At 65.8% G+C, this 112,025-nt stretch carries 113 protein-coding genes and 1 pseudogene (1 of these 114 running past the window's edge); 45 read left to right on the top strand and 69 right to left on the bottom strand.

The features are described 5' to 3' along the window. The 4 genes from purT to BZF57_RS12360 all read right to left on the bottom strand — a co-directional run. Positions 1–867, bottom strand: the 5' portion of a protein-coding gene (gene purT / locus BZF57_RS12375) for a formate-dependent phosphoribosylglycinamide formyltransferase (RefSeq protein ID WP_086738335.1). 318 nt of this gene lie to the left of the window's left edge; 867 of the gene's 1,185 nt are visible here — the first part of the coding sequence; it begins with the start codon at positions 865–867; its stop codon lies off the left edge, out of view. 35 nt (positions 868–902) lie between these two features. After that, the gene (locus tag BZF57_RS12370) at positions 903–1,811 is read right to left on the bottom strand and encodes a sensor domain-containing diguanylate cyclase (RefSeq protein WP_162291004.1); all 909 of its coding nucleotides are present in this window, start codon (positions 1,809–1,811) and stop codon (positions 903–905) included. A 276-nt stretch (positions 1,812–2,087) separates the two neighbouring features. Next, positions 2,088–2,804 (bottom strand): helix-turn-helix domain-containing protein, encoded by a 717-nt coding sequence (locus BZF57_RS12365; RefSeq protein ID WP_086738330.1) that lies wholly within the window; start codon positions 2,802–2,804, stop codon positions 2,088–2,090. Positions 2,805–2,933: 129 nt separating this feature from the next. Continuing rightward, positions 2,934–4,205, bottom strand: coding sequence for an aspartate kinase (locus BZF57_RS12360; RefSeq protein ID WP_086738327.1), 1,272 nt, complete (start codon positions 4,203–4,205; stop codon positions 2,934–2,936). A gap of 50 nt (positions 4,206–4,255) precedes the next feature. Here BZF57_RS12360 and ubiG point away from each other — a divergent pair, with 50 nt between their 5' ends. Next, a complete protein-coding gene (gene ubiG, locus BZF57_RS12355; RefSeq protein ID WP_086738324.1) occupies positions 4,256–4,993 on the top strand; it encodes a bifunctional 2-polyprenyl-6-hydroxyphenol methylase/3-demethylubiquinol 3-O-methyltransferase UbiG in 738 nt (245 codons plus the stop codon). Here ubiG and BZF57_RS12350 read toward each other — a convergent pair. The 7 genes from BZF57_RS12350 to BZF57_RS12320 form a co-directional block, all read right to left on the bottom strand. Beyond that, on the bottom strand, positions 4,990–5,373 hold the full coding sequence (locus BZF57_RS12350) for a hypothetical protein (protein WP_086738321.1): 384 nt from the start codon (positions 5,371–5,373) through the stop codon (positions 4,990–4,992). The genes ubiG and BZF57_RS12350 overlap by 4 nt on opposite strands. A gap of 85 nt (positions 5,374–5,458) precedes the next feature. Next, positions 5,459–6,502, bottom strand: a complete 1,044-nt coding sequence (locus BZF57_RS12345) for a glycerophosphodiester phosphodiesterase family protein (protein ID WP_086738318.1) — start codon at positions 6,500–6,502, stop codon at positions 5,459–5,461. Next, positions 6,495–7,478 (bottom strand): AAA family ATPase, encoded by a 984-nt coding sequence (locus BZF57_RS12340; protein WP_240505967.1) that lies wholly within the window; start codon positions 7,476–7,478, stop codon positions 6,495–6,497. Before BZF57_RS12340 ends, BZF57_RS12345 begins: the two co-directional genes overlap by 8 nt. Then, entirely contained in the window at positions 7,475–8,050 is a 576-nt protein-coding gene (gene pnuC / locus BZF57_RS12335; protein ID WP_086738314.1) for a nicotinamide riboside transporter PnuC, read from the bottom strand. Before pnuC ends, BZF57_RS12340 begins: the two co-directional genes overlap by 4 nt. 16 nt (positions 8,051–8,066) lie before the next feature. After that, entirely contained in the window at positions 8,067–8,444 is a 378-nt protein-coding gene (locus BZF57_RS12330; protein WP_240505966.1) for a Spx/MgsR family RNA polymerase-binding regulatory protein, read from the bottom strand. A 111-nt stretch (positions 8,445–8,555) separates the two neighbouring features. Continuing rightward, positions 8,556–9,029, bottom strand: a complete 474-nt coding sequence (gene ruvC, locus BZF57_RS12325) for a crossover junction endodeoxyribonuclease RuvC (protein ID WP_086738310.1) — start codon at positions 9,027–9,029, stop codon at positions 8,556–8,558. Positions 9,030–9,063: 34 nt separating this feature from the next. Next, a complete protein-coding gene (locus BZF57_RS12320; RefSeq protein WP_086738307.1) occupies positions 9,064–9,807 on the bottom strand; it encodes a YebC/PmpR family DNA-binding transcriptional regulator in 744 nt (247 codons plus the stop codon). 89 nt (positions 9,808–9,896) lie between these two features. Here BZF57_RS12320 and BZF57_RS12315 point away from each other — a divergent pair, with 89 nt between their 5' ends. After that, entirely contained in the window at positions 9,897–10,601 is a 705-nt protein-coding gene (locus tag BZF57_RS12315) for a CPBP family glutamic-type intramembrane protease (protein WP_086738304.1), read from the top strand. Between the two features lie 4 nt (positions 10,602–10,605). Here BZF57_RS12315 and BZF57_RS12310 read toward each other — a convergent pair whose 3' ends face one another. Next, positions 10,606–10,953, bottom strand: coding sequence for a heavy metal-binding domain-containing protein (locus BZF57_RS12310; protein ID WP_086738301.1), 348 nt, complete (start codon positions 10,951–10,953; stop codon positions 10,606–10,608). A 76-nt stretch (positions 10,954–11,029) separates the two neighbouring features. Beyond that, positions 11,030–11,275 (bottom strand): DUF2312 domain-containing protein, encoded by a 246-nt coding sequence (locus BZF57_RS12305; protein WP_086738299.1) that lies wholly within the window; start codon positions 11,273–11,275, stop codon positions 11,030–11,032. 160 nt (positions 11,276–11,435) lie between these two features. Between BZF57_RS12305 and BZF57_RS12300 the strand changes: the two genes are divergently transcribed. Next, positions 11,436–12,182 carry a GIN domain-containing protein gene (locus BZF57_RS12300; RefSeq protein ID WP_086738296.1) on the top strand — a complete coding sequence of 249 codons (747 nt, stop codon included), beginning with the start codon at positions 11,436–11,438 and terminating at the stop codon, positions 12,180–12,182. Between the two features lie 4 nt (positions 12,183–12,186). On the opposite strand, the gene BZF57_RS12295 is transcribed toward BZF57_RS12300, so the two are convergent. After that, positions 12,187–12,504: a DUF1244 domain-containing protein gene (locus BZF57_RS12295; protein WP_086738293.1), complete on the bottom strand. Its 318-nt coding sequence runs from the start codon at positions 12,502–12,504 to the stop codon at positions 12,187–12,189. A 65-nt stretch (positions 12,505–12,569) separates the two neighbouring features. Here BZF57_RS12295 and pyk point away from each other — a divergent pair, with 65 nt between their 5' ends. After that, positions 12,570–14,042: a pyruvate kinase gene (gene pyk, locus BZF57_RS12290; RefSeq protein ID WP_086738290.1), complete on the top strand. Its 1,473-nt coding sequence runs from the start codon at positions 12,570–12,572 to the stop codon at positions 14,040–14,042. A gap of 12 nt (positions 14,043–14,054) precedes the next feature. Here the strand turns inward: pyk and BZF57_RS12285 are convergent, their stop codons facing one another. Next, the gene (locus tag BZF57_RS12285) at positions 14,055–15,668 is read right to left on the bottom strand and encodes a ShlB/FhaC/HecB family hemolysin secretion/activation protein (RefSeq protein ID WP_143738490.1); all 1,614 of its coding nucleotides are present in this window, start codon (positions 15,666–15,668) and stop codon (positions 14,055–14,057) included. Between the two features lie 177 nt (positions 15,669–15,845). Here BZF57_RS12285 and BZF57_RS12280 point away from each other — a divergent pair, with 177 nt between their 5' ends. From BZF57_RS12280 to BZF57_RS12255, 6 genes are all read left to right on the top strand, one after another. Then, a complete protein-coding gene (locus BZF57_RS12280; RefSeq protein ID WP_086738284.1) occupies positions 15,846–17,429 on the top strand; it encodes a FecR domain-containing protein in 1,584 nt (527 codons plus the stop codon). A gap of 18 nt (positions 17,430–17,447) precedes the next feature. Further along, entirely contained in the window at positions 17,448–19,805 is a 2,358-nt protein-coding gene (locus BZF57_RS12275; RefSeq protein WP_086738282.1) for an EAL domain-containing protein, read from the top strand. A gap of 88 nt (positions 19,806–19,893) precedes the next feature. Next, positions 19,894–20,193, top strand: coding sequence for an I78 family peptidase inhibitor (locus BZF57_RS12270; protein WP_086738594.1), 300 nt, complete (start codon positions 19,894–19,896; stop codon positions 20,191–20,193). Then, the gene (locus BZF57_RS12265; protein WP_086738278.1) at positions 20,190–20,579 is read left to right on the top strand and encodes a RidA family protein; all 390 of its coding nucleotides are present in this window, start codon (positions 20,190–20,192) and stop codon (positions 20,577–20,579) included. Before BZF57_RS12270 ends, BZF57_RS12265 begins: the two co-directional genes overlap by 4 nt. Continuing rightward, entirely contained in the window at positions 20,579–21,175 is a 597-nt protein-coding gene (locus BZF57_RS12260; protein ID WP_086738274.1) for a DUF1214 domain-containing protein, read from the top strand. Before BZF57_RS12265 ends, BZF57_RS12260 begins: the two co-directional genes overlap by 1 nt. Next, positions 21,175–21,696: a DUF1254 domain-containing protein gene (locus BZF57_RS12255; protein WP_162291003.1), complete on the top strand. Its 522-nt coding sequence runs from the start codon at positions 21,175–21,177 to the stop codon at positions 21,694–21,696. The genes BZF57_RS12260 and BZF57_RS12255 overlap by 1 nt, the downstream gene beginning before the upstream one ends. On the opposite strand, the gene BZF57_RS12250 is transcribed toward BZF57_RS12255, so the two are convergent. Continuing rightward, positions 21,686–22,057: a hypothetical protein gene (locus BZF57_RS12250; RefSeq protein WP_086738266.1), complete on the bottom strand. Its 372-nt coding sequence runs from the start codon at positions 22,055–22,057 to the stop codon at positions 21,686–21,688. The genes BZF57_RS12255 and BZF57_RS12250 overlap by 11 nt on opposite strands. A 126-nt stretch (positions 22,058–22,183) precedes the next feature. Here BZF57_RS12250 and BZF57_RS12245 point away from each other — a divergent pair, with 126 nt between their 5' ends. The 5 genes from BZF57_RS12245 (at position 22,184) to mmsB (ending at position 26,591) form a co-directional block, all read left to right on the top strand. Beyond that, complete coding sequence (locus tag BZF57_RS12245) at positions 22,184–23,329, top strand: acyl-CoA dehydrogenase family protein (protein ID WP_086738261.1); 1,146 nt, start codon at positions 22,184–22,186, stop codon at positions 23,327–23,329. Then, on the top strand, positions 23,326–23,724 hold the full coding sequence (locus BZF57_RS12240) for a VOC family protein (protein ID WP_240505965.1): 399 nt from the start codon (positions 23,326–23,328) through the stop codon (positions 23,722–23,724). The genes BZF57_RS12245 and BZF57_RS12240 overlap by 4 nt, the downstream gene beginning before the upstream one ends. After that, the gene (locus BZF57_RS12235; RefSeq protein WP_086738258.1) at positions 23,721–24,779 is read left to right on the top strand and encodes an enoyl-CoA hydratase/isomerase family protein; all 1,059 of its coding nucleotides are present in this window, start codon (positions 23,721–23,723) and stop codon (positions 24,777–24,779) included. Before BZF57_RS12240 ends, BZF57_RS12235 begins: the two co-directional genes overlap by 4 nt. 119 nt (positions 24,780–24,898) lie before the next feature. Continuing rightward, on the top strand, positions 24,899–25,696 hold the full coding sequence (locus BZF57_RS12230; protein ID WP_086738254.1) for an enoyl-CoA hydratase-related protein: 798 nt from the start codon (positions 24,899–24,901) through the stop codon (positions 25,694–25,696). A gap of 28 nt (positions 25,697–25,724) precedes the next feature. Continuing rightward, positions 25,725–26,591, top strand: a complete 867-nt coding sequence (mmsB, locus tag BZF57_RS12225) for a 3-hydroxyisobutyrate dehydrogenase (protein WP_086738250.1) — start codon at positions 25,725–25,727, stop codon at positions 26,589–26,591. Positions 26,592–26,594: 3 nt separating this feature from the next. Here mmsB and BZF57_RS12220 read toward each other — a convergent pair whose 3' ends face one another. From BZF57_RS12220 to BZF57_RS12175, 11 genes are all read right to left on the bottom strand, one after another. Beyond that, on the bottom strand, positions 26,595–27,338 hold the full coding sequence (locus BZF57_RS12220; RefSeq protein WP_086738247.1) for a M15 family metallopeptidase domain-containing protein: 744 nt from the start codon (positions 27,336–27,338) through the stop codon (positions 26,595–26,597). After that, positions 27,335–28,672 carry an O-antigen ligase family protein gene (locus BZF57_RS12215; protein ID WP_086738242.1) on the bottom strand — a complete coding sequence of 446 codons (1,338 nt, stop codon included), beginning with the start codon at positions 28,670–28,672 and terminating at the stop codon, positions 27,335–27,337. The genes BZF57_RS12220 and BZF57_RS12215 overlap by 4 nt, the downstream gene beginning before the upstream one ends. 116 nt (positions 28,673–28,788) lie before the next feature. After that, on the bottom strand, positions 28,789–29,082 hold the full coding sequence (locus BZF57_RS12210; protein ID WP_143738489.1) for a hypothetical protein: 294 nt from the start codon (positions 29,080–29,082) through the stop codon (positions 28,789–28,791). A gap of 155 nt (positions 29,083–29,237) precedes the next feature. Beyond that, the gene (locus BZF57_RS12205; protein ID WP_086738237.1) at positions 29,238–29,678 is read right to left on the bottom strand and encodes a lasso peptide biosynthesis B2 protein; all 441 of its coding nucleotides are present in this window, start codon (positions 29,676–29,678) and stop codon (positions 29,238–29,240) included. Between the two features lie 23 nt (positions 29,679–29,701). Beyond that, on the bottom strand, positions 29,702–29,980 hold the full coding sequence (locus BZF57_RS12200) for a PqqD family protein (protein ID WP_162291002.1): 279 nt from the start codon (positions 29,978–29,980) through the stop codon (positions 29,702–29,704). A 60-nt stretch (positions 29,981–30,040) separates the two neighbouring features. Beyond that, positions 30,041–31,201, bottom strand: coding sequence for a 50S ribosomal protein L11 methyltransferase (locus BZF57_RS12195; protein ID WP_086738232.1), 1,161 nt, complete (start codon positions 31,199–31,201; stop codon positions 30,041–30,043). Between the two features lie 28 nt (positions 31,202–31,229). Next, a complete protein-coding gene (locus BZF57_RS12190; protein ID WP_086738230.1) occupies positions 31,230–32,039 on the bottom strand; it encodes a hypothetical protein in 810 nt (269 codons plus the stop codon). 122 nt (positions 32,040–32,161) lie between these two features. After that, a complete protein-coding gene (locus tag BZF57_RS21110; RefSeq protein ID WP_156076252.1) occupies positions 32,162–32,320 on the bottom strand; it encodes a hypothetical protein in 159 nt (52 codons plus the stop codon). After that, entirely contained in the window at positions 32,310–34,211 is a 1,902-nt protein-coding gene (locus tag BZF57_RS12185) for an asparagine synthetase B family protein (RefSeq protein WP_086738228.1), read from the bottom strand. The genes BZF57_RS21110 and BZF57_RS12185 overlap by 11 nt, the downstream gene beginning before the upstream one ends. Before the next feature lies 1 nt (position 34,212). After that, positions 34,213–35,871, bottom strand: a complete 1,659-nt coding sequence (locus tag BZF57_RS12180) for an ABC transporter ATP-binding protein (RefSeq protein WP_086738226.1) — start codon at positions 35,869–35,871, stop codon at positions 34,213–34,215. Between the two features lie 3 nt (positions 35,872–35,874). Continuing rightward, positions 35,875–37,011: a nucleotidyltransferase family protein gene (locus BZF57_RS12175; protein ID WP_162291001.1), complete on the bottom strand. Its 1,137-nt coding sequence runs from the start codon at positions 37,009–37,011 to the stop codon at positions 35,875–35,877. A gap of 226 nt (positions 37,012–37,237) precedes the next feature. Here BZF57_RS12175 and rfbA point away from each other — a divergent pair, with 226 nt between their 5' ends. From rfbA to BZF57_RS12130, 9 genes are all read left to right on the top strand, one after another. Further along, positions 37,238–38,134: a glucose-1-phosphate thymidylyltransferase RfbA gene (gene rfbA / locus BZF57_RS12170; protein WP_086738224.1), complete on the top strand. Its 897-nt coding sequence runs from the start codon at positions 37,238–37,240 to the stop codon at positions 38,132–38,134. Continuing rightward, positions 38,131–38,676 carry a dTDP-4-dehydrorhamnose 3,5-epimerase gene (gene rfbC, locus BZF57_RS12165; RefSeq protein WP_086738222.1) on the top strand — a complete coding sequence of 182 codons (546 nt, stop codon included), beginning with the start codon at positions 38,131–38,133 and terminating at the stop codon, positions 38,674–38,676. Before rfbA ends, rfbC begins: the two co-directional genes overlap by 4 nt. 76 nt (positions 38,677–38,752) lie before the next feature. After that, positions 38,753–40,351 carry a GMC oxidoreductase gene (locus tag BZF57_RS12160; protein ID WP_086738220.1) on the top strand — a complete coding sequence of 533 codons (1,599 nt, stop codon included), beginning with the start codon at positions 38,753–38,755 and terminating at the stop codon, positions 40,349–40,351. A 37-nt stretch (positions 40,352–40,388) separates the two neighbouring features. Further along, positions 40,389–41,129, top strand: a complete 741-nt coding sequence (locus tag BZF57_RS12155; protein ID WP_086738218.1) for an SDR family NAD(P)-dependent oxidoreductase — start codon at positions 40,389–40,391, stop codon at positions 41,127–41,129. Positions 41,130–41,190: 61 nt separating this feature from the next. Then, positions 41,191–42,048 carry a dTDP-4-dehydrorhamnose reductase gene (gene rfbD / locus BZF57_RS12150; protein ID WP_086738216.1) on the top strand — a complete coding sequence of 286 codons (858 nt, stop codon included), beginning with the start codon at positions 41,191–41,193 and terminating at the stop codon, positions 42,046–42,048. Next, positions 42,041–43,111 carry a dTDP-glucose 4,6-dehydratase gene (gene rfbB, locus BZF57_RS12145; protein ID WP_086738214.1) on the top strand — a complete coding sequence of 357 codons (1,071 nt, stop codon included), beginning with the start codon at positions 42,041–42,043 and terminating at the stop codon, positions 43,109–43,111. The genes rfbD and rfbB overlap by 8 nt, the downstream gene beginning before the upstream one ends. 132 nt (positions 43,112–43,243) lie before the next feature. Continuing rightward, positions 43,244–44,305, top strand: coding sequence for a GDP-mannose 4,6-dehydratase (gene gmd, locus BZF57_RS12140; RefSeq protein ID WP_086738211.1), 1,062 nt, complete (start codon positions 43,244–43,246; stop codon positions 44,303–44,305). Positions 44,306–44,308: 3 nt separating this feature from the next. After that, positions 44,309–45,280 (top strand): GDP-L-fucose synthase, encoded by a 972-nt coding sequence (gene fcl, locus BZF57_RS12135; protein WP_086738209.1) that lies wholly within the window; start codon positions 44,309–44,311, stop codon positions 45,278–45,280. A gap of 61 nt (positions 45,281–45,341) precedes the next feature. After that, entirely contained in the window at positions 45,342–46,169 is an 828-nt protein-coding gene (locus tag BZF57_RS12130; protein ID WP_086738207.1) for a 2OG-Fe(II) oxygenase, read from the top strand. A 40-nt stretch (positions 46,170–46,209) separates the two neighbouring features. On the opposite strand, the gene BZF57_RS12125 is transcribed toward BZF57_RS12130, so the two are convergent. Beyond that, positions 46,210–47,493, bottom strand: a complete 1,284-nt coding sequence (locus BZF57_RS12125; RefSeq protein WP_086738205.1) for a lipopolysaccharide biosynthesis protein — start codon at positions 47,491–47,493, stop codon at positions 46,210–46,212. Positions 47,494–47,618: 125 nt separating this feature from the next. Between BZF57_RS12125 and BZF57_RS12120 the strand changes: the two genes are divergently transcribed. Further along, positions 47,619–48,953, top strand: a complete 1,335-nt coding sequence (locus BZF57_RS12120) for an O-antigen ligase family protein (protein ID WP_086738203.1) — start codon at positions 47,619–47,621, stop codon at positions 48,951–48,953. 9 nt (positions 48,954–48,962) lie between these two features. Here BZF57_RS12120 and BZF57_RS12115 read toward each other — a convergent pair whose 3' ends face one another. The 9 genes from BZF57_RS12115 to BZF57_RS12075 all read right to left on the bottom strand — a co-directional run bounded on the left by BZF57_RS12115 (position 48,963) and on the right by BZF57_RS12075 (position 60,102). Next, entirely contained in the window at positions 48,963–52,028 is a 3,066-nt protein-coding gene (locus BZF57_RS12115) for a hypothetical protein (RefSeq protein WP_143738488.1), read from the bottom strand. A gap of 20 nt (positions 52,029–52,048) precedes the next feature. Continuing rightward, on the bottom strand, positions 52,049–52,312 hold the full coding sequence (locus BZF57_RS12110; protein ID WP_086738198.1) for a spike base protein, RCAP_Rcc01079 family: 264 nt from the start codon (positions 52,310–52,312) through the stop codon (positions 52,049–52,051). Positions 52,313–52,497: 185 nt separating this feature from the next. Continuing rightward, complete coding sequence (locus BZF57_RS12105) at positions 52,498–53,019, bottom strand: acyltransferase (protein WP_206073249.1); 522 nt, start codon at positions 53,017–53,019, stop codon at positions 52,498–52,500. 145 nt (positions 53,020–53,164) lie between these two features. After that, positions 53,165–53,992: an FkbM family methyltransferase gene (locus BZF57_RS12100; protein WP_086738193.1), complete on the bottom strand. Its 828-nt coding sequence runs from the start codon at positions 53,990–53,992 to the stop codon at positions 53,165–53,167. Between the two features lie 17 nt (positions 53,993–54,009). Beyond that, on the bottom strand, positions 54,010–54,990 hold the full coding sequence (locus tag BZF57_RS12095; RefSeq protein WP_086738191.1) for a nodulation protein NodZ: 981 nt from the start codon (positions 54,988–54,990) through the stop codon (positions 54,010–54,012). Between the two features lie 117 nt (positions 54,991–55,107). Further along, positions 55,108–56,145, bottom strand: a complete 1,038-nt coding sequence (locus BZF57_RS12090) for a glycosyltransferase family 2 protein (RefSeq protein WP_086738189.1) — start codon at positions 56,143–56,145, stop codon at positions 55,108–55,110. Further along, positions 56,145–57,020 carry a glycosyltransferase family 2 protein gene (locus BZF57_RS12085; protein WP_086738187.1) on the bottom strand — a complete coding sequence of 292 codons (876 nt, stop codon included), beginning with the start codon at positions 57,018–57,020 and terminating at the stop codon, positions 56,145–56,147. Before BZF57_RS12085 ends, BZF57_RS12090 begins: the two co-directional genes overlap by 1 nt. 120 nt (positions 57,021–57,140) lie before the next feature. Further along, on the bottom strand, positions 57,141–59,369 hold the full coding sequence (locus BZF57_RS12080) for a GumC family protein (RefSeq protein WP_086738185.1): 2,229 nt from the start codon (positions 59,367–59,369) through the stop codon (positions 57,141–57,143). Positions 59,370–59,373: 4 nt separating this feature from the next. Then, entirely contained in the window at positions 59,374–60,102 is a 729-nt protein-coding gene (locus tag BZF57_RS12075; protein WP_240505963.1) for a polysaccharide biosynthesis/export family protein, read from the bottom strand. A 185-nt stretch (positions 60,103–60,287) separates the two neighbouring features. On the opposite strand from BZF57_RS12075, the gene BZF57_RS12070 reads away from it, so the two are divergent. Then, positions 60,288–60,851 (top strand): hypothetical protein, encoded by a 564-nt coding sequence (locus tag BZF57_RS12070; RefSeq protein ID WP_143738487.1) that lies wholly within the window; start codon positions 60,288–60,290, stop codon positions 60,849–60,851. On the opposite strand, the gene wecB is transcribed toward BZF57_RS12070, so the two are convergent. The 7 genes from wecB to cysD all read right to left on the bottom strand — a co-directional run bounded on the left by wecB (position 60,829) and on the right by cysD (position 67,959). Beyond that, positions 60,829–61,968 (bottom strand): non-hydrolyzing UDP-N-acetylglucosamine 2-epimerase, encoded by a 1,140-nt coding sequence (gene wecB, locus BZF57_RS12065; protein ID WP_086738179.1) that lies wholly within the window; start codon positions 61,966–61,968, stop codon positions 60,829–60,831. The two genes, BZF57_RS12070 and wecB, sit on opposite strands and share 23 nt — an antisense overlap. Beyond that, positions 61,965–63,269: a UDP-N-acetyl-D-mannosamine dehydrogenase gene (gene wecC / locus BZF57_RS12060; RefSeq protein ID WP_086738177.1), complete on the bottom strand. Its 1,305-nt coding sequence runs from the start codon at positions 63,267–63,269 to the stop codon at positions 61,965–61,967. The genes wecB and wecC overlap by 4 nt, the downstream gene beginning before the upstream one ends. A gap of 95 nt (positions 63,270–63,364) precedes the next feature. Then, a complete protein-coding gene (locus tag BZF57_RS12055; RefSeq protein WP_086738175.1) occupies positions 63,365–63,847 on the bottom strand; it encodes a glycosyltransferase in 483 nt (160 codons plus the stop codon). After that, positions 63,844–64,302, bottom strand: a complete 459-nt coding sequence (locus BZF57_RS12050; protein ID WP_086738173.1) for a glucuronosyltransferase — start codon at positions 64,300–64,302, stop codon at positions 63,844–63,846. Before BZF57_RS12050 ends, BZF57_RS12055 begins: the two co-directional genes overlap by 4 nt. Positions 64,303–64,376: 74 nt before the next feature. Beyond that, complete coding sequence (locus BZF57_RS12045; RefSeq protein ID WP_086738171.1) at positions 64,377–65,147, bottom strand: 3'(2'),5'-bisphosphate nucleotidase CysQ; 771 nt, start codon at positions 65,145–65,147, stop codon at positions 64,377–64,379. Further along, entirely contained in the window at positions 65,144–67,057 is a 1,914-nt protein-coding gene (gene cysN / locus BZF57_RS12040) for a sulfate adenylyltransferase subunit CysN (protein WP_086738169.1), read from the bottom strand. The genes BZF57_RS12045 and cysN overlap by 4 nt, the downstream gene beginning before the upstream one ends. Continuing rightward, positions 67,057–67,959: a sulfate adenylyltransferase subunit CysD gene (cysD, locus tag BZF57_RS12035; RefSeq protein ID WP_240505962.1), complete on the bottom strand. Its 903-nt coding sequence runs from the start codon at positions 67,957–67,959 to the stop codon at positions 67,057–67,059. The genes cysN and cysD overlap by 1 nt, the downstream gene beginning before the upstream one ends. Positions 67,960–68,107: 148 nt before the next feature. Here cysD and BZF57_RS12030 point away from each other — a divergent pair, with 148 nt between their 5' ends. Further along, on the top strand, positions 68,108–69,187 hold the full coding sequence (locus BZF57_RS12030; protein WP_086738165.1) for a CaiB/BaiF CoA transferase family protein: 1,080 nt from the start codon (positions 68,108–68,110) through the stop codon (positions 69,185–69,187). Then, positions 69,187–69,636 carry a MaoC family dehydratase gene (locus tag BZF57_RS12025; RefSeq protein WP_086738163.1) on the top strand — a complete coding sequence of 150 codons (450 nt, stop codon included), beginning with the start codon at positions 69,187–69,189 and terminating at the stop codon, positions 69,634–69,636. The genes BZF57_RS12030 and BZF57_RS12025 overlap by 1 nt, the downstream gene beginning before the upstream one ends. A gap of 4 nt (positions 69,637–69,640) precedes the next feature. Here BZF57_RS12025 and BZF57_RS12020 read toward each other — a convergent pair whose 3' ends face one another. The 4 genes from BZF57_RS12020 to BZF57_RS12005 are packed head-to-tail and all read right to left on the bottom strand — an operon-like array spanning position 69,641 to position 73,987. Beyond that, entirely contained in the window at positions 69,641–71,053 is a 1,413-nt protein-coding gene (locus BZF57_RS12020; RefSeq protein WP_086738161.1) for an efflux transporter outer membrane subunit, read from the bottom strand. A 4-nt stretch (positions 71,054–71,057) separates the two neighbouring features. Beyond that, positions 71,058–72,047, bottom strand: a complete 990-nt coding sequence (locus BZF57_RS12015) for an efflux RND transporter periplasmic adaptor subunit (RefSeq protein WP_086738159.1) — start codon at positions 72,045–72,047, stop codon at positions 71,058–71,060. A 57-nt stretch (positions 72,048–72,104) separates the two neighbouring features. Continuing rightward, positions 72,105–72,836, bottom strand: coding sequence for an ABC transporter ATP-binding protein (locus tag BZF57_RS12010; RefSeq protein ID WP_086738157.1), 732 nt, complete (start codon positions 72,834–72,836; stop codon positions 72,105–72,107). Positions 72,837–72,850: 14 nt separating this feature from the next. Continuing rightward, on the bottom strand, positions 72,851–73,987 hold the full coding sequence (locus tag BZF57_RS12005; RefSeq protein ID WP_086738155.1) for an ABC transporter permease: 1,137 nt from the start codon (positions 73,985–73,987) through the stop codon (positions 72,851–72,853). Positions 73,988–74,081: 94 nt separating this feature from the next. Between BZF57_RS12005 and BZF57_RS12000 the strand changes: the two genes are divergently transcribed. Both BZF57_RS12000 and ftsH read left to right on the top strand, forming a co-directional pair. After that, positions 74,082–74,744 carry a TetR/AcrR family transcriptional regulator gene (locus tag BZF57_RS12000; RefSeq protein ID WP_086738154.1) on the top strand — a complete coding sequence of 221 codons (663 nt, stop codon included), beginning with the start codon at positions 74,082–74,084 and terminating at the stop codon, positions 74,742–74,744. A 120-nt stretch (positions 74,745–74,864) separates the two neighbouring features. After that, positions 74,865–76,823, top strand: coding sequence for an ATP-dependent zinc metalloprotease FtsH (gene ftsH, locus BZF57_RS11995; protein WP_086738152.1), 1,959 nt, complete (start codon positions 74,865–74,867; stop codon positions 76,821–76,823). 74 nt (positions 76,824–76,897) lie between these two features. Here ftsH and BZF57_RS11990 read toward each other — a convergent pair whose 3' ends face one another. The 6 genes from BZF57_RS11990 to BZF57_RS11965 form a co-directional block, all read right to left on the bottom strand. After that, a complete protein-coding gene (locus BZF57_RS11990) occupies positions 76,898–77,653 on the bottom strand; it encodes a ParA family protein (protein WP_086738150.1) in 756 nt (251 codons plus the stop codon). Between the two features lie 92 nt (positions 77,654–77,745). Continuing rightward, a complete protein-coding gene (locus tag BZF57_RS11985; protein ID WP_086738148.1) occupies positions 77,746–78,801 on the bottom strand; it encodes a DUF3667 domain-containing protein in 1,056 nt (351 codons plus the stop codon). Between the two features lie 58 nt (positions 78,802–78,859). Next, the gene (locus BZF57_RS11980; protein WP_086738146.1) at positions 78,860–79,603 is read right to left on the bottom strand and encodes a ParA family protein; all 744 of its coding nucleotides are present in this window, start codon (positions 79,601–79,603) and stop codon (positions 78,860–78,862) included. A 222-nt stretch (positions 79,604–79,825) separates the two neighbouring features. After that, the gene (gene rpoZ, locus BZF57_RS11975) at positions 79,826–80,170 is read right to left on the bottom strand and encodes a DNA-directed RNA polymerase subunit omega (RefSeq protein ID WP_086738144.1); all 345 of its coding nucleotides are present in this window, start codon (positions 80,168–80,170) and stop codon (positions 79,826–79,828) included. 193 nt (positions 80,171–80,363) lie between these two features. Next, a complete protein-coding gene (locus BZF57_RS20800) occupies positions 80,364–81,623 on the bottom strand; it encodes a hypothetical protein (protein ID WP_143738486.1) in 1,260 nt (419 codons plus the stop codon). Between the two features lie 336 nt (positions 81,624–81,959). Next, on the bottom strand, positions 81,960–83,345 hold the full coding sequence (locus BZF57_RS11965) for a protein arginine N-methyltransferase (RefSeq protein WP_086738138.1): 1,386 nt from the start codon (positions 83,343–83,345) through the stop codon (positions 81,960–81,962). A gap of 276 nt (positions 83,346–83,621) precedes the next feature. Between BZF57_RS11965 and chrA the strand changes: the two genes are divergently transcribed. Beyond that, entirely contained in the window at positions 83,622–84,968 is a 1,347-nt protein-coding gene (gene chrA, locus BZF57_RS11960; protein ID WP_086738135.1) for a chromate efflux transporter, read from the top strand. Here chrA and BZF57_RS11955 read toward each other — a convergent pair. The 5 genes from BZF57_RS11955 to BZF57_RS11935 all read right to left on the bottom strand — a co-directional run bounded on the left by BZF57_RS11955 (position 84,965) and on the right by BZF57_RS11935 (position 89,903). Then, complete coding sequence (locus tag BZF57_RS11955; RefSeq protein WP_086738133.1) at positions 84,965–85,768, bottom strand: lipid II flippase Amj family protein; 804 nt, start codon at positions 85,766–85,768, stop codon at positions 84,965–84,967. The two genes, chrA and BZF57_RS11955, sit on opposite strands and share 4 nt — an antisense overlap. Before the next feature lie 19 nt (positions 85,769–85,787). Continuing rightward, positions 85,788–86,561: a sulfite exporter TauE/SafE family protein gene (locus tag BZF57_RS11950; protein ID WP_086738131.1), complete on the bottom strand. Its 774-nt coding sequence runs from the start codon at positions 86,559–86,561 to the stop codon at positions 85,788–85,790. A 40-nt stretch (positions 86,562–86,601) separates the two neighbouring features. Continuing rightward, positions 86,602–89,049 (bottom strand): TonB-dependent receptor, encoded by a 2,448-nt coding sequence (locus BZF57_RS11945; RefSeq protein ID WP_086738129.1) that lies wholly within the window; start codon positions 89,047–89,049, stop codon positions 86,602–86,604. Positions 89,050–89,142: 93 nt separating this feature from the next. Further along, positions 89,143–89,310, bottom strand: coding sequence for a YezD family protein (locus BZF57_RS11940; protein ID WP_086738127.1), 168 nt, complete (start codon positions 89,308–89,310; stop codon positions 89,143–89,145). 152 nt (positions 89,311–89,462) lie between these two features. After that, positions 89,463–89,903 carry an RrF2 family transcriptional regulator gene (locus BZF57_RS11935; protein WP_086738124.1) on the bottom strand — a complete coding sequence of 147 codons (441 nt, stop codon included), beginning with the start codon at positions 89,901–89,903 and terminating at the stop codon, positions 89,463–89,465. Between the two features lie 143 nt (positions 89,904–90,046). Here BZF57_RS11935 and BZF57_RS11930 point away from each other — a divergent pair, with 143 nt between their 5' ends. From BZF57_RS11930 to BZF57_RS11920, 3 genes are all read left to right on the top strand, one after another. Next, a complete protein-coding gene (locus tag BZF57_RS11930; protein WP_086738122.1) occupies positions 90,047–91,255 on the top strand; it encodes a phospholipase D-like domain-containing protein in 1,209 nt (402 codons plus the stop codon). A gap of 114 nt (positions 91,256–91,369) precedes the next feature. Then, positions 91,370–92,476: a GGDEF domain-containing protein gene (locus tag BZF57_RS11925; protein ID WP_240505960.1), complete on the top strand. Its 1,107-nt coding sequence runs from the start codon at positions 91,370–91,372 to the stop codon at positions 92,474–92,476. 226 nt (positions 92,477–92,702) lie between these two features. Continuing rightward, entirely contained in the window at positions 92,703–93,620 is a 918-nt protein-coding gene (locus BZF57_RS11920; protein WP_143738485.1) for a hypothetical protein, read from the top strand. A 154-nt stretch (positions 93,621–93,774) separates the two neighbouring features. Here the strand turns inward: BZF57_RS11920 and BZF57_RS11915 are convergent, their stop codons facing one another. Continuing rightward, entirely contained in the window at positions 93,775–95,295 is a 1,521-nt protein-coding gene (locus BZF57_RS11915) for a replicative DNA helicase (protein ID WP_206073248.1), read from the bottom strand. Between the two features lie 138 nt (positions 95,296–95,433). Between BZF57_RS11915 and BZF57_RS11910 the strand changes: the two genes are divergently transcribed. Genes BZF57_RS11910 through BZF57_RS11900 form a run of 3 tightly spaced genes read left to right on the top strand, consistent with a single transcriptional unit; the run spans position 95,434 to position 97,115 of the window. Further along, the gene (locus tag BZF57_RS11910; RefSeq protein ID WP_240505959.1) at positions 95,434–95,967 is read left to right on the top strand and encodes a UPF0262 family protein; all 534 of its coding nucleotides are present in this window, start codon (positions 95,434–95,436) and stop codon (positions 95,965–95,967) included. A gap of 3 nt (positions 95,968–95,970) precedes the next feature. Continuing rightward, a complete protein-coding gene (locus BZF57_RS11905) occupies positions 95,971–96,693 on the top strand; it encodes a glycoside hydrolase family 25 protein (protein ID WP_086738118.1) in 723 nt (240 codons plus the stop codon). Continuing rightward, positions 96,690–97,115 (top strand): cytidine deaminase, encoded by a 426-nt coding sequence (locus BZF57_RS11900; protein ID WP_086738116.1) that lies wholly within the window; start codon positions 96,690–96,692, stop codon positions 97,113–97,115. Before BZF57_RS11905 ends, BZF57_RS11900 begins: the two co-directional genes overlap by 4 nt. 74 nt (positions 97,116–97,189) lie before the next feature. Here BZF57_RS11900 and BZF57_RS11895 read toward each other — a convergent pair whose 3' ends face one another. From BZF57_RS11895 to BZF57_RS11885, 3 genes are all read right to left on the bottom strand, one after another. Then, a complete protein-coding gene (locus BZF57_RS11895; protein WP_086738114.1) occupies positions 97,190–97,732 on the bottom strand; it encodes an outer membrane protein in 543 nt (180 codons plus the stop codon). 125 nt (positions 97,733–97,857) lie between these two features. Then, positions 97,858–98,997, bottom strand: coding sequence for a M14 family metallopeptidase (locus BZF57_RS11890; protein WP_086738112.1), 1,140 nt, complete (start codon positions 98,995–98,997; stop codon positions 97,858–97,860). Beyond that, positions 98,994–99,632, bottom strand: coding sequence for a hypothetical protein (locus BZF57_RS11885; protein ID WP_086738110.1), 639 nt, complete (start codon positions 99,630–99,632; stop codon positions 98,994–98,996). Before BZF57_RS11885 ends, BZF57_RS11890 begins: the two co-directional genes overlap by 4 nt. Before the next feature lie 120 nt (positions 99,633–99,752). On the opposite strand from BZF57_RS11885, the gene galE reads away from it, so the two are divergent. From galE to BZF57_RS11870, 3 genes are all read left to right on the top strand, one after another. Continuing rightward, positions 99,753–100,769, top strand: a complete 1,017-nt coding sequence (gene galE, locus BZF57_RS11880; protein WP_420810206.1) for a UDP-glucose 4-epimerase GalE — start codon at positions 99,753–99,755, stop codon at positions 100,767–100,769. 105 nt (positions 100,770–100,874) lie between these two features. After that, entirely contained in the window at positions 100,875–101,000 is a 126-nt protein-coding gene (gene ykgO / locus BZF57_RS11875) for a type B 50S ribosomal protein L36 (protein ID WP_017666014.1), read from the top strand. An 87-nt stretch (positions 101,001–101,087) separates the two neighbouring features. Then, a complete protein-coding gene (locus BZF57_RS11870; RefSeq protein WP_086738106.1) occupies positions 101,088–101,690 on the top strand; it encodes an HAD family hydrolase in 603 nt (200 codons plus the stop codon). Positions 101,691–102,070: 380 nt separating this feature from the next. On the opposite strand, the gene BZF57_RS11865 is transcribed toward BZF57_RS11870, so the two are convergent. Then, on the bottom strand, positions 102,071–102,415 hold the full coding sequence (locus tag BZF57_RS11865) for a CC_3452 family protein (protein WP_086738104.1): 345 nt from the start codon (positions 102,413–102,415) through the stop codon (positions 102,071–102,073). Between the two features lie 209 nt (positions 102,416–102,624). Here BZF57_RS11865 and BZF57_RS11860 point away from each other — a divergent pair, with 209 nt between their 5' ends. From BZF57_RS11860 to recQ, 3 genes are all read left to right on the top strand, one after another. Continuing rightward, positions 102,625–103,176 (top strand): winged helix-turn-helix transcriptional regulator, encoded by a 552-nt coding sequence (locus tag BZF57_RS11860; RefSeq protein WP_086738101.1) that lies wholly within the window; start codon positions 102,625–102,627, stop codon positions 103,174–103,176. A 62-nt stretch (positions 103,177–103,238) separates the two neighbouring features. Beyond that, complete coding sequence (locus BZF57_RS21265) at positions 103,239–103,661, top strand: hypothetical protein (RefSeq protein ID WP_162291000.1); 423 nt, start codon at positions 103,239–103,241, stop codon at positions 103,659–103,661. A 51-nt stretch (positions 103,662–103,712) separates the two neighbouring features. Further along, positions 103,713–105,527 (top strand): DNA helicase RecQ, encoded by a 1,815-nt coding sequence (gene recQ, locus BZF57_RS11855; protein ID WP_086738099.1) that lies wholly within the window; start codon positions 103,713–103,715, stop codon positions 105,525–105,527. On the opposite strand, the gene BZF57_RS11850 is transcribed toward recQ, so the two are convergent. From BZF57_RS11850 to BZF57_RS11840, 3 genes and pseudogenes are all read right to left on the bottom strand, one after another. Continuing rightward, entirely contained in the window at positions 105,524–106,339 is an 816-nt protein-coding gene (locus tag BZF57_RS11850) for a hypothetical protein (RefSeq protein WP_086738097.1), read from the bottom strand. The two genes, recQ and BZF57_RS11850, sit on opposite strands and share 4 nt — an antisense overlap. 73 nt (positions 106,340–106,412) lie before the next feature. Further along, positions 106,413–107,000 (bottom strand): annotated as a pseudogene (locus BZF57_RS11845) (ATP-binding protein); the annotation flags it as partial. 139 nt (positions 107,001–107,139) lie between these two features. Beyond that, a complete protein-coding gene (locus tag BZF57_RS11840) occupies positions 107,140–107,454 on the bottom strand; it encodes a DUF6471 domain-containing protein (protein ID WP_086738092.1) in 315 nt (104 codons plus the stop codon). Positions 107,455–107,556: 102 nt separating this feature from the next. Here BZF57_RS11840 and BZF57_RS11835 point away from each other — a divergent pair, with 102 nt between their 5' ends. Then, positions 107,557–108,627, top strand: a complete 1,071-nt coding sequence (locus tag BZF57_RS11835) for an IS1595 family transposase (RefSeq protein ID WP_086738090.1) — start codon at positions 107,557–107,559, stop codon at positions 108,625–108,627. Between the two features lie 60 nt (positions 108,628–108,687). Further along, the gene (locus tag BZF57_RS20795) at positions 108,688–109,455 is read left to right on the top strand and encodes a hypothetical protein (protein ID WP_143738484.1); all 768 of its coding nucleotides are present in this window, start codon (positions 108,688–108,690) and stop codon (positions 109,453–109,455) included. Positions 109,456–109,607: 152 nt separating this feature from the next. Here BZF57_RS20795 and istB read toward each other — a convergent pair whose 3' ends face one another. Continuing rightward, positions 109,608–110,348 carry an IS21-like element helper ATPase IstB gene (gene istB, locus BZF57_RS11825; RefSeq protein WP_086738086.1) on the bottom strand — a complete coding sequence of 247 codons (741 nt, stop codon included), beginning with the start codon at positions 110,346–110,348 and terminating at the stop codon, positions 109,608–109,610. A gap of 11 nt (positions 110,349–110,359) precedes the next feature. Next, positions 110,360–111,886: an IS21 family transposase gene (gene istA, locus BZF57_RS11820; RefSeq protein WP_162290999.1), complete on the bottom strand. Its 1,527-nt coding sequence runs from the start codon at positions 111,884–111,886 to the stop codon at positions 110,360–110,362. Positions 111,887–112,025: the final 139 nt, after the last annotated feature.

Below are 112,025 nucleotides of genomic sequence, written 5' to 3'. Positions count from 1 at the left end.
CGCGAGCGTCACCATGCCCGTGTCGTGCGGGCGCGGGGAGAGCTCGGAGAAGATCACCTCCTCCCCGCGCACGAAGAATTCGACGCCGTAGAGCCCCCAGCCGCGGCCGTTGCCCTGCAAGGCCATGACGACCTTGGCGGCCATGTCCTGCGCGGCTGCGAGCGCGGCGGCGCTCATGGCGGCGGGCTGCCAGCTTTCGCGGTAGTCGCCGCGTTCCTGCCGGTGGCCGATGGGCGGACAGAAGCTGATGCCCTCGGCATGGCGCACGGTCAGCAGGGTGATTTCATAGTCGAAGGCGATAAACTGCTCGGCGATCACCCGCGCGCGGTCGCCGCGCATGTTGGCGACGGCGTAATTCCACGCGGCCTCCAGCGCCTCGGGCCCGTCGACCTTGCTCTGGCCCTTGCCCGAGGAGGACATGACCGGCTTCATCACCAGCGGATAGCCGATGCGCGCGGCGATGGCCTCGCACTCGGCGAAGCTCTCGGCGTAGCCGTATTTCGAGGTGACGAGGCCGAGCTCGCCCGCCGCCAGATCGCGGATCGCGTCGCGGTTCATGGTGAGCTGCGCGGCGCGCGCCGAGGGGACGATGCGCAAGCCTTCCGCTTCCAGATCGGCGAGCATTTCGGTGCGGATCGCCTCGATCTCGGGGACGATCAGATCGGGCCGGTGCTTCTCCGCCGCGGCCCTGAGCGCCGCGCCATCGAGCATCGAGAACACCTCGCGCCCGTCCGCGACCTGCATCGCCGGGGCGTTGTCATAGCTGTCACAGGCGATCACCCGCGCGCCGAGGCGCTTTGCGGAAATGACGAATTCGCGGCCCAGCTCGCCCGAACCGAGCAGCAGGATGGTGGCAATGTGGCTCATGGGGGCGGTTTAGCGGCCCCGTGTCACAAGTCCAGTTAGGCAGCTCTGCGATGCCCTGCGACCGCCGCCTGACGCCCGCCGCCTGCCCGCGCCAGCACCAGCCCCAGCTCTGCCTCGCGCAACGTCCAGTCGACGGTGCATTCGACACGTGCGAGCCCGGCGCTGGCTGTCAGTTGCGGGGCCTTGGCGGAGGCGGGGGCGGCGAGACCTGCGAAGGTTTCCAGCACGTCCTCGGCCCATTCGCGCGCCCCGCGGGAGGACATTTCGGGCAGCAGCACGGCGAAGCGCTCGCCATCGAGCTGCGCCAGCTCGTGCCCGGGCAGCGCCATCGTCTCGAGGAACTTGGCAAAGCCCCACAGCACCTCGTCGGCGGTGCGCTGGCCATAGCGCAGCAGCAGCGCGCGCATCCCGTCGACCGCGAAGACCGCGATCATCTGCCCGCCGCCATGTGCCAGATGGCGGCGCAGGCTGGCGCAGAAGGCCTGACGGTTGGACAGACCGGTGAGCGGATCGGTGACCGCGCGGGCGTGAAGCTCGCCTTCGAGGCTGCGCAATTGCTGCACCGATCGCATCAGGTACATGGCCCCGTCGGGCGTGCCGTCGGGCGTGCACATCGGCCTGAGGCTCAGGGCATACCAGCGCTGGCAGCGGGTCTCGCGGCAGGTGTTGCGTTCGGCGCAGGCGATGACGGGAAACTCGATCCAGCCGAGCTGCGAACAGCCTTCCAGCACGCGCGTCACATGATCGGAGAGGAAAGCGGCGTGCTCGCGTTCCGCCAGATCGGCAATGTGCGGAAGCAGCAGCGTGGCGGACATGTCCACGCCGATTTCCGCAATGTTCGCGGACGCGTGGATAATGAAACCGTGCCGGTCCAGCCTGATCACGATATCGCCCGATGTTTCTTCAAGCAGACCATGCAGCACATGGCCTTCGACGTCACTCAACCCGATTTTCATACCGACAGTGCCCCAGCGGTCCAACGAAAGATTCGCCAACTCGCTCCTAGTCAGAATTACTTGGTAACTAACGCAACACGACCCAAAGAAAACTTTCCCTTGTTTTCCCGACGACGAACGCTTTTATTGTTAGTTAAGTAAATTTACTTGACTAAAAAACGAATCACCTCCGGGTTTCGTTTACCATACTTTTCTATTGGGGCAGTCTATCCAATACGTATTGGGCGCATCCGTAACCGCTTGTAGTCCGGACGGGGTTCAGGATTACACCTCGATCATGATCCGCACCGCCGAGGGATCGGTGCCGCAAGCCTCGGCAATCCGCGCGCGGCATTCGGCGATCACCGCGTCGATTTCGCGCGGGGCGGGCGCGGCGGCGAGCAGGTCGGGGGCGACCCCGAGCGCGGCGGCGATCGATTCCAGCCGTTCGGGCAGGGGGCGGGCCTTGCCCTTTTCCCACGCCCAGACCGTCGGCTTGCTGACGCCGAGCGTGGTGGCGATGTCGGCGAGCGTCAGCCCGGCCTCGCGCCGCAAGCGGTTGAGCCGCGCGCCGAGTGTCTCGCCCGGTGCCGTGCCGAGCGCCGATCCCGCGCCGAGGCCGGATGAAAGCGGCCGCGTCGGCACGCCCGGGGCAAAGCCCTGCAACTGCGCGGCCGCCAGCGCCGCGGCGCCGAGCGGCTCGGCAAAGGCGCAGCCGTAGAGCCGTTCGCTGCGCCACACGACGGTCGCGATCACCGCGCCGGCTTCGGGCAGGTCGAGCGCGAGCTGCTCGCCCTCGCTCAGGGCAATGCCGGTCTCCAGCAGCAGGCCGGCTGCCGAGATGTTGTGGATGGTGACATTCGCCTCGACCCCGTCGGGGCCCGCATCGGCGAAGAAGCCGCTGGTTTCCAGCCACAGCGCCCTGCGCGGGGCGGCGCGCTGGCTTTCGGGCCGGGTATCCGGGGTGGCGGCGGGCTGGTCGAGATGGGCCTTGATGGCCATGGCATGCGACTCCTCGCTCGGGAATGAGCGGTCGCACAGTCCGGCCCAAAACGTTAAAGCGGAGTCACCTGAAATGGTTAATTCGGACGAAACGGGCTATCCGTAAGCTAACGGTGGAGCCCGCGCCGGTCAGTCCTTCGCGTCGAGCCCGTAGGCCGTGTGAAGCACGCGCACAGCGAGTTCGGTTTCGTCCTCGTCGATCATCACGCTGATCTTGATTTCCGAGGTGCTGATCGCCTGGATGTTGATGCCGCGGTCGGACAGCGCGCGGAACATCGAGGAGGCGACGCCCGCGTGGCTCTTCATGCCGACACCGACGACGCTGATCTTGGCGATCTTGCTGTCGGTGATGATGCGGTTGAAACCGATCGCGTCGCGCCGGTCCTCGAGCAGCGCCTGCGCGCGGGCGAGGTCGGACTGGGGCACGGTGAAGGTCACGTCGGTCTCGCCCTTGTCGCGCCCGACGTTCTGGATGATCATGTCGACGTTGATCGAAGCCGCCGCGAGCGGCTCGAAGATGTTCGCCACCGCGCCCGGACGGTCGGGCACGCGGGTGAGGATCACCTTGGCCTCGTTCTTGTCATGCGCGATGCCGGTCACAAGCTGGCGTTCCATCAGGCCCTTCTCCACCAATTCGTCCATTTCCTCGTCCGAGACGATCATCGTCCCGGGCAGATCGTCGGCGGGCGGCGCGCCCTCGCCGATGAAGCTCGAAAGCACCTGCACCCGCACCTTTTCCTTCATGGCAAGGCCGACCGAGCGGGTCTGGAGCACCTTGGCGCCCACGGATGCGAGTTCGAGCATTTCCTCGTAGGTCACCGCCTTCTGCTTCTTCGCCTTGGCGACGATGCGCGGGTCGGTGGTGTAGACGCCGTCGACGTCGGTATAGATGTCGCAGCGGTCCGCCTTGATCGCGGCCGCGACCGCCACCGCCGAAGTGTCGGAACCCCCGCGGCCGAGCGTGGTCACGCGATTGTCTTCCGAAAGGCCCTGAAAGCCGGGGATCACGGCGATCTCGCCCGCTTCCATGCTGGCGATCAGGGCTTCGGAATCGATCGATTCAATCCGCGCCTTGGCATGGGCCTCGATGGTGTTGACTGGCAGCTGCCAGCCGAGCCAGCTGCGCGACTTGCAGCCCAGCGCTTGCAGGGTGAGCGCCAGCAGGCCGCTGGTGACCTGCTCGCCGCTCGCCACCACCACGTCGTATTCGGCAGGGTCGTAAAGCGGGTTCGCCTCGCGGCAGAAGTTGACGAGCCGGTCGGTCTCGCCCGCCATCGCGCTGACGACCACCGCCACCTGATCGCCGCGCGCGGCCTGCGCGCGCACGATATTGGCCACGCGGCGGATGCGCTCCGTCCCGGCCATCGAGGTGCCGCCGAATTTCATCACGATACGTGCCAAGGAGAAAGCTCCCGCTGGTGAGTGTTCGCGCGCGCTGTTAGGGATGGTTCATGGGAAACGCAAACATTCCGAATGTTACAATTCGCCCCGAAGAGGCAGATTTTTTCGCAAAGCTGGCGCGCGACTGGTGGAATCCCAAGGGGCCGATGGCCTCGCTCCATCAGGTGAACCCGGTGCGGCTCGCCTTCGTGCGTGACGCGATCGACGCGCATTGGCCCGAGGCGGCGGGGGCGGCGCGGCCGCTGGCGGGCAAATCCGCGCTCGATATCGGCTGCGGGGCGGGGCTCTTGTGCGAGCCTCTCGCGCGGCTCGGCGCGGCGGTGACCGGCGTCGATGCGGCGGCGGAGAACGTTGCGGCCGCGGCGACCCATGCCGAGGGCGTGGGGCTCGATATCCGCTACATGGCGGGCGAGGTCGCAGGGCTCGACATCGGCACCTTCGATCTCGTCACCAGCGTCGAGGTGATCGAGCACGTCGCCGACAAACCGGCCTTCCTCAAGGATGTCGCGGCGCGGCTCGCACCTGACGGCCTGCTCGTCATGTCGACCCCCAACCGCACCGCGGCAAGCCGCGTGCTGCTGGTCGGCGCGGCCGAGGCGGTGGGCTATGTCCCCAAGGGCACCCACCACTGGGAGGACTTCGTCACCCCCGACGAGCTCGAGGCGCTGCTCGCCGAGGCGGGCCTGACGGTCACGGCAAAGCGCGGGATTGCATGGCGCCCGGGGAAGGGGCTGCACCTGTCGGACGACATGGCGCTCAACTATATCCTGAGCGCGCGGCGGCCCTAGCAGCTGGCGATCTGGAACGCGGTTGCCTCGACCCCGATGTTGGAGATGATCTCCATCCGGATCTTCCCGCCGCGCGCAAACAGATCGCGGGCGCTGCTCGTGTCGCACAGCTTGGGCCGCAGCTTTTGCCGCGCGGTGGCCGGATCGATCGTGGCATGACCGGTCGGCAGATCGAGAATGCGGAACACGAGCATGTCCTTGCCGATCACCTCGGCCTCCACCCGCGCCTTGCCGAATTCGTCAGGCAGCATCGCCGTGCCGGCAGTGTTGAAGAAATACGCGGCGTCCGCGAGCTCTTCCTCGAGCGTCTGGGGCGGTCCCAAGACAGAGTCGCAGCCCGAAGCTGCGATCAGGACAAGCGGCAGGAACAGGTGTTTCATGGTGCGACCCCTTCGATACGAGAGGTGATTGTTCCATGAAATCAATTAAGAAAGCGTACCGCGCAGGATTGCGAGACGATCGGAGCTAGGGACAGCTGCGCCCCTTCAGCGGCCCGTCGGTGAACACGCCCGCGACGCCCGCCGCCTTCAGCAGCGCGGCGAGTTTCACGTCGCCGCAGCCCTTGCCCTTGGGATCCTCGCCCGTCCGCAGCATGGCGGGGAGGAAGTCGTTCTCGGGCCGGATCGTCCAGGCGTGGACCTCCAGACCCGCCGCCTTCGCATCGGCGACCAGCGCGGTCGGGGTGCCATCGGGGTTGAGCACCATCGCGATGTGCGCGCCCACCACGTCGGCATATTTCGCCACCTCGGCAAGGCCCGAGGGCGTCACCATGTCGGCATAACGCAGCGCGGGTTCGTCCGCCGGGCCACCGGTGGGCTCGACCAGAAGGACGTTTTTGAACCCCGGCGCGCGCTGCCTCAGGCGCTGGAGCGGGGCGATCTCGAAGCTCTGGATGAACACCGGATCGGCCGGCGTGATGCCGAGCTGCCGGAATTCGCGCAGCAGCAGGTCGACCAGATCGATGCCTTCGTTCTGGAGCAGGAAGGTGGGGTGCTTCAATTCGGGATAGATGCCGATCCGCCGCCCGGTCTCGGCCTCCTTGGCGCGCACCAGCTTCACGATGTCGGCAAGCGTCGCCACCTGATAGAGCCCGTCGAAGCGCGCATTGGCGGGGCGGACGCCCGGAATGCGCTCCTTCACGCGCAGGGTGCGCAGTTCGGCGAGGGTGAAGTCCTCGGCGAACCAGCCTGCGACCAGCCGCCCGTCGATGGTCTTCTCGCGGCGGCGGTCCTCGAACTCCTCGCGGGTGGCGACGTCGGTGGTGGCCGACAGCTCGTTCTCGTGGCGCGAGACGAGGGCGAGGTCCTTGGTGGCGACCAGATCGGGCTCGATATAGTCCGCGCCCTCGTCGATCGCGCGCTCATAGGCGGCGAGCGTGTGTTCGGGGCGTTCGGCACTCGCGCCGCGGTGGGCGATGATCAGCATGGAATCTCCCTGTGCCTGCGCCGGCGCCGTGGCGGGCGCGGCGGCGAGCAGCATGGCGGCACAGATCAGGCCAGGTCTATTCATCAATCGCTCCCAAGGCGGCGCGCGCCGCGTCCAGCCGCTCCGGCCCTTGCCCGGCGATCCGCACGAAGCGAACGCCCGCGTCGACCAGCACCTGCTCGACGATGGTTGCGAACCTGTGACGGTCGGCGGGATCGCTGAAGAAGCGGGTGCCGTCATCGACCCACGGCAGGTCGGGTTCGAGCAGCAGGTAGAGGTCGGCCTTGGGCTGGGCCATCAGCTCCGCGGGCCGCTCGCCGAGCAGCATCTCGGTCCACGCGGCGGTCATCAGCGCATCGGTGTCGACGAGGAGCAGCGGCCCGGCCCATGCGTGCGCGGCCTCGATCATCGCGGTCTGTGCGCGGCCGATCAGAAGCAGGTCATCGCGGGTGAGCCGCTCCCTGTGCGCCTCGCAATGGCTGCGGCCATATTCACCGACGGTGAGTGCGCCGGTCTCCCCAGCAAGGCGCGCGGCGAGCGTGGTCTTGCCGGTGCTCTCGGCCCCGTGGAGGCAGACGGTGCGGCGGTAATGCCGGCGGACGGGTTGGGGGAGGTAAGCCCAATGCGCCGCCGGATCGCTGCGGACGGCGCTGGCCGATAGGCCCGCGACCGGATCGGCGGAGAGGCCCAGCACCCGCCCGCCCAAGGGCACGAAGAACCCGCCCACCTGCCGCGCTAGCTCTGCGCCGTAATCCTCGCCTGCGAAGACGTAGTCGATCGGCTCAGGATGCGCGGCGGCGACGATGCCGCGCCAGACCGGCCAGAAGTCGGGAGAGTCCTCCGGCGCCTGCGGGACGACCGCACTGTGGCCGATCACGCGGCAATCGGGCGCGAGTTCGCGCATCCATGCAAGGCGCGTCTCGCCCGGGATCGGATCGTCCGGCAGCCAGCATACCAGCACCGTCAACTCGTCCACCAGCGCGCGCGCGGCGCGGATCAGCGACAGGTGCCCGGCGTGCGGGGGCATGAACTTGCCGAGGAGGAACCCGCGCTTCGTCACGCGGCGATGGCCTCGCCATCACGAGCGGCTTTCGCCCATTCCCTGAGGCCCATCACCGCCAGCACGAGGAACACCGCATAGAGCCCCGCGGTGAGGTAAAGCTCGCGGTTGATGTAGACCCCGACCGACAGCACGTCGATCGCGACCCACAGCGCCCAGTTCTCCACCCGCCGCACCGCCAGCAGCACCTGCGCGACCACGCTCGCCCCGGCGATGGTCGCATCGGCATAGGGGACCGCGGCATCGGTGAAGCGGGCCATCTCCCAGCCGATGCCGAGCGCGCTGACCGCAACCAGCACCAGCGCCGCGATGCGCGCGGGCCAGCCCATCCACGTGACCTCGACCGACTGCGCGAGGCCTCCGGCGCGGGCCCACAGCCACCAGCCCCAGCCCTGCACGACGAAGAAGAACACCTGCAAGGCCGCCTCGCCATAGAGCCGCGCCTCGGCGAAGATCACGCAATAGAGCGCTACCATCGCCATGCCGAAGGGGTAGTTCCAAATGCTGCGCTTCACCAGCAGGCCGATATTGGCCAGCCCGAGCGCGACAGCGATGATCTCCAGCGGGTTCATGGGCAGCAGGTGCGCGTCAGCCGAGGGCTGCGGCCCATTCCTCCGGCTTGAAGCCGACGAGAATGCCGCCCGCGTGTTCGGCGATCGGCCGCTTGATGACCGAGGGGTTGGCGGCGAGCAGGGCAGGGGCGGTGGCGGCATCTGCGGCGCGGGCCTTGTCGTCCTCGGACAGCGCGCGGAAGGTCGTGCCCTTGCGGTTCACCACCACATCGAGGCCCGCGGCGGCGATCCATCCCGCGATGCGCTCGGGATCTGCGCCCTCCTTCTTGTAGTCGTGGAAGGTGTAGTCCTTGCCCTGACCATCCAGCCACACCCGCGCCTTCTTGACCGTGTCGCAATTGGGGATGCCGTAGAGGTGGATCACGTTCAGAAATTCCTCGTCATTGCGAGCCACCGCAGGCGGCGCGGCAATCCATGGTCTGACATTGCTGCGAAGCGCAATCCGAGAGGTCAGTCCATGGATTGCTTCGTCGCTAGCGCTCCTCGCAATGACGAGGGGGTGTGGTCAAGAGCGGGGCGAAAGATGCGCGTCGGCAATCGCCACCGCGAGCGCGTCGGCCGCGTCGCTGCCGGCAATCTGCACGCCGGGGAGCAGCACCTTGACCATCGCGGCGACCTGCACCTTTTCCGCCCCGCCGGTGCCCGTGACGGCCTTCTTGACCAGCCGTGCGGCGTGTTCGTTGACGGCGAGCCCCGCCATCCCGCAGGCCGCCAGCACGCAGCCGCGCGCCTGGGCGAGCTTGAGGGTTGATTGCGGGTTCTTGTTGACGAAGATCTCCTCCGCCGCCGCGCGGGTCGGGCGGTGAGCGGCGATGACCTCGGCCAGCCCCGCCTGAAGCGCCGCGAGCCTTTCGGGTAGGGGGGCGGCGGGGTCGGTCTTCACCTGACCGTTGGCAATGTGGCTGATCCGCGCCCCCTCGGCCCGGATCACGCCCCAGCCGGTCGAGGACAGCGAGGGATCAAGGCCGAGGATCAGCATACCTCCCCCTCGCGCTTGCGGGAGGGGAGTTTGATCACCCCAGCTTCTCCATCACCTCGTCGGAGATTTCGTAATTGCCCCAGACGGTCTGGACGTCGTCGTCGTCTTCGAGCGTGTCGATCAGCTTCATCAGGGTGGCGGCGGTCGCCTCGTCGGCTTCCACGGTCAGCACGGGCTTCCACGCCAGCTTCACGTTGTCCGCCGGGCCGAGCACCTTTTCGAGCTCGCCCGCAACGCCGTGCAGCGCATCGGCGGCGGTCCAGATGGTGTGGCCGTCTTCCGAGCTTTCGACATCATCCGCGCCCGCCTCGATCGCGGCTTCGAGTACCTTTTCCTCGTCACCCGCGGCGGCCGAGTATTCGATCAGACCGCGCCGCTCGAAACCGTGGCTCACCGAGCCTTCGCTGCCGAGGTTGCCGCCGTTCTTGCTGAAGGCGGTGCGCACGTTGGTGGCGGTGCGGTTGCGGTTGTCCGTCAGCGCCTCGACGATCAGCGCGACGCCGCCCGGGCCATAGCCCTCGTAGCGCATCTCGATATAGTCCTCGCCGCCGGCCTGCGAGGCCTTGTCGATCGCGCGCTGGATGTTGTCCTTGGGCATCGACTGCGCCTTGGCGGCGTTGACCGCGAGGCGCAGGCGCGGGTTCATTTCGGGATCGGGCATGCCCATCTTGGCCGCCACGGTGATCTCGCGCGAGAGCTTGGAGAACATCGCGGCGCGTTTCTTGTCCTGCGCACCCTTGCGGTGCATGATGTTCTTGAACTTGGAATGGCCTGCCATTGGACGACTTCACCGGAAATGTTGGAAATGGTGGCGCGGCCCTTACTCCGTCAGATGCGGGCGATGCAAGCGGGGGCGTGGGTCGCGGCATGACGCTGCGCGAACGGCTGGCCGATGTGGCGCGGTTTGTGGTGCGACCGACCTATGCCCCGCGGTCGATGGCGTGGGGGCCGGCATTCAGGGCCGCACTGGCAACGATGATCGTGCTTAACCTGTTGGGCGTACTCCTGCCCGCCAGACTGCTCGAACTCGTCCTCGGCCCGAGCGGAATGCTTCCCGAATCGCTACCGGAACCGGACCTCGGCCCGCGGCAGGTGTTTGAATACCTTCTGCTCGCCCCCCTGATCGAGGAGCCGCTGCATCGCGGCTGGCTGATCGGGCGCAGGGCTGCGCTCCGCTTCGCAGCCTTCGGCTGTGCGGCGCTGTCTCTGTTCCTCGTGGGCTATGCCGTGGGCACCGACGGCGGGCGCCTGATCGCCCTTCTCGGCGTAGCGACGGCGTTTGTCGGTCTCGTCCACTGGGGTTTGACGCGGCATCGCGACACGGTCGTGCCCGCGTGGTTCATCGCGCACTTCCGCTGGATGGTCTGGGGATCGGCCGTGATCTTCGGGTTGATCCACCTCGGGCGCTTCACCGCGCTCACTGGCCCGCTGGGGGTGCTTGTCGTGGCGCCGCTGATGGTCGGCGGGATGCTGCTCGCCTACACCCGCACCCGCCTCGGGCTGCGCGCAGCCATCGTGCAGCACGCCGCCTACAACTCGGCGCTGGTCGTGGCTATTTGGGCGTTTGCGTGAGGTCTCAGACCCGCACCGCCGTCCCGCTGGCGCTCACCATCAGCATCGAGCCGTTGGGGCCGATCACCTCGTAATCGAGGTCGATCCCGACCACGGCATTGCCGCCGAGCGCTGCGGCTTCGGCCTGCAATTCCTGGATCGCCTGGTTGCGTGCGTCGGCAAGGATGCGCTCATACGAGCCCGAGCGCCCGCCGACGATGTCGCGGATGTTGGCGAACAGATCGCGGAACAGGTTCGCGCCGACGATCACCTCGCCGGTGACGATGCCGCAATATTCCTGGATCGGCCGGCCCTCGAGGGTCGGGGTGGTGCTGACGATGACGCCGCGCGCGTCTTTCCAGGGGGATGCCATTGCCGTGTCTCCTCTCAAAGCTGTCTTACCGGGATAACACAGGGCGGAGAAAGTTCAATGACATCCCGCGCGGCGATCACGCCATGCCGAGCGCGGCCTTGTAGGTTTCGAGCAGCATGTCCTGCTCGCTGCGGTCGTCGGGCTTCATCTTCCGCAGGCGCACGATCTGGCGCATGATCTTGGGATCATAGCCCACCGCCTTGGCTTCCATGTAGACGTCGCGGATGTCGTCGGCGATGCCCTTCTTCTCTTCCTCGAGGCGTTCGATGCGCTCGATCAGCAGGCGCAGGCGGTCGTCGGCGGCGGTGGCGTTGTCGCTCATGGGGGTCTCCGGTCGTGCGAGAATCAGTTGCGTGTTCGGATAGAAGCTGTCCGGCCTATGGGGAAGGGTGACTTCGAAACATCCCCCAGTTGCATTCAATCCTTCGGAATTCCCTTAGGTTCTGATAGCTTAGACGAGAATCAGAAGGGAGCGGGCAAACATGCGGATCATGCTTCGGGCTGTCACAGCTGCGGTAACGTTCGCCTTTTTTGCTGCCGGATGGGCGGTTGGAGTGCAGGCGCAGGGGGATCGCAACCCGTCACCCTATGAGGCTCGCAGGGAAGAGTTCACCGGCGTTCGCAAGATCAAGGTGGTGGGCGCGATCAAGGTTTTCGTCATGTCCGCCCCGGTCGAGACTAGCGCCGTCACCCTCGCCGGTCCGCCTGAGCTGCTTGCCGATGCCCGGACCAAAGTGGAAGACGGCGTGCTGACCATCGGCTTTCGCGAAGGTGCAGACTGGAGCTGGAATCCTGGCTCGGGCTTGCAGGTGGTCGTTTCGCTTCCGGCGCTCGAGGGCATAGAAACCGATGGGCCGGCGCAGGTGGAGATCGTGAATGCCGCTACGAGCGTTCCGGCGTTTGCAGCGGTGGTGAACGGCGCGGGCAAGATCACGGTCTCCGACATCAAGGCGCAAAACGTGGACGTGGCGATTGGCGGCTCGGGTTCGGTCCAGATCGGCGGAACGGCTGAAGTCGTCGCTTTTGCACTCGGCGGAGCAGGCTCGATCGACGCCAAGCGGCTGCGTGCCGCCAGCGGGGCGATCTCGGTCGGCGGCCCGGGGTCGGTCTTCGCCGATATCTCGGGCGCGGCCGACATCAATGTCGGCGGGCCCGGCACGGTCGAAGTGGTGGGCGGCGCAACCTGCACGACCCGCGCGCCGCGGCCCTCGCAGGTCGAATGCCGCTGATCGCCTAGTCGCCCAAGGCCCTGTTCTTCGCCACGCTCGCTTCCATGCGGGCGAGCTGTTCCTCGGTCGCGGGGGTCTGGCGGGTGGCTTTCCACTCGGCGCTCGGCATTCCGTGGATCAGCTCGCGCGCGGCTTCCTTGTCGCCATCGTAGCCCGCATCGCGGATCCAATCGGCGAGGCAGTTGCGGCAGAAGCCCGCGAGCCCCATCAGGTCGATGTTCTGCGCATCGTGGCGGTGGCGCAAGTGGCGGACGAGGCGGCGGAAGGCGGCTGCGGCCTGTGCGTCGTCCAGCGCATCGAGCGGATCGGCATTGCTATTCATCGCGGCTTTTCCTTGAGTTGAAATCCGCCTGTGCCATAGGCGATCCTCAAGAGGGATAGCCAATAATGTCACGACGCGACCAGTCACGGATCGGCCCGCGCGGCCGCAAGGTCAAGATTCTCGCCACCATCGGCCCCGCGAGCCGCTCGCCCGAAATGCTCGAGCGGCTGGTGCGCGCCGGCGCCGATGCCTTCCGCCTCAACATGAGCCACGGCGCCCATGCCGATCACGAGCCGGTGATCGCCGCGATCCGCGCGCTGGAAAAGCAGATCGCGCGGCCCATCGCGATCCTCGCCGACCTTCAGGGGCCCAAGCTGCGCGTCGGCACCTTCCGGGACGGGCAGGCGGTGATCCGCCATTCGGGCCACTTCGTGCTCGACCGCGACGAGACCCCGGGCGACGAGAACCGCGTGTGCCTGCCGCATCCCGAGCTGTTCGGGATCATGGAGCGCGGGCAGCGCCTGCTGATCAACGACGGCAAGATCCGGCTGAAGGTGCTCGAGGCGGACGACAGCCGCATCCTGTGCTCCGCCGAAGTCGGCGGGGTGATCTCGGACCGCAAGGGCGTCAACGTGCCCGATGCCGAGGTTCCGATCCCCGCGCTGACCGAAAAGGACCGCCGCGACCTGGCCTTCGCCACCGAGCACGGGGCGGACTGGATCGCGCTCTCCTTCGTGCAGCGGCCCGAAGATATTGCCGAGGCGCGCAAGCTCATCGGCACCCACGGCACTGCGATCTGCGCCAAGATCGAGAAGCCCAAGGCGGTCGACCGGCTCGACGGGATCATCGAGCTCGCTGATGGCATCATGGTCGCGCGCGGGGATCTGGGCGTGGAGCTCGAGCCTTACGAGGTGCCGCCGCTCCAGAAGAAGATCGTCAACATGGCACGCCGCGCGGGCAAGCCGGTCATCGTGGCGACGCAGATGCTCGAAAGCATGATCGAGGCGCCCACGCCGACCCGCGCGGAAGTCTCCGACGTCGCCAATGCGGTCTATGACGGGGCGGACGCGGTGATGCTCTCGGCCGAGAGCGCGGCGGGCGCATGGCCCGAGGAATCGGTCGCGATGATGGACAGCATCGCGGTGCAGGTGGAGCGCGACGAGGGCTACAAGGCACGCGTGCGCTTCCTCGAAACGCCGCCCGATGCGACCACCTCGGACGCGCTGGCGCATGCCTGCATGACCATTGCCGATACCGTGCCGATCAGCGCCATCACGGTATTCACCACCAGCGGTTCGACCGCGCGGCGGGTGGCGCGCGAGCGGCCGGCGACCCCGGTGCTGGTGCTCACCCCCTCGACCCGCACCGCACGCCGCATGGGGCTCCTCTGGGGCGCGCACGCGGTGGCGACCAAGGACATCGGCAGCTTCGAGGAGATGATCGGCAAGGGCAAGCGCATGGCGCTGCGCCACAAGTTCGCCAGCGCGGGCGCCAAGCTGATCGTGCTCGCCGGGGTGCCCTTCGGAACCCCGGGCGCGACCAACCTGCTCCACGTGGTGAGCGTGACCGGCGACGAGCTCGACAAGCACGGGGGCTGAGGCCCCGCCGCTTCAGAACGACTGGCTGACCCTCACGTTGATGCGCGGGGTGTTGTCGCCCGTGTCGTAGCGGTCTTCGGTAAGGGGCACGGCGACCTCGAAATCGAGGCCCATATTGCGGGTGATGTCGGCGCGCAGGCCTCCGCCGCTCGACGCCAGCGTGCCGCCGCCAAGGCCGCCTTGCAGGTTCGATACCGTCCCGCCATCGGCGAAGGCATAGAGCTGCACGTTGCGCACCGCGCCCAGCGCCTTGGGCCAGTCGTAGCGCAGCTCGGCCAGCCCCGCGACGCCCTCGTCCCCCACGCGCTGCGCGAAATCATAGCCGCGCAGGAAGCCGGTGCCGCCCAGCGCGAAGCTTTCGCCGATCAGCAGCGGCGCGGTGGAGAGCTGGCCGATGGTGGCGAGCGACACGCTTACCCGCGGGGCGATCCCGCGTCGCCAGTTGAGCCACCAGTACAAGGTAGTGAAATCGGGCTGCGTGTCCCAGCGCGAGGCGAGCGGGTCGCTGTTCCCGGTCGCGCCGAGCACCGGAAGCCCCTGGCTCACCGTCGCGCGGCCCTGCAGGGTCCCCCCGGCGAGCGGTCCGTATCCATAGAAGCCCAGCCGCGCGAGCGCGATGCGGTCGGCGCGCACGAGGGTGCCGAGGCTGTCCTGCTTCAGGTCCTGCAATTCGGCGCTCGCCTCCAGCCACAGGCTGCGCGTCTGCGTGCGCATCAGCGGGTGGCGCAGGCGGATGCCGCCCTGCCATGCCTCGCCGGTGAGATTGCGGGCCGCGAGATAGGCACCCGGCTCGGTGCGCGAATAGGTGCCAAAAGCCCCGACGCTGGTGCCGGCATCGTTGATGATGACGCTGTAGCGCGCGCTGAAGAACGCCAGTTCCTCCGGATCCAGCGGAGTGGCCGAGAAGCTGAGATCGATCCGGTCGCGCGGCGAGATCAGCCCGTTGGAATCGAAATCGATCCGCGCGCGCACCGGTCCCAGCGGCTTGGTGCCGTCGGTCGCGACAAGCACGCTGCCGCCCACGTCGCTGCGGCCGGCATCGACCACCAGGATGCGTCTGGCCCCCTGGCGTTCGAACCGGGTGCCGCGAATCCACACGCCGGGCAGATCGTCGGCGAGCAGCACCTCGCGCTGCAGGGCTTCGAGCGTGACGGGGCGATCGCCGACCAGTCGTTCGAGCTGGCGGCGGATGGCGGGATCGTCCGACCCCTCGATCCGCACCGCGTCGATCCGTCCTTCGTCGATCCGCACCCGCAGCATGCCACCGACCAGCGTCTGTTCGGGAATCCATGCTGTGGCGAGAACATAGCCCCGGCTACGCGCACGGGCGGCGATCGCATCGGCGAGGCGGCCGAGGTCGGCTCGGCTCAGGGGGCGGCCGGCAAAGGGTTCGACCACCTGCGCGAAATCGGCCTGCCGCAAGACTGTCAGCCCGTCGATCACGATCGCGCCGACATCCATGATCGGCGCGCCTTCATCGGCCAGCGGAGTGTCGAGCACCGGCAGCACCTCGATCCGGATCTGCTGCTGGACGGGCAGGCCCTGCTCGTCGCGCGCCGCCTGCGAGGCCGGGTTCGTGCGGTCGAGCGCGTCCTGTGCCGTCAGCGGAATCGCCGACAGCAGCACGAAAGCGCTGGCGCAAAGATTAACCGGCCGCAGGATCAATCAACTCCCCCGAGGATGAATCGAGCGCACTTGCTACGACACAAAGGTTAATCAATTCCGCCGGAAACTCCTTGTTAACCATGCCCTTAAACGGGATTGCCGCAGGTCGCAGGCTAAGGGGCAAGCACGGAGAATCCTATGCGCACCATCTATCGCCTCCTCTTGCCCATGCTGTTGCTGCTGTTCAGCGGCGCACCTGCGCTTGCCCAGAACGGGGCTTGGATCGTGAGCGAATCCAAAGGCGTGGTGACGGTGATCGACACGGCCGGCCAGCGGCCCGCCAAGGTCGGGACCCAGCTGGCCGCGGGCGCCGCGATCCGCACCGGGGCGGGGGCTTCGGCGGTGCTGGTGCGCGGGCGCGAGTTCGTGACGATGCGCCAGAACGCGCAGATTCGCATCGTTCCCGTCCAGCGCGAGCGCGGGATCATCCAGATCCTGCAGGATTATGGCAGCGCGCTGTTCAACATCGACAAGCAGCCCAATCCCCATTTCGGAGTGGAAACGCCCTATCTCGCGGCCGTCGTGAAGGGCACGACCTTCGTCATCACGGTGAGCGACGAGGGTGCGAGCCTTCAGGTCACGGAGGGCGCGGTCGAGACCTCGACGCTGGATCGCGGCGCGGTCGAACTGATCCGCCCCGGCAGCGTGGCGATGATCGCGGCCTCCGATCCGCTGCGGATGGTGGTCGACGGCGAGAGCCGTCATGTGGTCGATTCGCCCGCGCGCAGTGCGGGAGGCGGCGCAGCGGTGCAGCCGGCTTCGGCAGCGAATGGCCCGGCCTCGCAGGGCCCGGCAACGCCGGTGCGGATCGAGGAGGCGATCGTCAGCACTCCGCGCGATCTCGGCGAGGTGTCGAACGGCTTTGTCTCGGGCGAAGTGGCCGTGCTCGCCGCGGTGGTGGTCTCGGAGAACGCGACCCGCGGCAATGGCAATGGCAATGGTAATGGCAATGGCAATGGCAGTGGGACAGGCGCTGGCTCCGGCGGAAATGGCACGGGATCGGATTCTGGCGAAGCGGGCGCAGGTGGCGGTTCGGCTGGCGGCGCAGGGGCTAACGGCTCCAACGGCAACGGCGCAGGCTCCGGAGACGCTGGCGGTGCCGGCGCGGGCAACGATGCCGGGGCTGGCAATGGCAACGGAAATGGCAATGGTGGTGCCGGAGCGGGCAACGATACCGGCAACGGCAATGGCAACGGCAACGGCGCTGGTGCTAACGGAGCCAATGGCAATGGCGCTGGGGGTGCCGGTGGGGCCGGTAACGGGGCAGGTAACGATCCCGGTGCGGGCGCCGGAGGTGCCAACGGTGCGGGCGCTAACGGAGCCAACGGCAACGGCAACGGCAACGGCAACGGTAATGGCGGCGCCGGAGGTGCCGGTGCGGGCAACGATCCCGGCGCTGGCGCCGGGGGTGCCAATGGGGCGGGCGCCAATGGGGCCAACGGCAACGGCAACGGCAACGGTAACGGTAACGGCAATGGCGCCGGTGGTGCAGGGGGCGGCGGAGCCGGTGCGGGCAATGATGCCGGAGCCGGAAACGGCGGAGCCAATGGTGCGGGCGGCGCTGGCGGCTCCGGCGGGAATGGCAACAGCAATGGTGCCGGCGGCGGCGGTGACAATGGCGGCGGGGCTCCGGGCGCCGGCGGTGGTGGCCGCGGGCGTCTCCTGCTTCCCTTCGAACCGGGCGTGGACCTCGCGTTCCGCCCGGCGTCCGGCTGGCGCTGATCGGCACCCGGCCGCCTCATGAAATTCCCGCGCCTCTTTCTGGTCCGTGCCTTCGCATCGCTGCGGACGGATAGCTGGCGCACCAACCTGCTGATGATCAGCGCCCTGACGATGGTCATCCTCGCAGGGGCGGTGACAGGCGCTTTCCGCACCACCGAAAACCGCTTCAGCGAACTCAGCTTCGCGCTGTTCAGCCATGAGGCCAGTGGCCAGGTCCACGTGGTGGAGATGGACGCCGCCAGCATGGCCGCGATCCGCCGCTGGCCCTGGCCGCGCGAGCACTACGCCAAGGTCGTGCGGGAACTCGATGCCGCCGGCGTGCGCTCGATCAGCTTCGACGTCGATTTCTCGAGCAGCTCCGATCCGGCGGGCGAGCGCGAATTTGCCGACGCCATTGCCGCGGCGCGCGCGACCGTCGCCTTGCCGACTTTCGCCCAGGCCGCCGCCTTCGGCGACCGGCGCCGGCTCGATTCCCTCCCCGTCCCGGTCCTGCGCGAACACGCGCAGCTTGCCTCGGTCTCGGTCGAGCCCGACAAGGACGGCTATGTGCGGCGGGTGCCGTTCGGCACCGTCACCAGCGCCACCGCGCGCCCTTCGCTCTCGGCCTTCGTCGCGGGACAATCGGGCATGGCCGACGAGCAATTCCTCGTCGATTACGGGATCGATCCGGAGTCCATCCCGCGCCACAGCTTCATCACGATCGAGGAAGGGATGTTCGCGCCGGGCAGCTTGCAAGGCAAGGACGTGATCATCGGCGCGACCGCGGTCGAGCTGGGCGATCGCTATGCCGTGCCAAGCTATGGCGTGATCCCCGGGGTGATCATTCAGGCACTTGCCGCCGAAACGCTGCGGCGGGGCGTGCCGACCGACGGCCACTGGTGGGGGCCGCTCGCACTGGCTGCGATGATGGGCCTGTCCGTCCTCATGGCGCCCCGCCGACGCGTCGTGCTGGTGCGCACCGCGACCGCCGCGGCCTTTGTTCTCGCCGGCTGGATCGCCGCACGGCTGGTGAGCGAAGTCTGGTTCGAGATCGTGCCCGCGCTGGCGATGGTCATGTCCGCAGGCCTCATCCGCTACATCATCCTGACGCAGCGCCGCGCCGCCGCCGCCCGCCAGATCGATCCCGAAAGCGGCCTGCCCAACCGCTTCGGCTTGCAGGCCCGCGTGGCGCAGGCATCGGACCGCTTCCTCGTCGCCGCGCAGATCGACGATTTCGATGCGATCAAGCTGACCGTCGATGCCGATAACCTCGGCACCCTGCTGCGCCGGATCGCCGAGCGCCTTCAGGTCGCGAGCGGCGGCGCAGTGATCTATCGCAGCGAGGATCGCACGCTGGCGTGGATCTCGCCTTTGCCGATCGACGAGCTCGAGAGTCAGCTCGTCGGCTTGCGCGCGCTGATGCGTAGTCCGTTCGAGATCGGCGGACGCCGGCTCGGCGTGTCGCTCACCTTCGGGGTGGCGGATTGCGACATGCTCGATCCCGCCGGCCATGCGGCGCACGCGGCCAGCCTCGCCAAGCGCGCGGGCAAGCTTTGGCGGCTCCATACCGAGGAAGCGGGCGAGGCGATCAGCCTCGAACTCTCGCTGCTTGGCGAGCTCGACGAGGCGCTGCGCAGCCGCAACATCGCGGTGCTCTACCAGCCCAAGCTCAACCTCGTGACCCGCCGGATCGACGCGGTGGAGGCGCTGGTGCGCTGGAACCACCCCGAACGCGGGCTGCTGCCGCCCGATTGCTTCATTCCCCTGTTCGAGGAGCGCGGACGGCTCGACGAGGTGACGCTCGCGGTGCTGGCGCAGGCGCTGGCCGATGCGCAGGGCTGGCAGGCGCGCGGGTTGCGGATCGGGGTTGCGGTCAACATTTCGGCTGCGCTGCTGACCTCGGAAACCTTCGAGGCGCGGGCGCTCGCGCTCGTCGCCCGCTCGGGTCTTCCGCAAGGACAGGTCACCTTCGAAGTGACCGAAAGCGCACAGTTCGAGGATACCGACGTGGCCATCGCCACGCTCAACCGGTTCCGCGCGGCGGGCATCCGCATTTCGATGGACGATTACGGCACCGGCCAGTCGGCCCTCAACTATCTCAAGCTGCTGCCCCTTTCGGAGCTGAAAATCGACCGGATGTTCGTCGCCCAGGCCCATGCCGACAAGGGCGATGCGATGCTGGTGCGATCGACCGTGCAGCTGGCCCACGAGCTGGGGCTGAAAGTGGTGGCCGAGGGAATAGAGGAGGGGGCCTGCCTCGAATTCCTCGCCCAGATCGGCTGCGATTATGCGCAAGGTTACTTCGTCGGCCGCCCGCTTGCGGCAGATGATCTCGCGGGGCTTGCCGCCGCCTCGATGGCCGAAGCGCCGCGCCCCGTGCTGGTCCGCGCTGCCTGATCGGCAGGGGGTGCTTCTCATCCCCGCGCGCGCCTGATAGGCTCCTCCCCAGACGCCGGATCGCGGCGCATGCATGGCGGAGGACGGGATGAAGAACTGGATCATCGTGGCAGCGGCGGCGGCAGGGCTGGCGGGCTGCGCTTCCACGGGTGAGGCACCCGCCCCCGAGGCGGCACCGGCTCCCCCGACCTGCAAGGCCGAGCCTGCGCAGTACCATGTCGGCCATGACGCGACCCAGGCGATGGGCAACGCCATCCTCAAGGACAGCGGCGCGCGCACCCTGCGCTGGGGTCCGCCGGACAGCGCGTGGACGATGGACTACCGCGAGGACCGCGTGAACGTGCGCTATGACGACAAGATGAAGATCACGGGCATCACCTGCGGATGAGCACGCGTACAAAGGCTACATCGGGTTCGCCTTACGAGGCGACCTTCGGCTTTGCCCGCGCGGTGCGCGAGGGCAACCGCATCATCGTAGCCGGCACCGGCCCGGTCGAGCCCGATGGCTCCACCACCCCGGGCGGCGCGGCGGAGCAGGCGGCGCGGTGCTGCGCCATCATCGTCGCCGCGATCGAGGAACTGGGCGGGCGCGCGGCCGATGTCGTGCGCACGCGGATGCTGCTCACCCACCCCGACGATCAGGACGCGGTCGGCGCGGTGCACGCGCGCTTCTTTGCAGAGGCCAAGCCCGCCGCAACCATGGCCGGCGTCGCCTGGCTGTGCCGCCCCGAATGGCGCGTGGAGATCGAGGCCGAGGCGGTGATCCCCGGCTGATGCGGCGGTTTGTTCTCTATCTGCTGGCGGTGATCGGCGGCAGCGCGCTCGGGCTCGGCAGCGCGCTGTGGATGGCGGGGCTGTGGCCGGCCGGGCGCAACATGGCTTTCGGCAATGTCGATGTCGGCGGGTGGCGCAGCGACTTCGCCACCGGCTCCGAGGCCGCCGATCCCTATACCCGCGCGCGTGTCGCAAGGCACGGCTTGCTCGCGCTCGCCAAGACCGAAGCGGTCTACTTCACCCGCGCCACCGACGATGCCGGAGCGCCCTTGCGCGAGGCCTGCACCTACCGCCTTACGGGCGGCGCGATGCCGGCCGGGTGGTGGTCGGTGACGCTCTATGACGGGCAGAGCATGCTCCCCGCCAACAGCGACAATGCGCTCAGCGTCAACGCACAAAGCTTTGGCGACGGGGCATGGACCGCTGTGATCGCACCTTCACGGCCCGCAGGCGGCGAGGCGTGGATTTCGAGCCGCAGCGCGGGCAATTTCGACCTGACGCTCAGGCTCTACATGCCGACCCCCGCCCTGCTGGCGAAGCCCGGTGCAACGCTTGTTCCCCCGCGTGTCGAACGGCTTTCGTGCGAGGGCGGATGATGAAGCGCTGGATTGGCCCGCTCGCGGTCTTCGCCCTGTGCGCCGTGGGCGCGCATATGCTGACGCTGGCGCGGACCCCGTCTTTCATCATGTCCCGCGCGATGGATGCGCTGGAGGACCGCGGGGTTGCGCTCCATGCCTTCACCAACCCGCAGCGGGTCACGCCGACGACGCAACAAGTGGTGCGCTCCTCGCCCGATCTCTACTACGCGCTATGCCGCTTCGACCTGAGCGATCCGGCGACGCAGCTTGCAGTGACGATGGGGGACTGGCCGGACTACCAGTCGCTGTCCTTCTTCGATGCGCAGACCGACAATTTCGCGACGCTGCGTGGGACTGGCAAGGCGGTGACGGTGCGCCTGATGCCGCCGGGCAGCGCGCCCGCGCAAGGCGCCATCGTCAGCCCGAGCGCCAAGGGTGTCGCGCTGATCCGCCGTCTGGCACCGACGGCCGAGCGCTTTGCTGCCGCTGCCGGGGCAGGGAAGGCCGATGCCTGCCACCTCGAACCGCTCAAGCACTGAGCCGCGTCGCCACCAGCGCTATCAGTGCCGGAAGATCGGGAAGGGCGTTCAGCTCCGCCGCGCTGACCAGCACCTCGGGCGGATCGCTCTCGCCACCGAGCAGGATCACCGGCAGCGGCAGATCGCGGCTGTCGAGATCCTCGCGGAACTCGTCGCGGTAGAGGAACAGCACCGGGATCCCCAGCCGGTCGAGGAACGCCCGCCACGCCCCGCGCATGCTCACCGCGCCATAGGTCAGCGCGCAGAGCGAGCAGGGGTAGTTCGCGGGCGAGACCAGCTTGTGCACCGCATCGCGCGCGGCGTTCAGCAGGCCGCCGTCGGCATTGTAGACGATAATGAGAGTGCGCTGCGGTCCGGCCATCACTCTTGTTACGCAGCATCGCGCGCCGGGGATGTGATGCGCATCAAACGCGCCTAGCAAATTTCCGCAGACCTCTTGCGCGCCCCGCTCTTTTCCCGCGCCCGCACACTCGCTAGAGCACCGGCCATGACCGGACAGTTCCAACTCACCGACGATCAGCTCGCCATCCGCGAAATGGCGCAGCGCTTCACCGCCGACAACATCACGCCCTTTGCGGCGGAATGGGACGAGAAGCACATCTTCCCCAAGGACGTGATCAAGCGCAGCGCCGAGCTGGGCTTCGGCGCGATCTATGTCTCCGAGGAATCGGGCGGGATTGGCCTCGGCCGGCTGGAAGCGGCGCTGATCATGGAAGCCATGGCCTATGGCTGCCCCTCGACCAGCGCCTTCATCTCGATCCACAACATGGCCGCCTGGATGATCGACCAGTTCGGCGGCGCGGAGGTCAAGGCGAAGTATCTGCCCGACCTCGTGACGATGGAGAAAATCGCCAGCTACGCCCTGACCGAGCCAGGCAGCGGATCGGACGCGGCGGCTCTGAAGACCAGCGCCCGGCTGGATGGCGACCACTACGTGCTGAACGGCACCAAGCAGTTCATCTCGGGCGGCGGCGTCAACGATGTCTATGTCACAATGGTGCGCACCAGCGATCACAAGTCGAAGGGCATCACTTGCCTCGTGATCGACAAGGACACCCCCGGCGTCAGCTTCGGCGCGCCGGAGAAGAAGCTCGGCTGGAACGCCTCGCCCACCGCGCAGGTGATCTTCGAGGACGCGCGTGTGCCCGTCGCCAACCGCGTCGGAGACGAGGGCGAGGGCTTCCGCTTCGCGATGATGGGTCTCGATGGCGGCCGCCTCAACATCGGCGCCTGCTCGCTCGGCGGGGCGCAGCGCTGCCTCGACGAGGCGATCGCCTACACCAAGGATCGCAAGCAGTTCGATCAGCCGGTCGCCGATTTCCAGAACACCCAGTTCATGCTCGCCGACATGGCGACCGATCTGGAAGCGGCGCGCGCGCTGCTCTATCTCGCGGCAGCCAAGGTGACCGACAACGCGCCCGACAAGTCGCGCTTTTCCGCCATGGCCAAGCGTCTGGCGACCGACAGCGGCTCGAAGATCGTCAACGATGCGCTGCAATTGTTCGGCGGCTATGGCTATCTGCGCGATTACCCCATCGAACGCTTCTGGCGCGACCTCAGAGTGCACTCGATCCTCGAAGGCACCAATCAGGTGATGCGGATGATCGTGGGCCGCGATCTGCTGCGCCAGTGAGCGGCACCCGGCTTGCCCTGACGACATTGGTGGTGCCCGATTACGACGCGGGAATCGCCTTCTGTGTCGATGGACTGGGCCTCGATCTGATCGAGGACAGCGACATGGGCGCGGGCAAGCGCTGGGTGGTGGTCGGCGGGCAAGACGGTGGACGCCTGCTCCTCGCCAGAGCGGCGAACGATGCGCAGACGGCCGCCATCGGCAACCAGACCGGCGGACGGGTGGCGTTTTTCGCCCACACGCAAGATTTCGCAGGGACCCATGCACGTCTCGTCGAAGCTGGCGCGAATTTCCATGAAGAGCCGCGCCGCGAAAGCTATGGGACGGTAGCGGTGTTCAGCGATCCTTTCGGCAACCGCTGGGACCTGATCGAACCGAAAGACACGGGGCAATGACTGAAGACGTTCTGATCCGCACCAATGGCCCGATCGGCCATATCAGCCTGAACCGGCCCAAGGCGATCCACGCCCTCACGCTGCCGATGTGCCACGCGATGAGCGCGGCGCTGACCGAGTGGGCAGCGGACGATGCGATCAAGGCGGTGATTCTCGACCACGCCGAGGGTCGCGGGTTCTGCGCGGGCGGCGACATCGCCTTCCTGCGCGATTCGGCGCTGAACGATGGCGGGGTCTCGGGCCGGAAGTTCTTCCACGACGAGTATCAGCTCAACCACCAGATGTTCACCTACGCCAAGCCCATCGTCGCCTTCATGGATGGCATCACGATGGGCGGGGGCGTCGGCATCTCGCAGCCCGCGAAGTATCGCGTGGCGACCGAGAATACCCGTTTTGCCATGCCCGAGACCGGGATCGGCCTGTTCCCCGATGTCGGCGGCGGCTGGTATCTCTCGCGCCTCGGCCAGCGGCTCGGCCAGTTCCTCGCCCTCACCGGTGCGCGGCTCGACGGGTCGGAGTGCCTGTGGACCGGCCTTGCCACGCACTATGTGCCGCACGAGATGATCGAGGGGCTGAAGGCGCGCATCCACGATCACCCGGACCGGATCGCAGGCGTGCTCAGCGAGCCTGTCGGCACGCCGCCCAAGGCGCGGATCGAAGCCAATGCCGACAAGATCGCCAAGCACTTCGGCTCCGACCGCTACGAGGACATTCTCGCCAGTCTCGAAGCCGCGGCCGAGGCCGGCGACCACTGGGCCGCGACCGAGCGCGACACGCTTGGCACCAAGAGCCCGCAGACCTGCAAGGTGGCGCTACGCCAGCTCGCCGAGAGTGCGCAGCTGTCCGATTTCGCCGACAACATGCGGATGGAATACCGCATCGCGAGCCGCGTGCTGACCCGCCCTGACTTTGCCGAGGGGGTGCGTGCGGTGATCGTCGACAAGACCAACGATCCCAAGTGGAACCCGGCCACGCCCGAGGACGTCACCGACGAGTTGCTCGACGCGATCTTCGCTCCCCTGCCCGAGGGCGAGGAGTGGGCGCCGCTGGCCTGATCACCCCCGGCACCGTCATGCTGAACTCGTTTCGGCATCCATTTTGCCAATGGCGCAGGCGGTGCGGACCGAAGCATGGACCCTGAAACAAGTTCAGGGTGACGAAGGAGAGAAGGCCGATGGCCACCTACGAAACAATTCTCGTCGAAACCGACGCCCGGGGCACCAAAGGCGTCACGCTCATCACCCTCAACCGCCCGCAGGCGCTGAACGCGCTCAACTCGCAGGTGCTCGCCGAGCTGATCGAGGCCTTTGCCGCCTATCAGGCCGACGCCACCCAGCTCTGTGCGATTCTCACCGGCAGCGGCGACAAGGCCTTTGCCGCCGGGGCCGACATCAAGGAAATGAGCGAGAAGCCGGCCGCCGACTTCTACCTCGACGATTTCTTCAGCCCCTGGACGAGCGAGATCGTCAAGAAGACCCGCAAGCCGTGGATCGCGGCGGTCAACGGCTTCGCGCTGGGCGGCGGGTGCGAGCTCGCCATGATGGCGGATTTCATCATCGCCTCGGACAAGGCAAAGTTCGGCCAGCCCGAGATCAAGCTGGGCGTGGCTCCCGGCATGGGCGGCTCGCAGCGCCTTACCCGCGCGATCGGCAAGTCGAAGTCGATGGAAATGTGCCTCACCGGCCGGATGATGAACGCCGAGGAGGCCGAGCGCAGCAACCTCGTTGCCCGCGTGGTGCCGCATGAAGAACTGATTGCCGAAACGCTCAAGACCGCCGCCACCATCGCCGCGATGCCGCCGATGGCGACCATCGCCAACAAGGAGATGGTGAACTCGGCCTTCGAAATGACCTTGGATCAGGGCCTGATTGTCGAGCGCCGGATCTTCCAGATCCTCACGGCGTCCGAAGACAAGGCCGAGGGCATGGCCGCCTTCATCGAGAAGCGCGAAGGGCAGTGGAAGGGGCGGTAAGCCCGACACTGGGGAGGGGAGAAACAGCATGAAAATCGCCTTTATCGGCCTCGGCAACATGGGCGGCGGGATGGCCGCGAACCTTGTGAAGGCACGGCACGCGGTGCAGGCCTTCGACCTCAGCGAAGCCGCGCTCGCCGCCGCGCGCGAGGCGGGGTGCACCACGTTCGCTACCGCCAAGGAAGCCTGCGCGGGTGCCGAGGCGGTGGTCTCGATGCTGCCCAACGGCGCGATCGTGAAGCAGGTCTACTGGGACGACGTGATCGGCCATGCCCCCGAAGGCGCGATTCTGCTCGACTGCTCGACCATCGACGTCGCCACCGCGCGCGAGGTGATCTCGGTCACCGAGCAGCACGGCTACCAGATGGTCGATGCCCCCGTCTCCGGCGGGATCGCGGCGGCGGCAGGCGGCACGCTCACCTTCATGGTCGGCGGCAGCGACGAGGCCTTCGCCCGCGCCCAGCCGATTTTGCAAGCGATGGGCAAGGCGGTGATCCATGCCGGCGCTGCGGGCACCGGACAGGCGGCCAAGATCTGCAACAACATGCTGCTCGCGATCCACATGATCGGCACCTGCGAGGCCTTTGCGATGGCGCAGAAGCTGGGTCTCGATCCCCAGACCTTCTATGACATCTCCAGCGTGTCGTCAGGCCAGTGCTGGTCGATGACGTCCTATTGCCCCGTCCCTGGAGTCGGCCCGGTCACGCCGGCCGACAACGGCTATCAGGGCGGGTTTGCCGCGGGTCTGATGCTCAAGGACCTGAAGCTCGCCATGGAAGCGGCCGAGAGTGCCGGTGCGACCGTGGCTCTGGGCGAGCACGCCCGTGCGATCTACGAGGCCTTCGCCAAGGACAATGCGGGCACCGATTTCTCGGGGATCATCCGCACGCTCTGAGGGTCAGGGCGCCTTCGGCACGGCATCCGGGCACTGCGCGGATGCGGCAAGGGCAAGGCCTTGCGCCGCCGCGGCATCGCGCCGTGCCAGCTCCTTGAGGCTGAGGCCGAGGGTCTTGCAATCGAAGCTCACGCCCGCGCGGATGCTCGCCACCGCGATATCGCTGAAAGCGGCCGGCGGCATCACCCGCGCCCCGCGCCGCAGGAAGGTGGTGCGCCAGCGCTCGGCACCGACGACGACCGTGACCATTGCCTTGCGCCCCGCATCGTCCGGGCCAGCCAGCACCAGGGTGCCGAGCTGTTCCAGCAAGGCGTCCGGCGTCTGGTTGCGCAGGAACAGGGCCACGTATCGGCGGGCGGCCTCGCCACGGTCTCCGGCGGCGAGCGCGATCCGCAGCACGGCTTCCTGCGTCACCGGTTCGCGCCAGCCGCGCTGCCCGGCGATCTGGATGGTCCGGCCCGCCGCCGCATCCTGACCGGCCTTGGCCTGCGAGGCGGCGAGAAGGGCAAGGTACTCGGCCGGTAGCGGCCGCCGCTCCACCAGCCGCTTCGCTTCGGCAAGGGCCTTCTCGGGATCGTCGCCCGCGAGCGCGCTCTGTGTGATGCGCACCTGCGCGTAGTTGCGCAGGATCTCGGGCACGCGCGGCGCGAGGTCGGGCGTGGAGCGGGTGCGGAAGTCGAGCTGTAGCCCTGCGGTAAGCAGCGCGGCGGCCGCGAGCGCCGTCCACCAGATGATCCGTCCGATCATGTCCGGGCCCTCCTGTCGCTGCCTGCCAGACGCACCAGCAGCAGCAGGGCGAAGCCTGCAAAGGCGAGGATCGTCTGGTTGCGCAGCGGGTAGTCTGTGATGGATTGCAGCGCGATCACCAGCAGGAAGGCACCGCCCGCCCAGGCGGCCCAGCGATGCGGATCGCGGCGCGCGCGCAGGGTCAGCCAAGCCAGCATCACCAGCCATGCCGCAGCAACCGCCAGTCCGGCAGCCCCTGCCTCCATGGTCAGTTCGATGAAGTCGTTATGCGCCCGGCCAGCGCGGCGGGCGGTCAGGTTCTCGAGCGATTCGTCGATCTGATAAATCTCGTCGAAGGTGCCGATCCCCGCGCCCACCGGCCAGTAGCGGCCCGCGCTGAAGGTCGCATCTTCCCAGATGAAGCGCCGCGGATCATCCTTCGCCTCGAACCGCTCGAGCGCCTCGCCGATGCGGCCCGGTCCGGCAACCACCAGCGTCCCGCCCGCCACGCCGACCAGCGCCAGGGCGCCGAGGCCGATCATCGCCGCGCGCGCGGCACCCGGCGTCTTCCTTGCGAGCAGCACCGACAGCGCGCGCGCCGTGCCCAGCAGCACGGGTACGATCAGCAGCACCAGCGCGGTGCGCGACTGCGTCAGCGCCACGCCGACTGCGAGGAGCACGCAGACCGCCACCCGCGCGTAGACTATCGCGGGGTGCGGACGGGGTGCGGGCAGGAGGGCGGCAAGGCCGACGGCGAATGTCAGGAACAGGCCGGTCGAATTGCGGTTGGCAAAGGTGCCGAGCAGCAGCGCGCCGGCCTTTCTCGCCCCGTAGAGCGTGCCGGCACCCGTGGTCGCTCCCAGTTGCACGAGCCCCATCAGCACGGTCACGATCCCGAGACCGACAACCAGCCAGCCCAGATCGATCAGGCGCTCCCGCGGCAGGTTCCATCCGGCGAATAGCATGGCGGCAGGCGTCACCAGAGCGGTGAGGGCCAGCAGGGTGCGGCGCGGGTCGACGCTGATCGGCATGGCGCCGCTCGCGCCCACCTGCTCTAGCGAGCGTGCGACGAGCGAGCGTCCGGGCAGCGTGGTCCATACCGATTCGGGCAGCGGGATGATCTGGCACAGCGGCAGCGCGAGCGAGAGAATCACCAGCAGGCGAAGAGCAAGCGGGGCCTCTCGCCAGAAGGCCGCAACGCTGCCGGGACGCGATGCCAGCGCCGCCAATGCGGCCAGCTGGACGGCCAGGTTCGCCATCGGGTAGCCGATGCCGCCGCCGCCCGCCGCAAAGGCGACCAGCAGAAGAAGGACAAAAGGCCAGGCCGAGATTCGGTCGGTTGCGGTTTGATCCAACGGTGGTCTCGCGAACGGAGCGCTTGCGGGCGATCCCGCAAGCGAGTCAGCAAAACGCCCGGCACTTCGTACCGGGCGTCCTGAAAATCGTTGCTATTGAGCGCTTTGCGCTGGGATCAGCAGGCGCCCGGCGAGGCGCAGTCGTTGTCGTCGCCGATCACGTCGAACGCGATAAGACCGCCAACAACGATCAGGGTGACGGCACCAGCGCCGAGCAGCAGGCTGCCGGTGTCACCGTCGTTTTCGTCCTGGCCTTCGCCAGCGGCAGCGCGGCCGAGGCCCGGAGCCGAGTTGGCGCTGTAAACCGAGTTGCTGTCACCAGCGCGGGTGTTGGCATGGGCAATGATCGGCGCGGCAACGAGGCCGAGCGCGGCAGTGGCGGCCATCATGCGGGTCATTGTCTTGATCATTTTGAAGCCCTCTTAGCTAATCCCTAGGGACACTGCGTAGTGCAATGCAGCATCGAATGCAACCTCTAGATAGCTGAAGATACTAAATGAACGGTGTTTGCGCTGTTTTGTGCTTCTGGAGAGATGACTTGCATCGCTGGCGGGGCTGGCCCGCATCACGCGCCGTCCGAACGCAGCAAGGGCTCGAATCGCGACACGTCTCCGCCGAGAATGGTCTGTCCGCTGGCATTCAGCCAGGCGTGGGCCTCGAATTCCCCGGCGGCGTTCTTCGTCGTGCCGACGGCGATGTCCCCTGCAATGCCGCGCCTTGCCAGCATGCGTTGCCCCGCCATGGCCTGCACGAGGCAGTCCGAGCGCCAGGGAACACGCGGGGCGAGACGCGGGATGATGAAGACGACATCTTCGCAGCCTGCTGCGACAGCCACGGGATCGGCGCGGGATCCTCCGGAAGCGGCACGGTCGCTCGCCGCATGGTTAAGGCGCAGCACGTCCCTTGGCGTGGTGCGTTGCAGCATGAAACGCGCCCACAGGAGAGCGAGGAACGCTTCGGTCGCAAGGCGCGCCTTGTCGGCCCGGGAATAGCGAGTCGCTGGCATCGCGCCGGGAGAGCGGCCGTTCGTCAGGCCGGCTCGATCAGATCATTGGCGACCAGATCGCCCAGAAGATCCCGCAGGTCGGCCTGAAGCTGCGCTTCCTCGACATCATAGGCATCGAGCACGGCGGGACAGATCGAGGCCGGCGTTTCGCCAGCCTGCAGCGCATCCCACAGGCGTGCGCCGATGGGATCGAGGCCATAATAGGTGCCATTTCCCAGATGCAGGATCACGGTCTCGTCTGCGACGGCATTGGCGATTGCCTGGTCGCTGATGCGCCACCGTGACTCGAGAAGATCGGACACTCTTATTCCTCCGGCTATCTCATGCGGTACGGGAAGGGGGGATGCCATTCCACCCTTCCGCTAGCTGCTGTAGCGACCCAGACATCGTGATGCATGATCGAGCGCTGCCTTGTAGGTCGGCAAATGCTCCGGGTGACGCTCATGCAATGTCTTGGCTATGGCGTCCAGACTCGATCCGTCCCCGACCAGCGCCAGACAGTCCCGATCCAGCATCATCCGGGTATCCAACACCGGGATGTGCTGATTCGATACACTCGCCAGTGCCTTGGGGGAATGGATTTGTGACAGGAATGTCGACTGCCTCACCGGTCGCCCGGCGGACTCTCCATCGGGGGTGAAGGCCTGCCAGTCCCAGTTCCAGACATAGTGCCCGTCGATCAGTGTCCCGCGAAACCGCAGCGCGATATGGCCGCCGGCGGCCAGCGTAGGCGCGCCGTCGAGCGGCAGGAACATCTGGCCGTACACCAGTTCGGGCGCGCCCGGGGCGTTGGAATAGCCCAGACCCTCGGCGATCTCGGCGTCGAACCACAGCAGCAGGCCGTGCACCGGCCCGCTCCGCTCCGCGATCAGCGTGACGCTGGTGTCGAGGTTGGGTTCGGTGATCGAGCGGTAATCGACCTCCGCGATCGGCACGGGCTGGGAGACCAGATCCTTGGGCTTGAGATAGGCCTTCTGGAAGCTGTTCACGGCAAAGCGGTAACCCGCGGCGAGGTCCATGCCGTAGCGGTTCTCCAGCCAGGGACGCGTGACGCTGCGGCCCAGCTTCGCCGAGTGCACCAGCGCGGCTTGGATCGTGTCCCGCATCGGCATCAGCGTGCCGCCCGGAGCGAGCAGTCGGGCACGCGCATCGGCCAGCGTGGCGACATGGTGCTGGAACAGCGGCATGGTGCCCCGGCAGTCCGAGACGATCACGTCCGCCCTGGTTTCGGGGGTGTATCGGGTCGAGATGTCGCGGACCACCATGATCCGGTCCGCACAGCCATTGGCCTGCGCCAGCGGCATCATCAGCTCGATGCTCGGATCCGGCTCGATCGCGATGACCCTGCCTGCGCCATACTTGCAGGCGAGCAGCGCGAAGGCCCCGAACGAGGCGCCAAGGTCGATGACCGTGCAGCCCGGCGTGATCGCGCGGCGCAGCGCTTCGGCATAGACCCCCATGCGCGGCTCGCATTCGACCATCTGGCCGTAGCCCGGCAGGCTATATCCGGCCGGCATGCTCATGCGGTCCTGTCCCTCCGGCAGATCATGGTCAGCAAGCCTCGTCGGACTTGCCCGCGACGCAGGCTTCGATCTGGCGGATTACCTCGGGCAGCACATCATAGTCGTGCGGGTAGCACAGCTCATAGGCCGGTACGGCGGAGGCGAGCTTGACGGCCTGAAGGAAGCGCTCTTTCGCGGCGCCGATGTCTGCGGGGTCGAGCGCGAAGCTATTGTCGACCATGGCCATGCAGCTCTCCCGCTCGCTCAGCCGCCTAAGGCTGACGCCTTCGCCATCGGCGAGCAGGAAGATCTGCCCGAGCGGTAAGGGCGTGTCCGCGCCCGAGGCGTGCCTGAAGCCGGTGACAAGCCGCTTGTAGGAATAATGCGCCATCGGCGCGGTGCCGATCCCGTCTTCGAGCACTTTGGCGATCGAATCGGGATAGAGGCGGAGACTGGGGTAGACCGAAGTGCCCTCGAATGCGGTGCCCGATGCCGTGATCTTCACTGCATCATCGCCCAGCAGCTCGTGTCCGCAGGCGTTGAGGCTGGCCGCGAGGGTCGATTTGCCCGCACCCGTCTCGCCGATGAATATGGCGAGCGAGCCACCCATCCGGATCACGCTCCCGTGCAGCACCAGCGCGCAGGATGCCGATAGCAGGCGCGGCAGGAGCTGGTCGTAGAGGAGGTGGTTGAGCGTGGCGATTTCGCCGGGCGTGGAGGACGAAAGGAGTTCGACCTTCTGTTCGCCGAGCCACACGCGGAAGGTCGCCGAATCGCCGAATCGGCAGAGATGGCTCCCGTCCGGCTCGATAGAGATGGTGTAATCAACGCTGCAGTCAGCGCATTCCAGATCACTCACACACGAAAAGGCCGCTGCCTTTCCGAAGGAAGGCAACGACCAGCCGTGTGTAACAATCATTTCGGCAGGTGAGGCAATGGTCATCACATAAGGTGACGCACGCGCACCAACCGTTTGAAACGTCAGGGACGGATCATGTTCGCCTGAGCGCTGCGACCGGTTTCGACGTTACCGGTGCTGCCAGCGGCAGTCAGATCAGCGAAGCCGCCGTAGATCGACAGGTTCGGCTTCGAGTAGGTTGCCTTGGCCTGGTTGAAGGTCTGTCCCACGTCAATCTCCATCAAAAGCGCCGCTGAATGCGTTTCGGTTAATCCACGATCCGAGGTAACCTAGGTTATGAATGTAAGCAAGTGCGGAATCTTCCACCTGCAGTGCAGCAAAAGCGGCAAGTTTACTTTGGTTAACGTAGCCATCGAGAGCGCCCGCCAGAGACACACGCGTGGCGGTTGAGAGTGCCTGCGAGCAAATGTCGTTGAACCTGAAGCCGACATGGGTGCGCCCCGTGCGCCAGCGCAGCGCATCGGGCATGTACCCTTCCATCGCGCGGCGCAGGATCAGTTTGGGCCACCCCTCACGCTTGATGCGGTCGGCAGGTAGCGTCAGGCAGAACTCCAGAAGCCGTACGTCCAGAAAGGGATCGCGCGGCTCGATCGCGAATTCTGCCGCCACCCGGTCATAGCGCTCGCGCCCGGCATGAAGGAAGGGGTGCAGCATCTTCGCGGCCCGGGTGGCCGAGGAGGAATCATTGCCGGTTGCGGTGTGAACCCGGTCCTGCTCCAGCCGGGCGGCAAGGCCGATCCGCTCGGCAAACGCCGCATCCGCCAACCCTTCGCTAGTGGCATGGCCTGCGGTCTGGGCGGGCCTGAGCCGCCGCTTCAGGCGGCGCAGGGCGTCGGGCATGAATTGCTGGCGCAGGAGGCTGTAGAACTGCGGCCGTGCGGGCATATTGTCCCCCCAGTACCGCTCGTCGCCGAGCGTCTCCCGCCAGCCGGCGAGCAGGCGCCCGTGTTCGAGGTGCCATAGCGCGATGTTGCCCGTGCTCAGTGTGGTGTCGCCGCCCACGCCGTCCAGCATGACCCTGACCCCGGCCCGCTGCGCCTTGAGATAGATCGCCCGGATCACGGCCATGGTCCCGTCGAATGGATCGGCGCATTCGCGGGTGAGCGCTGCGACCTCGTCGCGGAATTCCTCGGGCGCGCCGGTGGAGACCGTGTGGGGCGCGATGTGGGGCTGGGTCATGGCCAGAGCTATGGCGCGGCTTTCCAGACATTCGGGATCCGTGTGGATCGCCGAGAACGTCCTGAGCGGAGGGGCTCCGGCCTCGGCCAGCAGACGCGCGGCGACGGCGACGACCGAGCCTGAATCCATGCCCCCCGACAGCATCGAGCCGAGCGTGCCGTCCGGCGTGCGCAGCCTTGCGCGCACCGCTTCGGTGAAGACCGAAAGGAAGGCCTCCTCGTATTCGCGATCGCTGGCGCGGTGGACGACCGGCGCGGGTTCGAGCTGCCAGTAACGCCAGATCCGCAGCATACCGTTCTCCACGCTGAGCGCGTGGGCGGGGGGCAGGCGATGGACGTCCTCGAAGAAGGTTGAGGTCAGATCGGCCGCTTCGAGCTCTTCCAGAAAGTCGGCGATCCGCACCTCGTTGATGCGCCGCGGAACATCGGGATGAGCGAGCAGGGCGTCGACATCGCTCGCGCAGGCGAACAGCTTGCCGGGCGCGAAATGGTAGATCAGCTGGCGCATCCCAACCTTGTCGCGCGCCGCAAACAGCCGTTGGTGGCGCGGGTCCCACAGCACGAAGGCGAAGTCGCCCAGCAAGCGGGCGGGGCAGTCGCGTCCCCATGCGAGGTAGGCGGCGAGGATCAGCTCGCCGTCACCCACGACGCGGCTTGTCGTATCGATTCCGAGTATCGCGATCAGATCGGCGCGGTTGTCGAGCCGGGCGTGCGCCGTGATCAGGCACCCCGTCCCCGCGTGGCGGAAGGGCATCGGCTCGGCCAGCGCCTCGGGCGTAGTTGCGTTGAGCGCGTGTCCCAGCGCGACGGGGCCGTCACTCGCCGTCCGCGATCCGTCAGGGCCGCGCCGCGCGAGGCCGGCTAGGACCGGCACAAGGGTGTCGCCCGGCTGCGGCCCGCCATCGAGCCGCAAGCTCGCGCAGATGCCGCTCATGTCAGCGCCGGGCCTCGGTCACGGTCCAGCCGTCCGGGGTCATCTCGATGATCCGGTCCGCCAGCGCGAGACTCGCCGGCCGGTGGGTGATGATGATCACGGTCCGCCCCTCAAGCACCCTGACGCAGTCCTCGACAAAGGCCGCTTCGCCTTCGAGGTCGTACATGCTGGTGGCTTCGTCGAAGATGTAGATCGGCGGATCGCGCAGCAGCGCCCGGGCGAGCGAGATGCGCTGGCGCTGTCCGCCGGACAGGCGCACGCCGTCATCCCCGATCCGCGTGGAGAGGCCTTCGGGCAGGCCGGTGATGAACTCCCACGCCTGCGCCAGCCGCGCGGCGCGCTCCACGGCTGCGGCGTCCGGGGTCTCGATGCCGAAGGCGATGTTCTCGAGGATCGTCCCGTCGAGCAGCAGGGGCCGCTGCGGCACATAGCCGATCTGGCGCCGCAGCGCCTTGACGTCGAGCCCGGCGATGTCGGTCCCGTCCAGCGTGATGCGCCCCGCATCGGGTTCGTAGAAGCGCAGCAGAAGGTTCACGAGCGTCGACTTGCCGACCCCGTTGGCCCCCGTCAGCGCAATGATCTCGCCCGGACGGATCGAAAGGTTGAACTCGTGCAGCAGGGGAGGGCGGCCCGGATAGGCGAAGTCGATGCCTTCGAAGCCGATGCCGCCCGCCGCCCGCGTCACCGTGCCGGTTGCGGCGTAACCGGGCTCGGCGGGGATTTTCAGCACGGTCTCGAGCCGCGTCAGCGTCCCCTTGGTCACCTGATAACTGCCGTAGAGCCCTGCCAGACTGCCCATAGGGCGGGTCAAAAGGGCCGTGTAGAAGAGGAATGCGAACAATTCCCCGGAGCTCCGGGCCTGCGTACCGGCCACGCCGGAGCTCCCCGCCAGCAGCAGCCCGAGCGCTGCCAGCGCCGCCACCAGTGCCACGACCGGGCTGATGAAGGCGGTGATGCGCGCCTCGATCAGCCGGAGTTGGCGGGCCTTCTCGATCGCGGCGACATAGCGCTCCCGGTGAAACGTCTCGGCCGCGTAGGACTTGATCGCCGGAAGCATCATGAGGTCGTTGTCGGCGGTATAGAACACGGCCGCCTCCGCCTCGCGCACCGCACGACCCAGCTCGCGCAGCCGCCGTCGCAACAGCCGTATCGCGATGTAGAAGAGCGGCACCAGAACGGGCACCACAAGGGCAAGGCGCGGGTCGATCAGGAACAGCAGGATCACGGTCCCGCCCGCGGTCATCAGGGTCGCCGGCAGCTGGGCGAGTGTTGCCGTCAGGAACGCGCTGAGGTTCTGCACCTCCCAGCTGATCAGCGACATCAGATCGCCGGTGCGGTGACTGTCATGATAGGAGATCGGCAGGCTTTGGACATGGTCATAGGCCTCGGCCCGCAGCCCGGCGAGAATCCGCCCCGACGCGTCGGCGGAATAGACCGCCACGAGGATGTTGAGCGCCGTCAGCGCGACCAGTGCGGCGCCCAGCAGCGCAAGCGTCCGGGCGAGGTTGACCGTCGCATCTCCGGCGATCCCCGCGGCGATCTGGGCCGCAAGCCACGGCAGCGCCAGTGTCGCGATCGAACCCAGCAGCGAAAGCGCGCTGATGAGGGCAAGCGCCCCGCGATAGGGCCGCGCCCAGTGCAGGAGGAATGTCAGCCCCATTCGTCAGGACCGGCCCAGAAGCAGTCCCGACACCGCGCCCGAAATCCGGCGGGCATGGAGCAGGGCTGTCGGCCAGTGGGACAGGTGCGGATAGCGCTCGTGCAGCGCGTCCGCATTCGGCACGAGCGCATAACCGATGACCCGCAGCTTGTCCGCCAGCGTGTCGCTTGCGGCAAGATCGAGGCGCGTGCGCGAAAACCCCGGCACATCGGCGGTGCAGGCGAGCACGACCGGATCCCCTTCAAGCTGCGCCAGACCTTCGGTCACCTCGTCGGGAATAGCCATGCCGATTGCGCTCCGGCCGAAATCGAGCAGGGCGCGCACCAGAGGAGCGGTGCCGCTTTCCCCGACGGTGGCCAGCAGCTGCGTCCAGTCCGCCTCGGTGAACCCGCGGGTGAGCAGCGACACATCGAGCGCCCAGATCAGACGCTCCTGATCGAAGGCTTTGTCCTCGCCCGCTTGGTAGCCGTACTTGCGGTGAAGCGCCCGGTTGACCGCGATCAGGATCAGGTTGTCGGTCGGTGCGATCCCGCGGGCGGACTGCGCAAGCCTAGGCAGCGCGATCGATCGGCTGCCGATCCCGCCGCGTTCAAGCCGCTCCGCCACCGCAGCGCTCGCGTTGATCCGCCAGTGGATGTCGAACATGTGCAGGAAGCCCATAGGGCAGGTGGCGCACCAGGTTTCCTGAAAGGGCCGCGCATCGGCCACCGGACGAAATCCGTTCGCCTTCATCAGCTTCCGGACCGTGCTGCGCGGCAACCCGCGGACCAGAAGATCGCTGTCGCCCCGCCGCCGTTCGGCCGGTGTCTTGTAGACCGAATATGCGAGCGCGGTTCCCTTGGTCACCAGGACCTCGGCTCCGGCTGCGGTGAGGGTGTCGATCAAGCGGGCGGCAACGTCGCGGTGCCCCAGCTCCCAGAAGCTCTGGTTCCGCGATGCCGCACGCAGCGCTTCGGCGGGCACGGCAGGCCAGTCGGCCAGCTTGCCCGGGCTCGCAACGAGCGTCAGTCCGATCCCGTGAAAGTCGGTTCTGGCCGCGACCAGAGCCTCGAACGCCGCCTCGTCCGTCGGCGAAAAGCCGTAAGCCAACCTCGCCTTGTCCGAGCCGAACGGCCATTCCGGAATGGGTTCGCCGCGCAAGGTTTGCCGGATGCAGTCGCCAAGGAACCGATCAACGGCGACGAGGGTATCATCGCTTACCAAACGCTGTGTCGCCTCTCGCGATTGCACGGGTCTTCCTTGCGGCAATTCCCGGGCCTTGGCTAGTGGCATTTTGTTCGCTGGTGCGGTTGACCTTGCTGCCCGATGCTGCAATGCAGCGAGCGGTCGTGGCAGGTACACAAGTGGGGGTGGTAAGGCTTTGGCCATGACAGTCGATACGAACAGGCGCGGCATCATTCTGGCTGGCGGCTCCGGCACCCGGCTCTACCCGCTGACCCGCGGCGTATCGAAGCAGCTCATGCCGATCTTCGACAAGCCGATGATCTACTATCCGCTCAGCACCCTGATGCTGGCGGGCATCCGCGAGATCCTGATCATCACCACACCCGAGGACGCTGGCCAGTTCCAGCGCGTGCTGGGTGACGGCAGCGATTTCGGCGTCAGCCTCACCTACGCGGTGCAGCCCCGTCCCGAAGGGCTGGCGCAAGCCTTCCACATCGGCGCGGATTTCGTGCGCGGGCGGCCGAGCGCGCTGATCCTTGGCGACAATATCTTTTATGGCCACGGCCTGCCGGAACTGCTGCAACGCGCGAACGCCCGGACCTCCGGGGCATCGGTCTTCGCCTATCGCGTGAGCGATCCGCAGGCCTTTGGCGTGGTCGAATTCGATGCTTCGGGCAAAGCCGTCTCGATCGAAGAAAAGCCCCAGGTTCCCAAGTCCAACTATGCGGTGACCGGGCTCTATTTCTACGACGAGACAGTTGCCGACCGTGCGCGCGATCTCAAGCCCTCGGCCCGCGGCGAGCTGGAGATCACCGATCTCAACAGGCTCTACCTCGACGAGGGAGCGATGTCGGTCGAGATCATGGGGCGCGGTTACGCCTGGCTGGACACCGGCACCCATGCCTCGCTCCTCGATGCGGCAACCTATGTGCGGATCACCGAGGAACGGCAGGGCCTCAAGATCTCCTGCCCCGAAGAAATCGCCTGGCGTCAGGGCTTCATCACTAGCGAACGCCTGCGCGAGATCGCCGAGCCGCTGCGCAAGTCGGGCTATGGCGAATATCTGATCAAGCTGCTCGAAAGCCCGGTGCTGCCGTGAACGTCATCCCGACCGCGCTTGAGGGTGCCCTGATCATCGAGCCGCGCGTTTTCGGCGATGCGCGCGGGTTCTTCATGGAAACATGGAATGCCGGCGCTTTCGCAGCGGCCGGTCTCGATCTTGCCTTCGTGCAGGACAACCACAGCCGCTCGCAGAAGGGCGTGCTGCGGGGGCTACATCTCCAGAACCCCGGACCGCAGGGCAAGCTGGTGCGGGTGACGCGCGGCGCGGTGTTCGATGTCGCGGTCGATCTGCGCCGCAGTTCGCCGACCTTCGGCCAGTGGGCGGGGGTCGAGCTGAGCGCGGACAACAAGCGGATGTTCTGGGTGCCGGAAGGCTTTGCTCACGGCTTCCTTACGCTCGAGGACGATACGGACTTCCTCTACAAATGCACCGCGCCCTATGCGCCCCAGTCCGAGCATACGCTCGCATGGGACGATCCGGCGCTCGGGATCGAATGGCCCATCGGGGACATGGCGATCGCCTTGTCGGAGAAGGACCGCAAGGGCTTGTCGCTGGCCGAGGTGCCGACGTTCCCATGAGCGCCCCCGCCGAGGCATTTGCGCGCTTGTGCGCGCAGCGCGGCATGCGCGTCCAAGTCAAGGGGCGGCGCGCGCCATGACCTCGGGCGACATATTCGACGTCATCGTTGTCGGGACGGGCATGGCCGGGTCGGTGGTCGCCGGCTCCTGTGGGGATGCCGGCATGCGGGTGCTCGCGCTCGAGCTCGGCACGGGCATCCCGGCACCACAGCCGCCCCGCAGCCTCGTCCAGCGCGCGCTTGGCCTCGGGATCGCCGATAGCGGCGAGCGCTGGAGCGAGGACGTGATGCTCCGCCGCCGCGAAGGCGGGAAATACCGGCAGACCAACTGCGTGATCGGGGTCGGGCCGGGCGGGTCGGGCCGGGTCTACGGCGCGGCGCTCGGTCGCGGGGCACGCCGGGATTTCGAAGAGGATTTCCAGCCCTCGGCGTGGAATGGCGGTTCCGAGGCCGCTCTGCCCAATGCCTGGCCCGTCGCTTACGATGAGTTCCTCGAAGCCTATCGCCGCGCCGAGCGGCTGCTGCAGCCTGTCGGCACGCGCGATCCGCTCGATCCCGAGGACGACGCGGACCTCGCTCCACCCCCGCCGCTTTCGGCCGGCCACGCGCTCATGATGGAGCGGCTGAAGGCCAGCGGCCGGCATCCGTTCCGGATGCATACCGCGATCGCGTACAAGCCCGGCTGTTCCGAGTGCCAGGGCAGTGCCTGCGCGCGCGACTGCAAGGCGCACGGATTCAACCGCGCGCTCGAGCCTGCGCTCGCGCGGCAGGCCCGGATCACGTTCACAGCCGGCGCCGCGGTTCAGCAGATCGCCCGCCGCGGCGATGCAGGCTGGGATGTCTGCTGGACCGATCGCACGGGCGCCGTCCAGTCCAGCAGCGCGCGTCACGTGGTGATGGCGGCGGGCGCGCTGAACACCCCGCGCCTGCTCGAAGCCTCGGCGCAGATCTGGAACGGCGCGACCCCCGATCTGGTGGGGCGGGGGCTGATGTTCCATGCCAACGAGCTTCTGGCCGTCACTGTGCCCGATCCCGCGGCGCTTTATGGCCCGCGCAAGGTCATCGCATTCCGCGACCACTATTTCGACGGCCCCATGCCGCTGGCCGAGTGCCAGTCGATGGGCCTCGTGCTGAAGCCGGGCATGATTTCCCAGTTCCTCACGAGCGCCGCGCGTGAGGCGGGGGTGGATTTCGGCAACCTCGGCAAGCTCGTGATGCGCCCTGCGGCCGAAGTGGCCGCCCGCGTCCTTGCCGGTTCCGAACTCTACTTCGCGCCGATTCAGGACCTTCCCTATTACGACAGCCGGGTCACCACCGTGACCGGCACGGACGGTGTGCAGCGCATCGGCATCACCTATCATCCGCGCCCCGAACTGGTGCAGCGGGTCAAGCGCTTCCGCGAGCTCGCGCGGGAGGCTTTCGCTCCTCTTCCGGTCCGTTTCGCGCTGCCGGCGGGCGAGCCGAATTACGGCCATCCGATGGGAACCTGCCGGATGGGCTCGTCGCCCGATCACTCGGTGGTCGACAAGAATGGCGAGGTCTGGGACCAGCCGGGGCTGTTCGTCGCAGATGCGTCGGCATTCCCCTCAAGTCTCGGCATAAACCCCGCGCTTACGGTTGCCGCCCACGCCTTGCGCGTTGCAGATGCCATCATCGGCGGGACGGGCAAGCCATGAGCCTTCTGTCCGCCGTCCACCATGGGAGCGTCGCTGCATGACTGAAGCATCCGCGAAGGCACGCCATGTCGCGGTTACCGGTGCCACTGGCGGCATTGGCGGAGCGCTGGTGCGCCAGTTCCATGAAGCGGGCTATCGCGTCACCGCAATCGGCCGCAACCGCGCCGCACTGGAACAGCTTACCGCGCTCGGCCCGCAGGTCTTTACCTGTGCGGCGGACATGGCGGACGATGCCGCGTGCAAGTCCGCATTCGCGGACGCCGCCAAGGCGCTGGGCCCCGTCGACGCGCTGGTCGCTGCGGCTGCGGTCTATCCCAAGGCCTTCTTCCTCGACCAGACCGCCGACCATCTCGACGAGGTGCTGCGCATTAATGTGGTCGGTGTGGCCAATGCGGTGCGTGCGGTGCTGCCCGGGATGCTGGAGCGCAACGACGGGCGGGTGGTCGTGATGGGTTCGCTCGCCGATCTCAACCCGCTGCCCGGTTCGCTGGCCTATTCAGTCTCCAAGGGCGCGTTGCACTCGCTGGTCCGCGGGATTGCCGGAGAGATCGACCGCGATCGCTATCCGAATGTCCTCATCAACGAATTCAATCCCGGCGCGACCCGGACCGCCATGAGCGAGCACGGGAACGATCCCGAAGCGATCTTCCCGGCGCTGTTGCCGCTGATCGAGTGTGGGCGGGACGGGCCGCAGGGGCGGTTCTTCCAGGCGGGGCGCGAAATCCGTCTCAACGAAAGCTGGAAGGCGGCGCTCAAGCGTGCCGTGCTGCGGCGATGAGGGGTGGTCCGAACGTGATGCAGTTTGCAACCAATTGTAGTTCAACGCGAAAGGCGGCCTTGTGAGAGTGCTGATCACCGGGGCGAACGGGCAGCTGGGCGGTGCCTTGCAGAAGCTCGCCCCTGCCTGGGCCGATATCAACGCGATCGACGTCGACGATTGCGACCTCACCGACGCGCCGATGCTGCGCGCCCGGCTTGTCGTCGAAGCCCCTGAAATCATTATCAATGCGGCGGCCTACACCGCGGTCGACAGGGCCGAGAGCGAGGAAGAACTCGCACGCGCCATCAACGCCGGTGCTGTCGCCACGATGGTCGAAGCGATGGCCGAAACGGGCGGAAAAGTCGTCCATGTGTCGACCGATTTCGTGTTCGACGGGGGGTCAAGCACGGCCTACGCCCCGTCAAGCCCGCGCAATCCCCTGTCTGCGTATGGGCGAACCAAGGCCGAGGGCGAGGATAAACTGCGTCCCCAGGACCTGCTGGTGCGCACCGCATGGGTCTACGAGGCGGGCGGAGCGAACTTCGTGCGCACCATGATCCGCCTGATGAAAGAGCGTGACGAGCTGCGCGTGGTCGCCGACCAGACCGGTGCGCCGACTTGGGCGACCGGGCTTGCCCGCACGATCTGGGCGCTGGTCGAGAAGGGCGCGAGCGGCACCTTCCACCACTGCGACGACGGTGTCGCCACCTGGCACGAATTCGCCGTTGCCATCGCCGAGGAAGCTCACGCGCTGGGCCTCATCCCGCGCATCCCGGTGATCCACGCGATCACCACCGCCGAATATCCCACCCCCGCGCGGCGCCCGGCGTTCTCGCTGCTCGATTGCAGCGCGACCCGGGCCCTACTGGGCGACCGTGCCGTGCATTGGCGCGAGAACCTGCGACTGATGCTCGAAGAGGAAGCGAAGCTTGGCTAATCTGCTCGTCACCGGAGGCGCCGGCTTCATCGGCGGCAATTTCGTGCATTACTGGAATGCGCAGCATCCCGGCGACACGGTAATCGTGCTCGACGCGCTGACCTATGCCGGCAACCGCTCGACGCTCGAGGGCAGCCGTGCCGAGCTCGTCGAGGGCGATATCCGCGATACCGCGCTGGTCGAGCAATTGCTGCGCGACCATGCGATCGACACGCTGGTGCACTTCGCCGCCGAAAGCCACGTCGACCGTTCGATCAGCGGCCCCGACGCCTTCATCGACACCAACATCCTGGGCACCAACAGCCTTCTGAAGGCCGCGCGCGCGGTGTGGCTTTCGGGCAGCGGCGTGCCCCACCGCTTTCACCACATCTCGACTGACGAGGTGTTCGGCTCGCTCGGGCCCAACGATCCGGCGTTCAGCGAGACCACGCCCTACGCCCCCAACTCGCCCTATTCGGCGAGCAAGGCGGCATCCGACCATCTGGTGCGCGCCTATCACCACACCTTCGGGCTCGAGGTCACGACCAGCAACTGCTCGAACAATTACGGGCCCTACCAGTATCCCGAAAAGCTGATCCCGCTGTTCCTGCTCAACGCGCTTCATGGGCGGAACCTCCCGATCTACGGCGACGGGATGAACGTGCGCGACTGGCTGCATGTCGAAGACCATTGCCGCGGGATCGAGGCCTGCCTCGCCAACGGCCAGCCGGGCGAAACCTACAATATCGGCGGCGGGGCAGAGCTGCCCAACATGACCGTGATCGACACGATCTGCGCCGAGGTCGACCGGGCCTTTGCCGAGATCGACGGCCTTGCCCAACGCTACCCCGATGCGCCCGCCGCCAAGGGCGAGCCGACCGCAAGCCTCAAGACCTTCGTCACCGACCGCGCCGGTCACGACCGCCGCTACGCCATCGACGAGACCAAGGCCCGCGCCGAGCTCGGCTACGCACCCGCACACGAATTCGAAGACGGCCTGCGCCAGACGCTGCGCTGGTATCTCGACCATGAAAGCTGGTGGCAGGCTCTGTTGGCGCATGGCAAAGACGAAAAAACACGATAGAATTGCTGCGTTGCACAAAATTTGCTGTAACTGTTCTTCAAGCAGGCGTCGCAGCATCAGAAAGACTTCTGTCCGCTCGGGCTTTTCCGAGTGGGCACACAGGCAAGATACGAGACAAAGGCGAACATAGGCATGGGCAAGAAAGCACTGATCACCGGAGCGACAGGGCAGGACGGGGCCTATCTTTCCCGCTTGCTGCTGGAAAAGGGTTACGAGGTGCACGGTGTGAAGCGCCGCTCGTCGTCGTTCAACACGGGGCGGATCGAGGACATCTATCAAGACCCGCATGAAACCGAACAGAAATTCGTGCTGCACTACGGCGATCTCACCGACAGCACGAACCTCATCCGCATCGTGCAGGAAGTGCAGCCCGACGAGATCTACAACCTCGCCGCCCAGAGCCACGTTGCGGTGAGCTTCGAGACGCCCGAATACACGGCGAACGCCGACGCAATCGGGACTTTGAGAATTCTCGAGGCGATCAGGATTCTGGGTCTCGAAAAGAAGACCCGTTTCTACCAGGCGTCGACCTCGGAGCTTTACGGCCTTGTTCAGGAAGTGCCGCAACGCGAGACGACACCTTTCTATCCCCGCAGCCCCTACGCTGCGGCCAAGCTCTATGCCTTCTGGATCACAGTGAACTACCGCGAGGCCTATGGCATGCATGCCTCGAACGGGATCCTGTTCAATCACGAAAGCCCGCTGCGTGGCGAGACTTTCGTCACCCGCAAGATCACCCGCGGAGCTGCTGCTATCTCGCTCGGCAAGCAGGACAAGCTTTACCTGGGCAATCTCGACGCCAAGCGCGACTGGGGCCACGCCAAGGAATATGTCCAGGGCATGTGGATGATGATGCAGCAGGACGAGCCTGACGACTACGTTCTGGCGACGGGCGAGACGACTGCCGTCCGCGACTTTGTGCTTTGGGCGTTCGAGGATGTCGGAATCCCGCTCGAATTCCGCGGCGAAGGCATCGACGAAAAGGGTTACAGCACGATCGACGGGCGTTGCCTGGTCGAGGTTGATCCCGCCTATTTCCGGCCCACCGAGGTTGACCTCCTGCTTGGCGATCCGACCAAGGCCAACCAGAAGCTGGGTTGGAAGCACGAGACCAGCGCGCGCGATCTGGCGCGCGAGATGGTGCGTGCCGACCTTGAAATGATGCGGATGCCCACGGCGAGCGTGATCCTGTAGATCATGGCCGGCGAGACATCATACAGCCTTGCGGGCAAGCGGGTCTTTGTAGCGGGGCACCGCGGCATGGCGGGTTCGTCGATCGTGCGTCGTCTCGAGCGCGAGGATTGCGAAATCCTGACCGCGCCCCGCAGCGAGCTCGATCTGATGGACCAGGCGGCCACGCGTGGCTGGTTTGCAAACCACCGCCCGGATGTAGTCGTGGTCGCAGCGGCAAAGGTGGGGGGCATTCTCGCCAACGACACCCAGCCGGCCGATTTCCTCTATGACAACCTCATGATCGAGGCCAACCTTATCGAGGCAGCTTTCCGGTACGATACGGAAAAGCTGCTGTTCCTCGGTTCTTCGTGCATCTATCCCAAGTTTGCGGCGCAGCCGATGACGGAAGATGCCTTGCTGACCGGCAGCCTCGAGCCGACCAACGAGTGGTACGCCATCGCCAAGATCGCCGGGATCAAGCTCGCACAGGCCTACCGCAAGCAGCATGGCCGCGATTTCATTTCGGCGATGCCCACAAATCTTTATGGACCGGGCGACAACTTCAGCCTGACGTCAAGCCACGTCCTTCCCGCGCTGATCCGCAAGGCCCACGAGGCCAAGCTGCGGGGCGATACCAGCATGATCATGTGGGGGACCGGCACGCCTCGGCGCGAGTTCCTGCATGTCGACGATCTTGCCGATGCCTGCATCTTCCTGTTGCAGAATTATTCGGGTCACGATCACGTGAATCTTGGTTGCGGCGAGGATATCTCGATCCTCGAACTGACGCGTCTGGTCAACCAGATTGTCGGCTTCGAAGGCGAGATCGTCCATGACCTGACCAAGCCTGACGGCACGCCGCGCAAGCTGCTGGATACCGCGAAATTGACAGCGCTGGGCTGGCGTCCATCGATCGACCTGCAAGAAGGTATTGCGCAGACCTATGCCTGGTTTGTTGACGCGCTAGAACATAACCGTGCGCGGAGCGTCGGATAGGCGCCCGAAGGTCCGGAGTACCCTTTCTTTTTCAGAAACCAGCCAGCGGAGGGCATGAGCCATGGCGATCCTCGAAAATGTCGGAACTCCGGGAAGCCCGAGATTTTCCGAAGAGCAGTGCATCGAACAGGGTAAGCGGTTCGCTGCCGAGTACCAGTCGGCCCAGCCTTTCCCGCACATCGCGATCGACGACTTCCTGTCGGTCGACATGTTGCGCGAAGTCGCGCGCAATTTCCCGCCGCGCGAGAAGGCGGTGTCCTTCAAGCGCGACCAGGAAAACCTCAAGTACCAGTTCATGCCCGAAGCCGTGTCCTGCGACCTGACGCGCAACCTGTTCTTCGCGCTCAACAGCGAGCCGTTTCTCAAGTTTCTTTCAGCCATGACGGGGATCGAAGGACTGATCGCGGATCCCTATTTCACCGGGGGTGGGCTGCACGAGACCCTGCGCGGTGGGCACCTCGGGGTGCATGCCGACTTCAATCGCCACAAGATCATGAACGTGCGCCGCCGCCTCAACCTGCTCGTCTATCTCAACGAGGACTGGCAGGACGAATATGGCGGCCATCTTGAGCTGTGGTCGAAGAACATGAAGCGCATGGAGCGCAAGGTTGCGCCGGTGATCGGCCGCTGCGTGGTGTTCAACACCGATCTCGACAGCTGGCACGGCCATCCCGATCCGCTCAACACGCCCGACGGCATTTCGCGCCGCTCGATCGCGACCTACTACTACACCTCGGCGGCGACGCTGAACGACCAGCCGGACCGGACCACCAACTTCAAGGCGCGTCCGGGTTCGACCGACAAGGTCGATCTCAAGCTCCGCGTCACCGAAAACCTGCGCGACTGGCTGCCGCCGGCGGTGGTCCGCATGGTCGGCAAGCTGCGCTAGAGGGGGCGCAACCCCGCCAGCCCTTACGGGCGCGGGGTTGTCAGTCCGAGGCGGGCCAGGCTCGTGCCAGCGCCCAGCGGGTGTAGGTGCCGCGCAGGATACTCGCGGTCAGAACCGCGATCGGAGGGCCCATCAGGCCGAGGTGCTGCACCAGCACCAAGGCCAGCGGGATCGAGGCAAGCGCGGCGATGATCTCGATGTAGAGCACCGGCTTCTCCTTGTGGAGCATCACCATCGCGGGCGCCGCCGGGCCGACGACGACGCGGATCAGCTGCGCCACCGACAGGATGCCCAGCGCGGTCGCGCCGCGGACGAAGTCGGGGCCGAACAGGCTCAGCACGGGGCTCGGGAAGAATACCGCGATCAGGACGAGTGGCGATGCCACCAGCAGGCCGAGCGCGCTCGCGGAGTTGACCGACGAGAAGAACTGCTTGCGATCGTGATTGGCCCGCGCCTTGGCCAGATGCGGGCCGGCCATGATGTCGAACGATGTCGAGATCATCACGATCAGCGCGCTGTACATCACCAGCGTCCGGTACACGCCCGCGTCCTCGATGCTGAGGAAAGCGCCCACGATCAGCAGCACGGTCCAGTCGGCCGCGGTCAGAATGACATTGGGGGCGACCGCGACAAGGCCCTGCCACTTGCCGATTTGCGGGACGCCGTCCCCCCAGGTGGCGAGGTGTCCGGTCATGATCCGCGAGCTGAAGAACAGCGCCAGCACCGCACTCGCCACGTAGATCGCCGCGATCAGTGCGGGCGGATAAGTGACATTGCCGAGCCATAGCACCAGCAGAACAATCGCCGTTAGGCCCGAGTAAAACACGCCCTCGAGCAACTGGGATCGCCATACATCTCCCAAGGACCGCAACAGATCGTTGTTGAGCCGCATCCAGGCGAGGATCGCGATCAGGGGTGCGAAGATGAAAACGAACGGGATTGTTGATGACGGGGCGATGCCAGTCTCTTCCAGTATGGCGGCGCCTCCGAGCACGATCGTGCAGAAAGCTATGCCTGCGACGAGCATATATCTCCGGCAAGCCATGTAGGTGGCGGCGAGATCTCCATAAGCGCCGGAGGTGATCAGACGCCCGGCTTCGCGGATCAGCACAAGGTGGAGACCCAGCGTCGCCAGCACCGCGCCCAGCGTCGCCGTGGTCAGCCCAATCTGGTACTGGCCGACTACGCCCGCGCCGAACTGCCGCGCGATCAGCCAGGTGACGATGAAACTCGCCACGGCACCGCCGCCGCGCATGAACAGCCCGATGAGCAGATCGAACAGGAGCTTGATTCGGGGAGAGATAACGCGCTGCGCGATGAACATGCGTTTGCCTATGAATGGAGCCGACGTTCCGCAGACCGCCTACCCTGACCTGGTTGCGCCCCGGGCTGCGCTCTCGCGCACTTAGCCCCTAGTATGTTGTGCAACTGCGGTATAGACCCTGCGGCATGGAATCCACCCTGCAATTCCGTCGGCAACCGGTGCCCAGAGCAGCCCTCGCGGCGCCCCGCACCTCACCCTTGCCGGTCTATTTCGCAGCCATTCTCGGATACCTGCTGCTGCTCCCGCCGCAGCTCAACGTCACGATCGCGGAGTCGGTTATTCCGCCGTACCGGTTCTTCCTGATCGGCGCGTCGCTTTACGTGCTGGGAACCACGGCGCGCGGACGTTTGCGCCCCAGTCTGCCGGACTTCTGCATTCTCCTGTCGATCGTGTGGATCTGCATTGCCATGTCGATCACGTCGACCACCAAGGTGGCCGTGACCGCGAGCGTGGCGCACACAGCCGACATCGGCTTGGCCTATTTCTTCGCCCGCATGGCGTTCCGCGACCTGCAGGACTTTCGCCGATTCCTCATTCTCATTCTTCCAGGCGTATTGATCACCGCAATCATCGTGATGATCGAAGCGGTGACCTTCACGCACCTGATTCAGCCGTTTTTCAGCAAGCTGACCGGCAAGCCGTTCGTGTATCTCTCATCGCCACGAATGGGTCTGATGCGCGCGCAAGGCCCTTTCGCACATCCGATCTCGGCCGGGATTTTTCTCGGTAGCTTTCTCTCGCTCTACTGGCTTTCCGGTTTCAAGGGATGGGTGAGAGCCGTGGGTGCCATCGCAGCATTCGGGAGCTTCTTTTCCGTCAGTTCTGCGGCGTTTTTGTCGCTTTTTGGTGCCGGAGCCCTGCTGGTCTACAACTGGCTTACACAGCAGATAGCCAACCTTTCATGGCGCGCCTTCTTTCTGGTGGCTGCGATCTTCGTATTCGTGGGCGAACTCGGAACCAAGGCCGGAACTTTCGGGCTCTTGGTCCGGTTCACCTCTCTGGACACAAACACCGGCTATCAGCGCATCAATATTTGGAATTACGGCACCCAGAATGTCCGCCGCCACCCCTGGTTTGGCCTCGGATACGGCGATTGGGATCGGCCCGCTTGGATGACATCCTCGGTCGATAACTACTGGTTGCTCACCGCGATGCGGTTCGGAATCCTGCCGAGTGTGCTACTCAGTTTCGCGACCGTGATGGCAATCCTCCTTCTGATGAAGAAGTCCATGTCGTCGACAGGTGCGGACCAGCAGACCGAAAGAGGCGTGGCCATCGCCATGGCCATCTTCGGGCTGGGCCTTGTGTCGGTGGCTGTCTGGCTGTCGGTCCAGGTGTGGTACTATATGCTGCTCGGCATTACCGTTAGCCTTGCTATGGCCCTTGTTCCTCAGATGCAGCGGCGGCCGCAGTTTGTGGTGCCCCCCGTTCCAGTGCGGCCCGCGCTGCAACGGCGCTAGTCCTCAGCGCTACGGTCGCACGTCGATCACGGACATCTCGTTGTTGGCGCCGCGCAGGATGAAGATGCGGTCCAGGCCGGTCAGGGGTCTGGCGACCTGCAACTGGTTGCCGACGATGCTGAAATAGCCCTCGATATGGCCGCCGTAGCGGGGGTGGAACCTGTCCGCGGTGACGTTGGAGGCGAGCACGGTTCCCACCGGCACCCCGCTCGTGATGCTCACGACGCGGTCGGGGGTGCGGTGGTAGTGCGTCATGATCTCGTCGATCACGGCATTCCACCGGCCATGCTCGCCCTTGGCGGCGGTGATGATCGCCCGCGCGCCGAAGCCCGCGTCGTCGTCGGCGAAGGCGGTGAGGTTGAAACTCCATAGGCCCGCCATGCTCGGCAGCCGCGCGCGGCCCTGCACGGCATCGAAGTTGTCGGCGCGCAGATATTGCTCGAACTTCGGATCGGGGGCGGAGAAGGCATCGTAATTGCTCCGGCGGCCCGCGGTGATGGTCCGCACGGATCCAACATAGACGGCGCCGCCTTGCGAGGCCTCGAGGCCGCCGCCGATCTTGCTTCCCATCACGGTGACATTGTTGCCGAAGGTCAGGACGTTCCGGATGCCGGCCCCGCCGATCGTCAGCGAGTAGCCTGTCCCGTCATTGTAGGTGAAGTCCGAGCGCGCCTCGATGAACAGCGCGTTCTGCACGAAGCAGCGGGCCGGATTGATGCGCGAGTGGTCCCAGCGCAGGCCGTTGGTGCCATCGCTGATGACAACGGTGTTGGTCACGCTGAAGTTGTCGAGGTTGCTGCCGGTCGCGCCGAGTGACGGGTCGCCGGTGAGGAAGTAGGCGCCCTTGGGGCCGATCATCACGCATCCGTCGAAGATGTTCGATCCGGTGGCGGTCACATCGTTGCGGTTGATCTGGACGAAATCGTTGGAGACGAGCGTCGTGATGACGGCCGGATTGTTGACCGTGAGGCCCGTGTAGCGGACATAGCCCGTGCTGCGCCATTCGCCGCCCTGGTAGGTGACGTCAATCCATTGCGAGCCGTTCTTGATGCGGAACACGTCGCCCGAATTCGGGAGGCGCGTGCAGGTGCCCATGTTCATCTGCGAGGCGATGAACTGGAAGCCGGGCTTGTTGACCTGCGGCGAGGCGATGCCGGATTGCTGCCAGTAGCGCACCCGCAGGCTGCGGGCGGGATCGGGCGCTCCGCTGAGTACGCCGGTGTCGAAGTTCCACGTGCCGATGTGCTGGCCGAGGAAGCCGTGCGGCAGGGTTGCCGGATCGAAGGCAGGCGAGAGGTCGGCCCATGTCGCGCCCGCGTCGTTCGATACGCGGATGGGCCGCTCGGACTGGCAGAAGAACATGTCCGGCCGCGCTGTGGCGAGCGCTCCCAGCATCTGGTTGGCGGTCCAGCTAGTGAAGGTGCCGCGCGAGATGAACAGCATGTCCATCCAGAACCGCGTGGCGCAGAACTGGTCGGTGTTGGCGGTGATGCTGGTGGTGCTCGACGTGCCGCTCAGCACCGTGCGGGCGAGCGCATGGGTCCGGGTGCCCTTCAGGCTCAGGGTACCGCCCGTGGTCTGGAGCGCCAGCTCGCCCATGAACACGCGCCTGTCGTCGGTGTCGTCCTGCTGGATCGAATGGCGCGCACGCGTGGGCCACAGGGTCGAACCCAACACGAGGCTGTTGGTGACCGCAATGTTCCCGGCCGCGATCAGCAGGAAGCTGGAGCCCGTGCCCGTGAGGATGTCGGCCTGCTCGTGGTACTTGGTGCGCGTGTCTCCACCCGCCATCATGATGACGCCGTCGATGTCGATCGAGCCGACGAAGGTGCTCGACGTCGAGACATTGCCGAGGATCGGTCGCAGGTCTTCGCGGGACTGGAATACGCTCTGCACGCGGACGTTGGTGGCGTTCTCGCTCGCCGCGTTGGCTTTCAGCCAGTCGCGCGGGAACCATCCGGGGCCGAAGGTCAGGGTATGGTTGACGGGACTGGACCAGGGGCGTGCGTAGAGCAGCTGGTTGGGGTTCGGCATGATCCCCGCCCGGTCGGCCGCCTCTGCACCCGGAACAATCTGGATCAGAGTCTCGAGCGGTTCGTAGGGCGTTCCCACCTGCATCGCCGGCGGGATGATCGCCCCTGCGGTCATCTGCGAACGGGCCAGCGCGAGACCATTCATCACATAGCCGCAGTCCTTGAGATCGGTCTTGAGCGTGTCTGCCGCGAAGGTCTTGCTGACCGCGCAGACGGGCACCGATGCGGGCGGGGTCGCGGGATTGCGCTGAACCATCAGTTCGCAGACGTGATAGCTCTTGCCGGTCTGAGCCGCGATATTGCCGAACCCGATGCTGGGCGGCGCGTTGCTGGTGTTGGCCGCTCTCACATCGACCCACAGGTACCACCAACGCTTGCCATTGATGGTGCCCATGTCGTCGAACCCGGCGCGGCGGTTGCTCCAGCTCTCGGTGAAGCCCGTGATCACCCCGGCCGCGTCGTGATTGAAGGTGAAGGCAAAGTTGAGGTTGCCTTGCAGGCCGATGTCGACGCGCCCTGCCTGGGTCGCGCCGGAAATCGCGACGATCGCATGGATGCGCAGCAGGTCGCCCACCGCGATGCCGGTCGCGGCGATGTTGCTCGCGATGTGGAACTGGTTGGTGATCTCGTTACGGATGACCACCCCGCCGCCCGTCGTTCCGAACAGGTCGGCTTCGGCATGCTCGCCGGCGTAACGGATTCGCGTTCCGCTTTGTCCCGACAGGTAGGCAGGATCGGTGACGGTGTGCGGCGCCGTCCGGCTGTCCCACGGGGCCGAGTTGTACGTGTCTGCCCCTTGCAGATATTGCCCCCGGAACGTGCCGTCAGCGTTGAAGCACAGTCGCTCTTCATTGGCGGCGCAGCGGACGAATCCGCTCGCCGTGCGCCGGAAGCGGCCCGCGGTGGAGGTATAGGCCGTAACGCCACTCGATCCCCTGAAGCCTTGCGCGATGCCGGGCGTGCCGATGCCTGCAAGAGCAAGCGCGGAAATCGCGGTGGCACCGAACATGAACGACCTGCGGGTGAGTTCCGGTTCGGACATGGAAATCATCAGTCGATGCATCAGATCAGCCCCACGATGTCAGTCGCAGTCGTGCCGGTCTGACGCACAGCCAAAACCCGGATCGGCAGAATTGCCCCATTGCTGATGTTTGCCAGCCTGATGTCAGTCTTGCCGTCAACTGTGCGAAGAACCAGATGGCCGCCGGTTCCCACATAGATGGCCTTGGTGGCGACAGGCAGCGGGGTCGAGTCGCTCGGGACGATATCGAACGCGTCTTTCGCGGGAGCGATCAAGCTGTCGCCGGAGTTCTCGAACTGATCCATCACACACCTCTTTGGCTAAAGAAGTGATTTAGCTAACCAGATTGGTTACTGTAGGAAAGCGCAATCTTCTCTTGGGTGCTTGACCCTGCACCTACGATGAAGCGCGCTTTCGGAGGTTCCCAGAACTTGCTGATTTCGCCGTAGAGCGCCAACGCGACCAGACCGTGGACAATGGAGCCGGATCGCTAACTGCGACTGTTGTCCTCGACAATCACGCGCTGGCTGACGATGCGGGCAGGCGACCCGGCAATGATGCTCATCGGCGGAAATTCGCCCCGCACCACGGCTCCGGCGGCGACGATGCAGCCAGCGCCGAGGCGCGTTCCCGGCAAGACAATGGCCCTGGTCGCCAGCCAGACATCATTGCCGATCACAATGTCGGCTTCGGCCATTGGCTGCTCGGTGACGGGATGGCCGAGATCGTGACGATAGGTCGCAGCCGTAAGCATGACCTCTGGTCCGAACAGCACATCGTCGCCGATGATGATCCGGCCATTTCCCGGGCCAGCCCAGATGTGGCAACGCGACCCGATCCGTACCCGGTGCCCGATGGCGATGCGTTCCGGGTTCTGGAACACCGCGTCCGGGCTGACATTGCGCACACCGGCAAAGGTCACGCGCCGCGACGGCGTGACGTGGGAATAATTGTAGTAGTTTACGATCTTCACGAGATGCAGCCACGCCCGCGGGTCGAAGAGCGAGAACACAGCTCTAAGACCTCGAGCGAGGCGGCCGGGACTTTTCTTGTAAACCTGCTCAGCGGGCACCAAAGTCTCCCCGAGAAAAATTCCCTAAAATTGTGGCGATTAGGCGGCTTGAATTGAGCTTTGGCCTTCGAAGAATTCCTATTGCTTAGGAATACTGAGAAAGCACTTCATTGAATTTTTCCGGTACCTCATGGCTCGAATGCACAAAAATATCATCCGATGCATTGATCCGAAGCAAAATCCTGTAACCCTTACTGGCTAGAAGGTCGCGGTACCGTTGTGTGCCGCCTATTTCGTGATTGTTCTCGAGCACGATAGCACGCGGCGGGTTCGTGTCGAAATCGATGCTGCTTAAGATGAGATCTTCGGCTCCCTCAACATCGATTGACACGAAATCAAACCTGACGTTTGCGTCGATGAAGTGAGATACTGGCCCGCATTCGATCTCGTATTCGACATAGTCGTAGTCTCGCATATCCTCGGCGCGGACATATTCCTTGAAGCCTGAGAGCGCGTGCTCCCAGCCTTCCTTGGGTTGGATTTCTACGAAAGCCTGAACACCGTATGATTTGCTGACCCCCGCATTAATGAACACGGTGTTGGGCCGCGACTTCCATAGTTCCTTAAAGGATCTGATCGGATCGAAAGCGTAGCCAGTCCAGCCTTTCTTTTCAAAGAACAGGGTATTACTAATGGAATCGGGCTTATTCGCTCCGATATCTAGAAATACCCCCTTTTCGTATGGAAAGAGAAAATCGAGAAAGTAATCTTGGCAGATCTGGCCGAAGTATCCCTGGCTCTGAATTTGCTTAATTTGATCTTTTGAAAGATCAACATAGGATACACCCTTGTTGGCACGGCCAAAGGCTCGCCGGTCGCGAAAAACTTTTGCCTCATCCCACAGTATTTTTGCCTGTCTGCGCAGGGGGCCGTTAGGAATGACGCGTTTCCCGATGCTTCGAGCGTTAATCATGGTTTGCTCCTTCGCCCTCAAATTCGTGCCTGGAAAAATTGCTTGGTCCGTACGACCGGATCGAATCGTGCGATGTCGACTTGCCGGCTTGCGGGGATGTCGCCGATCAGTGCCGCGCTGACCGAGAAGGTCGAGTGGCGGCTGTGCAGCAGCCAGTCGCAGCGCGCGAGCGCCATCATGTCCGCCAGCGCGTTGCGGGCCTCGTCGAGGGGATCGACAAAAGTCTCGCTCGAGAAATGCAATGCCATGTCCGACTGCGAAAGCACCTTCTCGATCATCACGACATTGCTGAACCGCTGAAGGATCGCATCCTGGGCCAGCCCGCTGTCGGTTGCGAGGAAGATCGCCGCGTCGGGCATGGAGCGCTGCAGCTTGTCGAGCTCGCGGATGATCCGGTCGAGCGGCACCTTGCGGTCGGTGAAGCGGATATGGACGCCGATCACCGGCTTGGCGAGCTGGTCGAACACCGCATCGACGCGCGCAGCCACATCCGGAGCCGGCTGGAAATAGCGCGCCAGATAATCCTGCGTGATCCGGTCGAGCGACTTGCCCTTGAACCGCGGATCGCGCGACATGCGCCCCTTCAGACGCAGCAATTTGGGCAGGTACGACCAGAACACCCCGACCTTTTCCTGCTGCTTCGAAGGGGCGAAATCGATCGACAGCTTGCGGTAGAGCAGCGGGTCCTGATGCTGCTTCGGAAAATGGCGCCGGATCACGTCGACCGGGTGCTCGGCGAGCCGTCCGGACCACAGGGACGGGGCCACATCCGTCTCGTGATCGAGCTGCGATACGTCTTCCATCCAGCTGGCATCGAACAGTGCGGGATAGAGGTTCTCGCCGGGCGCCAGGTACATTCCGTCGCGCCAGTCGATATAGGGTTTCCGGCCAGTGAGGTCGGCAAGCACAAGCCCGGTAATCGCCGAAAGCATGCGATTGCCAAGCCCGCCCTTGGCCTTGATCACCAGCGAGCGGGCGGGCGAGATGGCATCGCTCATCGCTTCGCTCCGGTGCTGGTGTGGCAGGTCGGCATGGCGTCAAGAATGGCTAGGCGGAGCAGATTCATTTTCCTTCGGGTTCAATTCGCGGAGAGGGGCGATTTGATGCTCTTCACATCAAGGCGGCGCGCCGCCCCGTTGCTTGAGCTGCGCCAGAAGTCCGCGCTGCTTGTCGTATCCGCGCCACCACAATCCCGGATAGAGAGATACCAGCCGGTAGGCCTTCTCGCGCGATTGCAGGCGCGGGATCCGCCGCCCCAGAAGCTTGCCTCCGAGATAGCGTTCGGTCGCCGCGACCCAGAACAGGAACCGTCCGAGCACCGAAGCGAGCCCGGACCAGTGCGCCTTCGTAAACTCGGCCGTTCCGGCAGCGTGGTAGAGCACGCGCATCGGAGAAGAACCGTCGCCATGGCCCGCTTCGTGGTAGCCGCGCGCAGCGGAGATCCGCCAGAAGCTGTGGCCTTGCTTGGCCAGCCGGTGGAACAGGTCGACTTCCTCGCAATAGAGAAAATAGCGTTCGTCCAGACCTGCGGCGGCGTCCCAGGCGCTCTTCGTGAACATGACGAAGCCGCCCATCAGCAGGTCGACCTCGCCATCGGTTTCGAGCCGTTCCGGCGGGAGGTTCGCGGCTGTCGAGCGGCCGAATGCGGCATGCGCAAACTCGCGCAGCGAAGGCTTGGGAATGGCATTGCCCGTGTCCGGACGGTTGTGCGCATCAACCGTCACGCCACCCCAAGCCGAAGCCTGCGGATAAGCGTCAACTCCCTCGAACAGGGCGTCGATAGCCCCGGCAAACAGCTTCATGTCGGGGTTGAGCAGCAGGACAAACTGGCCCTGCGCGTGGCGCGCGAGCTCGTTATTGCCCGCCGCAAAGCCGACATTGCCCCGGCTCGGCACGATCCGCACGTGAGGAAAACGCTCGCGCACCAGTGCCTCAGTCGAACCGTCGCCATTGTCGATCAGGAGGATCTCGAAGCGGCGCTTCGTGCACGCCGAAGGAACGGAGGCGATGCACTCTTCGATCAGGGCGGCGGAGTTGTAGGCAACAATCAGGATCGAGACATCGACCCCCTTGGCTTCTCCAATCGGCGACTGCGGTGCAACGCCGTCTTGCGGGGTTGCCGAAGATGTCGCGCTCGTCTGCAGGTCGGTCATCACGCCTCCCGCGCGGCAAGATCCCGCTCCCAGACGATGTCCTTGCGTAGGCGCTTGGCCCGCTTCACCCGCAACCGGACGATCGCCTTGATCGCGAGGTAGATCGCGACGTCGAGGATCGAAGCGCCCTCGCGCAGCGCGTCGCGAAGATCGCCGGGGCGGTTCGAGCCGGAATAATGCGGGCTCGGATGCTCGCGCAGCAATTGCTCGTTGCCGAGCCTGCGGCGGGTCTCCACGCGGATCTGGTCGATGGCGCGCCGCGGAGGCGAAACGAGGAAGAACACCGGTCGCCCCTGCTCATCCACGCTCACGCTTCTGCGCTCGCTTTCCGGGAAGCGGGAATGAACCCAGATGTCGTCCCCCGTGATAAGCGGGAAGTCGCCGATCCGTTCATAGGCGGCCTGCGACAGGCCGAAGCACCCCGAACCCACCATCGCGCGTTTCACGTAGGGCTGCGTCAGCCAAACCCGGTAATAGGCGCGGGCGAGAAAGTTCGAACGCGAGAGATCCATCTTCAAGGCCGGAGCGGCTGCCATCACGCCGGGCTGCCGCAGCGCCTGAGCGGTCGCGGCGAGTGCGGCGAAGCTGCATTGCACATCGGCATCGAGATAGATGCGCGGGAAGTGCAGGGCTTCGCGGTTGGCGGCGTTCATTGCCGCCGTCTTGGACCCCGTCGGAAGGTCGAGGACGAGAGCGGACGGCGCCTCTGCGCGAGCGATCTGGACGGTGTCGTCGCTACAGCCGTTGGCCGCTACGATGACCTGCATCGCGGCATCCGCCGGAGCGTCGGCCAGCAGAGTGCGCAGGCAGCGCCCTATCACCGACGCCTCGTTGTGCGCCGGGATAATCACCGTGAAAGCTCTCGTATCGGTCATGCTCGAACGGACGTCCACCAATCATGGAACTTCAGTAGCCAAGGGGGTGAGGCCTGTCTGATTCCGGCCCCTTGTTCCCCCGCGTTCCGCTGCGAACGGATGCAGTCGTCGTCGGTCAGATCAGGCCGAATTCCGGCTGCTGTCCGTGTATCGGTAATACTCGTACTGGTAGCTGTAGGTCTCGCCCGCTTCGAGCGCGCGGTACTTGGTGAGTACCACGCCGAGCATGTTGGCCCCGGCGAACTTGAGGCGCCGCACGGCCGAGCGAACCTGGCCATATGGCACACGGTTGGCTTCCAGCACGAAGATCGTTCCGTCCACCATCCGCGACAGCATCGGCGCGTCGGCCAGACCAAGCACCGGCGAGCAGTCGATCAGGACGAGATCGTAATTCTCGCGCTGTTGTTCGAGGAACTCGTGCATCTCGACGGACGCGAGAATTTCGGTCGGGTTGGGCGGGATCTCGCCGATCGGCAGGATGTCGAGGTTGTCATGCACGCCCTTGACCAGAGCGGTGTCGAGATCGACATGCCCGAGCAGCACTTCGACGAGGCCGACCTTGGGGCGCTCGATATCGATCAGCCGGGCCACGGACGGACGACGAAGGTCTCCGTCGATCAGCAGGGTCCGGCGCCCGAGGTTCGCAAACAGCCTCGCCAGAATGAGCGCGGTCGTCGACTTCCCTTCGGAGGCCTGCGAGCTTGTCAGCTGCAGAACGTTCCGGCTGCGCGGCATTGAGAAGTCCACCGCCGCTCGTATCGACGAGTAGGCTTCCATCAGCGTGCTGAAGCGGTTGGAGCCCTCGGCCTCGATATCGCGCTCGGCAACGTGCGGCGTGTAGCCGAGGAGCGTGAGGCCGATCCGGTCCTCGACGTCCTCGAGCGAACGCACACGGTCGTCGAGTGTCTCGCGCAGCACGGCCAGAGCCCCGGCGGCCGCCACGCCCAGAACGAGCGCCAGCGCCATGTTGCGCAGGATGTTCGGCGAATAGGGCGCGGAGGGCACCGTCGCCGTGTCCAGCTTGGTTACCTTGCCGCGCTGCACGTTGGCTGCACTGTTGATCTCGTTGTAGCGATCGAGCAACGTCTTCAGCTGGTCGCGGATGGCCTGCGCTTCGCGATCCAGCACGCTCAGCTGCACCTGCTGGTCCTGTTCGACCAGCTTGTTCGAGGTGAGCGAGCCCAGTTCGGCCTGGAGTGCCTGTTCGCGGTTCCGCGCGATGACATATTCGTTGCGGACGGTGGCCTTGATCTCGCCCGAGCTGCGATTGATCTGCTCGTTCAGGATCTCGATCTGGGCCTTCAGGTTCTGCACCTGCGGGAAATCGTCATTGTAGCGTTCCCGCAGGTCCGCCAGCTGGGCGAGCTTGCCGGTGCGATCCGAAATGAGCCCCATCAGCACGGGGCTGCTCTGCACTTCGGGAAGCTGCGAGGCCGGAAGCTTCTCGATCGAGCGCCAGCGCTGTTCCGCCGCGATCCGCGCCGCGCGGGCATCGGTCACCCGCTGGTTGATGTTCGCAAGATTGGCGCCGGTAAGCGTGATGTTCGCCGAGCTGCCATCTTCCGAGGTGCTGCCGGCCACCGGCTGCACGATGATGCCGCTGTTGCGGGCGTAGTCGTTGGCCGAGGACTCTGCCGCCGCCAGACGCGTCCGGGTGAGGTCGATCTGCTGCTTGAGGTATTCGAGGGCGTATTCGTTCTCGCGCACCGTGTTGCGGCTGCCCCACGCGATGTAGGCGCTGGCGTAGCCGTTCGCGAGTTCGGCGGCCAGGGCCGGGCTCGACGAACGGAAGCCGATCGGGATCACCCAGTTGTCCTGCGACACTTCGGCCGTGACCGATCCGGCGAGAATGCTCGAAGCGATCTCGAGCTTCTGCTTGCGCCACTCTTCGTCGCTGATGTTCGGCGGGCGGCTTTCGTCGATGTCCTTGCCGAGCAGGTCCGTGCGGTCTGCCAGCTTGAGATCCTCGGCCACGACTTCGGCCATCGACCGGCTCTTGATGATTTCGACCTGGGTAGCGAGGTAATCGTAGATCTGGTTGGGCGAGACGCTCTCGTTGAGGTTCTCGCCTTCCAGAATGGCGCCGCCGAACGGCTCGACGCTGACCTTGGCGCGCGCCTCGTACATCGGCGTGACCAGCAGCGTCAGGATGATGCCGCCGATCAGCGCGGCCGAGATCGCGCTGGCGATGATCCAGCGCTGGCGGAACACGATTCCGCGGATCACCGACATGCTGATGAACTGCGCGCGCGGCTGCTGAACCGCTAGCTGGCCATCCGCCATGTAAGTGTCGAGCCATCCGTTGCGCGGATTGGGCTCGGGGGCACTGATGATCGATCGGTCGTTCATGATGTTAGTTGTTCAATCCCGCCACAGCAAAGACACCGAAGGCAGGCAAGGCCTTGAGCAGATCTTCCCAGAACACCGAAAGCCCGTCGGTGCCGATCACGACCCGGTCGCCGGGCTCGAGAACGGGGTCCAGCATGGTGCCCTGCTTGACCTGCGCGTAATCGAACTTCGCGATCATGATGCCCTGCGGGCTCTCGCGGAACACGGCGACCTGTTCGAGCTTCGCGCTGCGCTTGGGGCCGGAGGCCAGCGCGATCGCCGAAGAGAGGCGCGCGCCGGGCTGGAAGACATAGACGCCGGGCTTTTCGACCGAGCCTTCGACCGTCACGAGATGCGAGGCATATTCGGCGATATTGACGCTAACCGTCGGCGTCTTGAGGCCGAGCGCAGCCAGCCGGCGGGTCACGTCCTGCTCCAGCTGCCGGGTCGTCATGCCTGCGGCGGGGATGGTCCCCAGCAGCGGCAGCGACACGTTGCCATCGACGCCGATGCGGACCTTTTCGAGCGAAAGATCGGGCTCGCGGAAGACGTTGACCGAGATCTGGTCGGCAGGACGCAGATTGTAGGAAGTGGGCCGTGAGACGCTGAATCCGGTCTGGCCGTAGGCTGCATCAGGCGTGCTGGCGCTCATGCCGACCTGAGGTTCGGGCGTGGATGCGCATGCGGCCAGAGTGCAGGTCGCGGCCGCTCCCAAGATTGTCGCCAGTTTCCCGCGATACATGGGTGTCGTCATCTTGCCCTCCGTTGATTTCCCCGACGGCTTAGCCACTATGGTCCCGCAGTGCAACATACTTGCGCCCAACGTCCCGATAGCCGATGTGAGGCGCCTGCATTGGCCGATTTGCGCGCTTTTCATCACCGTCCGCCACCGTCTGGCGCGGAGCTGGAAGACGTCACGAAAGACCCGTTGGAAGCCTCATGACAAGTGCCCTGACTTCAGTCCCTTCCCTGTTCAGCCTGATGGCCGCCTCGCTCTATGGCGGGGTCGTGCTGTTCTGCATTGCAGCAGCGGCGGTGGCGGTGGTGCGGCAACAGCAGGCATGGCATGTCTGGGCCTGGCTGCTGCTGGCGGCGCTGTTTGTCGGGTTGAGCCTGCTGCGAGCCTACGGGGTCGAGGCGGCCTTACGCGATGACCTGCGGATCCTGCTCTACCGCGACGGGGTCTATGATGAGCGTCGCACCTTCCAGCGGCCCGTTGCTGCAGCTGCGGTGGCGCTGGTCGCGCTCGGGGTTGCTGCCTGGATCTACCACGGATTCCGGACGGTCGCCGGCAGGCGCAACGTCGCCGTCATGGTCGCTTGTGCGAGCGCCTTTGCCATGGTCGGGCTGTTGGTTTTCCGCCTGATCTCCCTCTCGCCGATCGACAAACTCCTCTACGGACCGGCCAAGATCAACTGGATCGTCGATATCGGGAGCAGCCTCGCGGTGCTGGCGAGCGCGGCCTATTACGCCGTGCTGGTCAGCCGAAGGACTGCGCGATGATGTTGGCAATCCGCTGGCTCGCTTGCCCGTCGCCATAGGGATTGTGCGCCCGCGCCATCGTCTGATAGGCTGCAGGATCATCGAGTAGACGTACGGTTTCTGCAGCAATAACAGAAGCATCCGCGCCGACGAGCTTTGCGGTGCCGGCCGCTACGCCTTCCGGCCGCTCGGTCGTGTCGCGCATCACCAGCACCGGCTTGCCGAGCGAGGGTGCTTCTTCCTGGATGCCGCCGGAGTCCGTCAACACCACGTCGCAGGCTTCCATCATCGCCACAAAATCGAGGTAATCCAGCGGGTTGATCAGAGCGATATTGTCGTATCCGGCAAGCGCCGGGCGCATCACACCGGCGACGTTGGGATTGGGATGCAGCGGATAGATGATCGCGACATCATCCCGCGTAGCAAGTGTCTGCAATCCCTGCGCAATCTGCGCCATGCCCGCGCCGAAATTCTCGCGCCGGTGGGCAGTCACGGCGATGATCCGCTTGCCCTGAAACCGCTCTTTCAGCGGCGCGATGGCAGGCGCGAGCGAGGCATCGGCGGCGATTTTCTGCTGCGCGAAAAGTAGGGCATCAATCACCGTGTTGCCGGTAACGTGTAGGCCTTTTTCGTTGGCATTTTCAGCGCGCAAGGCTGCCGCAGCGGTCTCGGTGGGGGCAAAATGCAGGTCGGCGATCACACCGGTCACCTTGCGGTTCACCTCCTCGGGCCAGGGCGAATAGATGTCCCCGCTGCGAAGCCCGGCCTCGACGTGACCCACGGGAATCCGCCGGAAATAGCACGCGAGGCTCGCCATCATGGTGGTGAGCGTGTCGCCATGAACCAGCACGCGGTCGGGCTGTAGGTCGTCCAACGCGGCCCCGAAACGGGTCAGAATGCGGCTGGCAAGGCCATCCAGAGACTGGTCTGGCTGCATCAAGTCGAGGTCTAGGTCGGGTCTGAGCGAGGCTAGAGCCAGCACAGCGTCGAGCAATTCGCGGTGTTGGGCGGTGACGACCACCTTCACGTCGAACAACCCGGTTTCGCGCAGCGCGAAGACCACCGGGAACATCTTGATCGCTTCGGGACGGGTGCCGAAGGTCACCACGATGCGCGGTTTCGCGCGCCCGGAAGTCATCGCCGCAGCATGCCCCGCGTATCGAACACGAGCTTGCCCGAAAGATCCTCGGAGCCGAGATGCTTGAAGGCGGTGTGATCGACCAGCACCACCACAATCTCCGCCTGCCGGAGCCCGGCGTCAAGCGTGACCAGCTGCGCGCCGGTGCCGTCGAAGGCCTTGGGCAGTTCGTCGGTGAAGGGTTCGACCACAAGGATGCGCTCCCCGTGGGTATGGGCCAGCGCCTCGGCGATCTCGAGCGCGGGGCTTTCGCGGAAGTCGTCGATGTCGGGCTTGAAGGCGAGGCCGAGCAGGGCAACCTTGCCTTCGGGAGCGGCATCGAGCAGCGCGCGGATCTTGCCTTCGGTGTGGATCGCCTTGTGGTCGTTGACCTCGCGCGCGGTGCGCACAAGACGGGCCGCTTCGGGGGCGCCCGCGACGAGGAACCACGGGTCGACCGCGATGCAGTGGCCGCCGACGCCCGGGCCGGGCTGGAGGATGTTGACGCGCGGGTGGCGGTTGGCGAGGCGGATCACCTCCCACACATCCACCCCGATCACGTCGGCCACCATCGAAAGCTCGTTCGCAAATGCAATATTGACGTCGCGGAAGCTGTTCTCGACCAGCTTGACCGTCTCGGCCACCCGCGCGGTGGTGTAGAGGCAATCGCCTTTGACGAAGCTGGTGTAGAGCACCGCCGCGCGCTCGGCGCAGGCGGGCGTCACGCCGCCGATCACGCGGTCGTTGTGGACCAGTTCGTTGACGATCCGGCCCGGCAGCACGCGTTCGGGGCAATAGGCGAGCGCGATGTCCGCCTCGTCATCGCCGCCATCGCGGGGCACGACCAGATCGGGGCGCAGTTCGCTGATGATCTGCGCGACGCGCTCGGTCGTGCCGACGGGCGAGGTGCTTTCGACGATCACGCAGGCACCGGGCAGGATGCGCGGCGCGATCGCGCGCGCGGCGGCTTCGACATAGGTGATGTCGGGCGCATTGTCCGCACCCAGCGGGGTCGGCACGGCGATCATGTAGAAGCTCGCGGTCGGCACCTCGGTCGAGGCGACCAGCGTCTGCGCGGTGATCGCATCGTGCACCAGCTTGTCGAGATCGCGCTCCTCGATGTGGACGCCGCCCGCGTTGACCGTGTCGACCACGCGCTGCGACACATCGACGCCGCACACGCTCCAGCCATAGGAGGCGAGCAGCGCGGCGGTGGGCAGGCCGATGTAGCCGAGGCCGATCACCGCGACCTGATGGTCGGGCGCGGGATGGGCAAGAGCCTTGCGCCCAAGCGCGGCGGTGGCATCGAATGGAGCGTTCATGCGGTCAAAGTCCCGGTTCTTGACCGGTCTGATGGCCGCAAAGCCCTTAAAATCGCGTTAGGCTAACCGCGTTTTTCACCATGCCTGCCGCGCGCTCAGACGGCACGGTTCTCGATGAAGGCGGCAAGCGCGGTGTGGAGCTGGTGGGCAGTGGGTGATCGGGCCGCGGTCCAGTCCTCCAGCGCGAGACCCTCGGCAATACGGCTGGCGAGCTCGCTTTCGTCCGCTGCCACGAGGATACCGGGGCGCCCGGCCAGCTTGCGCACCGTGGCGAGCTGGTGGTCGTTGCGATGCTCGCCCAGATCGGCGCGGCGCGGCATCAGCAGGATCGGCTTCCTGCAGCGCGCCGCGGTGAGCACTGTGCCGATCCCGGCATGGGCGACGATCAGCTTCGCCTCGCCCACCAGCGTCTCGAACTCCGCGGGCGCGATCTTGGGGCGGGCTTCCATATGCGCGGGCTGGTAGGTGCCCTTGCCAATCTGCGCGACGACCGGCATCCCGAGGCCGGGCGCCAGTTCGTCCATCGCCGCGATCAGCCGGTCGAAGCCGAGCTGCATGCCAACCGTGACGATGATCACAGCACCGCTCCGTGATAGCGCGGGCGGTCCGGGCCGGCGAGGTGTTCCCACTGCGTCCAGCATTCGTGGGCGAAGCGCTTGGACAGCTTGCCGCACATCGACAGTTCCTCGCCATTGGCGACGGAATCGATCCACAGCGTGCGCGCGCCGATCAGCCGTCCGGCGAGGATGCAGAAAAAGCCGGGCGCCGCGCCGGTCGAGAGGATCACCTTGGGCCGGTGCTTGAGCACCACCTTGAGCGCGACCAGCGCACACAGCGCGGATTGCAGCGGCATGTTCTGGTTGCAATCGGGCAGACGCTCGACATCGGTCACACCGTGCTGGAGCGCCACCGCCGGTTCGGTCGTGGCAAAGCGGATATCATACTGGGCAAGGGTGGGGCGGAGCAGCATCAACTGTTCCCAGTGGCCGCCGCCCGAGGCGACCGCGAGCACTTTGATGCCGGCATTTCCCACGCGCGAAAATCCCCCTTCGCTGCATTGCACAATTCAGCCTTGCGGGCTTTGGGCAATCGGCGCGCGGCTGTCAATCAGCCTGCGAGGCGGGCGACCTCCGCCAGCACCCGCTCGGCCCATTCCGGGCGGCAGATCAGGAGATCGGGCATGTAGGTATCGGGCTGGTTGTAGACGAGCGGCGCGCCGTCGATGCGCGAGCAGTGCAGCCCGTGGGCCAGGGCGACAGCGACAGGGGCGCAGCTGTCCCATTCGTACTGCCCGCCCGAATGGAGATAGACCTCCGCCTCGCCCCGGACCACGGCCATTGCCTTGGCGCCGGCGCTGCCCATCGGCACCAGCGCGCCGCCGAGCGCGGCTGCCACGGCCTCGGCCTCGCGCGCGGGGCGGGTGCGGCTGACGACGAAGCGGGGGGGCACAGTGGCAGCGGGCAGGGCGCAGGGCTGGTCGGACCGTATCACGACCTCGCCGGGCAGCCCCGGCAGCGCGACCGCGCCATGCACCGGAACGCCATCGACCGCGAGGGCGACATGCACCGCCCAGTCGCTGCGCCCCTCGCTGTATTCGCGGGTGCCATCGACCGGATCGACGATCCACACGCGGCTTTTCGTGCAGCGGGCGGGGTTGTCCTTTTCCTCCTCCGACAGCAGCGCGTCATCGGGCCGCGCGCTGCGGATCGCCTCGCACAGAAAGCGGTTGGCATCGCGGTCGCCCGCATCGCCCAGCGCCTTGCCCGCCAGACCCGCGTTCTCGCGCACCAGCGTCAGCAGGCGACCCGCCTCCAGAGCGAGCTTCGCCGCGAGCGCGGCATCATCGAGTGCGGCATCATCGAGTGCGGCAAGGTTCATTTCAGCGGCAGAATCCGGTCGATGATGTAGCGTGCCGCCTCTTCGGGGGTCATGTCCACGGTGTTGACGCGGATTTCCGGATTTTCGGGCGGCTCGTAGGGGCTGTCGATCCCGGTGAAGTTCTTGAGCTGGCCCGAACGTGCCTTCCTGTAGAGCCCCTTCACGTCGCGCGCCTCGGCGACCTCGAGCGGGGTATCGACGAAGATCTCGATGAACTCGCCCTCCGGCAGCATCGCGCGCACCATGTCGCGCTCGGCGCGGAAGGGGCTGATGAAGGCGGTGAGGACAATCAGCCCCGCGTCTGCCATCAGCTTGGCGACCTCGCCCACGCGGCGGATGTTCTCGATCCGGTCGGCCTCGGTGAAACCGAGATCGCGGTTGAGGCCGTGGCGGACATTGTCGCCATCGAGCAGGAAGGTGTGGCGGTTCATCACGAACAGCTGCTTTTCGACCTCGTTGGCGATGGTCGATTTGCCGCTGCCCGAAAGGCCGGTGAACCACAGCACGCGCGGCTTCTGGTTCTTCATCCCGGCGTGGTCATCGCGCGTGATTGCGACCGGCTGCCAGTGGACATTGTCCGCGCGACGCAGGTTGAACTCGATCATCCCCGCCGCGACCGTGGCGTTGGTGAACTTGTCGATCAGGATGAACCCGCCGAGCTGGCGGTTGGCGCTATAGGGCTCGAAGGCGATCGGCCGGTCGGTCGCGAATTCGGCGACGCCGATGGCGTTGAGACCCAGCGTCTTGGCGGCAAGATGCTCGAGGCTGTTGACGTCGATCTCGTATTTGGGCGGCTGGACGGTGGCGGTCACCATCTGCGTGCCGAGCTTGAGCCAATAGCCGCGCCCGGGCTTCAGCGCTTCCTCGTCCATCCACACGAAGGTGGCGCAGAACTGGTCCGAGGCCTGCGGCGGATCGCCGGCGGCAGCGATGAGATCGCCGCGCGAGCAATCGACCTCGTCGGCGAGGGTGAGGGTGACGGACTGGCCCGCCACCGCCTCGTCGAGGTCGCCGTCGAAGGTGGCGATGGTCTTGACGGTGCTGGTCTTGCCTGAGGGCACGATCCGCACCGCATCGCCCGGACGGATCGTGCCGCTGGCGATCTGGCCCGCAAAGCCGCGGAAGTCGAGGTTGGGGCGGTTGACCCACTGCACCGGCATGCGGAACGGCTGGCCTTGCGCGGCGGCAGCATCGACCTCGACCGTCTCAAGGTGCTCGATCAGCGCCGGGCCTGCATACCACGGGGTGTTGGCGGACGGCGCAGTGGTGATGTTGTCGCCCTTGAAGCCCGAGATCGGGATGGCGGTGAACTGCGCGATCCCGATCTCGGACGCGAAACTGCGGTAGTCGGCGACGATGTGCTCGAAGGTGGCCTGGTCGTAGCCCACGAGGTCCATCTTGTTCACCGCCAGCACCACGTGACGGATGCCGAGCAGGTGGACGAGATAGGAATGCCGCCGCGTCTGCTGCAGCACGCCCTTCCTCGCATCGATCAGGATCACGGCGAGGTCCGCGGTCGAGGCGCCTGTCACCATGTTGCGGGTATATTGTTCGTGCCCCGGCGTATCGGCGACGATGAACTTGCGTTTCTCGGTCGTGAAGAAGCGGTAGGCGACGTCGATCGTGATCCCCTGCTCGCGCTCGGCGGCGAGGCCGTCGACCAGCAGCGCGAAGTCGATCTCCTCGCCTTGCGTGCCGTGCTTGATGCTGTCGCTTTCGAGGGCGGCGAGCTGGTCCTCGAAGATCATCTTGGAATCGTAGAGTAGCCTGCCGATCAGGGTCGACTTGCCGTCATCCACCGAGCCGCAGGTGATGAAGCGCAGCAGGCTCTTGTTCTGGTGCGCCTCGAGATAGGCCTCGATATCCTCGGCGATGAGCGCGTCGGTGCGGAAGGAGGAATGGTCGTTCATCAGAAGTACCCTTCCGCCTTCTTGTCTTCCATGCTGGCCGACTGCCCCTTGTCGATCGCGCGGCCCTGGCGTTCGGAGCCGGTGGCGAGCAGCATTTCCTGGATGATGTCGTTCATTTCGGTCGCATCGCTCTCGGTCGCGCCGGTGAGCGGGTAGCAGCCCAGCGTGCGGAAGCGCACGGAGCGGGTGATGGGCTCCTCGCCCTCCTCGAGCCGGAAGCGTTCGTCGTCGACCACCAGCAGCATCCCGTCACGTTCCACCGTGGGGCGGGGCTTGCTGAAGTAGAGCGGCACGATGTCGATTTTTTCGAGCGCGATGTATTGCCAGATGTCGAGCTCGGTCCAGTTGCTGATCGGGAAGACGCGGATGCTCTCCCCCTTGGCCTTCTTGGCGTTGTAGAGGTTCCACAGCTCGGGGCGCTGGTTCTTCGGATCCCAGCGGTGGCTGGCGTTGCGGAAGGAGAAGATGCGCTCCTTCGCCCGCGCCTTCTCCTCGTCACGCCGCCCGCCGCCGAAGGCCGCGTCGAAGCCGTGGGCGGTCAGCGCGCGCTTGAGCGGATCGGTGAGCTGCGCCTGCGAATAGAGCGCGCTGCCGGTGTCGAACGGGTTAATGCCCTGCGCCTCGGCGTCCTCATTCTGGGCGATGATGAGCTTCAGGCCATACTCCCGCACCGTCCGGTCGCGGTGGGCGAGGAGGTCGGCGAAGTCCCATCCGCTCGCCACGTGCAGCATCGGGAAGGGCGGGGGCGCGGGGTAGAAGGCCTTGCGCGCCAGATGCAGCATCACCGAGCTGTCCTTGCCCACCGAATAGAGCATCACCGGGTTCTCGGCCTCGGCGACGACCTCGCGGAAGATGTGGATGCTTTCGGCTTCGAGCCGCTCGAGATGGGTCAGGGAACGCATGGTGGTGCAGTTAGACGCTGAAATGCCGCTCACAAGCAAGATTGCCTTTTGCATGGCCAAGGCGAGGCTTGCGGGGCGCCGCTGTCAATGTGGGCACTTGCCCTGCGTCGGGCGGCTTGCTTAAGGCTCGGGGCAAAGGGAGAGACATATGACTCAGTCGTCGGGGCCGCTTGCCGGTCTTCGTGTTCTGGAATTCGCCGGCATCGGTCCGGGGCCGCACGTCGCGATGCTGCTCGCCGATCTCGGCGCCGAGGTCGTGCGGATCGACCGGCCGGGCGCCGGGTCAAGCAATCCGGTGGTCGAACGCGCCCGGCACCGGCTGGCGCTCGACCTCAAGAGCGACAAGGGCAAGGCCGCCGTGCGCGCCGCCGCTGCCAATGCCGACGTGCTGATCGAAGGCTTCCGCCCCGGCGTGATGGAGCGGCTGGGGCTGGGGCCCGACGTGCTGCTCGAAGCCAACCCGCGCCTCGTCTATGCCCGCATGACCGGCTGGGGGCAGGACGGCCCGCTCGCCCAGGCCGCCGGGCACGACATCAACTACATCGCCATCACCGGCGCGCTCGCTGCGGTCGGCAAGGCGGGCGATACCGCGACCCCGCCGCAGAACCTCGTCGGCGATTTCGGCGGCGGGTCGATGTATTGCGCCTTCGGGATCATGGCCGCGCTCTACGAGCGCGAGCGTTCGGGCAAGGGACAGGTGGTCGACGCCGCGATCGTCGACGGGGCGACCAGCCTGATGAGCTTCTTCTTCGGGGTGCGCCACGTGCCGCACCTCTCGACCGAGCGGGGCAAGGGCATGCTGGGCGGGGCGGCGCATTTCTACCGCTGCTTCACATGCGCCGACGGGAAGGAGATCAGCCTCGGCTCGATCGAGCCGCAGTTCTACGCGGAGATGTTGAAGCGCGCCGGCGCGCCGGAAGAGCTGGCGCAGGCGCAGATGAACCCCGCCAACTGGGATACCTATGCCGACAAGCTCGCCGCGCTGTTCGCCACCAAGACACGAGCCGAATGGTGCGAGCTGCTCGAAGGCACCGACGCTTGCTTCGCGCCCGTGCTCGGGATCGAGGAGGCGCGCGAGCACCCGCACATGAAGGCGCGCGGCGCCTATGTGGAGCACGACGGCATCTGGCACACCGCCCCCGCGCCGCGCTTCAGCCGCACGCCGGGCGCGGTCCGGTCGAGCGCGGATGATGGCGCCGAGGTGGTCGCCCGTTGGGGGGCCGCCTGATGGCCGGCAAGTACTTCGACGAATGGCAGGTCGGCGAGCGGATCGAGCATCCGATCCGCCGGACCGTGACCGAGACCGACAACCTGCTGTTCTCCACTATGACCCACAACCCCCAGCCGCTCCACATCGATGTGGAGGCAGCGAAGGCCAGCGGGTTCGGTCAGATCTTGGTCAACTCGACCTTCACCTTCAGCCTGCTGGTCGGGCTGTCGGTTGGGGAGACGACGCTCGGCACGCTGGTCGCCAACCTCGGCTTCGACAAGGTGGTGACGCCCAAGCCCGTCTTCATCGGCGATACCCTGCGCGCATCTTCCGAGGTCAAGGAACTGCGGGAGAGCAAGTCGCGCCCCGATGCGGGGATCGTCACCTGGGTGCACGAGATGATGAACCAGCGGGGCGAGGTGGTGTGCCGCTGCGAGCGATCGGCACTCATCCAGCGGCGGGGGTGAGCGGCTAGTCTGCCGCCATCACCTCGCCGCCCAGCGCCTGCCACAGCACGATCCGCGCACGCGATGCCCGGCCGAGGGCTGCTGCTGCCGCCTCGCCGCTCGAATCCGCCGCGCGGCGGGCTTCGAGCACTTCGAGGAAGCTGGCGAGCCCCGCCTTGTAGCGCGTCTCGGCGATCTGCGCAGCGCGGCCGAGCTGGTCGCGTTGCATTACCGCCAGCTTTGCCTCGGCATCGGCGGCGGTGACGACGCCATAGGCTGCCTCGGCATCGCCCAGCGCCTGATAGACCGCTCCGCGATAGGCCGCGAAGGCCGCGCGCTTGTCACCCGCCGCCGCATCGATCTGCGCGCCGACGCGCCCGAAATCGAGCAGCGGGCCGGCAATCGCGCCGGTCAGCGAGCCGACGAGGGAATCGTCGAAGAAGTCCTCGGGGTCGAAGGCGAGCAGGCCGATCACGCCCGACAGCGTGATGCGCGGGAAGCGCGCCCGCGCGGCGGCGGCAAGGTCGGCATCGCTCGCGGCGAGATTGGCGGCGGCGGCGGCGACATCGGGCCGGTTGGCGAGGAGGTCGGAGGGCAGGGCGGCCGGTGCGGGCGCCGTGGCAAGCGCCGGTGCGGGGGCGGCGAGCGCCTTGCGCACGGTGGCGGCATCCTGCGCGGTCAGCGTCACCAGCCGGCCGATCAGTCGCGCGCGTTCACTGTCGAGCGCGGCGAGGCGCACGGCGGAGGAACTCGCGGTCGCCTCGGCCCGCACGCGGTCGAAGCCCGGGGCGATCCCGGCGTCCTCGCGCACCTTGGCAAGGCCCGCCAGTTGCTTGGCGGCGGCGGCATCGGCCTCGATCGCGGCGGCGCGCGCGTCGAGCACGCGCCAATCGGTGATGCTCGCGGCGATCTCGGCAAGCAGCGCCAGCCGCACGCCCTGCGCCTGCGCGCTGGCGGCATCGATCCGGGCGAGCGCGGCGCGCTCTTCGGCCTTCAGTCGCCCGAAGAGGTCGATGTCCCAGCTGGCATTGATGTTGGCACCGTAGGAGGTCTGCTCGGCGGGGATGAAGCCCTGCTGCCCGGCCTGCCCGAACTGCGCGGTGTTGATGCGATTGCGCTTCACACTGCCATCGGCGGTGATGTTGGGCAGGCGATTGGCGCCCGCACCCTTGGCACCGGCGCGGGCGGTGTCGATCCGCGCGGCAGCCTCGGCGAGGTTGGGCGCATCTGCCAGCGCCGCCTGCGAGAGCGTCTGATAGGCGGGGTCACCCTCCGGCATCAGCGCGGCGAGCGCTGTTGCGGTGGAGGCTTCCGGGCGGAAGAAGAAGGCCTGCGGAAGCTCGGGCGTCGGCGTCGCAATCTCGGGCGCGGGGTGCATCACGCACCCGCCGAGCGCCAGCGGCATCAGCGCCGCCGCAAGGGGGGCAAAGCGGCGCATCGCCTCAGCCCTCCGTCTTGGCAGGCGCGCCCGCCTTGGCGGGGATGAAGGCGTCGATCTGCTGGCCCACGCGGAACGCCTCGGAGGGCGGCAGGGCGTAGATCAGCTGGAGCACGCGCACGTCGACCCGCTCGGCCGCCGAGTTGGTGAGCGAACGCTTGGGCACCACCTGCGGCTCGGCGCGCACGAAGGTGGCGTTGACGTGGAGCTCGGCCGCCCCGCGCGGGGAAATCACGGCGGGCTGGCCCAGCGCCACGCGCCCGATCTCGTTCTCGTCGATGTCGACGCGCACGTGCAGCGGATTGGTCTCTCCCATCTGGATGAAGGGCGAATTGCTGCCGCCCCCGCCCTGTGTGGCGACGAATTCGCCGGGGTGGACGTTGACCGCGAGGATCTCGCCCGAAATCGGCGCGCGCACGGTCAGCCGCTCGATCTCGGTGCGGGCGGCGGCGGCGGCGGACTGGGCGGCGGCAAGGCGCGCACGGGCCGAGCCGAGGCGGCTGGTCGCGGCGGCTTCCTCGCCTTCGGCGCGGATCACTTCGGAGCGGCTGACGGCGGCAGGATCGGCAAGGCTGCGGTAGAGCGCGAGCTGCTCGCGCGCGGTCTTCTGCGCGGTGGAAGCCTCGGCGATGGCGGCGCGGGCTTCGCCGATCGCGGCGTTGGCCTGATCCAGGCTGGCGCGCGCGGCGCGGGCATCGACGAGGAACAGCACCTGCCCCTTGGCGACCCGGTCACCCGGGCGCACCAGCACGTCGGTGACGAGGCCCGACAGCGCCGAGCCGATGTCGATCACCTCGCTCGCCGGCTCGACCACCCCTGCGCCTGCGACGCGCTCTCCGTTCGCGAGCTTGCCGACCGCCTTGGGCGGCTGCTCGGCGGGCGCGGCGGTGGAGCGGTCGGGCAGGCCGACCAGGATCAGCCAAACGGCGATGGCGACGCCGATCAGGGCGCCGACCGGCAGGATCTGGCGGGCAAAGCTTAGATTGCGGAGCATGGCGTCCTCGGCGGGTTCGGTTGGGAGAGGGTCAGGGAGAGGGGAAGAGAGGGCGTATCAGTGGTCATCGGGCATCTCCGTCCCGTCATGGGTGATGCGCCCGTCTTCCAGAACGATGATCCGGTCGGCGAGATCGAAGATGCGGTTGTCGTGGGTGACGATGATGCAGGCGCGGTCGGGGGCGACCGCGACTTCGCGCAGCAGGTCCATCACGCGGCGGCCCGAGCGCGCGTCCAATGCCGCGGTCGGCTCGTCGCAGACCACCAGCCGCGGTTCGTGGACCAGCGCGCGGGCGATGGCGACGCGCTGCTGCTGCCCGCCCGAAAGCTGGCGCGGCAGCTTGTCGGCCTGGTTGCCGATGTTGAGCTTGTCGAGCAGCACCTTGGCCCGCTCTCGCGCTTCGGCGAGCGGAACGCCCTGCGCGATCAGCGGCACCGCGGCGTTGGCGGCGGCGTCGATCGAGGGGATGAGGTTGTACTGCTGGAAGATGAAACCGATGTTCTTGAGGCGGAAATTCACCAGCTCGGTATCGGTCAGCTTGTAGATGTCAGTGCCGAAGACCTTCACCTCGCCCTCGGTCGGGTAGAGGATGCCGCACATGATCGAGATGAGGGTCGTCTTGCCCGATCCGCTCTCGCCCACGACGTAGGTGAGCTCGCCCGAGCGGATGTCGGTGTCGATCCCGTGCAGCACGCGGATGGTGGTCTGTCCGGCCTCGAAGTCGCGGGTGATGCCCCGGGCGCAGATCGCCGCTTCGGGTGCGCAGCCGCCGATGCTTGTGGTGTCCATGGTTGTCGTCTCGCTCACCGGAACACCGCCGCCGGTTCGGTCCTGAGCACGCTGCGGATCGCGATGAAGCCGGTGATGGCGAGGATCACCACCACGGCGGCCAAGCTGATCAGCGGGATCTGCCAGGGGATGTAGAAGCCCTTGAAGAAGGGGTTGGAACCGAAGCCCTTGATGAAGGCGACCGTGCCCACGACGCCGAGCGAATAGCCGATCATGCCGACCAGGCCCGCCTGCACGCCGACCATCTGCACGATCCTGGAGTTGGTCACCCCGATCGCCTTCAACGCGCCGAACTGCTTGATGTTGTCGCGCAGGAACAGGCTGAAGGTCAGCCCGACGATCGCCACGCCGACGACGAAGCCGAGGAACACGGTGATGCCGAAATTGGTCGGGATGCCGGTGTTCTGGATGATGAAATCGACCCCGGCGCGGGCGAATTCCTTGCGGGTTTCGGCCTTGAGCCCTGTCTCCTTCTCGATCCGCGCGGCGACCCCCTCGGCGGTCTGCCCGGGGGAGATGCCGACCAGCACGAAGCTGAGGCGGTTGCGGGTGCCGGGGACGAAATTGAGCGCGTTCGAATAGCGGGTGTAGAGCACCACGGTGCTCGTGAAGCTGGGGATCGCGTCGGCGATGCCGCGGATCACGGCGCGCTGGTCGTTGAGTTCCAGCCGCTCGCCCAGCGGGCTTGCGCCGTTCGAGAACAGGCGGGTGACGCCGACATCGTCGATCACTACGGTATCGGGTGCGAAGAGTACGTTCTTGTCGCCGGTCGCCATGCGCTTGGGCAGGCCGATCAGCGTCGCATCATCGACCCCGATCACCGCGACGCCTTCGAGGTCGCCATCGGCCGTGCGGACATTGGCCTGCGCGCGCAGGTGCGGCACGGCCCACTCCACCCCCGGCACCGAGCGCACCTTGTCGAGCGCGGTCGAGGGCATGGCGTAGCTGACATCGGTGGTGCGGCTGACCGGGTCCATCACCCACACCTCGGCCTCGGGCGCGTTGTAGACCCCGCTCGCCCCGCGTTCGACGAGGTTGACGAAGATCGTCATCTGCTGGGTGATCAGCAGGGTGGAAAAAGCGATACCGAACAACAGTCCGTAGAACTTCTGCGAGTCCCCGGTGAGCATTCTGATGGCGATCCAGAGCACGTGTCAGGAACCTTTATCAGCAGGTGGGGTTGCGCGAGGGAGAGACTCGCACCATTATTGAACGGCAGCGTTTAACTGAACGGAGCCGTTCACTTTGTCAATCGGGCATTCAGCCAGTCCTGAAAAAAAACCTGTTCGCCGGAAAGCGGGCAGGCCGCTCGATGCCGCAAAGCGCGCCGCGATTGTCGATACGGCGGCGCACCTGTTCTTCCATCACGGCTATGCCGCCACCGCGATCGAGCAGGTTGCCGCCGACGCGGGCGTCTCCAAAGTCACGATCTACAACCAGTTCGGCGACAAGCGCGCGCTGTTCGCCGCCGCGGTCGAATGCGAGTGCGAGAAGATGCGCGGCCATTTTTCGATCGAGGCGGTGCCGCAGGGCACCATCCGCGAGCGGATGACCGCGATCGGCGAGGCGATCTTCGCCTTCCTCAACCGCCCGGAAATGCTGCAATTCGAACGCCGTATCGCCGCCGAGACCGAGGCCGAGCCGGCCATCGGCATCGCCTTCCTCGAAGCGGGCCCCTGGCGAATGAAGCAGGCTTTCGGCGCGTGGCTCGCGCATGAGACCGAAGCGGGCGAGCTGGCGGTTGCCGATCCGATGCTGGCCGCCGAACAGTTCGTATCGATGTGCAAGGGCATGGGCGATCTCGAACGCCGCTTCGGTGCCATCGTCAGCCCCGAACAGCGCGACCGGCGGATCGCAGGCGCGGTCGAGGTGTTCCTTGCGGCCTATGGCACTGGCCAGAACCGATAACCGGAATCGATAAATCGCGAACCCCTGTTCGAAAATTAGCATCATGCCCGCGTCTGCGCATTATCTTGCCATTCACCGAGGCCGTCCTACATTGTCGATGAGGAAAGGAATCCCACCGCGATGAGCCAGCAGAACGATCCCCAGCCGCAAGGCGAAGGCCCCAACCCCTGGGTGAAGCAGCTGATGATCTGGGGCGGCATTTTCCTTGCCCTGCTTCTGGTCGTGACCATGTTCAGCGGCGCGGGCCAGTCCAACGGCACCGCGATCCGCTATTCCGACTTCCGCGCCGCAGTCGCCGAGGGCGAGGTGCAGGACGTGCAGATGTCGTCGGACATGATCACCGGCACGCTCAAGAACGGCGATTCCTTCAGCACCGTGCCCGTGCCCAATGACGTCGGCATCACCAAGCTGATGGAAGACAACGGCGTGCGCTTCACCGGCAAGCAGCGCGAAAGCCAGAGCGTGCTGCTGTTCATCTTGCTCAATTCGCTGCCCTTCGTGCTGATCCTCGGGATCGCCTTCTTCGCCCTGCGCCAGATGCAGAAGGGCGGCGGTGGCGGTGCGATGGGCTTCGGCAAGTCCAAGGCCAAGCTGCTGACCGAGCGTTCGGGCCGCGTGACGTTTGACGACGTCGCCGGCATCGACGAGGCGCGCGAGGAATTGCAGGAGATCGTCGAGTTCCTGCGCGATCCGCAGCGCTTCTCCAAGCTCGGCGGCCAGATCCCCAAGGGCGCGCTGCTGGTCGGCTCGCCCGGCACCGGCAAGACCCTGCTTGCCCGCGCCATCGCGGGTGAGGCGGGCGTGCCGTTCTTCACCATCTCGGGTTCGGACTTCGTCGAAATGTTCGTCGGCGTCGGCGCGAGCCGCGTGCGCGACATGTTCGAACAGGCCAAGAAGAACGCGCCCTGCATCGTCTTCATCGACGAAATCGACGCGGTCGGCCGTTCGCGCGGCCACGGGCTCGGCAATTCCAACGACGAGCGCGAGCAGACGCTGAACCAGCTGCTGGTCGAGATGGACGGCTTCGAAGCCAACGAAGGCATCATCATCATCGCCGCGACCAACCGCCCCGACGTGCTCGACCCCGCGCTGCTGCGGCCGGGCCGCTTCGACCGTCAGGTCGTGGTGCCCGTGCCCGACATCGACGGGCGCGAGAAGATCCTCGGCGTGCACATGAAGAAGGTGCCGCTCGCCCCCGACGTGAACCCGCGCGTGATCGCGCGCGGCACGCCGGGCTTCTCCGGCGCGGACCTTGCCAACCTCGTCAACGAAGCCGCGCTGCTGGCCGCGCGCCGCAACAAGCGGCTGGTGGCGATGCAGGAGTTCGAGGACGCCAAGGACAAGGTCATGATGGGCGCCGAGCGCCGCTCCATGGTGATGACCGACGACGAGAAGCGCATGACCGCCTATCACGAGGCCGGCCACGCGATCGTCTCGATCCACGAAGAAGCCTCGGACCCGATCCACAAGGCCACCATCATCCCGCGCGGCCGCGCGCTGGGCATGGTGATGCGCCTGCCGGAGCGCGACAGCTACTCCTACCACCGCGACAAGATGCACGCGAACCTCTCGGTCGCGATGGGCGGGCGCGTGGCGGAAGAGATCATCTTTGGCCACGCCAAGGTCAGCTCGGGCGCCTCGTCGGACATCCAGTACGCGACCAATCTGGCGCGCAACATGGTGACCCAGTGGGGCATGTCCGAGAAGCTCGGCCCGCTCCAGTACGAGGAACAGTCGGAAGGCTATCTCGGCTACGGGCAGGCGCAGCGCACCTTCCGTTCGGGCTCGACCAACGAGCTGATCGATACCGAGATCAAGGGTCTGGTCGAAGGCGCCCACAAGCGCGCGACCGAAATCCTGACCACCAACGAGGACCAGCTCCACCTGCTCGCCCAGGCGCTGCTCGAATACGAGACGCTGACGGGTGAGGAGATCACTACGCTGCTCGAGACCGGCAAGATCGACCGTCCGGACGCCCCGCGCGGACCGCTGATTTCCGCGCCCGTTCGCGGCTCGGCGATCCCCAAGGCGGGCAAGCGCTTCGGCGGAAAGAGCGACGAGGCCCCGCAGGGCGCCTGACACCGCTGATCGCAGCAATCACCAAGAGGGCGTCCGGAGCGATCCGGGCGCCCCTTTGCTGTGCGCGACCCGCGTCAGGCGAGGACCGCGGTCTTTGCCTCTATCTGCGCCAGCTTGCGCTCGATCCCGTCCCACAGCCGCGCAAAGGCGAGCGCTGCCGGAGAGCGCGGCGCGAAGGTGCCGAGCGGGCGGCGGTGCACCGCGCACATCTCCACCGCGCTGACCATCGGGATCGCGGGCCAGGTCGGATTGGCCGCCAGCGCCTCGAGGTGGAGCGAACGCCGCCGGTCGATCATCGAGAGCACCGGCAGGGTCGGGGGAGGCCGCTTGGTGTGGCGGCGGATTTCCTCGACCACGAAGTCGAACGCGCGCGACGACAGGGGCGAGGGCGACAGCGGCACGATCACCAGCGTCGCCGCGCGCAGCACCTGCGCGCTCAGCTCGTTCAGCATCGGCGGGCAATCGAGGATCAGCCGGTCGTAGCTGCGCGACAGCTGCTTGCCGAGCGTCGCGATCCGGTGCCGCTGCCCCATCCGCAGCAGCATCGAATCCAGCTCGCGCAGGCTGCTGTCCGAGGGGAGCAGGTCGAGACCGGCATAGCTGCTGGGCTGGATCAGCGCATGGGCCGTGACATCGCCGGCAAACAGGCTGCGCGCCTGCCGCTTCCGGCGCGGCTCCAGCGCGAACATGAACCCCGCGCCGTCAGCCGGATCGAGATCCCACAGCAGCGTCCGGCGCGCGGCCGCATGGGCAGAACACCACGCCAGATTGGCGGCAATCGTCGTCTTCCCGACGCCGCCCTTCGCGCTATAGACCGCAATCACCGCCATGACGCACTCCTGCGGGTGCCCGTGCCCTAACCTTGGTTAAGGAACAAGCGGACCGGCGAGACGTTCCCTGTGCGGGACAGGTTGCGGCGTGATCAGAATGCGCCGAGCACGCCGAGGATCAGCAGGAACAGCGTCAGCACGATCTGCACGCAGAACAGCAGCACGCAGAACCGCCAGAAGGCCGAGAAGCGCCCCAGGCTGTAAGCATAGCGCAGCTGCTTGTAGAGATGCAGCGGCGCGCCGATCGCGAACAGCACCGCCGCCCACGGGCCGCCATTGGGGACCGTGCTGAGGATCGACATGACGATGAACAGCAGCGACATGAAGCTGAGCGAATAGGTCACGAAGACCGCGTGGTCGTAGGCCTTGAACTGCCTTCGCCACGCGAACATCAGCCACAAGAACGGCACCGAGAGCGGGATCAGCAACCAGCTGAACTTGTACCCGTTCGACTGCAGCTTGTAGAGCATCAGCCCGGGGTTCTTCTTCCACTTTTCAAGCAGATGCTCGTCGAGCCACGAGCTCCCGGTGTTGAAGGTGACCGACCTTTCGGTCTGAGCATCCTGATTGGCGGCTTTGGACAGCACGAGGTTGAGGCCGGTCAGCGTGTTGTCGATCTCCTGCCGCCGCGGGCTGTTGGCGGGCAGATCGGCGCGCTCCTTCTCGAGCGCGTTGATCTCGTTGCGGACCTCGGACTGGAACGGCTTGTCCGTGTCCGATCCGAAGAGATCGTCGGCCATTTCGGTCGGCGCGCCGATGCCGACCATCTGGAACACCGCGAACATTGCGAAGACGGTGAACAGGAACATCGACATCGGGCTGACGAACTTCGCCCGCTCGCCCGCGATGAAACGGCGGGTGAGATCGCCAGGCTTGAACACCAGCAGCGGTAGCGTGTTCCAGAGCTTCCCGTCGAGGTGCAGCACCCCGTGCATGATGTCGTGGCCGATCGCGGCGAGGCTGCGGTGGATATGCGCCTTCTGGCCGCAGGCGGGGCAGAAATTGCCTGAAAAAACAGTCTGGCAGTTGGCGCAGACCACCGGCCCGGCAGCATCATGGCCATGCGCGCCGGCAGCGTTCGGCTCGACCGCGCGGCCGAGCAGCCCGCCCTCGATCACCGTCCCGATGCCGTCGCCCAGATCGCCCATAGCTCACGCCCCTCTTATCCTTCGGCTATAGGCACAATCGCTGCAGGTGCGAAAGCGGCTATTTGTCCCCTTTGCGGCTCGCGAGCTTCTTCTCGATCGCGGTCCACAACCCCGCCATCGCCCGTGCCGCCGGGGAGCGCGGGGCGAAGGCGCCGAGCGGGCGCTGCTCGACCGCGCACAGCTCCACCGCACTCGCCAGCGGGATCACGGGCCACGCCGGGTTCGCTTCGCGCGCGGCCTTGTGGAGCGAGCGACGCAGGTCGAGCATTGATAAAACAGGCAAAATCGGCGGATGTCCCTTGCCGTGCCCGCGCACCTCCTCGACCACCACCTCGAAGGCGCGGGCCGACAGGGGCGAGGGCGGGAGGGGCACGATCACCAGATCGGCGGCGCGCATCACCTGGGCGCTGAGCTCGCCGAGCACCGGGGGGCAATCGAAGATGATACGCTCGTAGCGCTTGCCCAGCCCCTCGGCGATCCGGGCAATCCGCCTCTTCTTGCCAAGCTCGCCCAGCTGGCGGTCGAGCGCGCGGATGCTCTCGTCGGCGGGGAGCAGGTCGAGCCCCGGATAGGCCGTCGCCCGGATCAGCTTTTCCGGATCGCCATCGCGCAGGAACACACTGTCCGCACTGCGTTTTTTGCGCGCATCCACCCCCAGCAGGAAGCCCGATCCGTTCGATGCGTCGAGGTCCCACAGCAGCGTCTTGCGGCGCGAGATCGTGGCCGAAATCCACGCGAGGTTGACCGCGAGGGTCGTCTTCCCGACCCCGCCCTTGACGCTGTAGACCGCGATCGATGCCATGCGCCGTGATGCCCTCCGCTGCCTTCCGATGAACGGCATAATCGGCGCAGGCGCAACCGCAATCGTCCGCAGACCGCTGTCAAACAACGGTCAAACGGGGGTCAAGACGGGGCTGGAGGGGGTCTGACAGGGGTCAAGAGGGGGTCTGGACCCCCTCGAGACGCCGCTGAAAATAAGGCAACCTATTGAAACGGAACAACAACCGCCCCGCGAACGGCGAAATCAGCCGTCGTAATCGCCGCCCAGCGACGACGTGCGCGCCGGTGCCGAGGCGGTGATCCGCAGCGCTTCGGCCGACTGGCTGAGCGAGCCGATTTCGTCGGCCTCGTCCTCGTCGTCCGGAAGGATCTTCTGAAGACCGGTCACCAGCGATTCATGCAGGCCGGCAGGCGTGATGGTCTGTTCGGCGATCTCGCGCAGCGCCACGACCGGGTTCTTGTCGCGATCGCGATCGATGGTCAGCTCGCTCCCACCCGAAATCTCGCGCGCACGCTGCGCGGCGAGCAACACGAGGTCGAACCGGTTGGGAACCTTGTCGACGCAATCTTCAACGGTAACGCGTGCCATGAGCGGGCCTTATGCAAGAATCGCAAAAAGTAGGGAAGCGCGCCAGCTAGGGCGGGACCCTCGCGAAGTCAAGGAAAAGGGGGTGGGGTGCTGAGGGCTCGCGAAAGTTTCAGGCAATAACTGTAGCCTAGCACCCGGACCCTACAAAACCTCACTTTCCGAAGTCCTCATCAATTGCAGCAAAGTGAATGATTCACCACTTGATCCGAATCTTTGGTACGACCCTGCTTACGGCGTCTGCTACGTTTTGAGGCGCATTTCGCATTTCGTTGCCGACGTTGCGAAAGACCTTAACGACGTCATTGTTCGGTCCAGGGCCATATCGCAAATCATTTACAGCATTGTTCCAGTTGCGGACGAGATCATTGTTTGGTCCGAACTGTTGTCCAAGGGCGGTGCCTGCAGACTGGAACGCCTGAACGATCGTGTTGTTCGGACCAAAGCACCCCGAGCCGCCGACACCTTGAGTGAAGCACTTGTTAAGCTCCATTGCGGTCAACTGGCCTCCCGCGCAGCCGGCAAATGCCATAGGCTCTCCCCCTGTCGTAACAGCGCACTGCACGGCGATTTGCGTCTCGGTGTTCATGTCGAGCCTTCCTGCGCCGTAGCACATTGCAGTACCCAGAACCGACACATCTCCACGGCTGCTTTGTTGTTGAACGCACTGCAAAAGCCGGCCGGTGTCTTGATCAACGTTGGCACTGGCCAAGCATAGAGGGTACTGGCTGTAGTCATTCCCGAACTGCTGCTGACAGGCCGAGAGAGTTTGGGCGATCTGCCGCTCTTTGGAGCCACCTAGCGCGCCAACCATACAGAACGCTAAAGCCTGCTCGTCGGCGCCTTGTTGCGCACATTCGTAGACAGCACGCTCTCTCGTTCCTGCCATCGCTTTGACCATGCAATCGCCAAAAGCCCGCCGGTTACCAGCAGAACTCTGGTAGCACTGGATAGCACGCTGCTCTGTAGTGATCATGGGCACGCCGTATGGACGTTCATTAAACTGCGTTGCGAAGGCTTGCGGTAGAGGGCGCTCACCTACAGGCGTTTGAACAATTATGTTGGATGCCAGAGCTGGAGGAGAGTAGACAGTTGAAAACGGGTTCTGTTGCACAAAATTTGAATTAAATTGACATCCTCCTATTACCTGCCAACCAAGCCCTCTTGTGATTTCGATCAGACTTCCGTCCCAGCCAATAAAGTATGCATTAATCATGGGATTAACAGCTGGAAGCTGAAGAAAAGTCATAAATGAGGGGTCGCGTCTCGTAAATCCACCGTTACCAGGATTTCCTATTTGATGCGCATAGTAGTTGGAGTAGAATACGAATGATTGGCCACGCGAAAGATCGTTACACTGTCCAACAACTTGCTGCGCGGCCGAAGGAGTGGCTGCAGCCGCGGCAATGGTCGCCAAAGAAATTGTAAGCAATTTTAGAATTTTGTGCAGAAACATCTCCAGTGTCCTCCCCCAAGATCTCCCAGAAAGATCGCTCCATTCGTTGTACGATCGGGCAAGAATTTAGGTGATTTCAACAATGACCTCAAGGACAAAAGTCCGGTCTACAAATCAGGCTAAGACTCCATATAATGCGTTTTGCAAAACGTCGCGTTTTCGATTGCCAATGATGAATCGGCTGACGCAAGCAGTGGCTCAAACGCTAAGCGCTGACAGTATGTCGCCGTTGACTGAGATGCTTCGAGGGAAATGGGTTTGCCCTTATTGGCAATTTCCGATCTCTTCTGCGATGCATTGAGTCTCTCGTTAGCGGAAGATCGTTCCGCCCCCTCCTCACGCCGCCTGCAACTCCGCCTGGGCCGCTTCCACTTCCAGCGGGCGCACGATCAGGGTTACCCGGTCGTGCCCGACCGCCACGTTCAGCATGTCGCCCGCGCGCACTGCGACGGGGGCGGGGAAGGGGTGGAGGACTTGCAGCCAGCCGCCGTCGCTATAGCCGTCGGGGTGGTTGTCGAAGCTGATGCCCTCGGCGAGGTCGACCTGCATCCATTGCACGATGCCCGACGCCATGCCGTCCTCGACCACCGGGATCGACAGCATCTGGAGCTCGCTCGCGTGCTGCTTGCGGGTGAGGTCGATCCGCAGCAGCTCGACATCGGCGGACAGGCGCTTCCAGTCGGTCATGGTGCCGTGGATCGGGAGCTTCTGCGCCGCGAGCGCGCCGAAGCGCGAGACGTCGAAGCCCGAGACCTGATCGACGAAGACATAGTCGGCGAGCACCTGGCTTTCGACGAGGCAGCCTATCGCGCTGGCCGCGCGCGGGATGATGATCGCATCGGGCTTCAAGAGCCGCGCGTGGGCGTCCTCGAAGGTGTCGATCACGCGTTCGGTCAGAAGGTCGCTCGAGAGGATTTCGGAGACGAGGATGTCGGCCCGCTCGTCCAGCTCGCGGCCGACTTCGAGCGCGCTGGAGAGCGCGGTGTGGACCGCGATGCGATCGGCATAGCCGTTGTCGGCGATGATCGCGCGGGCGGTGTCGGCGATGACGGGCACGACCTCGCAGGCGGTGATCGCCTCGGCTCCGGCGCGCGCGGCCATCATCGACAGGAGCCCGCTGCCGGTGCCGATGTCGAGCACCCGCGCGCCCGGGCCGGCAGCGGCGATGGCGGCGATGATCGCGGCTTCGAAGGCGCCGTTACGGCGCGCATCGTTGAGCATCGGGATGTGCCAGAAGGGCACCAGCTCAGCCGAGAGGCGGCGGATCTGGTGCTCGATATGGAGGTTGCCCGGTTGCAGCGCGAGCGCGGCGGTGAACTGTTCCAGCGCCTCGCTCTTGTGCCCCGCATCGGCGAGCATCACGGCAAGGTTGTTGGCGGTGACGGGGTTTTCGGGATCGGCGGCGAAGCTCGCGCGCAGGGCGGCGATGGCCTGCTCGATGCGTCCGGTGCGGCTGTATATCAGGCCCTTCTCGTGATGGGCGACGGCGTGGCCGGGATCGAGCGCGAGCACCGCGTCCCACAGCTCAAGCGCCTCTTCGGTGCCCCCGCGCGCGCCCACGATGCCGGCGAGGATGGGGAGGATTTCGGCGACGCGGTAGCCCGCCTCGATGACCATGCGGTAGCGCGGTTCCGCCTCGGCGAGGTTGCCGGCCTTCTGCAAGGCGAGCGCCTCGTCGAGGATGGAGCGGATCGTGGTGAGGGTGTGCGCGCTGTCGGTCATGCGATCTCCCGGTCGGGCCTGTGGATGGGGGTGCCGCCGGTTATTGGCGCATAGGGTTAAGAGGCCCGGCGGGCGGGACTAGGTATGATTGGCAGGGGGCCTTAAACATCGGCGAGGCTGCCCGGCCGTGCCCCCTTGCGCGGCGGCGCGGGGGCCGATAATCCGGAGCGAACGGGGTAGAGCAACCTCCCGTCCAGGCCGAGACAGGCCCAAGCGTTGCCTCGTCATTCCCCTGCCGGGCGCACCTCGCGCGGCGGGGCCATTTTCGAGGTAGGCATGGCAGGGCCGGACGTTTCGATTGCACATTCTCCCGCAGGCGCGGTGGCGCCCACTCCCTCTTTTGCAGAGCTGGTCGCCGCCTTCACGCGGATCGGGTTCCTGAGCTTTGGCGGACCCGCCGGGCAGATCGCCCTGATGCACCGCGAGCTGGTGGAGGAACGCCGCTGGGTGGCGGAGGAGGACTATCTCCACGCGCTCAATTTTTGCCACCTGCTCCCGGGGCCCGAGGCGCAGCAGCTGGCGACGTGGATCGGCTGGCGGATGCACGGCTGGCGCGGGGGGCTGGCGGCGGGGCTGCTGTTCGTCATTCCGGGTGCCTGCATCATCCTCGCGCTGTCGGTGCTCTATGCGCTGGCGGCGAACCTTGGCTGGGTGGCGGCGCTGTTCCTCGGCGTGAAGGCGGCGGTGCTGGCGGTGGTGGTGCAGGCCTTGCTGCGGATCGCGGGGCGGGCGCTCGACACCGGGGTGAAGAAGGGGCTGGCGGCGGCGGCCTTTGCCGGGCTGTTTCTGTTCGATCTGCCCTTTCCGCTGATCGTGCTGGGATCGGGCGTGGCGGGCATGCTGATTGCGCGCACGCGGCCTGACCTGCTCGCGCTGAAGCCCGCGAAGGGCGGCGGGACGCTGCCCCCCAATCCTTGGCGCACCACCGTTACTTCGGTGCTGGTGTGGGGCGCGATCTGGGCCGCGCCGATGGTGCTGATCGCGGTGACGCTGGGGCAGGGGCACGTGCTGTGGCAGATCGGCGCGTTCTTCTCGCAGCTCGCGATCGTGACCTTCGGCGGGGCCTATGCCGTCCTTGCCTATATGGCGCAGGAGGCGGTGCAGGGCTTCGGCTGGCTGCAGGCGGGCGAGATGGCCGACGGGCTGGGGCTGGCCGAGACCACGCCGGGGCCGCTGATCCTGGTGACGCAGTTCGTCGGCTACCTCGCCGCCTACCGCGCGCCCGAGCCGTTCTCGCCGCTGGTGGCGGGGCTGCTCGGCGCGGGGCTGACGACGTGGGTGACCTTCGCGCCGTGCTTCCTGTGGATCTTCGCGCTTGCGCCGTGGATCGACCGGCTGGGGCAGGCCGTGTGGCTGAAGGGCGGGCTTGCGGCGGTGACGGCGGCGGTGGTGGGCGTGATCGCCAACCTCACCGCGTGGTTCGCGCTCCATGTGCTGTTCGCCCGTGTCGGCGAGGTGGAGGCGGGGCCGCTGCGGCTCTCGTGGCCCGAGCTTGCCAGCTTCGACTGGCGCGCGGGGCTGCTCGCGGCGCTCGCCTTCGCGCTCGCTTTCGGGGCCAAGTGGTCGGTGCTGCGGCTGCTCGCCGTGTGTGCTGCGGGGGGGCTGGCGCTGAGCCTCGTCTAGAGCCAGCCTGCCGCCCAGGCGATCACCACAGCCGCGGGCACCAGCATTACCTGCGCGATGAGGGTGCCTGCTAGCCGGCTCAGCGAGACCCAGATCATCGCCCGGCGGAAGGTCGCCTCGCTCACCGAGCCATCGACCACATCGTCGGTCAGCGCCGAGATCTGCGGGTCGATCAGCGCGAAGAGCAGGATCGTGGCAAAGCCGTTGACGATCGCGGTCATCTGCGAGGCGGTGACGCGGAATTCGGGGACGAGGTAGCCGGCATAGAGCGAGGCGATCACGCCCACCGCCAGCAGCGCCTGTGCCAGCGCATTGGCGATCAGCACGCTCCAGCTCACCCCTCGCTCGCCCCTGAGCGACTTCAGCGTCTCGCCCGAGGGCATCGCGACCGAATCCCGCAAGGTGGCAAGGCCCGAAGGCGTCATGGAGCGCAGGATCAGCTTGGTGGTCGAGCGGTTGTGCTGGAAGAAGGTGATCGCCGCGGCAAACACCCGCTGGCCGGTCGGCACCAGCACGATGCCGAGCGCGACCGAGGCGGCGGCGGCGAATAGCACCAGCCTGAGGTCGAAGATCAGGGTGGAGCCATCGCCGGTGGCGAGTGCGGTCTCGATCCGCTTGGCGAGGAAGGGGCCGAGAAAGCCGTTCGAGGTGCGGCTCACCAGCAGCAGCACGTTGAACAGGGCAAAGGAGAGCGCGATGCGCCCGGTGCGCACCCCCGCGATGCGCGCCGCATAGGCGAGCGCACCGATGAGGTTGATCACGCCCGTCAGCGCGCAAATGAGCAGAAGTTCGGTATCCATCGGGGGCTCCGCAGGCCCCCTAGATGATGGGCCACGCTTTCCAGATGCTGTAGGCGCTGGTGACGATCAAGACCAGCGAGACCGCGAACAAAAGCGTGCGCGGATTGACGCGGCTGGCGAGGATCGCGCCGAAGGGCGCGGCCACGACGCCGCCGATGATCAGCCCGCCGGTGATCAGTGTGAAGGCAGCCGGGCCGAGGGTCAGCAGGAAGGTGACCGAGATCGACAGGGTCAGCAGGAATTCGGCGGTGTTGACGGTGCCGATCACCTTGCGGGGATCGCCGCCCTGGATCAGCAGGTTGCTCGTCACCACCGGCCCCCACCCGCCGCCGCCCGCGGCATCGAGAAAGCCGCCCGCCAGCGCCAGCGGGCTGGTGAACTTGGGGTCGGCGAATTTGGGCTGCGACAGCCGGATCGCGCGCCACAGCAGGTAAAAGCCGATGCCGGTAAGATAGAGCATCACGAATGGCCGCGCGGCGCTCGCATCGATGTTCGAGAGGATATAGGCCCCCGTGATCCCGCCCAGCACCCCGAAAGGCACCAGCCGTCGGAACAGCCCCCAGTCGACATTCCTCTGCCACGCATGGCTGAGGCCAGAGGCCCCGGTGGTGAACAGCTCGACCAGATGGACGCTGGCCGAGGCGCTCGCCGGGGGCACGCCCATCGCGCTCACCAGCAGGGTCTGGGTGGTGACGCCGAAGGCCATGCCCAGCGCCCCGTCGATCATCTGCGCGGTGAACCCGATCAGGATGAACGGCAGGATGTCGACAAGAAGCTGGGCAAGATCCGGCATGAGGCATGTCCTCTCTGCGAGGGTTGAAAGGGTAGGTCTGTCAGAATGTAATCGCGACCGTCCCGCCCCAGGTGCGCGGGTCGCCGGGCAAGCCCGCGATCAGACCGGTGTTGCCCGGGCCGACGAAGAGCTGCTCGAAATAGTTTTCGTCAAACGCGTTCCTCACCCAGCCGAAGATGTTGAGCCCGCTCTCTGTCCGGAAACCAAGGCGGAAATTGGACAGGCTGTAGCCATCGATGAAGGTATAGGCCGAAGGCGAGGGGTTGGACGAGAAGTTCGACCGGTAGCTGCCGTCATAGCCGAGATAGACCTCGCCCTCCTTGCCGAGGAACCTGGCGGGCACGTTGCCCTCGGCCCCGAACGAGAATGACCACTTGGACACGCCCGGCAGGCGCTGGCCGGAGATGTCGCAGTTGGCCGGGCTGATGCCGCCCGGCGTGCCGGGTGCCGACGGGGTCTGGCCGGCGGTGGCGGTTGTGCCTCCCGAAAGCTCGGGCGGGCAGGGCGCGTCGACGAAGCGGACGTACTTCGCATCGGTGTAGGCGCCGCTGGCATAGGCGGTGAAGCGCTCGCTCGGGCGGATGTTGAAGTCCGCCTCGATCCCCTGCGAGCGGACCTTGCCGGCATTGGCGAGGAAGCCGCGCAGCACGCCGAACTGGCCGTTGTTCACCGTCGCCTGATAGTCGCGGATGTCGGTGCGGTAGGCGGCGAGGTTGAGGGTCGCCTTGCGATCCCAGAACTGGCTCTTGAGGCCCACCTCGAAGTGGTCGACCTTCTCGGGCCGGATCGTGCCTGCCGCGGCGATCGGCACGCCGTTGGCGTCGGTCGGAAGGCCGTTCTGGTTGATCCCGATGGTCTTGAAGCTGCGCGCATAGGTGCCGTAGGCGAGCACGTCGGGCGCAAGCTCGTAGCTGGCGGTGAGATCGTAGGTGAGGTTCCAGTCGGTGTCCGATGGGGCGCTGGTCTGGGGCGTGAAGACCGCCAGCTGCGCACGGCTGCGGGCGTCGGTCTCGGTGCCGGTCAGCTCCACGCCGGTGCCGGTGAACACCCGGCGCTGGTAGAAGCCCGACTTCTTGTCATAGTTGAGGCGCACGCCCGGCTGGATCGTGAAAGCATCGGTCACCTTCCACGAGAGCTGCCCGAACAGCGCCGCACTGGTGCTCTTTAGGAACTGGGTGTTGCGCGCGGTGAGGCCGTTGAGCACGCTCGGATCGTTCGACAGCGCGTTGCTGGGGGCGATCGTCCAGCGGCTCGAATTGATGCCGTGCTGTTCCAGACCCTGCGTGTCGATCCGCTGGTTGAAGGCGAAGGCGCCCAGCACGAAGTCGACGCTGTCACCCGAGTAGGCGTAGCGGAATTCCTGCGTGTACTGGTCCTGCTGCGACGGGTTCTGCGATCGAGCCACGATCGACAGGCCGGTGAAGTCGCGGTCGTTCTCGGGCTTCCAGTCCCAGTAGCGCCAGGCGCTGACCGAGGTGAAGGTCCCCGGCCCCACGTCCCAGGTGATCTTGAGCGCGACGCCGGCGATGACATTGCCCGCGTTGAGGTTGGAATCGAGGTCGGTCAGCCGGTCGAAGGGATTGGTGCTCGGGGGCGCGTAGTTCTGCGCGGCGGCCAGCGCGGCGAACTGGCGGTTGAGCGGGCGCTGGGTCGCGCCGGTGCGCACGAACACCGATCCGCAGCACACCGCGTCCTGCTTGTTGTAATCGCCCACCAGCTTGATCTTGAGGGTATCGGTCGGCTCCCACAGAAGCTGGGCGCGCAGGCCGATATTGTCGAGGCTCTGGATGTTCTCGCCGGTCACGACGTTGCGGATCGTGCCGTTGCGGCTGGTGCCCGAGAAGGCGATGCGCGCGGCGACCTTCTCCGACAGCGGGCCGGACACCGCGACGCGCGCCTGCTGGAAGTTGTAGTTGCCCACGCTGACCTCGGCGCGGCCCTCGAAGTCGAAGGTCGGCTGGTTGGTCTGGATGTTGATCGCGCCCGCGGTGGTGTTCTTGCCGTAGAGCGTGCCCTGCGGGCCGCGCAGCACTTCGATCTGCGCCACATCGAGGAAGTCGAAGGTGGCCGAGGCGACGCGCGAGTAATAGACGTCGTCGACATAGATGCCGACGCCCTGTTCGAACCCGTCGCTGGTGAGACCGAAGGGCACGCCGAGGCCGCGGATGTTCACGGCCGTGTTGCGCGGGTTCGAGGAGTAGAATTGCAGCGTCGGGGCCAGCTGCTGGAGCCGGTTGACGTTGAACGCGCCGGTCTCGTCGAGCTGCTTGGCATCGAGCACCGATACCGCGAGCGGAATGTCCTGCGCGCTTTCCTGGCGGCGGCGGGCGGTGACGAAGATCTCGCCGCTGTCCTGCTGCGCCTCCTCGGCGGCGGCGGCGGCATTGTCGGTGGCGGCGGAGGCGTCCTGCGCGGCGGCAGGAACGGCCGCAAGGGCAGCAAGCCCGGCGCCGAGCAGCAGGGTGCTGCGGAGGGTAATCAGATGCATGGTGTCGTCTCGCCTTTGCAAGCGGGCGTGCATCCGGGTGTCCGGTCTGCGAGTCCCTGTTGTTTCGTGGTGTGAGAGGGCCGCGGCCGACGGTCAGTCGGTCAGCCGCTTCCTCTCGGTAACGTCGATCTGCATGACCTTTCCGTCATGCACGGTAAGCTGGATCGCGCCGTAGCGCAGACGGCCAAGCGCCTCGCTCACCAGCGCCAGAGCTTCCGGCAGAATGCCGCTCTGGTCAGAGCCTTTCTCGTTGCGGTCCATGGATGGGCCTTTCGTTGCGCGGGGTCTACCCGCTGCGCAAGGAAGTAAACTCTAGCGAATTGCTTGACAATGGGGTGGGCCGCACAGATTTTCTGTCATCGGACGAAAGGTGGGCTTTGCGCGCCGGTGCGAAATTCGGCGTCAGGCTGCGATCAGGCCGTGTCCTCGGCGAAGGCGGGGACGGGGGTGATCGGGTCGGACAGGCGGATCCCGTCGAGGATCTGCGCCGTCCGGTCGCGCACGTCGAGCATCAGCGCCCGCGTGCGGCATTCGCCTTCCTCGAGGCAGTTCTTGCACTTCTCGTGCGCGTAGCGGCTGGCGCAGGGCACCAGCGCGAGACTGCCGCGCATGTGGCGGATGAGATCGCCATAGGTGATGTCGATCGGCGGGATCGCCAGCCAGTACCCGCCCTCGCGCCCGCGCCGCGATTCGACCAGCCCTGCGCGCGTCAACTCGGACAGGATCACGGTCAGGAACTTGTCGGGGATCTTCTGCTGCTCGGCGATCGCGGCAAGCTGGACCGGCCCTTCGCCGAAGTGGTCGGCGAGGTGCTGCATGGCCCTGATGGCGTAGCGGGTCTTCTGCGACAGCATTGGCGATTGTCTATCTGCGGGGTAAGGATTGAGGTCAAGACGGGGATCGCGCTTGTCCTCCGCCGCGTCCGCCCCCGCAAGCCGTGCCCTATTCGTCGCGCGGGGCTGTCGCCCGGTCGTTTCTTCAGGCTACAAGCGCACCCATGGCCACCGCCCCCGCCGAATCGCTGACCGAGCAGACGCCCGAGGGCGCTGCGGTCGACTATTGCGATCTCGATCCCTTCACCGTCGAGGCGGCGGGTCACCGCTTCGTCTTCTACCCGCACGGCGAGGACAGGCGGAAAGCGCTCATCGAACTGATCGACAGCGCGCAGACCAGCCTCAAGGTGTTCTACTACTTGTTCGACAGCGACACCTCGGGCACGATGGTGCGCGACGCGCTGGTCGCCGCCGCGCGGCGAGGGGTCACGGTCGAGCTGATCGTCGATGCTTTCGGCAATGATGCGGGCGAGGCCTTCTTCGAACCCCTGACCGAGGCCGGGGGCACCTTCGCGGTGTTCTCCCCGAAGTGGGGCAAGCGCTACCTCGTGCGCAACCACCAGAAGTTCACCATCGCCGACGAGACCCGCGTGATGACGGGCGGGGCGAATGTCTCGGACCATTATTTCGCGATCCCCGCCGACAACGGCTGGTGCGATCTCTCGGTCACGATCGAGGGCGAGGTGGTGGGCCAGTTCGTCCGCTGGTTTGGCCTGCTGCGCAGCTGGGTGGCGAACGCGGCCGAGGGGCGCACCAGCCAGCTGCGGCGTCTGCGCGATATCGTGCAGGACTGGGAGGGCGGCGATGGCCCGGTGCGGCTGCTCGTCGGCGGCCCCCTGGTACGGCGCGGGCACTGGGCCTGGGTGTTCCGGCAGGATCTCGTCACCGCAAAGCGGCTCGATACGGTGTCGGCCTATTTCTCGCCCCCGCGCAGCTTCCGCCGCCTGATCGCGCGGGTCGGCCGGCGCGGCGATGCGCGCATGATCATGGCCGGCAAGTCCGACATCACCGCCGCGATCGACATGGCGCGGCTGATGTACGGCAAGCTCCTGCGCGCGCGGGTGAGGCTGTTCGAATTCGGCGTCTGCAAGCTCCACATGAAGCTGATGGTGGTGGACGACAAAAGCTATGTCGGCAGCGCCAACCTCGACAAGCGGTCGTTCCGCATCAATGTTGAGCTGATGGTGCGGGTGGAGGACGAGGGCCTCGCCGCCGAGCTGCGCAAGCTGATCGACCACCTCGAAGGATCGAGCGAGCCGATCACCCCTGCCTGGTATGCGCGGCACAGCACCTTCCTCAACCGGATGCGCTGGCGGCTGGCCTACTGGATGAGCCTTGCCGATTACCGGATCAGCAAGACGGGCACGGTCTGAGGTAAACCAACCGCAATCTAACCTGTTAGTTGTATCGTTAACGGGGCTTTTACGGATCGCCCCTTAGGCATGTTCCCCATGAGGGGGACCATCTCGCATCTTCGCCAGCGGTTCATGCCGCCCATCCCGGAAGCGATCCGGGACGAATTCACGCTGCTCCGCGCACGCCGTGTCGAGACCCAGACCAACGTGATGTACATCATGCTGCTCGCCACCACGCCGACTGCGGCCTGGGCGGGGGCGGCCGATCTCCACTGGGGGATCAGATTCGGCATGCCCGCGCTGCTCGCGGTGCTGTGCGTGCTCGGTCTGATCGAAAACGGCATCAGCCGCCGCCGCCATCTCAGCCTGCGCCGCGCGCAGCTGATGGTGAAGAAGACCGCCAGCGTCTCGGGCTGGGTCGGCGTGATGTGCAGCAGCTGGGCGGTGATCAACTGGTTCGCCTCGCCCCCCGAGGCTCATGCCGCCTTCGCCATGATCATCGCGATGGGCGCGCTGGCGACCGCCTACTGCCTCTCCGCGATCCGCTTTGCCGCGATCCTCAACCTCGTCATCGGGGTCGTGCCGATCTCGACGCTGATGCTCCTTTCGGGTCGCCCTACCGAGATTGCCGCGGCGACCAGCCTCGTGCTGGCGACGCTGATCCTTGTGCGCTTCATCCTGCAGGGCCATGCGATGCTGGTCGATCTGCTGCAGCTCCAGCACCAGACCCGCGACCTTGCGCATACCGATCCGCTGACCGGCCTCGCCAACCGCCGCGCGCTCGACGAGCGGATCGAGGCGCTGCTGCGCAAGGGCGATGATGCGCCGGGCTTCAAGCTCGCGCTGCTCGATCTCGACGGGTTCAAGCCCGTCAACGACCGCTATGGCCATGCCTTCGGCGACAAGCTGCTGAGCGGCGTCGCCGACCGGCTGCGCGAATGCATCGGCGATGGCGGGCTGGTGGCGCGTCAGGGGGGCGACGAATTCGCCGTGCTGATCCCGCCGGATTCCCCGCTTCACGGCGCACCGGTCGCCGATCATTTGCTGATCGCGCTCGTGAAGCCGCACATGATCGAAGGCATTCCGGTGAGCGTCGGCGCCAGCGTCGGCGTCGCCCACTGGCCGGCTGACGGCGCGGATGCCGATGCCCTGTTCGACTTCGCCGACCGCGCGCTGTATCAGGCCAAGGCGGAAACACGCACCGAGCCTGAGCGCCGCCCCGAGCGCATTACAGCCTGATTGCGCCAGGCGAGCGCGGTGGCATAGCGGACAAAGCGGACACCGTGTCCGCTTTGCGGGAAGAGATATTTCAGCACTAATTCAATTATATAGACCGTCCCGCGCTAAGCGGACGGACAATGTGGCTGGCGCGAAATCACGCCTCGCCGATCCAACGGCCTCGCAGGCCGGACGCAGCGATGGGAAAGAGCCGGGCAGATCATAGCGGCTGGCGGGGATGTAGGAAATGTCGGTGATCGCTGGCTGGCGGATGAAAGCGGACCTTCTGGAAGCGACCCCTATTCGGTCGTCTCGTGACGCTTTTCAAAGGCCCAAAATCAGCCATTTGCTGAGGCTTAACCGTTTACCGGCAAATAGGCGGCGTGATATTCCTGCATTGCCGTGGACAAGGCGTAAACCGATGAACCTCAGCTCGAACACCAAGCCGGTTCCGATCCTGGGCGAGATCCCGGCTGGCTACGACGGACCGATCTATTATCGCACTGTCACGTCAAAGGGCTTTAGTTCTACCGACAAGCTTGCCTTCGACGAGACCGATCCGAGAATTAAGGAGTTGCTTGCCGGGCGTCCGTTCACAGGAGAGCGCCGTCCCGCTGAACTCGTCGATCCGGCGGGGCGTTTGCTGCCCAAGTGGCAGCGGCCGCTCAAAGGTTACATTCGCCAAAGCGTTCCGCTGTCGTTCGACTGGATCCCGGGCGGGTTTACGCGGGCCTATGTGCGCGACATCATCGAAGAACTGGACCCTTACAAGCACATCTTCCTGCCGCGTGATATGCAGTGGGATGATGGGCGCGTCGAGCGCTTTTACACCATGGAATGGAGCAAGATCGACTTTTTTGGGCGTCACGATGAGCGACCGTTTCTTGACATTGAGAAGAACGGATTGACCTTTGTAGACTTCGATAACGGTCGGCGCGTCTATACCTGCCCCGATTGGACCGGGAGCTTTATAAGTCGGAAAGCTTCAGACGTGGATGCGACTTTCGGCTACATTGATGCGGATGTTATCGCGGACCTGCATTTTGCCAGGGTCGAGTTGCTGCAGAACCAAACCGTCATTTCAAATGCATTACTGCAGCGCCTCCTGCAGTACGGAAACCCTTTTTGCCCCAGCATTTTCCTCGTCCGCATGGCCGTGGCGTAAATAGCGGGAACGACGGCGTGTTGTCTTTGCGATAAAATCGGTCTGGCGAATGGCCGATTGCGCCGGAAATTGCGTAGAAGCCGCCCTTCCCCTCTCCACCCACTTCCGGTCATCCGCGCCCATCCGGCGGCACCACGAAAGCCGCCCTCGCCCTCTATTCGTACCCGTAGTCCGAATAGTCCTTGAAGTTGGGCGAGGTGAACTTGGTGATGTCGCTCTGGAAGTGGAGCGGGACGTTGCCGGTCGAGCCGTGGCGCTGCTTGGCGACGATCAGCGTCGCGCGGCCCACCAGCCCTTCGAATTTCTCCTCCCACAGGCGATACTTCTCCTGCACGTCGGGCGGAGAGGAGGCGTCGGGCGTGTCGGGCTTGACCAGCAGGTGGTAGTAATCGCCGCGGAAGATGAACCACACCATGTCCGCGTCCTGCTCGATCGAGCCGGATTCTCTGAGGTCGGACAGCTGCGGGCGCTTGTCCTCGCGGCTTTCGACCGCACGGCTGAGCTGCGACAGCGCGATCACCGGGACCTGCAATTCCTTCGCCAGCGTCTTGAGGCCGCGGCTGATCTCGGAGATTTCGTTGACGCGGTTGTCGTTGGCGCGGCCCGAGCCTTGCAGCAGTTGCAGGTAGTCGACGATGATGAGGCCGATATCGTGCCGCCGCTTCATCCGCCGCGCGCGGGTGCGCAGGGCGGCGATGGTGAGGGCAGGGGTGTCGTCGATATAGAGCGGCAGTTCGGCAAGGCGCTGGCTGGCATAGGACAGCTTCTGGAAATCCTCGCGGGTCAGCTTACCGCTGCGCAACGCTTCGGAGGAAATCTCGGCCTGCTCGGCGAGGATACGCGTCGCCAGCTGGTCGCTGCTCATTTCGAGGCTGAAGAAGGCGACCGGCGCGCCGTAGTTGAACTCGCCGCCCTCGCGCTGCCAGTTGAGGTGGGCCTCGGCGCAGTTGAAGGCGATGTTGGTGGCGAGAGAGGTCTTGCCCATGCCCGGGCGCCCGGCGAGGATCACGAGGTCGGAATTGTGGAGACCGCTGGTCTTCTGGTCGATCGTGGCAAGCCCGGTGGTCTTGCCCGACAGGCCCCCGCCCGAATTCATCGCGGCTTCGGCCATCTTGATCGCGGTCATCGCCGCTTCACGGAAGGTCGCCGCCTCGCGCCCGGTGCTCGCGCCTTCGGCGACCTTGAACAGGTCCGCCTCGGCCTGCGCGATGCGGTCCATCGGCGAGGTGTCTTCGGAGGTGTCGAGCGCGCCTTCGACGAGGCCCCGCCCGACGCTCACCAGCTCGCGCAGCAGGGCGAGGTCATAGATCTGCTGGGCGAGCTCGCGCGGCACAAGCAGGCCCGCGCCGCTCGCGGTGAGCTGCGCGAGATAGGATGTGCCGCCCAGTTCCTTGAGCGCCTCGTCGGCCTCGAAGAACGGGCGCAGCGTGACCGGCGAGGCGGTGGCGTTGCGCTCGATCAGGGTCAGCACACGGTCATAGATGCGGGCGTGGAGCGGCTCGAAGAAATGGTCGGGCCGGATCGGCACCTGCAATTCCTCGATCACCCGGTTGTCGATCAGCACCGCGCCGAGGAACGCGGCCTCGGCCTCGAGATTCGCGGGCAGCTTGCGCACCGGCAGCTCGCTTTCGCCGGTCTGCGGCTTGATCGGGGTGACTTTTTCAGGTTCGGCCATGCGCCGCCTGATGCGCGCTTGCCCCCCTTCCGCGCAAGGGCGATGCGGGCCAATATTTATTTTGCACGCTGTGGATAGTGGGGAGAGCGCGTTGAAGTGCTTGAAGTGCGTGCCCTCCATCTGCGAAGGCGTGTCGTCATGGCTGAGCCGCCGTCCGATTCCCTGCCCCTCTCGCCCGCGCCCGGCGCCGCGGGGGCGCAGCGCATTGCCCACATCACATTGGATGAAGCGACGATCCTGTGGCGCAATGCCGACGTCGAGCAGGAGCGGCGGGTCGCGATCTACGACCTGATCGAGGAAAACACCTTCAAGCCCCTCCGCTCGGCCGAGCGCGGGGCGACCGGGCCCTATCGCCTGCACCTTTCCGTCACCGACGGGCGGCTGGTGATGGACATCAGCGACACCGGCGAACAGCTGCTCGAGACGCTGCTGATCGGCATGGCCCGCTTCCGCCGCCCGATCCGCGAATATTTCGCGATCTGCGACAGCTATTACCAGGCGATCCGCAAGGCGACCCCGGCCGAGATCGAGACGATCGACATGGCCCGCCGCGGCATCCACAACAACGCCGCCGAGCTGCTGCTCGAACGGCTCGAAGGCAAGGTCGAGACCGATTTCGCCACCGCCCGCCGCCTGTTCACGCTGATCTGCGTGCTGCACATCAAGGGCTGAGCGATGGCGCGTGGGGGCAAGAAGGCCGCACGGCGCGGCCTGCGCCGCTGGTTGTGGCGGCTCGCGGCGCTGGCGGTGCTGTTCGGCCTCGCCTTTGCCGCGTGGCTGTGGTGGGACATGCGCAGCTGGCGGCCCGACCCTGCGCTCTATCCCGAACAGGGCGCGCTGGTGCCCGAGGGCGGCGCGCCGGTGCGGTTCGAGACGCTGAAGGCGATCGGCGCGCGCTTCGTCTATCTCCCGCTCGAGGCAGGAAGCGATGCGGAAGGCCCCGGCGGTTTCGCGGACCGCTTCGCGCAGGCCCGCAAGGCCGGTTTGCGGGTGGGGGTACTGCTCGATTTCGATCCCTGCCTCGGCGCCGACGCGCAGAGCGGGATGTTCGCCCAGATGGTGCCGCGCGATCCCGAACTGCTGCCACCGGCCATCGGGCTCCAGCGGCTGGCTGACGCCTGCGATCCCAAGGTCAGCGATGCCGCCGTCGAGAGCGAGCTGATGACGCTGATCAACCAGATCGAGCTTCACGCCGGAAAGCCCGCGATCCTGCGGCTCTCGCCCGCGTTCCAGGACCGCCACAAGACCGCCACCGCGCTCGCCCGCGACCTGTGGCTCGCCCGCGACCGTGCGCGGCCGGACTATGCGGGTCGCCCGTGGCTGCTATGGAGCGCCAACAGCGCGCGCGTCACCGAGGCGAGCGAGGAGCCGGTCGAATGGGTGGTGGTGCAGAAATGAGCCTTACGCAGGAACAGGAACAGGCCCTCATCGCCGCCGCCCATGCCGCGGCGCAGAACGCCTATGCGCCCTATTCGGACTACCCCGTCGGCGCCGCGCTCCTGTTCGATGATGGCGCGGTGATCACCGGCTGCAATGTCGAGAACGCGAGCTATGGCCTTGCCCTGTGCGCCGAGACCGTCGCGATCGCCAAGGCGCTCGGCGAGGGGCGGCGCGGAGGTCTTGCGGCGGTGGCCGTGGTCGGTCTCAAGGCCGATGCCGAACCGATCACGCCGTGCGGGCGCTGCCGCCAGGTGCTCAACGAAGTCGCGGCCCTTGGCGCAAGCGATCCGCTGGTGCTGTGCGTCAGCAAGGACGACGTGCGCCGCGTGACGCTTTCCGCCCTTCTGCCCCATGCCTTCGGGCCGGGGCATCTCGCCTGATCCAGCCGCACATATGAAAAACGGGCCGGAAGCGCTGCTTCCGACCCGCCTTTCGTGTCACTGTCCGCGCAGGATCAGAACTTCGCGCCGACCGAAACCACCACCTGGTGACGGTTGTCGTTGGCTTCGAAGCCCAGCACTTCGCTGACGTTGTAGGTCGAGTAGCGGTACTCGAGGCGGCCGAAGAAGCCGTCGAACTCGTGCTCGAAGCCCGCGCCGACGCGCACGCCTTCAAGGTTGTCCCCCAGGTCGACGTCGACGTTGCTGTAGCCGGCCTTGAGGTAGATCAGGTCGTTGGCGTCCATCTCGTAGCCGAGACGCAGGCCGCCGTAGATGTCGAGGCCGGCATTGCCGACGCCGTCGCTGATCGAGGTGTCGGTCACTTCGACTTCGGCACCGATGATGCCCTTGCCCGACTGGATGTCGTAACCGGCGGTGACACCGTAGACGACGCCCGAATCATTGCCGCTGACGCCGCCCACTTCGAGGTTGATGACGTCATAGCCGGCGACCGCGCCGACCTTGAAGCCGCCGTGATCGGCGGTCTCTTCCTGCGCGGCGGCAGGAACTGCAACGAGCGCCGCGCCGAGCGCGAGGGCAATCGAAATCCGCTTCATGTGAAATCCCCGTAATCTGTTGGAATGACGGGGCTGTTATCTTATCTCACATTGCGAAGGCATTACATTCTTGCGCCGCGCAGGATCATTCTGGCGGAGTGTGGCAACTTAGCGACAGTGTGGCTTTAGCCCTCGCGCCCCTCAAGCCACTCCACCAGCGCCGCCAGACACTCGCGGCCGAGCAGCTTGCAGCGTTCCGGCGACCAGCCCTGTTCGGGCTCGGGGAAGTCGGCGAGGTCCTTGTAGGGCATCTCCAGCGTCATCGACACCGCGCCGAAGCGTTCGGCGAGCTGGTTGGTGCTCATGGTGAGGTTCGCGCGGCCCGCGGGTGCCTTGGGGTATCCGAGCTTCGTCTGGAAATCGGGCGTGCGGCGGTCGAGGATGCGCTGGTAGCGGTAGAAGCCTTCGCCCTGCTCCTCCTTCCACGAGGGGATGCCCTCGAACCCCGCGAGGAACACCGCCGGGATCGCCTCGTCGGCGTGGACATCCATCGCGAAGTCGACGCCGGTTGCGTCCATCCGGTTGCGGATCGCGAGCACTTCGGGCGAGCGTTCGGGGGTGGGATCGGCCCATTCGCGGTTGAGGTTGGTGCCAACCGCATTGGTTCGCAGGTGCCCCCTCCGCGAACCATCGGGGTTACAATTGGGGACGATGTGGAGGCGGCATTTCGCCCGCAGCGCGCGCGCCACCGGATCTGCGGGATCGGTCAGGCACTCGAGCGCGCCCTCCATCCACCACTCCGCCTGCGTCTCGCCCGGGTGCTGGCGGGCGTAAAGCCACACCTGCGTTTGCCCTTCGCCCATTTCGAGGCAGTCGATCGGCTGGCCATCGAGAGTGGTGCCGAGCCGGACGTAATCGACGCCCTCGGACGAGGCGGCCTCGGCGATCAGATCGTGGTGTCGCTCCATCGAATAGGGCGCGAAATAGGCGACCCAGAACACCCCGCCTGCGGGCAGGTAGCGCACCGTCAGCGTGCCGCCCTGCTCGTTTTTGTCATAGCTCGATGCTGCCCGCGCCCAATAGGCGCGGTCTTCGGAAACGCAGGCGTCATAGCCCGGCCAGCCGCCCGGATAGGCGCTCCCCTCGAGGCCGGTCAGCTTGAGCACGACCTCCTCGCCCGCCGGCGCGGCCACGCGGAAGTGGAACCACTGGAAGAAGTCCGAGGCATTGTCGCGGCGGATCGCGAGGCGCGCGGTCGCGCCTTCGATCCCCAGCACGTCGATATTGCCGCTGTCGAACCCGGCATCGATGGAAAGGGCGGTCATTTGGTTCCTTGAAGCTTCTTGACGCTGATCGTCACGGTCTCGCCATTGCCACCGGGGAAGTCCTTGAACAACCCGGCCGCAAGCGTCCGTGCGCTGGTTTCGACCTGCGAGTAGGGCGATTTCACCCCGGTCGCGATCTGGGCGCGGCCTTCCCACAGGGTCTCGTTGCCCGGGCGGGTGATGCGCACCTCGAGCGTGGTGTTGGCCTGCGGGCTCTCGCGCCCGCCGCCAAGGTTGATGCCGACCCCCATGCCGAGGCCCGAGCCGAAGCTGCCGGTCGACCCGCCGACCCCGACGCTCACCGGTCCGCGGTTCTGCACCGGAGCCTGCGCGATCGGTCCGCGGGTGGTGCGGATGGTGGCGGTCTGGTCGGCGCTCGTGCCCTCGGGGACGACGGTATAGCCGAGCCGCGTGAGTTCGGCGCTGACGGCGGCGGCAAAGGCGCGGCGGGCGTTCTCGTTGCTCACCGCGTCGGGGAAGGTGATGGCGATGGTGCCTTGTCCCAGACCCGCCGGCGCGGGGGCGACGAAGCGGGTGACCTCGACCGGGCCGGTATAGGGCGTGGTGGCGCAGGCCGACAGGCCGAGGGTGGCAGCGGCAATCGCGGGGGCAAGCAGGGGGCGGGGCAGACGCATGGCGCAGGTTCCTCTCGTGACCAGCCGCTTATAGGCCTTGCGCCTGAACAATCACAGACTGCGATGTGTCTGTGGCAGGTTGAGATTTTCTGAAGCAGATTGTGTGATAGGGGGCCCATGATGACTGACAGCAAACCCACCGTCCTCGTCACCGGCGGCGCAGGCTATATCGGCAGCCACGCGGTGCTCGCGCTGCGCGACGCCGGATGGCCCGTCGCCGTGATCGACAACCTGACGACCGGCTTCCGCTTCGCGATCCCCGATGGCGTGCCGCTGTATGAAGGCGATATCGAGGATGCCGATCTGCTCGCGCGGATCTTTGCCGAACAGGGCATGGGCAACGGGCGCGGGGCGATCATGCACTTTGCCGGGTCGATCGTGGTGCCCGAAAGCGTCGCCGATCCGCTCAAGTATTACCACAACAACACGGTGAAGAGCCGCGCGCTGATCGCTGCGGCGGTCAAGGCGGGCGTGCCGCATTTCATCTTCTCCTCGACCGCCGCGGTCTACGGCATCCCCGATGTCGCTGCCGTGAGCGAGGATACCCCCCAGCGCCCGATCAACCCCTATGGCTGGTCGAAGTTGATGACCGAGCAGATGCTCGCCGACGTCGCCGCCGCGCATCCGATCAATTGCGGCGTGTTGCGCTATTTCAATGTCGCGGGGGCCGATCCGCAGGCGAGGAGCGGGCAATCGACCGCAGGCGCGACCCACCTCATCAAGGTCGCGATCGAGGCGGCGCTGGGCAAGCGCGAATCGGTGAGCGTGTTCGGCACCGACTATGCGACGCCCGACGGCACCGGGGTGCGCGACTATATCCATGTCAGCGATCTGGCAGCCGCCCACGTGCTGACGCTCGAAGCGCTGATCGCCGAGCCAGCGCGCTCGCTGACGATGAACTGCGGCTATGGCCGGGGGTTCTCGGTGACCGAAGTGCTCGATGCGGTCGACCGCGTGACGAATCGCCAGCTCGACCGCCGTCTGGAGCCGCGCCGGGCGGGCGATCCCGATTCGCTGATCTCGAACCCCGCGCGCCTCAAGGCGACGCTCGGATGGGAGCCCGCCAACGCCGATCTCGACACGATCATCGCCCACGCGCTCGCCTGGGAGCGAAAATTGAGCGATTTGCGCGGCTGATCGGGCGAGTCCTGCATTGACCTGCGTGCCCGGCATCGCTAACGGCACGCATCAATTTCCGCGCGTCGGACCGTTCCGGCGCGCTTCTCTTTTGGAAAAAGCGCCATGAAGATCGTCAACAGCCTCAAGTCGCTGAAGGGCCGTCACCGCGACAACCGCGTGATCCGTCGTCGCGGCCGCACCTACGTGATCAACAAGACCGATCGCCGCTTCAAGGCCCGTCAGGGCTAATCGGCGCGGCTGCCCGATGGGCGGCTGACGGATCTGGCGGCCCGCCTCCTACCCGGAGCGCGGGCCGCAAGCGTTTGGGGCTTGGTGATGCAGAAGGCTGTGGTGTTCGATATCGGGCGGGTGCTGTTCCACTGGGAACTGGGCGCGCTGTTTTCGAAGCTGATCGCGGACCGCGAGGAGCTCGACTGGTTTCTCGCCCATGTGGTGACCGAGGAATGGCACTTCGAGCATGACCGCGGCCGCGCGCTCGCCGACATGGTGCCCGAGCGCATTGCGCAGTTCCCGCAATACGAGTCGCACATCCGCGCCTATGCGGAGCGGTTCAACGAGACGATCCCCGGCCCGGTCCAAGGCTCGCACGAGATCGTCGAGCGGCTGGCAGCAGCGGGCGTGCCGCTCTACTGCCTCACCAATTTCGGCGACGAGTTCTTCGCGGCCTTCCGCCCGACCCAGCCGGTGTTCGACCATTTCATCGACATCATCGTCTCGGGCACCGAGAAGGTCGCCAAGCCCGATCCGCGGATCTACGAAATCGTCGAGGAACGCAGCGGCAGGAGAGGCGATGCGCTGTTCTTCACCGACGACAACCCCGCCAACATCGCCGCCGCCAAGGCGCGCGGGTGGGACGCGCACCTGTTCACCGATGCGGCGAGTCTGGAAGCGCAGTTGAAGGCGGCTGGGCTTCTCTGACTCCCCGTATGCGTCCGCGCCTCCGCGCGGACGTCCTCGGCGCTATTCCTTCGCTTCGCTACGGGCGCCTGCGGCTCGCGCGCGTGCGCTCGCGGTCGCTGTGCGACCGATATCAGCGCATGAATCCGAGGATCGTGGTGCCTTGGTCCGCCATCGGACGGACCGCAAGGCCGAACGCGCGCCCGCAGCGGAAGCGAAGCTGAACCGCCGCAGGCGGATCACCCGCCCGCAGGGCGTGTGAGCGAGGATTTCGCGCGCCGGATGGCGTGCGGAACACAAGAAAAAAACCCCCGGCGCCGGGTGCGCCGGGGGTTTTTGCTCCGTCCGGTTGGAGAGGGGGGACGCCCGGACGGAGAGGGACTTACGTCAGTCGGCTGCGATCAGCCGTTGCACTTGGCCAGTTCGGCTTCCTCGATCGGCTGGCCGAGCACCTTGAAGCTCGCGACTTCGCCGACCTTGCGGTTCAGGCCGCGGCAGATGCGCAGGGGGCGCGCGCTCGCCTTGTTGGCGACGCAAGTGGTGCCTTCGCAGGTCCAGGCAACGCCGGCCGCGACCATGCGCGCTTCGCTCGCGGGGGCGGCGAGGGTGGCGCTGTAATAGGCGGTGCCGGCCGCTTCGAGCGGGCTCGAGCTGGTGGCGACGCCAAAGCTGAGGCCAGTGTAGACGAGGGCCGAAGCGAGGATCGCGAACTTGCCGGTGCGGGGGAGGGAGAGGGTGTTGATCATCGGGGTTGTCCTTTGCCTTTTTTCGTTCTGGGGCCTCAGCCCCATGGTCTCTGTCACCGTATTTTGCAACGCAACATTTCGATTCGAAACCAGTTGCTATTCGCTACCTAACGAACTAGGTTGTGAGTTGCAACTGAAAACTGAAATTTTTTTGTGTGGCCTGCAAAATCGGTTACACAACCCCCCGGAAGGGGAAGGAAAGGCAACCTATGGGTGATTTGAGAGAACCGCTGCGCGAGCTGATCGAATGCGGGCTGCCGCAGGCGCTCGAGGTGATGGGGGAACGCTGGTCGCTCATGATCCTGCGCGCGAGTTTCAATGGTCACAAGCACTTCGAGGAATTCCTGAGCGAGCTCGGCATCGCCCGCAACATCCTCTCCAACCGCCTCGCCAAGCTGGTCGAGCACGGCATCCTGAAGCGCGAGCCTTGCGCGGATGACCGCCGCAAGATCGAATATCGCCTGACCGAAAAGGGCTTTGATCTGCTCCCCGCGATGGTCGCGCTGCGTCAGTGGGGGCAGAAATACGGCTCCGAGCGCGTGGTCGAAGACCCCGTGCTGGTCGATGAGCGTGACCGTCTGCCGATCGGCCCGGTCTCGATCCTCGCGCATGATGGCCGCATCCTCGGCCCGCAGGACCTGTGGATGGTGCGCCCCGCCGACCTCGGCAAGCGCGCCGACGGCACGATCGCGACTCGCGGCGCGGACCTTGCCAAGGGCGACGTTGTCGACCTCGCGGCGAAGAAGGCGGTGCTGCGCTGATCCGAAGCGCAGCCGCAGCCGTAAAGCGCTCGCGCGCAGCTTCCAAAGCCGCTTGCCTTTGGGTGGCCGCTTTTGTTGTCGCAGGTTGTGCCGAAGCCCCGGCGACAATCCCCGAAGGCTGCTATGTTCTCGATAATGGCGAACCGCTGCTCGAGGTTGGCCAGGGGCGCATCCGTCTGCTTGTCGCGGGTAACCTCGAGAATGCCGCAATCGGACCATGGCTGGATCCGGCAAGGGAGCGCTTCGCGGTCACGCCCGCGTTCTACCTCCGCGACGGCACCGTCAGTGGCCCTGCCGGACCCTCAGTCATGGCTCAATCGGACGACGCTGGACGCGAAGGTTCATTGACCTATCGCACGGCAGAGGGGCGCGACGTGCTCCTCGTGCCGGTCGAAGCCTATGGTTTCCGGGAAGCGGTCCGGGAGGAAGGCTGCGGACCTTCATCCCCCTCGGACCGCACGAGCCCAGCGATAATCCGTCGATAGCGCGCAAGGAGCGGGTGCCCCTGTCGCCTTGCTTCAGCTAGGGCCGCGGCCATGAACGTGGCCGTGCCCCCCGCCCCCCTGCCTTCGGTATGCCATGAAATCCTCCACCGCACCTTCGGCTACCCCGCCTTCCGCGGGCAGCAGGAGGCGGTGATTGGCCGCGTCATGGCGGGCGCACACACGCTGGCGCTGATGCCCACCGGAGCCGGCAAGAGCCTGTGCTACCAGATCCCCGCTTTGGCGCGGCCCGGCACGGCCATCGTCATCTCGCCCTTGATCGCGCTGATGCATGACCAGATCCGCTCGGCGCGGGCGGCGGGGATTCGCGCTGCTTCGATGACCTCGGCAGACAGCGACAACGCTGCGACCGCCGAGGCCTTCCGTGCGGGTGAGCTCGATCTTCTTTATGTCGCCCCCGAGCGCGCCTCGACGCCGGGCTTCCAGAGCCTGCTCGAACGCGCGCCCGTCTCGCTGTTCGCCATCGACGAGGCGCATTGCGTCTCCGAATGGGGGCACGATTTCCGCCCCGATTACCGGATGCTGCGTCCGGTGCTCGACCGTTTTCCGCAGGTGCCGCGCCTCGCCCTCACCGCCACCGCCGACCGCGCGACGCGGGCCGATGTCCTCGTCCAGCTCGGCATTCCGCAAGAGGGGTTGATCGTAGCCGGGTTCGACCGCCCGAATATCCGCTACGCCATCACCCCGCGCGACAACGGCCCGCGCCAGATCACCGAATTGCTCCAGAGGCTGGACGGCGCAGGCATCGTCTACGCCCCCAGCCGCAAGCAGGCCGAGGACCTCGCCGCCGCAATCACCCGGGCCGGGCGCGAGGCGGGGTTCTACCACGCGGGGCTGGAGCCCGAGCGCCGCGCCCGCGTGCAGGCCGAGTTCGTCGCGTCGGAGAGCATGGTGATGGTCGCCACGATCGCCTTCGGTATGGGGATCGACAAGCCCGACGTGCGCTTCGTGGTCCATGCCGGGCTGCCTAAGTCGATCGAGGCCTATTATCAGGAGACCGGCCGCGCGGGGCGCGATGGCGATCCGTCCGAAGCGCATCTGTTCTGGGGCGTCTCCGACTTTGCCCGCGCGCGGCAATGGCTGGGCGAAGTGGAACCCGAGCGCCTGCCTGCCGAGAACGCCCGCCTCAACGCGCTCGCCGCTCTGGTCGAGGCCCCGACCTGCCGCCGCGCAATCCTGCTCAGGCATTTCGGCGAGCACCCCTCCGAGACCTGCGGCAATTGCGACAATTGCCTCGAGCCGCCGCAGGTGCGCGACGCCAGTGAACTCGCGCGCAAGCTCCTTTCGGCGGTCTACCGCACCGGCCAGAGCTTCGGCATCGGCCATATCGAGAAGGTGCTGACCGGCCAGAACGACGAGCGCATCGAAAGCCGCGCGCATGACAAGCTGTCGGTGTTCGGCATCGTCGGCACCTCGGAGGCCCCTCTGATCCGCCCGCTGGCGCGCGCGCTGGTCGCAAGGGGGATGCTGACTGCGACCGAGCATGGCGGCCTCGCCCTCGGCCCCGAGGCGCGCCCCGTATTGAAGGGCGAGGCCGGCGTCACCATCGCCGAGCCGCCCGTCCGCCAGCGCCGCCAGCGCCGCGCGCGCGGGGGTGGGTCAAGTGACGCGCCCAACCCCGTCGGCAACCCGCTGTTCGAGGCCCTGCGCGCCAAGAGGAAGGCGCTCGCGAGCGAGCATGGCCTTCCGGCTTACGTGATCTTCCATGATTCGGTGCTGCGCGACATGGCGCTACAATGCCCCGAGACGCTGGCCGAACTCGGGCGCATCCCCGGCGTCGGCGCGAAGAAGCTGGAGACCTGGGGGCCGGATTTTCTGGATGTCGTCCGCCAGCACTTGCGCGGCTAGGGCTTCGCGCGTTGCTCCGTGTAAGTGACACGGATCAGCACCCATTCCCCGAATTTTTCCGTCCCCCCAAGCCGCGGTGGGCGGACCCGGAACTGCCATGCTGCTGCCAGCACTGCGCGGCCGATTTGCGACCCCTGCGGAGCTTCCGAAACCAGAGCGCAATCTTCGACATAGTAGCCGCTCACGGTCTTGCACTCGATCAACGCGTAGCCAGGGCCATTGGCCGTTGAGAGATAGCCCGCCAGCTCGGTCTGGGTCGGTTCGCGATACCACCGGGCGGCGTAAAGCGGCTCGCCGTTGCGCGCGCTGCCCACCCGCGGCGTGTCCCCCGCCGTACGCGGGTTGCCGGTATCGACCGGGCCATAGCCGCCGCTATTGGGCCGGATGCGCGCGCCGATCTTGGGCGAGGGCCGCGCGTTCGGGGCGGGGCTCGGCTGGGGCTGCGGCGGGGCGGGCTCGGGCGAGGGTTGCGGCGCGGGCTGCGGGTTGAGCACCAGCGGCGAGGGGCGGATCGGCGATTGCGGCACGGGCTGCACCGTCTGCGGGGCATCGGCGGCGCTCGCCTCGGCGGCCTGTTCGGGCTCGGCCTCGGGCTCTGAGGGGGCCGCGAATTCCTGCGCCTTGAAGGTGGTGACTTTTTCCTTGGCGTCTTCCTCGCCCACCAGATTCGCGCCCAGCGTGAGCAGCAGCAGCACGATCAGCGCCTCGATCGCGAGTGCGAAGGCGAGGCTCGCGAGCTTGCGCCGCCGCGAGGCATCGCGCCACATCGCCACCAGCCCCGCGATCCCGCGCGCAGGCTCTTCTGCCGCCAATGCTGATGGATCCTCGGTAATCGCCGCTGCGCCTTAGTGCGGGCCGTGAAGAGGGCGGCCCTGTGCGCGCCTCTTAGCTGGTCATCATCCGATAGGATAGCGCCTCGGCGATATGGACGCGGCCCACCGTTTCGGCTCCGGCAAGATCGGCGATGGTGCGCGAGACGCGGAGCATCCTTGTGTAGCCGCGCGCGGAGAGGCGCAGCTTCTCGGCCGCCTGAAGCAGCAGCTTGCGGCCGGCCTCATCGGGGGTGGCGTATTGTTCGAGCCGCTCGCCCTCCAGCTCGGCATTGGACCTGACGCCGCGCGCGGTCTGGCGCGCGCGGGCGGCGGCGACGCGCCTTGCCACTTCGGCGCTGCCCTCGGCAGGGGGCGGCAGGGTCATGTCCAAAGCGCTCACCGCGCCGACATGGACGTGAAGGTCGATCCGGTCGAGCAGCGGCCCCGAAAGCCGTGCCTGATAGTCACCGATGCAGCGCGGGTACTTGTTGCAGTTGCGCGCCGGATCGCCCGCATAGCCGCAGCGGCAGGGGTTCATCGCCGCCACGAGTTGCACGCGCGCGGGGAAGGTGACGTGGGCATTGGCGCGGGCGACGTCGACCGTGCCGGTCTCGAGCGGCTGGCGCAGCGAATCGAGCACCGGGCGCTGGAACTCCGGTATGGCGGAGTTATTGCACCAAGACCACTTAAGGGCCTGAGTTAAAGAGGGAATCTAAAGAACGAATCGATCCGTATGGGGAGCCGATTTTTCTGGGGGTGGGCGAGCCCACCCCCAGAAAAATTTCGCGGGCATAGCCCCCTCAATTCTCAGTCGGCGACTTCTTCTGGGCAAGCGCCTGGGCTCCGTGCGGCCCAACAGCAAAAGAACCAGAGCCATCGGGGGCTCCGGGGATGTGCAGCCACTCGACTCCGATCGCAGTCATACACTGCAGAAAGAACACAGCCGTGAACCTCCCCCGGCTCATTTTGCTCTTTATAGCCCCCTCGGTGTCCTCAACACCGATCTTGGCAAGAGCCTCCCTGAGCGCGGCATACGACATCCCCCGAGTCATCAACTGACCCCGAACCAGGTTGCGAGCGAGCTGCTCCCATTCATCATCGCGATCTTGTGTCATGAGTCACTTATAGAATCAGGATACGGATACGGCAATTAAGGTGTCGTATTCGGCACTTTTTGATTGACCACGAGGCCCGATAGTGTCATATACGACACCTCAATGGCCAGTCGTGCAACCATCCCGTTCAAGCGCAAAAAGCAGGGCCAGCATTGGCTGAAGAATCCTGCAAGCCGCACGCTGAGCATCCATGACGTCTTTAAAATGGGGGAAGAGGGTTGCAGGGAGTTCTTTCTCCGGGCCAGGTGGCCTGACGGAAACCCCACGTGTCCGGAATGTGACTGCAAGCGGGTCTATGCAATCAGGTCCCAGAACCGCTTCAAGTGCGCCAATCCGCAGTGCTACAAGTTCTTCTCAATCACGAGCGGGACGATGTTCGCGCACAAGCGCATCACCTATCTCGAGCTCATGCTCATTGTCCGGGCAATGGCGGTTCATGCCAAGGGTGCAGCCTCAATCTGGCTATCGCACGATTACGACCATGACTACAAAACTGTCTGGGTGCTCACCGACAAGCTCCGAGAAGTGATGTTCCTTGATCAGGAGGACGTTCACCTCGTTGGTGAGGTTGAGATCGATGGCGCCTATTTCGGTGGCTACCTCAAGCAGGCCAATAAGAAAGACGAACGCATCGATCGTCGGCGCATTCCGATCAATGGCAGCAAGCGTCAGTGCGTAGTCCTGCTGCGGGAGCGTGGTGGTCAGGGACGGCTTCTGACGCGCACCTTCAAGAGCGAGCGTCAGGCCGTCTCATGGATCACCGAAAGCGTAGATCGCAGCGCCACTCTCTTCGCAGACGAAGGATCGGGATGGGAGCCGCTATACGGAAGCCATCACCTTGAACGCGTCAACCACAAGAACGAGTTCTGCAACGATGAGGGCGTCCACACCAACGGTGCAGAAAGTGCCTTCTCGCGTATGCGCAGAGCCGAAATCGGCGTGCACCATCACATCGCTGGCGATTATCTCGACTTCTACGCTGCTGACGGCGCCTGGAGAGAAGAAAATCGCCGGCTCGACGACCGGGCAAAGGTAGAAAAGCTAATCCGTGCTGCGATGGGGCTTCCGCCATCTCGCACATTCGCCGGATATTGGCAGGCGTCTGGTCCTCGGCGTGAAGATGACCGCAAGCATGATGTGCTTAGAGCACTTGGTATCAACGACAATGAATAGAGCCCGCTAGGGCTACATCTCTGGATCCTGGCGGTGGGTTACCATCGAAGGAGATAGATGATGGAAAATTTTCTTGGCATTTTTATATTAGGTCTGACGTCACTTATTCCTGGGACTGGTTCAAGTGATCTGCATCCACGTGCCATTAACTATATGGAATTCCTCAGTCCTGTTATCAAGGTGCCCGGAAGCGTGCTTGTAACGGAGAGCTATAGTCAGCCGCCCGTCCATCGGAATAATAGCCTGGTTGGCTACGCTAAGTTCTTCGCCAGCTTGAAGAACACGCCTACGCAAGGGCAGGGAGACACTGCCAATCATGATTTCGATATCCGTCGCAACTCCGGTGCCGGCATTGATCAGTTTCAACTTGCCATTGCCAGCCCTCTCCGAGAAGCGGACGCTGAGAAAGGGCAGCATGCCCTCTTTCATCAATCGAACGGCCTTGCTGGCGTCGCGAGCAGCTACGGCGGCCACGGCAACGGCGAGAACGGTAGCCACGGCCGCAAGGGCGCTAATCAGGGCAGCGAAAGACGATACGCGGTAGTTTTCCGCACCGATCCTGTTCGTGTAGCGAGCGACAGCGACGCTGGCCCACTGAGCGCACAGGTCAGAATACCCAGTGTCAATCGGCTCGCTTTGGCAAGTTGGGCGATGGTTGTCGGCCTGATGTTCGGACCCTTTTTGGTTGGATGGGCTATCGTCAGCGGCAAGCCGCTCCTCACGCGAAATCGGGAGAATGACGCCATCCTGGGAGGCGTCATAACGAATATAGGTTTCGCCGCGTTTATTTACCTCGCGTTTGCTCCCATCGGAACCAACGGACTTTGACGAAGAATCTAGCTCGGTATGAGGGGACCCGTGCGGATTCCGACGATCGCGCGCATGTATTCCGATCTGATGCCGCGCAGCGTTCCGCTTTGATCGCGCGCAGGTGAAGCACCTGATCGTTGGTATGTTGTGGCACTATGCTTTGCCGCGGGTCAAGCGGCTTGAGCGGCGATGCTTCGCCGCATGGATTCCCCGGATAGCTCGAGCCTGTGGGCGTTGTGGACAAGCCGATCGAGGATGGCATCGGCGTAGGTCGGATCGCCGATGAGATCGAACCAGCGCGCGATGGGTAGCTGGCTTGTTACGAGCGTTGAACGGCGCCCATAGCGATCCTCGAGGATCTCCAGCAGATGATGGCGGGCATTGCCATCGAGCGGCTCAAGCCCCCAGTCATCGAGGATGAGCAGGTCCACGCGGGCCAGGCTCTTCATGCGCGCAGCAATGCGGCCATCGCCCTTGGCAAGCGACAGCTCGTCGATCAACCGCGGCAGGCGGGTGTAGAGAACCGAGCGATTGTCACGGCAGGCCTGATGCCCGACGGCGCAGGCCAGCCAGCTCTTGCCGACCCCTGCTGGTCCGATAATCGCACAGTTCTCATGGGCAGCGATCCAGCTGCCCTTCAGCAGCATTTCGAACAACCGCCGATCGAGCCCGCGGGCGCTGCGATAATCAACGTCCTCAGGCACGGCTTGGTGCCGCAGCTTTGCCTGACGCAGGCGCAGGGCGAGGCGCTTGTCATTGCGCCATGTCGCTTCATGATCGAGCAGCAGCGCCAGCCATTCCGCGTGGTTCAGGCTGGCGGCATCGCCATTGCCATCCAGATCCGCAAAGGCTTGGGCCATGCCGATAAGGCCAAGCTGGTTCAACTGATCAAGTGTGGGGTGTTTGAGCATCCTTGCTCCTTTCAGTGGTAGTATTGAGAGCCCCGGATATTGTCGTGCAGGATCGGCTCGCGCTCCGGGGCTTTGGACACGGGCACCTTGTCGAGCCCCTTTTCGAGGATCGATTTTACAGACGGATAATTGCGCGCGCCGATCTCCAGCGCGCGAAGCGCAGCCGCTTCAAGGCGCTCAGCGCCGAACCGCTTGGACAAGCCGATGATCCCCAGGCACGAACGGTAGCCTTGCTCGGGATGCGGCCGGTCCTCGATGATGCGCGCCATCAACAGCGACAGCATCGGGCCGATCCGGCCCGCCTCCTCCTGGATCTTTGCCGGTGTCCAGTCGAGATAGCGCCGGTGGCTCGATGGCATGTGCTCGGGCACGGTCGTGTGCCGACCATTGCCACTGCCGCGCATGTGCACCGCGATCCGCTCGCCGCCGAGGAAGATCTCGACGCTGCGGGCCGTGTAACGCACCTCAACCTCGCGCCGCGCGTAGCGGTGCGGCACCGAGTAATGATGCTGCTCGAGCGCGATATGGTAATCGAGCCCAACCCGGCAGCGCTTCCATTGCGCATGAACCCATGGCTCCGGTGGCAGCGGCTTCAGGTTCGGCGCATCGACCTCCTCGAACAGCTGGCGGCGCGTGCGGCCGAACTGGCGAAGCACACGGCGCTCATTCAGATCAGCAAGGCACTCGGCAATGGCAGCGTTGAGCTCGGCCAGGCTGTAGAAGATGCGATTGCGCAGACGGCCCAGCACCCAGCGCTCGACGATCCTGACACAGGCCTCAACCTTCGCCTTGTCCTTGGGCCTCCTCGGCCGTGCCGGCAGCACTGCCGTCCCGTAATGCCGAGCCATGTCCGTGTAGCTGCGGTTGAGCATCGGATCGAAGTGGCAAGCCTTGATCACCGCGACCTTGGCATTGTCGGGCACCAGCAGCTGCGGCGCTCCGCCGAAGAATGCGAAGGCAGCATTGTGAGCCTCGGCCCAGTCAGCAAACTGCTCGGTCCAGGTCGCACACGCAAACGACAGGCTCGAGCCGCCCAGCACCGCGACGAACAGATGCGCATCGCGGATCTCGCCGGTTCTGCGGTCTACCACCACCGGCACCGTGTCGCCCGCATAATCAACGAACAGCTTCTCACCGCCGGCATGGCTCTGGCGCATCACCAGCGGCAGCCGGCCTTCCCAGCGCCGGAACAGGTCGCACCACCGGCTGTAGCGATAGCCGTCGGGGTTCGCCGCGTGGTATTCCTCCCACAGGATCTGCAGCGTCACGTGCTTGCGCTTCAACTCGCGCGCCACCACCGCCCAGTCGGGCTCAGGCAACTTGCGGCGCCCGGGCTTCACCCCTGGCACGCCGTAGAGCCGGGACTCCAGGTCGCTGTCCGTCATTTCAGGCTGCACTGGCCAAGTCAGACCCGACCGATCGAACCGCCGAAGCGTATCCCGGACCGTCGTCGGTCCGACCCCGACCCGCTCGCCAACCACCCGCGTCGAAAGCCCGCAGTCCAGACTCAGACGCAAAATCTCGCGCACATGGCGCATCGTAACTCTCCTCGTCGGCATGCATTCCTCCAACCGTTATCCGGTCGAAAGAATGCCCCAACGATCAGGTGAGCCTCACCTCAAACTGCGCGCGATCATATCGGAATGCTGCGCGCGCAATTCTCGGAACACCGCGCGC

This window comes from Erythrobacter colymbi, from assembly GCF_002155685.1.
Classification (GTDB): domain Bacteria; phylum Pseudomonadota; class Alphaproteobacteria; order Sphingomonadales; family Sphingomonadaceae; genus Erythrobacter; species Erythrobacter colymbi.
This window is presented reverse-complemented; position numbering and strand designations above follow the sequence as displayed.

Coding starts and splice junctions, on each gene's coding strand:
- BZF57_RS12365 (WP_086738330.1), bottom strand. CDS start 2,804: ATGGCCATCAAGGCCCATCTCGACCAGCCCGCCGCCACCCCGGATACC.
- ubiG (WP_086738324.1), top strand. CDS start 4,256: ATGGGAAACGCAAACATTCCGAATGTTACAATTCGCCCCGAAGAGGCA.
- BZF57_RS12350 (WP_086738321.1), bottom strand. CDS start 5,373: ATGAAACACCTGTTCCTGCCGCTTGTCCTGATCGCAGCTTCGGGCTGC.
- BZF57_RS12345 (WP_086738318.1), bottom strand. CDS start 6,502: ATGAATAGACCTGGCCTGATCTGTGCCGCCATGCTGCTCGCCGCCGCG.
- pnuC (WP_086738314.1), bottom strand. CDS start 8,050: ATGAACCCGCTGGAGATCATCGCTGTCGCGCTCGGGCTGGCCAATATC.
- ruvC (WP_086738310.1), bottom strand. CDS start 9,029: ATGCTGATCCTCGGCCTTGATCCCTCGCTGTCCTCGACCGGCTGGGGC.
- BZF57_RS12320 (WP_086738307.1), bottom strand. CDS start 9,807: ATGGCAGGCCATTCCAAGTTCAAGAACATCATGCACCGCAAGGGTGCG.
- BZF57_RS12315 (WP_086738304.1), top strand. CDS start 9,897: ATGACGCTGCGCGAACGGCTGGCCGATGTGGCGCGGTTTGTGGTGCGA.
- BZF57_RS12310 (WP_086738301.1), bottom strand. CDS start 10,953: ATGGCATCCCCCTGGAAAGACGCGCGCGGCGTCATCGTCAGCACCACC.
- BZF57_RS12305 (WP_086738299.1), bottom strand. CDS start 11,275: ATGAGCGACAACGCCACCGCCGCCGACGACCGCCTGCGCCTGCTGATC.
- BZF57_RS12300 (WP_086738296.1), top strand. CDS start 11,436: ATGCGGATCATGCTTCGGGCTGTCACAGCTGCGGTAACGTTCGCCTTT.
- BZF57_RS12295 (WP_086738293.1), bottom strand. CDS start 12,504: ATGAATAGCAATGCCGATCCGCTCGATGCGCTGGACGACGCACAGGCC.
- pyk (WP_086738290.1), top strand. CDS start 12,570: ATGTCACGACGCGACCAGTCACGGATCGGCCCGCGCGGCCGCAAGGTC.
- BZF57_RS12280 (WP_086738284.1), top strand. CDS start 15,846: ATGCGCACCATCTATCGCCTCCTCTTGCCCATGCTGTTGCTGCTGTTC.
- BZF57_RS12275 (WP_086738282.1), top strand. CDS start 17,448: ATGAAATTCCCGCGCCTCTTTCTGGTCCGTGCCTTCGCATCGCTGCGG.
- BZF57_RS12270 (WP_086738594.1), top strand. CDS start 19,894: ATGAAGAACTGGATCATCGTGGCAGCGGCGGCGGCAGGGCTGGCGGGC.
- BZF57_RS12265 (WP_086738278.1), top strand. CDS start 20,190: ATGAGCACGCGTACAAAGGCTACATCGGGTTCGCCTTACGAGGCGACC.
- BZF57_RS12260 (WP_086738274.1), top strand. CDS start 20,579: ATGCGGCGGTTTGTTCTCTATCTGCTGGCGGTGATCGGCGGCAGCGCG.
- BZF57_RS12255 (WP_162291003.1), top strand. CDS start 21,175: ATGAAGCGCTGGATTGGCCCGCTCGCGGTCTTCGCCCTGTGCGCCGTG.
- BZF57_RS12250 (WP_086738266.1), bottom strand. CDS start 22,057: ATGGCCGGACCGCAGCGCACTCTCATTATCGTCTACAATGCCGACGGC.
- BZF57_RS12245 (WP_086738261.1), top strand. CDS start 22,184: ATGACCGGACAGTTCCAACTCACCGACGATCAGCTCGCCATCCGCGAA.
- BZF57_RS12235 (WP_086738258.1), top strand. CDS start 23,721: ATGACTGAAGACGTTCTGATCCGCACCAATGGCCCGATCGGCCATATC.
- BZF57_RS12230 (WP_086738254.1), top strand. CDS start 24,899: ATGGCCACCTACGAAACAATTCTCGTCGAAACCGACGCCCGGGGCACC.
- mmsB (WP_086738250.1), top strand. CDS start 25,725: ATGAAAATCGCCTTTATCGGCCTCGGCAACATGGGCGGCGGGATGGCC.
- BZF57_RS12220 (WP_086738247.1), bottom strand. CDS start 27,338: ATGATCGGACGGATCATCTGGTGGACGGCGCTCGCGGCCGCCGCGCTG.
- BZF57_RS12210 (WP_143738489.1), bottom strand. CDS start 29,082: ATGATCAAGACAATGACCCGCATGATGGCCGCCACTGCCGCGCTCGGC.
- BZF57_RS12205 (WP_086738237.1), bottom strand. CDS start 29,678: ATGCCAGCGACTCGCTATTCCCGGGCCGACAAGGCGCGCCTTGCGACC.
- BZF57_RS12195 (WP_086738232.1), bottom strand. CDS start 31,201: ATGAGCATGCCGGCCGGATATAGCCTGCCGGGCTACGGCCAGATGGTC.
- BZF57_RS21110 (WP_156076252.1), bottom strand. CDS start 32,320: ATGGAGATTGACGTGGGACAGACCTTCAACCAGGCCAAGGCAACCTAC.
- BZF57_RS12185 (WP_086738228.1), bottom strand. CDS start 34,211: ATGAGCGGCATCTGCGCGAGCTTGCGGCTCGATGGCGGGCCGCAGCCG.
- BZF57_RS12180 (WP_086738226.1), bottom strand. CDS start 35,871: ATGGGGCTGACATTCCTCCTGCACTGGGCGCGGCCCTATCGCGGGGCG.
- rfbA (WP_086738224.1), top strand. CDS start 37,238: ATGACAGTCGATACGAACAGGCGCGGCATCATTCTGGCTGGCGGCTCC.
- BZF57_RS12160 (WP_086738220.1), top strand. CDS start 38,753: ATGACCTCGGGCGACATATTCGACGTCATCGTTGTCGGGACGGGCATG.
- BZF57_RS12155 (WP_086738218.1), top strand. CDS start 40,389: ATGACTGAAGCATCCGCGAAGGCACGCCATGTCGCGGTTACCGGTGCC.
- gmd (WP_086738211.1), top strand. CDS start 43,244: ATGGGCAAGAAAGCACTGATCACCGGAGCGACAGGGCAGGACGGGGCC.
- fcl (WP_086738209.1), top strand. CDS start 44,309: ATGGCCGGCGAGACATCATACAGCCTTGCGGGCAAGCGGGTCTTTGTA.
- BZF57_RS12130 (WP_086738207.1), top strand. CDS start 45,342: ATGGCGATCCTCGAAAATGTCGGAACTCCGGGAAGCCCGAGATTTTCC.
- BZF57_RS12125 (WP_086738205.1), bottom strand. CDS start 47,493: ATGTTCATCGCGCAGCGCGTTATCTCTCCCCGAATCAAGCTCCTGTTC.
- BZF57_RS12120 (WP_086738203.1), top strand. CDS start 47,619: ATGGAATCCACCCTGCAATTCCGTCGGCAACCGGTGCCCAGAGCAGCC.
- BZF57_RS12115 (WP_143738488.1), bottom strand. CDS start 52,028: ATGTCCGAACCGGAACTCACCCGCAGGTCGTTCATGTTCGGTGCCACC.
- BZF57_RS12110 (WP_086738198.1), bottom strand. CDS start 52,312: ATGGATCAGTTCGAGAACTCCGGCGACAGCTTGATCGCTCCCGCGAAA.
- BZF57_RS12100 (WP_086738193.1), bottom strand. CDS start 53,992: ATGATTAACGCTCGAAGCATCGGGAAACGCGTCATTCCTAACGGCCCC.
- BZF57_RS12095 (WP_086738191.1), bottom strand. CDS start 54,990: ATGAGCGATGCCATCTCGCCCGCCCGCTCGCTGGTGATCAAGGCCAAG.
- BZF57_RS12090 (WP_086738189.1), bottom strand. CDS start 56,145: ATGACCGACCTGCAGACGAGCGCGACATCTTCGGCAACCCCGCAAGAC.
- BZF57_RS12085 (WP_086738187.1), bottom strand. CDS start 57,020: ATGACCGATACGAGAGCTTTCACGGTGATTATCCCGGCGCACAACGAG.
- BZF57_RS12080 (WP_086738185.1), bottom strand. CDS start 59,369: ATGAACGACCGATCGATCATCAGTGCCCCCGAGCCCAATCCGCGCAAC.
- BZF57_RS12075 (WP_240505963.1), bottom strand. CDS start 60,102: ATGACGACACCCATGTATCGCGGGAAACTGGCGACAATCTTGGGAGCG.
- BZF57_RS12070 (WP_143738487.1), top strand. CDS start 60,288: ATGACAAGTGCCCTGACTTCAGTCCCTTCCCTGTTCAGCCTGATGGCC.
- wecB (WP_086738179.1), bottom strand. CDS start 61,968: ATGACTTCCGGGCGCGCGAAACCGCGCATCGTGGTGACCTTCGGCACC.
- wecC (WP_086738177.1), bottom strand. CDS start 63,269: ATGAACGCTCCATTCGATGCCACCGCCGCGCTTGGGCGCAAGGCTCTT.
- BZF57_RS12045 (WP_086738171.1), bottom strand. CDS start 65,147: ATGAACCTTGCCGCACTCGATGATGCCGCACTCGATGATGCCGCGCTC.
- cysN (WP_086738169.1), bottom strand. CDS start 67,057: ATGAACGACCATTCCTCCTTCCGCACCGACGCGCTCATCGCCGAGGAT.
- cysD (WP_240505962.1), bottom strand. CDS start 67,959: ATGCGTTCCCTGACCCATCTCGAGCGGCTCGAAGCCGAAAGCATCCAC.
- BZF57_RS12030 (WP_086738165.1), top strand. CDS start 68,108: ATGACTCAGTCGTCGGGGCCGCTTGCCGGTCTTCGTGTTCTGGAATTC.
- BZF57_RS12025 (WP_086738163.1), top strand. CDS start 69,187: ATGGCCGGCAAGTACTTCGACGAATGGCAGGTCGGCGAGCGGATCGAG.
- BZF57_RS12020 (WP_086738161.1), bottom strand. CDS start 71,053: ATGCGCCGCTTTGCCCCCCTTGCGGCGGCGCTGATGCCGCTGGCGCTC.
- BZF57_RS12015 (WP_086738159.1), bottom strand. CDS start 72,047: ATGCTCCGCAATCTAAGCTTTGCCCGCCAGATCCTGCCGGTCGGCGCC.
- BZF57_RS12010 (WP_086738157.1), bottom strand. CDS start 72,836: ATGGACACCACAAGCATCGGCGGCTGCGCACCCGAAGCGGCGATCTGC.
- ftsH (WP_086738152.1), top strand. CDS start 74,865: ATGAGCCAGCAGAACGATCCCCAGCCGCAAGGCGAAGGCCCCAACCCC.
- BZF57_RS11990 (WP_086738150.1), bottom strand. CDS start 77,653: ATGGCGGTGATTGCGGTCTATAGCGCGAAGGGCGGCGTCGGGAAGACG.
- BZF57_RS11985 (WP_086738148.1), bottom strand. CDS start 78,801: ATGGGCGATCTGGGCGACGGCATCGGGACGGTGATCGAGGGCGGGCTG.
- BZF57_RS11980 (WP_086738146.1), bottom strand. CDS start 79,603: ATGGCATCGATCGCGGTCTACAGCGTCAAGGGCGGGGTCGGGAAGACG.
- rpoZ (WP_086738144.1), bottom strand. CDS start 80,170: ATGGCACGCGTTACCGTTGAAGATTGCGTCGACAAGGTTCCCAACCGG.
- BZF57_RS20800 (WP_143738486.1), bottom strand. CDS start 81,623: ATGTTTCTGCACAAAATTCTAAAATTGCTTACAATTTCTTTGGCGACC.
- BZF57_RS11965 (WP_086738138.1), bottom strand. CDS start 83,345: ATGACCGACAGCGCGCACACCCTCACCACGATCCGCTCCATCCTCGAC.
- chrA (WP_086738135.1), top strand. CDS start 83,622: ATGGCAGGGCCGGACGTTTCGATTGCACATTCTCCCGCAGGCGCGGTG.
- BZF57_RS11955 (WP_086738133.1), bottom strand. CDS start 85,768: ATGGATACCGAACTTCTGCTCATTTGCGCGCTGACGGGCGTGATCAAC.
- BZF57_RS11950 (WP_086738131.1), bottom strand. CDS start 86,561: ATGCCGGATCTTGCCCAGCTTCTTGTCGACATCCTGCCGTTCATCCTG.
- BZF57_RS11945 (WP_086738129.1), bottom strand. CDS start 89,049: ATGCATCTGATTACCCTCCGCAGCACCCTGCTGCTCGGCGCCGGGCTT.
- BZF57_RS11940 (WP_086738127.1), bottom strand. CDS start 89,310: ATGGACCGCAACGAGAAAGGCTCTGACCAGAGCGGCATTCTGCCGGAA.
- BZF57_RS11935 (WP_086738124.1), bottom strand. CDS start 89,903: ATGCTGTCGCAGAAGACCCGCTACGCCATCAGGGCCATGCAGCACCTC.
- BZF57_RS11930 (WP_086738122.1), top strand. CDS start 90,047: ATGGCCACCGCCCCCGCCGAATCGCTGACCGAGCAGACGCCCGAGGGC.
- BZF57_RS11925 (WP_240505960.1), top strand. CDS start 91,370: ATGCCGCCCATCCCGGAAGCGATCCGGGACGAATTCACGCTGCTCCGC.
- BZF57_RS11920 (WP_143738485.1), top strand. CDS start 92,703: ATGTCGGTGATCGCTGGCTGGCGGATGAAAGCGGACCTTCTGGAAGCG.
- BZF57_RS11915 (WP_206073248.1), bottom strand. CDS start 95,295: ATGGCCGAACCTGAAAAAGTCACCCCGATCAAGCCGCAGACCGGCGAA.
- BZF57_RS11910 (WP_240505959.1), top strand. CDS start 95,434: ATGGCTGAGCCGCCGTCCGATTCCCTGCCCCTCTCGCCCGCGCCCGGC.
- BZF57_RS11905 (WP_086738118.1), top strand. CDS start 95,971: ATGGCGCGTGGGGGCAAGAAGGCCGCACGGCGCGGCCTGCGCCGCTGG.
- BZF57_RS11900 (WP_086738116.1), top strand. CDS start 96,690: ATGAGCCTTACGCAGGAACAGGAACAGGCCCTCATCGCCGCCGCCCAT.
- BZF57_RS11895 (WP_086738114.1), bottom strand. CDS start 97,732: ATGAAGCGGATTTCGATTGCCCTCGCGCTCGGCGCGGCGCTCGTTGCA.
- BZF57_RS11890 (WP_086738112.1), bottom strand. CDS start 98,997: ATGACCGCCCTTTCCATCGATGCCGGGTTCGACAGCGGCAATATCGAC.
- BZF57_RS11885 (WP_086738110.1), bottom strand. CDS start 99,632: ATGCGTCTGCCCCGCCCCCTGCTTGCCCCCGCGATTGCCGCTGCCACC.
- galE (WP_420810206.1), top strand. CDS start 99,753: ATGACTGACAGCAAACCCACCGTCCTCGTCACCGGCGGCGCAGGCTAT.
- ykgO (WP_017666014.1), top strand. CDS start 100,875: ATGAAGATCGTCAACAGCCTCAAGTCGCTGAAGGGCCGTCACCGCGAC.
- BZF57_RS11870 (WP_086738106.1), top strand. CDS start 101,088: ATGCAGAAGGCTGTGGTGTTCGATATCGGGCGGGTGCTGTTCCACTGG.
- BZF57_RS11865 (WP_086738104.1), bottom strand. CDS start 102,415: ATGATCAACACCCTCTCCCTCCCCCGCACCGGCAAGTTCGCGATCCTC.
- BZF57_RS11860 (WP_086738101.1), top strand. CDS start 102,625: ATGGGTGATTTGAGAGAACCGCTGCGCGAGCTGATCGAATGCGGGCTG.
- recQ (WP_086738099.1), top strand. CDS start 103,713: ATGAACGTGGCCGTGCCCCCCGCCCCCCTGCCTTCGGTATGCCATGAA.
- BZF57_RS11840 (WP_086738092.1), bottom strand. CDS start 107,454: ATGACACAAGATCGCGATGATGAATGGGAGCAGCTCGCTCGCAACCTG.
- BZF57_RS11835 (WP_086738090.1), top strand. CDS start 107,557: ATGGCCAGTCGTGCAACCATCCCGTTCAAGCGCAAAAAGCAGGGCCAG.
- BZF57_RS20795 (WP_143738484.1), top strand. CDS start 108,688: ATGGAAAATTTTCTTGGCATTTTTATATTAGGTCTGACGTCACTTATT.
- istB (WP_086738086.1), bottom strand. CDS start 110,348: ATGCTCAAACACCCCACACTTGATCAGTTGAACCAGCTTGGCCTTATC.
- istA (WP_162290999.1), bottom strand. CDS start 111,886: ATGCGCCATGTGCGCGAGATTTTGCGTCTGAGTCTGGACTGCGGGCTT.